The sequence below is a fragment of the Qipengyuania flava genome (assembly GCF_011762005.1).
GTDB classification, from domain to species: Bacteria; Pseudomonadota; Alphaproteobacteria; order Sphingomonadales; family Sphingomonadaceae; genus Qipengyuania; species Qipengyuania flava.
The window spans coordinates 509,717-618,077 of the sequence record NZ_JAASQU010000002.1; the positions used below are offsets into that span (position 1 = coordinate 509,717).

The 108,361-nt window shown below is 64.4% G+C and carries 124 protein-coding genes and 1 tRNA gene (2 of these 125 cut by a window edge); 59 read left to right on the top strand and 66 right to left on the bottom strand.

The genetic code is table 11. From position 1 onward, the window contains the following. The 3 genes from FHS69_RS09080 to FHS69_RS09090 form a co-directional block, all read left to right on the top strand. Positions 1–630 carry the 3' end of an amidohydrolase family protein gene (locus tag FHS69_RS09080; RefSeq protein WP_166777430.1) on the top strand. Its footprint begins 663 nt before the window's first position, so only the last 630 of its 1,293 coding nucleotides appear in the window; its start codon lies off the left edge, out of view; its stop codon occupies positions 628–630. A 13-nt stretch (positions 631–643) separates the two neighbouring features. Next, positions 644–1,138 (top strand): FKBP-type peptidyl-prolyl cis-trans isomerase, encoded by a 495-nt coding sequence (locus FHS69_RS09085; protein WP_166777431.1) that lies wholly within the window; start codon positions 644–646, stop codon positions 1,136–1,138. A gap of 77 nt (positions 1,139–1,215) precedes the next feature. Continuing rightward, positions 1,216–1,899 carry an NnrU family protein gene (locus FHS69_RS09090; RefSeq protein ID WP_166777432.1) on the top strand — a complete coding sequence of 228 codons (684 nt, stop codon included), beginning with the start codon at positions 1,216–1,218 and terminating at the stop codon, positions 1,897–1,899. An 86-nt stretch (positions 1,900–1,985) separates the two neighbouring features. Here FHS69_RS09090 and FHS69_RS09095 read toward each other — a convergent pair whose 3' ends face one another. The 8 genes from FHS69_RS09095 to rpe all read right to left on the bottom strand — a co-directional run bounded on the left by FHS69_RS09095 (position 1,986) and on the right by rpe (position 10,400). Further along, positions 1,986–2,783 carry a crotonase/enoyl-CoA hydratase family protein gene (locus tag FHS69_RS09095; protein ID WP_166777433.1) on the bottom strand — a complete coding sequence of 266 codons (798 nt, stop codon included), beginning with the start codon at positions 2,781–2,783 and terminating at the stop codon, positions 1,986–1,988. A gap of 77 nt (positions 2,784–2,860) precedes the next feature. Continuing rightward, positions 2,861–4,783 (bottom strand): 1-deoxy-D-xylulose-5-phosphate synthase, encoded by a 1,923-nt coding sequence (gene dxs / locus FHS69_RS09100; RefSeq protein ID WP_166777434.1) that lies wholly within the window; start codon positions 4,781–4,783, stop codon positions 2,861–2,863. A gap of 78 nt (positions 4,784–4,861) precedes the next feature. Further along, complete coding sequence (locus FHS69_RS09105) at positions 4,862–5,329, bottom strand: Fur family transcriptional regulator (protein ID WP_067465477.1); 468 nt, start codon at positions 5,327–5,329, stop codon at positions 4,862–4,864. 36 nt (positions 5,330–5,365) lie between these two features. Continuing rightward, positions 5,366–6,046 (bottom strand): peptide-methionine (S)-S-oxide reductase MsrA, encoded by a 681-nt coding sequence (gene msrA, locus FHS69_RS09110; protein ID WP_166777435.1) that lies wholly within the window; start codon positions 6,044–6,046, stop codon positions 5,366–5,368. Next, a complete protein-coding gene (locus FHS69_RS13910) occupies positions 6,046–6,177 on the bottom strand; it encodes a hypothetical protein (RefSeq protein WP_257604999.1) in 132 nt (43 codons plus the stop codon). Before FHS69_RS13910 ends, msrA begins: the two co-directional genes overlap by 1 nt. A 108-nt stretch (positions 6,178–6,285) precedes the next feature. After that, positions 6,286–7,872 carry a bifunctional phosphoribosylaminoimidazolecarboxamide formyltransferase/IMP cyclohydrolase gene (gene purH / locus FHS69_RS09115; RefSeq protein ID WP_166777436.1) on the bottom strand — a complete coding sequence of 529 codons (1,587 nt, stop codon included), beginning with the start codon at positions 7,870–7,872 and terminating at the stop codon, positions 6,286–6,288. Positions 7,873–7,878: 6 nt separating this feature from the next. Beyond that, positions 7,879–9,741: a heparinase II/III domain-containing protein gene (locus tag FHS69_RS09120; protein ID WP_166777437.1), complete on the bottom strand. Its 1,863-nt coding sequence runs from the start codon at positions 9,739–9,741 to the stop codon at positions 7,879–7,881. Next, the gene (gene rpe, locus FHS69_RS09125) at positions 9,738–10,400 is read right to left on the bottom strand and encodes a ribulose-phosphate 3-epimerase (protein WP_067501140.1); all 663 of its coding nucleotides are present in this window, start codon (positions 10,398–10,400) and stop codon (positions 9,738–9,740) included. The genes FHS69_RS09120 and rpe overlap by 4 nt, the downstream gene beginning before the upstream one ends. Positions 10,401–10,654: 254 nt before the next feature. On the opposite strand from rpe, the gene FHS69_RS09130 reads away from it, so the two are divergent. After that, positions 10,655–11,152, top strand: coding sequence for a DUF2141 domain-containing protein (locus FHS69_RS09130; RefSeq protein ID WP_067465462.1), 498 nt, complete (start codon positions 10,655–10,657; stop codon positions 11,150–11,152). On the opposite strand, the gene FHS69_RS09135 is transcribed toward FHS69_RS09130, so the two are convergent. Both FHS69_RS09135 and FHS69_RS09140 read right to left on the bottom strand, forming a co-directional pair. After that, positions 11,143–12,039, bottom strand: a complete 897-nt coding sequence (locus FHS69_RS09135) for a hypothetical protein (RefSeq protein ID WP_166777438.1) — start codon at positions 12,037–12,039, stop codon at positions 11,143–11,145. The two genes, FHS69_RS09130 and FHS69_RS09135, sit on opposite strands and share 10 nt — an antisense overlap. Then, on the bottom strand, positions 12,036–13,073 hold the full coding sequence (locus FHS69_RS09140; RefSeq protein WP_166777439.1) for a diacylglycerol kinase family protein: 1,038 nt from the start codon (positions 13,071–13,073) through the stop codon (positions 12,036–12,038). The genes FHS69_RS09135 and FHS69_RS09140 overlap by 4 nt, the downstream gene beginning before the upstream one ends. A gap of 273 nt (positions 13,074–13,346) precedes the next feature. On the opposite strand from FHS69_RS09140, the gene FHS69_RS09145 reads away from it, so the two are divergent. Continuing rightward, complete coding sequence (locus FHS69_RS09145) at positions 13,347–15,368, top strand: amidohydrolase family protein (RefSeq protein ID WP_166777440.1); 2,022 nt, start codon at positions 13,347–13,349, stop codon at positions 15,366–15,368. A gap of 51 nt (positions 15,369–15,419) precedes the next feature. Here the strand turns inward: FHS69_RS09145 and FHS69_RS09150 are convergent. After that, positions 15,420–15,496, bottom strand: a tRNA-Arg gene (locus FHS69_RS09150). Between the two features lie 133 nt (positions 15,497–15,629). Here FHS69_RS09150 and FHS69_RS09155 point away from each other — a divergent pair. From FHS69_RS09155 to FHS69_RS09195, 9 genes are all read left to right on the top strand, one after another. Continuing rightward, positions 15,630–16,028 carry a hypothetical protein gene (locus tag FHS69_RS09155; RefSeq protein WP_166777441.1) on the top strand — a complete coding sequence of 133 codons (399 nt, stop codon included), beginning with the start codon at positions 15,630–15,632 and terminating at the stop codon, positions 16,026–16,028. A gap of 69 nt (positions 16,029–16,097) precedes the next feature. Then, entirely contained in the window at positions 16,098–16,574 is a 477-nt protein-coding gene (locus tag FHS69_RS09160) for an MmcB family DNA repair protein (RefSeq protein ID WP_166777442.1), read from the top strand. A gap of 73 nt (positions 16,575–16,647) precedes the next feature. Continuing rightward, on the top strand, positions 16,648–17,340 hold the full coding sequence (locus FHS69_RS09165) for a sterol desaturase family protein (RefSeq protein WP_166777646.1): 693 nt from the start codon (positions 16,648–16,650) through the stop codon (positions 17,338–17,340). Next, complete coding sequence (locus tag FHS69_RS09170) at positions 17,337–17,792, top strand: DUF2141 domain-containing protein (protein ID WP_166777443.1); 456 nt, start codon at positions 17,337–17,339, stop codon at positions 17,790–17,792. Before FHS69_RS09165 ends, FHS69_RS09170 begins: the two co-directional genes overlap by 4 nt. Before the next feature lie 103 nt (positions 17,793–17,895). After that, complete coding sequence (locus FHS69_RS13955; RefSeq protein ID WP_166777444.1) at positions 17,896–19,806, top strand: PAS domain-containing protein; 1,911 nt, start codon at positions 17,896–17,898, stop codon at positions 19,804–19,806. Between the two features lie 56 nt (positions 19,807–19,862). Beyond that, positions 19,863–20,969 (top strand): phosphatase domain-containing protein, encoded by a 1,107-nt coding sequence (locus tag FHS69_RS09180; protein WP_166777445.1) that lies wholly within the window; start codon positions 19,863–19,865, stop codon positions 20,967–20,969. Positions 20,970–20,977: 8 nt separating this feature from the next. Continuing rightward, the gene (locus tag FHS69_RS09185; protein ID WP_166777446.1) at positions 20,978–21,886 is read left to right on the top strand and encodes an alpha/beta hydrolase; all 909 of its coding nucleotides are present in this window, start codon (positions 20,978–20,980) and stop codon (positions 21,884–21,886) included. 10 nt (positions 21,887–21,896) lie between these two features. Then, positions 21,897–23,276 carry a M48 family metalloprotease gene (locus tag FHS69_RS09190; protein WP_166777447.1) on the top strand — a complete coding sequence of 460 codons (1,380 nt, stop codon included), beginning with the start codon at positions 21,897–21,899 and terminating at the stop codon, positions 23,274–23,276. 16 nt (positions 23,277–23,292) lie between these two features. Continuing rightward, entirely contained in the window at positions 23,293–23,973 is a 681-nt protein-coding gene (locus FHS69_RS09195; RefSeq protein ID WP_067465436.1) for a DsbA family protein, read from the top strand. A gap of 3 nt (positions 23,974–23,976) precedes the next feature. Here FHS69_RS09195 and FHS69_RS09200 read toward each other — a convergent pair whose 3' ends face one another. Further along, positions 23,977–24,588: an HD domain-containing protein gene (locus FHS69_RS09200; RefSeq protein WP_166777448.1), complete on the bottom strand. Its 612-nt coding sequence runs from the start codon at positions 24,586–24,588 to the stop codon at positions 23,977–23,979. An 82-nt stretch (positions 24,589–24,670) separates the two neighbouring features. Between FHS69_RS09200 and FHS69_RS09205 the strand changes: the two genes are divergently transcribed. From FHS69_RS09205 to FHS69_RS09225, 5 genes are all read left to right on the top strand, one after another. Continuing rightward, positions 24,671–25,900 (top strand): sensor histidine kinase, encoded by a 1,230-nt coding sequence (locus FHS69_RS09205; RefSeq protein WP_130585736.1) that lies wholly within the window; start codon positions 24,671–24,673, stop codon positions 25,898–25,900. Beyond that, positions 25,897–26,694 (top strand): LytR/AlgR family response regulator transcription factor, encoded by a 798-nt coding sequence (locus FHS69_RS09210; RefSeq protein WP_067465427.1) that lies wholly within the window; start codon positions 25,897–25,899, stop codon positions 26,692–26,694. Before FHS69_RS09205 ends, FHS69_RS09210 begins: the two co-directional genes overlap by 4 nt. Positions 26,695–26,795: 101 nt before the next feature. Continuing rightward, complete coding sequence (nadC, locus tag FHS69_RS09215; protein WP_067465424.1) at positions 26,796–27,659, top strand: carboxylating nicotinate-nucleotide diphosphorylase; 864 nt, start codon at positions 26,796–26,798, stop codon at positions 27,657–27,659. Positions 27,660–27,697: 38 nt separating this feature from the next. Further along, entirely contained in the window at positions 27,698–28,120 is a 423-nt protein-coding gene (locus FHS69_RS09220) for a hypothetical protein (RefSeq protein WP_067501082.1), read from the top strand. Beyond that, on the top strand, positions 28,107–28,817 hold the full coding sequence (locus FHS69_RS09225; protein ID WP_166777449.1) for a ribonuclease T2 family protein: 711 nt from the start codon (positions 28,107–28,109) through the stop codon (positions 28,815–28,817). The genes FHS69_RS09220 and FHS69_RS09225 overlap by 14 nt, the downstream gene beginning before the upstream one ends. A gap of 17 nt (positions 28,818–28,834) precedes the next feature. Here the strand turns inward: FHS69_RS09225 and FHS69_RS09230 are convergent, their stop codons facing one another. Further along, positions 28,835–29,290 carry a nucleoside deaminase gene (locus FHS69_RS09230; RefSeq protein WP_166777450.1) on the bottom strand — a complete coding sequence of 152 codons (456 nt, stop codon included), beginning with the start codon at positions 29,288–29,290 and terminating at the stop codon, positions 28,835–28,837. Positions 29,291–29,446: 156 nt separating this feature from the next. Between FHS69_RS09230 and rpmB the strand changes: the two genes are divergently transcribed. After that, complete coding sequence (gene rpmB, locus FHS69_RS09235; protein ID WP_067465412.1) at positions 29,447–29,737, top strand: 50S ribosomal protein L28; 291 nt, start codon at positions 29,447–29,449, stop codon at positions 29,735–29,737. Positions 29,738–29,792: 55 nt separating this feature from the next. Here the strand turns inward: rpmB and FHS69_RS09240 are convergent, their stop codons facing one another. Genes FHS69_RS09240 through xseA form a run of 4 tightly spaced genes read right to left on the bottom strand, consistent with a single transcriptional unit; the run spans position 29,793 to position 33,433 of the window. Beyond that, positions 29,793–30,773, bottom strand: a complete 981-nt coding sequence (locus FHS69_RS09240) for an esterase-like activity of phytase family protein (protein WP_166777451.1) — start codon at positions 30,771–30,773, stop codon at positions 29,793–29,795. Between the two features lie 37 nt (positions 30,774–30,810). Further along, entirely contained in the window at positions 30,811–31,722 is a 912-nt protein-coding gene (locus FHS69_RS09245; RefSeq protein WP_166777452.1) for a peptidoglycan DD-metalloendopeptidase family protein, read from the bottom strand. Next, positions 31,719–31,928 (bottom strand): DUF2093 domain-containing protein, encoded by a 210-nt coding sequence (locus tag FHS69_RS09250; protein ID WP_067465404.1) that lies wholly within the window; start codon positions 31,926–31,928, stop codon positions 31,719–31,721. Before FHS69_RS09250 ends, FHS69_RS09245 begins: the two co-directional genes overlap by 4 nt. Positions 31,929–31,951: 23 nt before the next feature. Beyond that, a complete protein-coding gene (gene xseA / locus FHS69_RS09255) occupies positions 31,952–33,433 on the bottom strand; it encodes an exodeoxyribonuclease VII large subunit (RefSeq protein ID WP_166777453.1) in 1,482 nt (493 codons plus the stop codon). Between xseA and purD the strand changes: the two genes are divergently transcribed. After that, entirely contained in the window at positions 33,432–34,706 is a 1,275-nt protein-coding gene (purD, locus tag FHS69_RS09260; protein WP_166777454.1) for a phosphoribosylamine--glycine ligase, read from the top strand. The two genes, xseA and purD, sit on opposite strands and share 2 nt — an antisense overlap. 35 nt (positions 34,707–34,741) lie before the next feature. Then, a complete protein-coding gene (locus FHS69_RS09265) occupies positions 34,742–35,416 on the top strand; it encodes a hypothetical protein (protein WP_166777455.1) in 675 nt (224 codons plus the stop codon). A gap of 104 nt (positions 35,417–35,520) precedes the next feature. Here the strand turns inward: FHS69_RS09265 and FHS69_RS09270 are convergent, their stop codons facing one another. Further along, positions 35,521–36,516, bottom strand: coding sequence for an adenosine kinase (locus tag FHS69_RS09270; protein WP_166777456.1), 996 nt, complete (start codon positions 36,514–36,516; stop codon positions 35,521–35,523). Positions 36,517–36,628: 112 nt separating this feature from the next. Here FHS69_RS09270 and FHS69_RS09275 point away from each other — a divergent pair, with 112 nt between their 5' ends. The 3 genes from FHS69_RS09275 to FHS69_RS09285 are packed head-to-tail and all read left to right on the top strand — an operon-like array spanning position 36,629 to position 38,720. Next, positions 36,629–37,321: an EI24 domain-containing protein gene (locus FHS69_RS09275; protein ID WP_208380275.1), complete on the top strand. Its 693-nt coding sequence runs from the start codon at positions 36,629–36,631 to the stop codon at positions 37,319–37,321. Further along, positions 37,314–37,730 carry a hypothetical protein gene (locus tag FHS69_RS09280; RefSeq protein WP_166777457.1) on the top strand — a complete coding sequence of 139 codons (417 nt, stop codon included), beginning with the start codon at positions 37,314–37,316 and terminating at the stop codon, positions 37,728–37,730. Before FHS69_RS09275 ends, FHS69_RS09280 begins: the two co-directional genes overlap by 8 nt. A 60-nt stretch (positions 37,731–37,790) precedes the next feature. Then, positions 37,791–38,720 carry a hypothetical protein gene (locus FHS69_RS09285; RefSeq protein WP_166777458.1) on the top strand — a complete coding sequence of 310 codons (930 nt, stop codon included), beginning with the start codon at positions 37,791–37,793 and terminating at the stop codon, positions 38,718–38,720. A gap of 18 nt (positions 38,721–38,738) precedes the next feature. Here FHS69_RS09285 and FHS69_RS09290 read toward each other — a convergent pair whose 3' ends face one another. The 9 genes from FHS69_RS09290 to FHS69_RS09330 form a co-directional block, all read right to left on the bottom strand. Next, on the bottom strand, positions 38,739–39,098 hold the full coding sequence (locus FHS69_RS09290; RefSeq protein ID WP_166777459.1) for a HesB/IscA family protein: 360 nt from the start codon (positions 39,096–39,098) through the stop codon (positions 38,739–38,741). Next, the gene (locus FHS69_RS09295) at positions 39,098–39,604 is read right to left on the bottom strand and encodes an SUF system Fe-S cluster assembly protein (RefSeq protein ID WP_166777460.1); all 507 of its coding nucleotides are present in this window, start codon (positions 39,602–39,604) and stop codon (positions 39,098–39,100) included. The genes FHS69_RS09290 and FHS69_RS09295 overlap by 1 nt, the downstream gene beginning before the upstream one ends. Beyond that, positions 39,601–40,818, bottom strand: a complete 1,218-nt coding sequence (locus FHS69_RS09300; RefSeq protein ID WP_166777461.1) for a SufS family cysteine desulfurase — start codon at positions 40,816–40,818, stop codon at positions 39,601–39,603. Before FHS69_RS09300 ends, FHS69_RS09295 begins: the two co-directional genes overlap by 4 nt. Continuing rightward, positions 40,815–41,573 carry a SufD family Fe-S cluster assembly protein gene (locus FHS69_RS09305; RefSeq protein WP_166777462.1) on the bottom strand — a complete coding sequence of 253 codons (759 nt, stop codon included), beginning with the start codon at positions 41,571–41,573 and terminating at the stop codon, positions 40,815–40,817. The genes FHS69_RS09300 and FHS69_RS09305 overlap by 4 nt, the downstream gene beginning before the upstream one ends. Next, positions 41,566–42,315, bottom strand: a complete 750-nt coding sequence (gene sufC, locus FHS69_RS09310; RefSeq protein ID WP_166777463.1) for a Fe-S cluster assembly ATPase SufC — start codon at positions 42,313–42,315, stop codon at positions 41,566–41,568. The genes FHS69_RS09305 and sufC overlap by 8 nt, the downstream gene beginning before the upstream one ends. 1 nt (position 42,316) lies before the next feature. Beyond that, positions 42,317–42,847, bottom strand: coding sequence for a DUF559 domain-containing protein (locus FHS69_RS09315; protein WP_166777464.1), 531 nt, complete (start codon positions 42,845–42,847; stop codon positions 42,317–42,319). Beyond that, complete coding sequence (gene sufB, locus FHS69_RS09320; protein ID WP_166777465.1) at positions 42,844–44,325, bottom strand: Fe-S cluster assembly protein SufB; 1,482 nt, start codon at positions 44,323–44,325, stop codon at positions 42,844–42,846. Before sufB ends, FHS69_RS09315 begins: the two co-directional genes overlap by 4 nt. Further along, the gene (locus tag FHS69_RS09325) at positions 44,322–44,732 is read right to left on the bottom strand and encodes an SUF system Fe-S cluster assembly regulator (RefSeq protein ID WP_067465358.1); all 411 of its coding nucleotides are present in this window, start codon (positions 44,730–44,732) and stop codon (positions 44,322–44,324) included. The genes sufB and FHS69_RS09325 overlap by 4 nt, the downstream gene beginning before the upstream one ends. Positions 44,733–44,822: 90 nt before the next feature. Then, positions 44,823–45,743, bottom strand: a complete 921-nt coding sequence (locus FHS69_RS09330; RefSeq protein ID WP_166777466.1) for a helix-turn-helix transcriptional regulator — start codon at positions 45,741–45,743, stop codon at positions 44,823–44,825. 393 nt (positions 45,744–46,136) lie between these two features. Here FHS69_RS09330 and FHS69_RS09335 point away from each other — a divergent pair, with 393 nt between their 5' ends. From FHS69_RS09335 to FHS69_RS09345, 3 genes are all read left to right on the top strand, one after another. Further along, positions 46,137–47,165, top strand: a complete 1,029-nt coding sequence (locus tag FHS69_RS09335; protein WP_243844604.1) for a quinone-dependent dihydroorotate dehydrogenase — start codon at positions 46,137–46,139, stop codon at positions 47,163–47,165. 10 nt (positions 47,166–47,175) lie between these two features. Continuing rightward, a complete protein-coding gene (gene ggt, locus FHS69_RS09340; RefSeq protein WP_166777468.1) occupies positions 47,176–48,891 on the top strand; it encodes a gamma-glutamyltransferase in 1,716 nt (571 codons plus the stop codon). A gap of 84 nt (positions 48,892–48,975) precedes the next feature. Beyond that, positions 48,976–50,778, top strand: coding sequence for an AMP-binding protein (locus FHS69_RS09345; protein ID WP_166777469.1), 1,803 nt, complete (start codon positions 48,976–48,978; stop codon positions 50,776–50,778). On the opposite strand, the gene FHS69_RS09350 is transcribed toward FHS69_RS09345, so the two are convergent. From FHS69_RS09350 to FHS69_RS09370, 5 genes are all read right to left on the bottom strand, one after another. Continuing rightward, on the bottom strand, positions 50,775–51,881 hold the full coding sequence (locus FHS69_RS09350) for a calcium:cation antiporter (RefSeq protein WP_067503365.1): 1,107 nt from the start codon (positions 51,879–51,881) through the stop codon (positions 50,775–50,777). The two genes, FHS69_RS09345 and FHS69_RS09350, sit on opposite strands and share 4 nt — an antisense overlap. Before the next feature lie 44 nt (positions 51,882–51,925). Further along, on the bottom strand, positions 51,926–52,453 hold the full coding sequence (locus tag FHS69_RS09355; protein WP_166777470.1) for a hypothetical protein: 528 nt from the start codon (positions 52,451–52,453) through the stop codon (positions 51,926–51,928). Between the two features lie 61 nt (positions 52,454–52,514). After that, positions 52,515–52,811, bottom strand: coding sequence for a GNAT family N-acetyltransferase (locus FHS69_RS09360; protein WP_166777471.1), 297 nt, complete (start codon positions 52,809–52,811; stop codon positions 52,515–52,517). An 18-nt stretch (positions 52,812–52,829) separates the two neighbouring features. Then, complete coding sequence (thiS, locus tag FHS69_RS09365; RefSeq protein WP_166777472.1) at positions 52,830–53,804, bottom strand: sulfur carrier protein ThiS; 975 nt, start codon at positions 53,802–53,804, stop codon at positions 52,830–52,832. A 10-nt stretch (positions 53,805–53,814) separates the two neighbouring features. Further along, entirely contained in the window at positions 53,815–54,219 is a 405-nt protein-coding gene (locus tag FHS69_RS09370; RefSeq protein ID WP_067465331.1) for a MerC domain-containing protein, read from the bottom strand. A 141-nt stretch (positions 54,220–54,360) separates the two neighbouring features. On the opposite strand from FHS69_RS09370, the gene FHS69_RS09375 reads away from it, so the two are divergent. From FHS69_RS09375 to rpsI, 5 genes are all read left to right on the top strand, one after another. Further along, positions 54,361–55,386, top strand: coding sequence for a COX15/CtaA family protein (locus FHS69_RS09375; protein ID WP_166777473.1), 1,026 nt, complete (start codon positions 54,361–54,363; stop codon positions 55,384–55,386). Further along, positions 55,383–55,688, top strand: a complete 306-nt coding sequence (cutA, locus tag FHS69_RS09380) for a divalent-cation tolerance protein CutA (protein WP_166777474.1) — start codon at positions 55,383–55,385, stop codon at positions 55,686–55,688. The genes FHS69_RS09375 and cutA overlap by 4 nt, the downstream gene beginning before the upstream one ends. 28 nt (positions 55,689–55,716) lie before the next feature. Continuing rightward, on the top strand, positions 55,717–56,436 hold the full coding sequence (locus FHS69_RS09385) for a hypothetical protein (RefSeq protein WP_166777475.1): 720 nt from the start codon (positions 55,717–55,719) through the stop codon (positions 56,434–56,436). A gap of 168 nt (positions 56,437–56,604) precedes the next feature. Then, positions 56,605–57,084 carry a 50S ribosomal protein L13 gene (gene rplM, locus FHS69_RS09390; RefSeq protein WP_067465322.1) on the top strand — a complete coding sequence of 160 codons (480 nt, stop codon included), beginning with the start codon at positions 56,605–56,607 and terminating at the stop codon, positions 57,082–57,084. Further along, positions 57,084–57,608 (top strand): 30S ribosomal protein S9, encoded by a 525-nt coding sequence (gene rpsI / locus FHS69_RS09395; RefSeq protein ID WP_067575339.1) that lies wholly within the window; start codon positions 57,084–57,086, stop codon positions 57,606–57,608. Before rplM ends, rpsI begins: the two co-directional genes overlap by 1 nt. A 76-nt stretch (positions 57,609–57,684) precedes the next feature. Here the strand turns inward: rpsI and FHS69_RS09400 are convergent, their stop codons facing one another. The 4 genes from FHS69_RS09400 to FHS69_RS09415 all read right to left on the bottom strand — a co-directional run bounded on the left by FHS69_RS09400 (position 57,685) and on the right by FHS69_RS09415 (position 59,977). After that, positions 57,685–57,882 carry a hypothetical protein gene (locus FHS69_RS09400; protein ID WP_166777476.1) on the bottom strand — a complete coding sequence of 66 codons (198 nt, stop codon included), beginning with the start codon at positions 57,880–57,882 and terminating at the stop codon, positions 57,685–57,687. Between the two features lie 87 nt (positions 57,883–57,969). After that, a complete protein-coding gene (locus tag FHS69_RS09405; protein ID WP_166777477.1) occupies positions 57,970–58,830 on the bottom strand; it encodes a metallophosphoesterase family protein in 861 nt (286 codons plus the stop codon). Next, positions 58,820–59,674 (bottom strand): diacylglycerol/lipid kinase family protein, encoded by an 855-nt coding sequence (locus tag FHS69_RS09410; protein ID WP_166777478.1) that lies wholly within the window; start codon positions 59,672–59,674, stop codon positions 58,820–58,822. Before FHS69_RS09410 ends, FHS69_RS09405 begins: the two co-directional genes overlap by 11 nt. 36 nt (positions 59,675–59,710) lie before the next feature. Beyond that, a complete protein-coding gene (locus FHS69_RS09415; protein WP_067465310.1) occupies positions 59,711–59,977 on the bottom strand; it encodes a hypothetical protein in 267 nt (88 codons plus the stop codon). Positions 59,978–60,171: 194 nt separating this feature from the next. Between FHS69_RS09415 and FHS69_RS09420 the strand changes: the two genes are divergently transcribed. Further along, the gene (locus FHS69_RS09420; RefSeq protein WP_166777479.1) at positions 60,172–60,465 is read left to right on the top strand and encodes a UrcA family protein; all 294 of its coding nucleotides are present in this window, start codon (positions 60,172–60,174) and stop codon (positions 60,463–60,465) included. A 127-nt stretch (positions 60,466–60,592) separates the two neighbouring features. On the opposite strand, the gene FHS69_RS09425 is transcribed toward FHS69_RS09420, so the two are convergent. Both FHS69_RS09425 and FHS69_RS09430 read right to left on the bottom strand, forming a co-directional pair. After that, positions 60,593–61,342: a LytR/AlgR family response regulator transcription factor gene (locus FHS69_RS09425; protein WP_130585709.1), complete on the bottom strand. Its 750-nt coding sequence runs from the start codon at positions 61,340–61,342 to the stop codon at positions 60,593–60,595. Then, on the bottom strand, positions 61,335–62,576 hold the full coding sequence (locus tag FHS69_RS09430; protein WP_243844605.1) for a sensor histidine kinase: 1,242 nt from the start codon (positions 62,574–62,576) through the stop codon (positions 61,335–61,337). The genes FHS69_RS09425 and FHS69_RS09430 overlap by 8 nt, the downstream gene beginning before the upstream one ends. Before the next feature lie 252 nt (positions 62,577–62,828). On the opposite strand from FHS69_RS09430, the gene FHS69_RS09435 reads away from it, so the two are divergent. From FHS69_RS09435 to FHS69_RS09450, 4 genes are read left to right on the top strand one after another with little or no spacing between them, the layout of a single operon-like run. Continuing rightward, positions 62,829–63,425 (top strand): protein-L-isoaspartate O-methyltransferase family protein, encoded by a 597-nt coding sequence (locus FHS69_RS09435; protein ID WP_094062279.1) that lies wholly within the window; start codon positions 62,829–62,831, stop codon positions 63,423–63,425. Further along, positions 63,426–64,901 (top strand): TolC family outer membrane protein, encoded by a 1,476-nt coding sequence (locus FHS69_RS09440; RefSeq protein WP_166777480.1) that lies wholly within the window; start codon positions 63,426–63,428, stop codon positions 64,899–64,901. Between the two features lie 52 nt (positions 64,902–64,953). After that, a complete protein-coding gene (locus FHS69_RS09445; RefSeq protein WP_166777649.1) occupies positions 64,954–65,436 on the top strand; it encodes a DUF2497 domain-containing protein in 483 nt (160 codons plus the stop codon). A gap of 17 nt (positions 65,437–65,453) precedes the next feature. After that, positions 65,454–65,828, top strand: coding sequence for a (2Fe-2S) ferredoxin domain-containing protein (locus FHS69_RS09450; protein WP_166777481.1), 375 nt, complete (start codon positions 65,454–65,456; stop codon positions 65,826–65,828). On the opposite strand, the gene FHS69_RS09455 is transcribed toward FHS69_RS09450, so the two are convergent. Beyond that, positions 65,825–66,115 carry a hypothetical protein gene (locus tag FHS69_RS09455; protein ID WP_067505004.1) on the bottom strand — a complete coding sequence of 97 codons (291 nt, stop codon included), beginning with the start codon at positions 66,113–66,115 and terminating at the stop codon, positions 65,825–65,827. The two genes, FHS69_RS09450 and FHS69_RS09455, sit on opposite strands and share 4 nt — an antisense overlap. Before the next feature lie 114 nt (positions 66,116–66,229). Here FHS69_RS09455 and FHS69_RS09460 point away from each other — a divergent pair, with 114 nt between their 5' ends. Genes FHS69_RS09460 through xth form a run of 3 tightly spaced genes read left to right on the top strand, consistent with a single transcriptional unit; the run spans position 66,230 to position 67,846 of the window. Further along, positions 66,230–66,661, top strand: a complete 432-nt coding sequence (locus tag FHS69_RS09460; protein ID WP_094062282.1) for a CBS domain-containing protein — start codon at positions 66,230–66,232, stop codon at positions 66,659–66,661. A gap of 31 nt (positions 66,662–66,692) precedes the next feature. After that, entirely contained in the window at positions 66,693–67,022 is a 330-nt protein-coding gene (locus FHS69_RS09465) for a HesB/IscA family protein (RefSeq protein ID WP_166777482.1), read from the top strand. A 38-nt stretch (positions 67,023–67,060) separates the two neighbouring features. Then, positions 67,061–67,846 (top strand): exodeoxyribonuclease III, encoded by a 786-nt coding sequence (gene xth / locus FHS69_RS09470; protein WP_166777483.1) that lies wholly within the window; start codon positions 67,061–67,063, stop codon positions 67,844–67,846. Between the two features lie 83 nt (positions 67,847–67,929). On the opposite strand, the gene FHS69_RS09475 is transcribed toward xth, so the two are convergent. The 9 genes from FHS69_RS09475 to FHS69_RS09515 form a co-directional block, all read right to left on the bottom strand. Next, the gene (locus FHS69_RS09475; protein WP_166777484.1) at positions 67,930–68,586 is read right to left on the bottom strand and encodes a cell wall hydrolase; all 657 of its coding nucleotides are present in this window, start codon (positions 68,584–68,586) and stop codon (positions 67,930–67,932) included. Between the two features lie 202 nt (positions 68,587–68,788). Further along, positions 68,789–69,124 (bottom strand): DUF1491 family protein, encoded by a 336-nt coding sequence (locus tag FHS69_RS09480; RefSeq protein ID WP_166777485.1) that lies wholly within the window; start codon positions 69,122–69,124, stop codon positions 68,789–68,791. 5 nt (positions 69,125–69,129) lie between these two features. After that, positions 69,130–69,594 carry a PaaI family thioesterase gene (locus FHS69_RS09485; protein ID WP_067465275.1) on the bottom strand — a complete coding sequence of 155 codons (465 nt, stop codon included), beginning with the start codon at positions 69,592–69,594 and terminating at the stop codon, positions 69,130–69,132. 16 nt (positions 69,595–69,610) lie between these two features. Then, positions 69,611–70,180: a ribosome hibernation-promoting factor, HPF/YfiA family gene (gene hpf / locus FHS69_RS09490; protein WP_067465271.1), complete on the bottom strand. Its 570-nt coding sequence runs from the start codon at positions 70,178–70,180 to the stop codon at positions 69,611–69,613. A gap of 78 nt (positions 70,181–70,258) precedes the next feature. Further along, positions 70,259–70,954 (bottom strand): DNA polymerase III subunit epsilon, encoded by a 696-nt coding sequence (gene dnaQ / locus FHS69_RS09495; RefSeq protein WP_067466070.1) that lies wholly within the window; start codon positions 70,952–70,954, stop codon positions 70,259–70,261. 53 nt (positions 70,955–71,007) lie between these two features. Continuing rightward, positions 71,008–71,610: a dephospho-CoA kinase gene (coaE, locus tag FHS69_RS09500; protein ID WP_166777486.1), complete on the bottom strand. Its 603-nt coding sequence runs from the start codon at positions 71,608–71,610 to the stop codon at positions 71,008–71,010. Beyond that, the gene (locus tag FHS69_RS09505; RefSeq protein WP_166777487.1) at positions 71,607–72,461 is read right to left on the bottom strand and encodes an NAD(P)-binding domain-containing protein; all 855 of its coding nucleotides are present in this window, start codon (positions 72,459–72,461) and stop codon (positions 71,607–71,609) included. The genes coaE and FHS69_RS09505 overlap by 4 nt, the downstream gene beginning before the upstream one ends. Next, positions 72,458–73,063, bottom strand: a complete 606-nt coding sequence (locus tag FHS69_RS09510) for a Maf family protein (protein ID WP_166777488.1) — start codon at positions 73,061–73,063, stop codon at positions 72,458–72,460. Before FHS69_RS09510 ends, FHS69_RS09505 begins: the two co-directional genes overlap by 4 nt. Next, entirely contained in the window at positions 73,060–73,938 is an 879-nt protein-coding gene (locus tag FHS69_RS09515) for a pyruvate, water dikinase regulatory protein (protein ID WP_067465259.1), read from the bottom strand. The genes FHS69_RS09510 and FHS69_RS09515 overlap by 4 nt, the downstream gene beginning before the upstream one ends. 286 nt (positions 73,939–74,224) lie before the next feature. Between FHS69_RS09515 and hemE the strand changes: the two genes are divergently transcribed. The 4 genes from hemE (at position 74,225) to FHS69_RS09535 (ending at position 78,643) form a co-directional block, all read left to right on the top strand. After that, the gene (gene hemE / locus FHS69_RS09520; RefSeq protein ID WP_166777489.1) at positions 74,225–75,250 is read left to right on the top strand and encodes a uroporphyrinogen decarboxylase; all 1,026 of its coding nucleotides are present in this window, start codon (positions 74,225–74,227) and stop codon (positions 75,248–75,250) included. Positions 75,251–75,283: 33 nt separating this feature from the next. Next, positions 75,284–75,727, top strand: a complete 444-nt coding sequence (locus FHS69_RS09525) for a CopD family protein (protein WP_166777490.1) — start codon at positions 75,284–75,286, stop codon at positions 75,725–75,727. Positions 75,728–75,888: 161 nt separating this feature from the next. Next, positions 75,889–77,154 carry a transcription termination factor Rho gene (rho, locus tag FHS69_RS09530; protein ID WP_067465250.1) on the top strand — a complete coding sequence of 422 codons (1,266 nt, stop codon included), beginning with the start codon at positions 75,889–75,891 and terminating at the stop codon, positions 77,152–77,154. 70 nt (positions 77,155–77,224) lie between these two features. Continuing rightward, positions 77,225–78,643: a histidine kinase dimerization/phosphoacceptor domain -containing protein gene (locus tag FHS69_RS09535; RefSeq protein WP_166777491.1), complete on the top strand. Its 1,419-nt coding sequence runs from the start codon at positions 77,225–77,227 to the stop codon at positions 78,641–78,643. Here FHS69_RS09535 and FHS69_RS09540 read toward each other — a convergent pair whose 3' ends face one another. From FHS69_RS09540 to FHS69_RS09550, 3 genes are read right to left on the bottom strand one after another with little or no spacing between them, the layout of a single operon-like run. Further along, positions 78,644–79,042, bottom strand: a complete 399-nt coding sequence (locus FHS69_RS09540; RefSeq protein WP_067505030.1) for a nuclear transport factor 2 family protein — start codon at positions 79,040–79,042, stop codon at positions 78,644–78,646. Next, the gene (locus FHS69_RS09545) at positions 79,039–80,655 is read right to left on the bottom strand and encodes an FMN-binding glutamate synthase family protein (protein ID WP_166777492.1); all 1,617 of its coding nucleotides are present in this window, start codon (positions 80,653–80,655) and stop codon (positions 79,039–79,041) included. The genes FHS69_RS09540 and FHS69_RS09545 overlap by 4 nt, the downstream gene beginning before the upstream one ends. Then, positions 80,652–81,353 (bottom strand): dienelactone hydrolase family protein, encoded by a 702-nt coding sequence (locus FHS69_RS09550; RefSeq protein WP_166777493.1) that lies wholly within the window; start codon positions 81,351–81,353, stop codon positions 80,652–80,654. Before FHS69_RS09550 ends, FHS69_RS09545 begins: the two co-directional genes overlap by 4 nt. 98 nt (positions 81,354–81,451) lie before the next feature. Here FHS69_RS09550 and FHS69_RS09555 point away from each other — a divergent pair, with 98 nt between their 5' ends. The 6 genes from FHS69_RS09555 (at position 81,452) to FHS69_RS09580 (ending at position 87,311) form a co-directional block, all read left to right on the top strand. Further along, positions 81,452–81,715 carry a DUF6489 family protein gene (locus FHS69_RS09555; protein WP_166777494.1) on the top strand — a complete coding sequence of 88 codons (264 nt, stop codon included), beginning with the start codon at positions 81,452–81,454 and terminating at the stop codon, positions 81,713–81,715. A gap of 18 nt (positions 81,716–81,733) precedes the next feature. Further along, positions 81,734–83,008: a tRNA uridine-5-carboxymethylaminomethyl(34) synthesis GTPase MnmE gene (gene mnmE, locus FHS69_RS09560; RefSeq protein ID WP_166777495.1), complete on the top strand. Its 1,275-nt coding sequence runs from the start codon at positions 81,734–81,736 to the stop codon at positions 83,006–83,008. Between the two features lie 73 nt (positions 83,009–83,081). Next, complete coding sequence (gene mnmG / locus FHS69_RS09565) at positions 83,082–84,932, top strand: tRNA uridine-5-carboxymethylaminomethyl(34) synthesis enzyme MnmG (RefSeq protein WP_166777496.1); 1,851 nt, start codon at positions 83,082–83,084, stop codon at positions 84,930–84,932. Beyond that, positions 84,929–85,561, top strand: a complete 633-nt coding sequence (rsmG, locus tag FHS69_RS09570; protein WP_166777497.1) for a 16S rRNA (guanine(527)-N(7))-methyltransferase RsmG — start codon at positions 84,929–84,931, stop codon at positions 85,559–85,561. Before mnmG ends, rsmG begins: the two co-directional genes overlap by 4 nt. Continuing rightward, positions 85,558–86,343: a ParA family protein gene (locus FHS69_RS09575; RefSeq protein WP_166777498.1), complete on the top strand. Its 786-nt coding sequence runs from the start codon at positions 85,558–85,560 to the stop codon at positions 86,341–86,343. Before rsmG ends, FHS69_RS09575 begins: the two co-directional genes overlap by 4 nt. Next, on the top strand, positions 86,340–87,311 hold the full coding sequence (locus FHS69_RS09580; protein WP_208380276.1) for a ParB/RepB/Spo0J family partition protein: 972 nt from the start codon (positions 86,340–86,342) through the stop codon (positions 87,309–87,311). Before FHS69_RS09575 ends, FHS69_RS09580 begins: the two co-directional genes overlap by 4 nt. Positions 87,312–87,367: 56 nt before the next feature. Here the strand turns inward: FHS69_RS09580 and FHS69_RS13845 are convergent, their stop codons facing one another. Then, positions 87,368–88,336, bottom strand: coding sequence for a glycine zipper 2TM domain-containing protein (locus FHS69_RS13845; protein ID WP_243844606.1), 969 nt, complete (start codon positions 88,334–88,336; stop codon positions 87,368–87,370). Between the two features lie 120 nt (positions 88,337–88,456). Then, positions 88,457–88,939 carry a GAF domain-containing protein gene (locus FHS69_RS09590; RefSeq protein WP_166777499.1) on the bottom strand — a complete coding sequence of 161 codons (483 nt, stop codon included), beginning with the start codon at positions 88,937–88,939 and terminating at the stop codon, positions 88,457–88,459. 93 nt (positions 88,940–89,032) lie between these two features. Between FHS69_RS09590 and FHS69_RS09595 the strand changes: the two genes are divergently transcribed. After that, the gene (locus FHS69_RS09595; protein ID WP_166777500.1) at positions 89,033–90,496 is read left to right on the top strand and encodes a PQQ-dependent sugar dehydrogenase; all 1,464 of its coding nucleotides are present in this window, start codon (positions 89,033–89,035) and stop codon (positions 90,494–90,496) included. On the opposite strand, the gene FHS69_RS09600 is transcribed toward FHS69_RS09595, so the two are convergent. Next, positions 90,497–92,236 carry an acyl-CoA dehydrogenase family protein gene (locus tag FHS69_RS09600; protein ID WP_166777501.1) on the bottom strand — a complete coding sequence of 580 codons (1,740 nt, stop codon included), beginning with the start codon at positions 92,234–92,236 and terminating at the stop codon, positions 90,497–90,499. A 47-nt stretch (positions 92,237–92,283) separates the two neighbouring features. On the opposite strand from FHS69_RS09600, the gene FHS69_RS09605 reads away from it, so the two are divergent. After that, a complete protein-coding gene (locus FHS69_RS09605; protein ID WP_166777502.1) occupies positions 92,284–93,231 on the top strand; it encodes an L-threonylcarbamoyladenylate synthase in 948 nt (315 codons plus the stop codon). Here FHS69_RS09605 and FHS69_RS09610 read toward each other — a convergent pair. From FHS69_RS09610 to FHS69_RS09645, 8 genes are all read right to left on the bottom strand, one after another. Beyond that, the gene (locus tag FHS69_RS09610) at positions 93,210–93,542 is read right to left on the bottom strand and encodes a hypothetical protein (RefSeq protein ID WP_067505054.1); all 333 of its coding nucleotides are present in this window, start codon (positions 93,540–93,542) and stop codon (positions 93,210–93,212) included. The genes FHS69_RS09605 and FHS69_RS09610 overlap by 22 nt on opposite strands. Positions 93,543–93,595: 53 nt before the next feature. Then, entirely contained in the window at positions 93,596–94,399 is an 804-nt protein-coding gene (locus FHS69_RS09615; RefSeq protein ID WP_166777503.1) for a head GIN domain-containing protein, read from the bottom strand. A 95-nt stretch (positions 94,400–94,494) separates the two neighbouring features. Then, the gene (locus tag FHS69_RS09620; protein WP_166777504.1) at positions 94,495–95,238 is read right to left on the bottom strand and encodes a head GIN domain-containing protein; all 744 of its coding nucleotides are present in this window, start codon (positions 95,236–95,238) and stop codon (positions 94,495–94,497) included. 163 nt (positions 95,239–95,401) lie between these two features. Further along, positions 95,402–95,935 carry a CarD family transcriptional regulator gene (locus FHS69_RS09625; RefSeq protein ID WP_050601467.1) on the bottom strand — a complete coding sequence of 178 codons (534 nt, stop codon included), beginning with the start codon at positions 95,933–95,935 and terminating at the stop codon, positions 95,402–95,404. 221 nt (positions 95,936–96,156) lie between these two features. Next, on the bottom strand, positions 96,157–96,939 hold the full coding sequence (locus tag FHS69_RS09630; RefSeq protein WP_341801736.1) for a YihY/virulence factor BrkB family protein: 783 nt from the start codon (positions 96,937–96,939) through the stop codon (positions 96,157–96,159). 12 nt (positions 96,940–96,951) lie between these two features. Next, positions 96,952–97,290 carry a ferredoxin FdxA gene (gene fdxA / locus FHS69_RS09635; protein ID WP_067465195.1) on the bottom strand — a complete coding sequence of 113 codons (339 nt, stop codon included), beginning with the start codon at positions 97,288–97,290 and terminating at the stop codon, positions 96,952–96,954. A gap of 50 nt (positions 97,291–97,340) precedes the next feature. After that, entirely contained in the window at positions 97,341–97,631 is a 291-nt protein-coding gene (locus tag FHS69_RS09640) for an RNA-binding S4 domain-containing protein (RefSeq protein ID WP_208380277.1), read from the bottom strand. Further along, positions 97,612–100,143 carry a helicase-related protein gene (locus tag FHS69_RS09645; RefSeq protein WP_166777505.1) on the bottom strand — a complete coding sequence of 844 codons (2,532 nt, stop codon included), beginning with the start codon at positions 100,141–100,143 and terminating at the stop codon, positions 97,612–97,614. The genes FHS69_RS09640 and FHS69_RS09645 overlap by 20 nt, the downstream gene beginning before the upstream one ends. Positions 100,144–100,437: 294 nt before the next feature. Here FHS69_RS09645 and FHS69_RS09650 point away from each other — a divergent pair, with 294 nt between their 5' ends. Genes FHS69_RS09650 through FHS69_RS09675 form a run of 6 tightly spaced genes read left to right on the top strand, consistent with a single transcriptional unit; the run spans position 100,438 to position 104,874 of the window. Then, positions 100,438–101,910, top strand: coding sequence for a M23 family metallopeptidase (locus FHS69_RS09650; protein ID WP_166777506.1), 1,473 nt, complete (start codon positions 100,438–100,440; stop codon positions 101,908–101,910). Between the two features lie 37 nt (positions 101,911–101,947). Next, entirely contained in the window at positions 101,948–102,946 is a 999-nt protein-coding gene (hemB, locus tag FHS69_RS09655) for a porphobilinogen synthase (RefSeq protein WP_166777507.1), read from the top strand. Continuing rightward, the gene (locus FHS69_RS09660) at positions 102,939–103,496 is read left to right on the top strand and encodes a GNAT family N-acetyltransferase (protein ID WP_166777508.1); all 558 of its coding nucleotides are present in this window, start codon (positions 102,939–102,941) and stop codon (positions 103,494–103,496) included. Before hemB ends, FHS69_RS09660 begins: the two co-directional genes overlap by 8 nt. Next, positions 103,489–104,046, top strand: a complete 558-nt coding sequence (locus FHS69_RS09665) for a GNAT family N-acetyltransferase (RefSeq protein ID WP_166777509.1) — start codon at positions 103,489–103,491, stop codon at positions 104,044–104,046. Before FHS69_RS09660 ends, FHS69_RS09665 begins: the two co-directional genes overlap by 8 nt. Then, positions 104,043–104,615: a gamma carbonic anhydrase family protein gene (locus FHS69_RS09670; RefSeq protein WP_306095300.1), complete on the top strand. Its 573-nt coding sequence runs from the start codon at positions 104,043–104,045 to the stop codon at positions 104,613–104,615. The genes FHS69_RS09665 and FHS69_RS09670 overlap by 4 nt, the downstream gene beginning before the upstream one ends. Continuing rightward, positions 104,596–104,874 (top strand): DUF167 domain-containing protein, encoded by a 279-nt coding sequence (locus FHS69_RS09675; RefSeq protein WP_166777511.1) that lies wholly within the window; start codon positions 104,596–104,598, stop codon positions 104,872–104,874. Before FHS69_RS09670 ends, FHS69_RS09675 begins: the two co-directional genes overlap by 20 nt. Here the strand turns inward: FHS69_RS09675 and FHS69_RS09680 are convergent. The 4 genes from FHS69_RS09680 to clpA all read right to left on the bottom strand — a co-directional run. Continuing rightward, positions 104,871–105,512 (bottom strand): YoaK family protein, encoded by a 642-nt coding sequence (locus tag FHS69_RS09680; protein WP_166777512.1) that lies wholly within the window; start codon positions 105,510–105,512, stop codon positions 104,871–104,873. The two genes, FHS69_RS09675 and FHS69_RS09680, sit on opposite strands and share 4 nt — an antisense overlap. Positions 105,513–105,542: 30 nt before the next feature. Then, positions 105,543–107,135: a cisplatin damage response ATP-dependent DNA ligase gene (locus FHS69_RS09685; protein WP_166777513.1), complete on the bottom strand. Its 1,593-nt coding sequence runs from the start codon at positions 107,133–107,135 to the stop codon at positions 105,543–105,545. A gap of 2 nt (positions 107,136–107,137) precedes the next feature. After that, on the bottom strand, positions 107,138–108,175 hold the full coding sequence (locus tag FHS69_RS09690; protein WP_166777514.1) for a ligase-associated DNA damage response exonuclease: 1,038 nt from the start codon (positions 108,173–108,175) through the stop codon (positions 107,138–107,140). Positions 108,176–108,240: 65 nt separating this feature from the next. Further along, a protein-coding gene (gene clpA / locus FHS69_RS09695; RefSeq protein ID WP_130585671.1) for an ATP-dependent Clp protease ATP-binding subunit ClpA crosses the window boundary here: on the bottom strand, positions 108,241–108,361 show its 3' end. Its footprint extends 2,267 nt past the window's final position; only the last 121 of its 2,388 coding nucleotides appear in the window; its start codon lies beyond the right edge, outside the window; it ends in the stop codon at positions 108,241–108,243.

The following is a 108,361-nucleotide window of genomic DNA, read 5'->3' on the forward strand; positions in this document are numbered from 1 at the left end:
GCCGCACTGGCGCCCGTCGCACGCGGCGAGCAGCCGCTCTACGTCTATGTGGAGCGCGCCTCCGACATTCGCAGCACTCTCGCGCTCAAGCGCGAGTTCCCGAAGCTTGACCTCGTGCTGGTCGGCGCGAGCGAAGGCTGGCTGGTTGCCAACGAAATCGCAGCCGCCGGCGTACCCGTCATCGCCGACGGGCTGGACGATCTGCCCGCCAACTTCGAGGAACTGGCTGCCACGCAGAGCAACATCGGCCGGATGGTGAAGGCCGGGGTCAAGGTCGCGCTCAACGCCGCTGCGATGGAGAACCCGCGCAACCTCAACCAGTACGCGGGCAATCTTGTTGCGCTTACCCGCATTCCCGGTGCGGAAGGGCTGAGCTGGGGGCAGGCATTTGCTGCCATTACCTCGGTGCCGGCGAGCATCAGCGGCATGGGCGGCAAGGCCGGCGTCCTCGCGCCGGGCGCCATGGGCGATCTGGTGATCTGGGACGGCGACCCGCTCGAGGTGGGTTCGATGCCGGTAAAGGTGTATATTGACGGTATCGAGCAGCCGCTCGACAGCCACCAGAGTCGCCTGCGTGAACGCTATCGCGATCTCGACACCAGCGACCAGCCCAAGGGTTACGACTGGTAGGGCGGTGAAGGACATGCGCACCACCTTGCTGGCGCTCGGCGCTGCTGCGGCGGCGGTCGGCTTTCATACGTTGTCGGCGCAGGACACTCCGCGCGACCGGTCGCAGGACATTGCCTGGATGAACAAGCAACAGGCCTATCTCACCGGACTGACCGCGCAGGAGGGGTGGCATGTCATGCCCGGCGGACTGCGCTGGCGGCATGTGGACTATGCCGGAAGCGAGCGCAAACCGAGCGTCGAGGACCGGGTAACGGTCCATTACGCAGGCACCTTCATCGATGGCGAGACCTTCGATTCCAGCTTCGACCGCGGCGAACCCGCGACCTTCCCGCTGGGGCGGCTCGTGAAAGCCTGGCAGATGGCGATCCCGCAGATGGGCGTGGGCGACACGATCGAGATCGCGACTCCTGCGGACCTCGCTTACGGCCCCGCCGGGAAGGGACCGATCCCGGGCGGCGCGACCCTGCTATTCACCGTCAAGCTGCTCGCCATCGAACCAGCCACCTGACCATCGAGCCCGGCATCTTTGCCTCGCCGGCAAAGCGTGGTAGTTATGTTGACAACGTCAACCCAGGGGTATGACCGATGGATCAGGCGCTGGTTTCCTTGCTCGCTGCGGCAGTGGCTTTTGTCGGTCTGCATTTCGCGCTGTCGCACCCGCTCCGCCCATCGCTTGTGAGCCGGCTGGGTGAAGGCGGGTTCCGGCTGGTCTACTCGCTCGTTGCGCTGGCCAGCTTCGTCTGGATCGTGCAGGCCTTTCGCGCGGTCGGCCCGGGCGGGGCGAGCCTGTGGAACGGAATGGGCGAGCTTCCGTGGCTGCTTGCAAGCCTGCTGACGCTGGTTGCGTCGGTTTTATTGGCCGGGTCGTTCCGGGCGAACCCCGCGCTTCCCGATCCGCGCGCACGCGCACATGCCGCGAAAGGGCCGCATGGCGTTTTTCATGTCACCCGGCACCCCATGATGTGGTCTTTCGCCATCTGGGCGCTGTCCCACATCCTGCTCAGCCCGACCGCGCGCCAGTTCTTGCTTGCCGGTGCCATCGCTCTCCTCGCGTTGCTTGGCGCACACATGCAGGACCGGAAAAAGGAATTGCTGATGGGTGAGGCATGGGCGGAATGGGAGAGCCAGACGGCCTATTGGCCGCGATTGACCCGGTTGCATCGTGCCGGAGGCTTGGCCTGGGCCGGAGGCATCGCAATCTGGCTTGTAGCAAGCTATGCCCATATCCACGCGAACGCTATCCCCGCAGGCATCTGGCGATGGCTGTGATGCCCGCCGGTCGACTGAACGGGGCGGGTCTGGCCGTCAGTCCCTGCAGGATGAACGGGTGATCAGCCGTCAAGCCAGCCCGTGCATCACTCGCCCTTGAAGACCGGTGCGCGCTTTTCGATCAGCGCGTCCACACCTTCCATATGATCGCCAGTCAAATGCATCAGCGCCTGCGTGTTGGCGGCCAGTTCCAGCGCGCCATCGTAGCTCATCGAGCGGCCCTGCCGCATGAGGTTCTTGGCATGGCGCAGGGCATGCGGCGGCATCATCGCGATCTTGGCCGCGAGCGCTTCCGCTTCGGGCAAAAGCGCTTCGGCATCGACCACGCGGCTGACCAGGCCCCATTCGAGCGCGGTGGCCGCATCGATCACATCGCCCGTGTAGAACAGTTCGGCTGCGCGTGCTTCGCCGATGATCCGCGGCAAGATCCAGGTCCCGCCATCGCCGGGGATGATTCCGAGCTTGAGGAAGGTGACGCCGAACTTCGCCCGATTGCTGGCGATGCGCATATCGGCGAGGCAGGCAAGATCGCAGCCAAGCCCTATCGCCGGTCCGTTGACCGCAGCGATCAATGGCACACGCAGCGAATAGAGCGCGCGCAGCACTTTGTGGATGTTGTTGCGGTAGCCGTCCGATATTTCCGGCGCTGTCCCGCCGAAGGTCCCGGTCCGTTCCTTCATGGCCTTGATATCGCCGCCCGCGCTGAACGCACGCCCGGCGCCCGTGAGGATGACGCAGCGCACCGCCATATCGGTATTGATCGCGTCGCAGGCAGCAGCGAAGGCATCGCCATCGCCGGTCGCCCCGAGCGGGTTCATCGTATCGGGTCGATCAAGCGTCAGCGTGGTGACGTGGTCGGCGGTTTCAATCTTCAGCAAGGACATGGTCTGGGCTCCCCTCTCCGGAGAACCCCTAACCATCAAACGGCGGGCGCGTCACCCCCGCGCGCCTGTCCGGCGGCTCAGGCGCGGGCCTCTTCCACGCCTGCCGAATTGTGGCGCAGGGCGGCAAGGACCGTATCGACGATATGCGGCGCGTTGAGGCCCGCCTCGTCATATTGCTTCTCGGGCGCATCCTGGTCCTGGAAGATATCTGGCAACCGCATCGTGCGCACCTTGAGCCCGGCGTCGGTCAGGCCTTCGTCGCTGGCGTAGGTCAGCACATGCGCGCCGAGACCGCCGACAGCCCCCTCCTCGACCGTCACCACCACATCGTGGCTGCGCATCAACCTCTCGATCAGCGCAGTGTCGAGCGGCTTGGCGAAGCGCAGATCGGCAACCGTCGTCGACAGGCCCTTGGCCTCCAGCTGGTCGGCGGCCTTTTTCGCTTCCTCAAGCCGTGCGCCAAGCGACAGGATTGCCACCTTGCTGCCTTCGCGCACGATCCGGCCCTTGCCGATTTCCAGCTTCTCGAGCTGTTCGGGGATGCCCACGCCCGTGCCCGCACCGCGCGGGTAGCGGAAGGCGATCGGCCCATCGTCATATTCGGCCGCAGTATACGTCATATGCGCCAGTTCGGCCTCATCCGCCGCCGCCATCACGACCATGTTGGGAAGGGTGGCGAGATAGGTGATGTCGAACGCACCCGCGTGAGTGCAGCCATCGGCCCCGACCAGCCCCGCGCGATCGATCGCGAAACGGACGGGCAGGTTCTGGATCGCGACATCGTGCACCACCTGGTCGTAGGCACGCTGAAGGAAAGTCGAATAGATTGCCGCAAAGGGGCGCATGCCTTCGGCAGCGAGACCGGCGGCAAAGGTTACACCGTGCTGTTCGGCGATGCCGACATCGAACGACCGGTCCGGATGCGCCTTGGCGAATTTGTCAACGCCGGTGCCACTGGGCATGGCGGCGGTGATGGCGCAGATTCGGGGATCGCTGTCGGCCAGCTTGGCCAGCGTCTCGCCGAACACGTTCTGATAGGCGGGCGGGCCCCCGGTCGACTTCTTTTGCTCGCCCGTCACCACGTCGAACTTGGCCACCCCGTGATACTTGTCAGCGCTGTTCTCGGCGGGAGCGTACCCCTTGCCCTTCTGCGTTACCACGTGGATTAGCACGGGGCCCTGTTCGCTGTCGCGGACATTCTCCAGCACCGGAATCAGGTGCTCGAGATTGTGGCCATCGATCGGGCCGACGTAATAGAAGCCAAGTTCTTCGAACAGCGTGCCGCCGGTGGCCATACCCCGGGCATATTCCTCTGCGCGTTCGAGCCCGCCCCACACGCGGCGGCCGAGCTTCTTGGCGATTTTCGAAGCCATGGTGCGCAGGCCGAGATATTCGCTCGAGGACACCATCCGCGCCAGGTATGCCGAAAGTCCGCCAACCGGCGGCGCGATCGACATGTCGTTGTCGTTGAGGATGACGACCAGGCGATTGCCCGCCTGTTCGGCATTGTTCATCGCCTCATAGGCCATGCCCGCGCTCATCGCGCCGTCGCCGATCACGGCAATGCCGCGCCCCGGCCGATCCTGCATCTTGTTCGCCATGGCGAACCCCAGCGCCGCGGAAATCGAGGTCGAGCTGTGCGCGGCCCCGAACGGGTCGTATTCGCTTTCGGAACGCTTGGTGAAGCCACTGAGGCCGCCGCCCTGCCGCAATGTCCGGATCCGATCACGGCGCCCGGTCAAAATCTTGTGCGGGTAGCACTGGTGGCCCACGTCCCACACCAGCTTGTCCTGCGGAGTGTCGAAGACATAGTGAATCGCGGCGGTCAGTTCGACCACCCCCAGCCCCGAACCGAGATGCCCGCCGGTCTGCCCGACGGCGTCGATCACTTCGGCACGCAATTCGTCGGAGAGTTTGCGCAGCTGCGATTTGTCCAGCTTGCGCAGATCTTCGGGGGTATTGACCGTATCAAGCAACGGCGTTTCAGGGCGGGTACTCATAACGCGGCTCTACACCGGCGGATCGCAACTGTCGATGAACGCTTTGGCTGCTGAAACAATCGCTTTGCCAGAGCGATCTCAGCTCGCGCATTCCTCGCACAGGCCACGCAGCTCGACGACCGGGCGGACATCGCTGAAGCCGGCGTCGCTACCCGCGGTGCGCAGCGCACCGGTCACGCGGTCGTCGTCGATATGCAGAGCCTTGCCGCAATCGTCGCAAATCAGGAAAATGCAATCGTGGCGGCATCCCGGATGCGTGTTCACGAGATAGGCATTCGCGCTCTCGATGCGTTTTGCGAGATTGGTCCGCACGAAGAGGTCGAGGATACGATAGACGCTGTTGGGCGCCACGCGTTTGCCGCGTGACTGCGAAAGATTGTCGGCGATATCGTAGGCACTGGCTGGCTTTTCATGACGGGCCAGCTCCTCGAACACGGACTGCCGCATGCCCGTCCATTGCTCGCCGCTGTCGGTCAGCGTGTGGCGGGCAGCCTCGACGAGATCCTCGCCTTCGTGTTCCTGATGGGCATGTGCAACTCGGGCCATGCCGAGGAGGTAGGACGCAGAGGCGCTGCGCGCAAGCTAGTCGCGCAGGAAGCGCGCGGAATAGACGCCCGGATACATCGCCTTCAGCGCCTTCACCTTAGGTGCGTCCCACCGCAGGATATAACCGTTGCGCGGGTTCTTGAGCATGAAGTTCTGATGCTCGCCCTCCGCCGGGTAGAACGCCTGCGCGCGCTCGATCCGCGTGACGATCGGCCGGTCCCAGATACCTGCTGCCTTCAGCTGCGCGAGATAGGCCTTGGCCACTGCGTTCTGCTCGGCGGACAGAGGGACGATGGCGCTGCGATAATGCGCCCCAACGTCGGGACCCTGTCGGTTCAGCTGGGTCGGGTCGGCAACCACCGAAAAGAAGATGCGCAACAATTGGTCGTAGCGGATGACCGCGGGATCATAGGTGATCCGGACGGCCTCCGCGTGGTCGGTCACACCGCTCGAGACGAGCTTGTAGCTGGCCTGCCGTTCGGTCCCGCCATGATAGCCGGACACGGCTGCTGTGACGCCTTTGACATGGCTGAAGACCGCCTCAACGCCCCAGAAACAGCCGCCCGCGAACACGGCGGTCTTGAGCCCGCCCCGCTCCTTGGCCATCCGCTTGGCGGCCGGTGCCGCCACGGGATCTTCGGCGGCATGCGCCACTTGCTGGCAGGCGGTCGCGGTGACAGCGAGCGCAGCAGCAGCAAGGGCGGCGCGCACCCGCATTAGAAGATCGACGCAACCAGTTGCGGCACCGCCTCGATCAGGTCGGTGCCATTGACCAGCAGGATGGCGAGCGCTCCGGCACCGAAGCCGATGCCGAAATTGCGGTAGAGGTCGGGGGTGAAAAGGGACATGACGGGGGGCTTTCGTTACGCTTGCCCACATGGTTACACCCGCTGCTCTTGCAGGCTCCTTAATGCGCCCGTCGTCGGCCGTTCAGCTTCCTTCGTCGATTGACAGCCTTAGTGGCGGAAATGCCGCATCCCGGTGAAGACCATCGCGAGGTCGTTGGCATCGGCCGCAGCAATAACCTCCTCGTCCCGAATCGACCCGCCCGGCTGAATGATTGCCGTGGCTCCGGCCTCCGCCGCCGCGAGCAGGCCATCGGCAAAGGGGAAGAACGCGTCCGATGCGACCGCGCTGCCGACCGTGCGCGATGCGTCCCAACCGTATTTTTCGGCCGCTTCGGCCGCTTTCATCGCGGCGATACGGCTCGAATCGCGGCGGTTCATTTGGCCCGCACCGATTCCGGCCGTTGCCCCGCCCTTGGCATATACGATCGCGTTGGATTTGACGTGACGCGCAACGGTCCAGGCGAACAGGCAGTCTTTCAGTTCCTGTTCGGTCGGCTGACGCTGCGTGACGACGTTGAGGTCGGCCTCGCTTATCGCGCCATTGTCGCGCGTTTGGACGAGCAACCCACCGGTGATCGGCTTGACCGCGAGCCCTCCGCGTCGGGGATCAGGCAGCTCGCCCGTGACCAGCAGCCGCAAGTTCTTCTTTTTGGCGAAAGCCGCCTTGGCCGACTCGCTGACGGATGGCGCGATGACCACTTCGGTGAAGATTTCGCAGATCGCCTCTGCGGTGGCTCCGTCGAGCTCGCTATTGACCGCGACGATACCGCCGAAGGCCGATACGCTGTCGCAGGCAAGCGCCTCGTTCCACGCTTCGAGCAAGGTGCCCGCCTGCGCGACGCCGCACGGATTGGCGTGCTTGACGATCACCACTGCGGGCGCGCCCCCGGCAAACTCCGCACAAAGTTCGAGCGCGGCATCGGCATCGTTGTAATTGTTGTAGCTGAGCTCCTTGCCCTGCAGCTGCTCGGCCTGGGCGATACCATGCTGGTGCGGCCCCGACGGCGTATAAAGCGCAGCCTGCTGGTGCGGATTCTCGCCATAGCGCAGCGTGACGGGCGCCTTGCCGTTGACCGCGAGAAAATCGGGAAAGAGCTGCTGCTGGTCGGCAAAGGCGAACCACTGGCTGATCATGCTGTCATAAGCCGCAGTCGCCGCGAAGGCCTTGGCAGCGCACTTGCGCCGGAAGTCGAGCGAGGTCGCCCCCGCGTCTTCGAGTTCGGCCAGCAGCGTGGGATAGTCAGCCGGATCGGTGACGATGGTGACGAACTGGTGGTTCTTGGCCGCGCTGCGCACCATGCTCGGCCCGCCGATATCGATGTTCTCGATGATCTCGTCGCGTTCGGCGCCCTTCGCCACCGTCGCTTCGAATGGATAGAGATTGACCACCACGAGGTCGATCGCGCCGATCGCGTGCTGTTCCATTGCAGCGGCATGTTCCGCATTGTCGCGCACCGCGAGCAGACCGCCATGCACCATCGGGTGCAGCGTCTTGACCCGCCCGTCCATCATTTCGGGAAAGCCGGTAAGATCAAAGACGTCGCGCACCTCGAGGCCTGCTTCGCGCAACGCCCTGGCGGTACCGCCGGTCGAGACCAGTTCGACACCCCTGGCGGCGAGCGCCCGGCCCAGTTCCACCAAGCCGCTCTTGTCGGACACCGAAAGCAGTGCCCGCTTGATCGCCACGTCAGCCACGTAATTTCACCCCATGCGTTTGAGCAGCCAGGGGAAGCGTCCCCCGCTGCGCGATGTCAGCCCCTCGACGACCAGTTGCTTGGTGGCCCGCGGGCGTCCCTGCCCGTCCACCCACAGACTGTCCTCGATCGCGATTTGCGCCTCGCCGCTATCGCCTCCGAGCCGGAATTGCCAGTAGCTTCCGTCGGGCAGCGCGAGGCCTGCACCGCGACAATCGTCGGCCAGGCCGGCCTCGATCCCGTAGCCGAGGTGGAAGCGGATGGCGAAAGCGATCTTGCCGCGTTTGCCCTGGCGGCCCGAGGGCTCGAGTACGTCCTCGCCCGACAGGCCGCTGCCATCGGCACCCAGCAGCAGCGTGCGCCGATGGATCAGCCCGAAACGCGCGGCATAGCCATTGTGCGAGGCTTCCAGCCGTGCTGCATCGCGCCCCTTCTGCTTGACGGCCGTTCGCGCGATTTCGACCTCCTCGACACCCTTGCCGATCTGCCCCTTGATGAGCACCGCGGTCGAATTGGCATCGTCGAGCACCAGCGTGGAATGGGCGGCACTGCCCCGCAGACCCTGCTCGATCCGCACCGGAACCAGTCCGCCCGCCAGTTCCCCACCCCCGCAATTGACGATGATCCGCTGTTCGCCATGCGAGAGCTCGAAGGCGAGCGTGGACGCGCAGCCATAGCGCGCATGACGCGACCTCGGCGGCGGCGCCGCATCGAGCACCAGTGTCGCCTTGCCCGCATCGACCCGCTGGTAACCCCAGTGGCGGCTGTCCTTGCCCGGCCGTGCGCGAATGCCGCTTGCCGCGATCAGGGCATCGACCCGCAAAGCCGAGGTCGCGCCCGCGCCCTGCCAGCTGCCCAGACCCCGATCGCCCATTCTCAAGGCAAGTAGCGGGGGGACGAGCAGTGCAAGCATGGTCTCGAGCGCGGTGGGCGGCTCGCGATCGACAGCGGCGTAGCAGGCGCGCAGATCAATCAGCATCGCGATCGCCTCCATCTGCGCCAGCGGGCTGCGCGACAGGACACCGCCGTCTTCGCTGACCAGTTCGCCGAGCGCGCGCAACAAGCCCATTTCGCCGAACAGGCGGCGCGGGCGGCCATCGGGCAGCAGCAGGCCGGCAGCCACGATCGCGCACCAGCCAGCAACCTGGCCGAGACCGTCCTCGGCCCGGGCAACTTGCCGATCGAGATAGCGGGCGTGCGCTTCCATCGCGTCGAGCGCCTGGCCGCGCAGGCGGGCATCGCCGCCCAACAGCAGCGGCGCATTGACCAGCCAGGCGAGCAGCCGCAGACCGGTATGCTCGACCGTCCATGCGGGCCCGCGTGCGGGCACGGGATTGGCCTTCAACCACCGCGCGAGCAATTTCTCACCCAAACCCGCGCATTCCTCGCGCGGGGCGCACGCGCCGAGATCCCGCAGCCAGGTGAAACCCTGCACCACGCGCTGCACCGGGGGGGTCAGCGGCGCGTTGCTGGTAAATTCGACCTTGTCGATCGGGACCTTGAGCCCGTGAACCAGAAATTGTCCCGCGCGCAGCGCCATTCCCGCGGCCCGCTCGCCTTCGAGCGGGCTGGCGACGGTCGCAAGCAAGCGCGGTGGCGTGGGCTTGCGCAGGGGCGCGGCAAGCACCGAACCGGGCACACCCAGGCGGTAAGCCCAGCGCACGAGGCTGTCGACCGGGCCGGTGCGCGGCGGCTGGAAATCGGCCAGCACGAGCGCGCGCGCCGGTTCGAGCGGAAGGGCTTCGGGCAATTCCTGCGGCACTTCGGCGACCAGCGGTTCGGCACCGTCGTTCAGCGGCAATGCGGGCGCAACGATGTCCCCTGCGGCGCCGGCGTCCTCACGCAGGAGGGTGCGGGCGCCGGGGCTCACTCGCCGCCCTTCAGCGCGGCGATGTTTGCGGCATATTGCTCCGGACCGCCCTTAAAGGTGGCCGAGCCGGCGACCAGAACATCGGCCCCGGCATCGACGCACAGCCGTGCCGTCTCGGCATTGACGCCGCCGTCCACCTCGAGATGGATCGGCTTGCCAAGCGCATCGATACGCTTGCGGATCGCCTCGACCTTACGCAGCTGCGAATGGATGAAGCTCTGCCCGCCAAAGCCGGGATTGACGCTCATCACCAGTACGAGGTCGACGTCCTCGAGAATGTAATCGAGCGCTTCGACCGGCGTGCCGGGATTGAGCACGACACCCGCCTTCTTCCCGAGATTACCAATCGCCTGCAGCGTGCGATGGATATGCGGGCCCGCTTCCGGGTGAACCGTGATGATATCCGCGCCGGCCTCGGCGAATGCCTCGAGATAGGGATCGATCGGCGCGATCATCAGATGCACGTCGAACGGCTTGTCGGTATGCGGCCGCAGCGCCTTAACCACGGCGGGGCCGATGGTAATGTTGGGCACATAATGACCGTCCATCACGTCGACATGAATCCAGTCGGCCCCCGCGGCGTCGATCGCGCGCACCTCTTCGCCCAGCGCGGCGAAGTCGGCGGACAGGATCGAAGGGGAAATCAAAGGAGTGGTCATGGCAGCGCGGCAGGCCTCGGGTCGCGGCGGTAATTCTGGGCCAGCCCTACGCGCGCGAAAGGAGGGTTAACAAGCGATGCGATCGCGCTTTTCCACATGGGCCGCGACCTCACGGCAGCCCGCCCCTGCAATCTACGCAGCAATTCAGCCGCAATTCAGCGCTATCTGCTAGAACAATCCCATATCCGGGGCATGCCCCGTCGTTGCCGGGACCATCCGCCGGACCGTAGCCACAAGACACGGAATACCGATCTATGAAACGCACCCTCGTCGCCACCACCGGCCTCGCCGCGCTTGCGCTCACCGCACTCGCCGCGCCTGCGCCTGCCGAAGCGCAATATCGCCAGAAGATCAGCAACAATCCCGCGAAATGTGCCGCCGGCGCGGGCCCGGCGGTGCGCGTCACGGTCACCGACATTCGCGAAAGCACGGGTACCATGCGCGTGCAGAGCTATCGCGGGACCAAGGAGGACTGGCTCGAGAAGGGCAAGTGGATCTACCGCATGGAAGCGCCCGCGAAGGCGGGTTCGATGACCTTCTGCATGCCGCTGCCAAGGCCCGGCACCTATGCCATTGCAGTGCGCCACGATGTCAACGGGAACGGCGATACCGACATCTTCGCCGATGGCGGTGCAATGTCGAACAATCCCAGCATCAACATCTGGAACCTGGGCAAACCGAGCTACAAGAAAACCCGCTTCGACGTCGGCCCGGGTGTCGAATCGATTTCGATCCGGATGCGCTACCGCTGATCGCGGCGCTTGCGCCACAGCTCGAAAAGCGCCCCCGGGGCCGCCAGCAGCGGGTAGCGTGAGCGAAAGGGCGTCACCTCGAGCGTGATGCCGGTATGTCGGTGGAGTTTCCAAGCGGCATAATCGGCCGCGCCGTCGAATGTCGTGGTGGCCTTGGCCAGACGCAACAGGTTGAGCGGCTTGCCCAGCCGGGCCCGTCGGCGCCACCAGCGCAAGACCCGGTTCCTCTCGTCCGGCGCGAGCGACGGGCACAGCGTCGTTCCGTCGCGCGCATATCCGATTCCATCGGCCTGCCAGGCGAGCGGCAGAAGCCCGTCGAAATGCGCGGCATTGACCTCGAGGATCGCGTTCTCGCGACCAGGCTTCTCGACCCTGAACTCCGCCTCGTAAGTGGCACGAAACAGCGCCCGCCAATAGTCATCCGCGGATCCGCTATCGGGCCCGACCGCTGCCGCCAGCCGTGCCGCGGTGCGCGCGGCCGATCCAAGTGCATCGAGCACCGCACTGCGCGCGGTCTCATCGGCATGCCAGGCAAGAGTGGAGGGCTGGACGAAACGGGCCCAGATCGTCGTGTCGCGCGACGTACCCCCGGCCGCCTGCGCGAATTGCGCAAGCGACATGGTCGCGATCTTGGCGCGCAGCCGGATGCCCGAATGGTCCCATTCGCGATAGCTCACCCGCGGCCAGATACGTTCGCGCTGCGGCCCAGGCAGGAGCACGTAGAAATCGAGTACGCCCTCGATCGACCCCGTGCGCAGATTGGAGCCGTAGAACAGGACCGCCACCCCACCGGCTTCTTCCCCAAGCCGGCGTGCGAAAGCGGCCACCTCATCGCGCACGGGCCGTTCGAGCGTCGCGGCGATGCGATCGGCAAGCGTGTCGGTCACGGGGTGACGAAGGTAAGTTCCGGTCCCTGCTCGACCCGGTAACGGCCCGGAGGAAATGCCTCGCCATCGAGAATCACCGGTTCCGTGACTTCGATTTCGAGCCCTTCGGCACCGAGCTGGTGCAAGCCCGCCTTGGTAAGCCAGGCTGGTCTCCAGCCGGTCAGCACAGCGGGGAGCGCCGCCAGAAGCCTTCGCCGCGGATGATCGAGCACGGCGAGCTTGATTCCGCGGCTCGCAGGATCGAACAGCTGGATTCCCATCGGCATGCGTTCGAGCGTCGAGGCGAGCATCACATGCCGACGCGCACGGTTGCCGTGGCCCGAGCGCGCGATCGGTTCGCCCTCCGGCAGTTTTGCGATCCGCATCGACGTTCCGCGGCGCCACTTGTTGCGATCGCTCCCGAACAAGGCCTGCAAGATACCCCAGGCGGAAGTCGCGCCGACCGCGAGGCTGTTGAAGAAGCCGAGCGAATGCGCATCCTGCCCGGTCTCGATGCCCAGCGTGAAAGCCCCCGCGCCGAAGATGAAGCCGAGCATCGCGGGATCTTCATTCCCTACGCGGCTCACCGCCAGCGGACGGCGTACCAGCTGGTGGCCGGTGGTATAGGCTTCTATCGCGCCCTCGAGCGACCAGTCGGCGGGTGCGCCGATATCGACATTGAGCGCATTGGTCTTGCCCTTGGGCAGTACCGCGATGGCGGGCCAGCGGTCGGCGAAAACCGCTTGCCCCATGGTAAGGACATCGCGCACGGTGCCGTCGCCGCCGTTGATGACAAGAAAATCGATCCCGTCGCGCGCGAAGCCGGCCAAGGCATGCGCGATCTCCTCGCGGGTGCGCGGCTGTTCGACCGTGATGCTGTCGGCGCCGGTGCAGGCGAGATCCTGCCCCTTGTTGCGGTGGCTACGCGGATTGTAAATGATCCCGATCCGCGGCTGGGGCGCACGGCGGGCACGATAGATCGACCGGCGCATCGGCGCCGCGACCACGCTCTGCCGGTGAGGCAGGCTATCGAAATTGTATATCACCCGGTCCATGAACCTTGCACCTTATTCGCCCCCGCGGCCGCATACCTAGGACTTTTTCGTCAAATTGTAATAGTGTCGCACGGCATTCTGCGCCAGGCGAGGGCGGATGTCCGTTCTTAGCGGCCACTTTCTGGCGCTGCGCTTAATTGGCCGCCGCACCAGCCGCGGCTCCCGAATCGCCAATGCAGGCCAGCTGAGCGTGGTAGAACCAGCCCTCGCGTCCGTCGGTTTGTAAAACTGCGAATTCTGCCTAAGGTCGGCACTCCAAACAGGGGGCCTGCCATGAAATTTCCAGCCATTTGCGTTGCCGCGTTGCTTGCAACTTCCGCCTCGGCGGAATCCCACGAATATCGCGTCCTCTTTGGCGGCGACGATGTTGGCGGACTGGAAGTCGAAACCGATGGCGACAGGTCGACCATCGTGTTCGACTACAAGCAGAACGGCCGGGGGCCGACCATTGCCGAGACGCTGAAGCTCGATGAAAGCGGCATGCCGTCCAGCTGGGCGATTACGGGCCGCACGACATTCGGGAACCCGGTGAACGAGACCTATGCCTGCGCCGATGGCAAAGCAGACTGGCGCGATGCGACCGGACCGGGCTCGGCCGATGCGTGCTCCTTCTATATCGACCAGAACGGCAGCCCCTGGGGCATTTCCTTGCTGGCCAAGGCCCTGCTCGCGGAACCGGACGGCGAACTGGCGGTGCTCCCCGGTGGTACCGCCCGGATCAGGGCGCGTGACAGCGCGACCTACGATGGTGCCGGCGGGACGGTGACCGTCACCACCTACGAAATAACGGGCCTGTCGACTAATCCGACACACGTCACCCTCGATGAAGAGCTGCAATTGTTCTCGGTCGCCTCGCCGCGTTTTGCGATTGTTCGTGAAGGCTACGAAGGCGCCGACGAGGCGCTGCGCGCCGAAGCCGAGCGTTATTCGACGCAACGCTTCGTCGAGATACAGGCGAATGCCGCACGCAATTTCGGGGGCCCGGTACGCATTCGCAACGTGCGCATCTTCGATCCCAAGACACTCGCGGTGACAGAGGCGAGAGACGTCGTCGTAAATGGCGAGCGCATCGCCAGCATCCAGCAGGTGGGCAGCACTCCGACCGAAGGCGAAACCGTGATCGACGGTGCAGGGGGCACGCTCGTCCCCGGCATGTACGAAATGCACGGCCATATAGGCCAGGACAACGCGCTGATGAACATCGTGGCCGGGATCACTTCCGTCCGCGACATGGGGAATGAAAACGCTGTTCTGGACGGGCTGATCGAACGAATTGCCGATGGCACGATAGCGGGCCCGCGCATCAGCCGGTCGGGTTTCATCGAGGGCAAGTCCGAATTCTCCGCAGCCACCGGCGAGATCGCCGCCAACGAACAGGAAGCCATCGATCTCGTGCGGTGGTACGCCGCGCGCGGCTATCCGCAGGTGAAGCTATACAATTCCATGAACCCCGAATGGGCGGCTGCCGTCGTGGGCGAAGCACACGCCCTCGGCATGCGGGTCGCCGGCCATGTGCCCGCTTTTTCGACCGCCGATGCCATGATCGATGCCGGTTTCGATGAAATCACGCACGTCAATCAGCTGATGCTCGGCTGGGTCCTGAACGAGGGGGAAGACACGCGCACATTGTTTCGTTTCACCGCGATGCAACGGTTTCCTTCGCTCGATCTCGAAGGCGAACTGGTCCAGTCGACCCTCGACAAGATGGCGCGGAAGGGCGTGGCCCACGATCCCACCATCGCCATCCACGAATTGGGTTTGACGGCCATCGACGGGGAGATTCCGGCGGGTTCGGTCGACGTGTTCGACAACATGCCCATCGACACGCAGCGCGCGATGAAACAGGCCCTGTTCGGCACGGACAGCCAAGCGGAAAGAGATGCCTACATAGCTGCGTTCAAGACAATCCTCGAAACGCTCACCTTGATGAACGACAAGGGCATTTTTCTGGTCCCCGGCACGGATCTCGGCGGCAGCTTCGCGTATCATCGCGAACTTGAGCTGTTCGAAAAGCTCGGCATGACCCCGGCGCAGGTCTTGCGGCGCGCCACCTATGACATGGCCGAATATCTCGATCAGGATGAGGACTTGGGTTCGATCGAGCGTGGCAAGTACGCGGACTTCTTTCTGGTTCCCGGTGACCCGACCGCGAACCTCAAGGAAATCAAGCGTATCCGCATGGTCGTGGCGAACGGGACGGTCTACTTCCCGAGCGAAATCTACCCCTATTTCGGCATCGAGCCCTTCGCCGACGCCCCGCAAATACTCACCGGGCCACAGCCTCTGGAAGACTGAGCCACGAGGGGCCAACAGGCTCAGACCGGATCATCGCGGTTATGGCGGTTATGGCGCACCCGACAGGATTCGAACCTGTGGCCTCTGCCTTCGGAGGGCAGCGCTCTATCCAGCTGAGCTACGGGTGCATGTCGCTTCGAGCGAGCGCGCCGCTTAGCAAAGGCGCGACGGGCTCGCCAGTCATAAAACGCGCGGCATGGTTCGTACGCCGCAATACCGCGTTAGGCTTTTCTCAAGGATGGCCGATTAGCCCTCGCCAGCATGAACGCGATGGCGAACGAGTTCGATCTGGCGCAGGCCACCATGCTCCCACCGATGCCCGGGGCACCGCGTGCGGCGCCCGACGCCGCAGTGCTGTCGGAGCAATGGGCCGCGGTGCACGAGGCGGCTGGCGCAGTGGGTGGTCTCGCCCAGTTGGGCCGCGAAACGCTGGGCGAGGATATCGCGGACCTTCCCGAACGCGCTGCCCAGCGCGGGGGCTGGCATTTCGAAGCCGCCGCGCGCGGAATCGACGATCTCGCCGCATTCATGCAACCGGGTCTGCGCGCACTGCTGGCACTGACTGCCAAGGGGCAGGATACCACTGCGGCAGCGCTCACGCTGTGGCGCGAATTCCACTGCGCGCGCAATGCGATCGTTGACGTCGTAGATAAGGGATAGCCTCCGCTAGAGGTCGCCCGCGACGAGATAGACCTTGACCACGTTCCCGCTCTGTTCCAGTTCGGGGGCATGGATTCGGTTTGCACAACCCAGAAGGCCAATGAGGTCGCCCGCGGCATCGCGCGGCTGTTCGCGCGCAACGACATCTGGTCACTGGCGGAAATGCCGCTCCGCAACGGTCGGCGCGCCGATCTGATGGGAGTGGACCCCAAGGGTCGGGTGATCATCGTCGAGATCAAGGTCCAGCGCGGCGATCTGCTGGGCGATGGCAAATGGCCCGACTATCTCGATTTCTGCGATCGCTTCTTCTGGGGCGTACCTCCCGGCTTCGACCGCAGCCCGCTCGAAGGCGAGGGCTTCCGGCCCGATTGCTGCGGCGTGATCGTGGCCGATGGCTACGACGGTGAAATCCTGCGTCCGGCGCCGCTGCATCCGCTCGCCGCCGCGCGTCGCAAGGTCGAGGTCGAGCGGCTGGCGCGGACCGCGCTTCGCCGCGCCATCGTGGCGGCAGATCCACAATGCGCGCCATGGGGCACGCCCGACTGACGAATTGGCGGTTTGCGCCGGGCGCTGCTCGGGATAGGAAGGTTCGGTGACTTGGCTCGCAATCTTCCTCTCGATGCTCGCAATGACCGCGATCGTCGCATTGCGCTATCTTGCGGCCAGCGGCGTATTCGCCTTGCTGACCCAACGCGTCCGCCCGGGCTACCACAGCCGGCTCGGCCCGCAGATCCGCCGCGAGATTGGGTGGTCGCTCGCTTCGGCGGCGATCTACGGCATCCCCGCAGGGCTCGTCGCATGGGGATGGCAGCAGCACGGCTGGACGCGGATCTACACCGCTTGGGATACTTGGCCGCTGTGGTATCTCCCGCTGGCACCGCTGCTCTATCTCTTTGCGCACGACACCTGGTTCTACTGGACGCACAGGCTCATGCACCGGCCGCGCTGGTTCCGGAGCATGCATGCGGTGCACCATGCCAGCCGCCCACCAACCGCCTGGGCGGCGATGAGCTTCCACCCCTGGGAAGCGCTGACCGGTGCGGTGGTCATTCCAGCGCTGGTATTCATCATCCCGATCCATGTCGCGATGCTCGGCCTCGTGCTCTTGGTGATGACCGTAATGGGGGTCACCAACCACATGGGCTGGGAGATGTTTCCCCGCGTGCTGGTTCATTCGAAGTTAGGCAGCTGGCTGATAACCGCCAGCCACCACCAGCGTCATCACGAAGAGTATCGATGCAATTACGGCCTCTATTTCCGTTTCTGGGATCGCTTGTGCGGAACCGACCGCGGCCTCAGCCCCAACGCATGAAACGAACTGCCGCGCTCCTGCTGCTGCCTCTTGCGGGTGCACTCGGTGCGGCCGTGCCGGCAGCCGATCCGGCGGGCGCCACGATAACCGTGACCGTGACCGAATTGCGCAACGCCAAGGGCATCGTGCGCGCCTGCATGACCAGCGACGCCGACAGCTTTCCGCGCTGTCGCGGCGTGGCGGGAGCGTTCGGCACGACTGCGCAGGCGCGCGAAGGCAGCCTGTCCTTCACCTTCCATGACGTGCCCCCGGGACGCTATGCGATCGCGCTGCTGCATGACGAGAATGCCAACGGGAAGGCCGATCGCGCGCTGGGCATGATGCCGCGCGAAGGCTTCGGCTTCTCGCGCGATGCCAAGGTCCGCATGGGACCGCCCAAATTCAGCGATGCGGCGGTCGACATCGGCGCGAAGGACCGGCAGCTGACGATCCGCATGCGCTACATGCTCTGACGCGTCCGACGCGGTCGTGCGTGGTTAACGCGCTTTACCCGATGTTTACCCTGCCCGCGGCATAGCATGCCCGAATGTGCCAAAACCTTCGGGGAACGATGCAGTGATAGACAGGCTGGGCGGCTTCTGGGGCTCGCGCGATGCGCACGAAGACTTCGACGACGATGTCGAGGACTTCGACGACACAGCCGAACTGCCCCCATCCCCGGTCGGCCAGGACGAACGCCGCATGCAGGTGCGCGCCTATAATCACTGGGCGAGCCTGCTTGGCGACCGGGAATTCCCCGACATCGACCATCTCGAACCCGACATGCTGACCGATTTCGGCCCCTATTCGGTGCTGCTCGACCTGAGCGGCGACGTCGCCAACCCGAGATTGCGCTATGTGGGTAGCGAGCTGGTCGCCGAATGCGATCTCGACGGCATGGTACCCCCGCTGCTCGCCGATGTCCCCGGCCGTTCGGTGCTGAGTCGCATCACCGACCATTACATGCAAATTTTGGCCAATCAGGCGCCCATCGGTTTCGAGGCCGAGTTCGTCGGGGCAAGCGGTGCGACGCTGCTCTATCGCGGGATCCTGCTACCCTATTCGAGCAACGACCGGACGATCGATTACATTTATGGCGTGATCAACTGGAAAGAGATCGCCGACCAGCAGACTGCCGACGAACTGCTGCTAGAGATCGACCAGGCACTGGCCGCGAACGAGGCCGATCCCGCTCGCGAACCGGTCATGGGCCCCGAAGCGTTGACCGGGACGGCTTTCTCCGAAACCGGTCACGATGACGACTCGGTGCTCGAACTCGCCTCCGCCGACGCGATCGTCGCAGAGGCCTCAGGCCCACTGCCGCGTCCGACGTTCGGATCGATGGCCGACGTAGCCGACGATGACGCAGTCGACCTGCCCGCGGCGACCGGCGGATCGGGACGGCTCGATGCATTGGGCAACCCGGTGGGCGCCCACGCCGCGTCGGAAGCCGACTGGGACGAGCCCGACGACTACGACAACACAATCAAGACCGCTGCCGATTACGGCCTGCCCGAATGGGACGAGGACGAAGAAGAGGACGACGATGTCGAAGCGGTGGTCGACCCCCTCGGCGATGAAGACGCGACGAGCAGCCTCGTCGCGCTGGTCAATCGCGGGGATCGAACGAAAAAGAGTGTCGACCTGACGCTGGGCGAAAGCGAAGGCGCGCAACCCGCTGCATTCGCTGCAGGCGACGGCTCTGCAGCGCCCATGCCGCAGGCCTACGAACCGCCGGTCGAACCCGAGAGCCTTCAGCAAGAGGAGCCGGGACCGACCGAGTTTGCCGTCTTCACCGATCGGGAACTGCCCCACGATAATCACGCTGTATCGATCGAAACCGCTGCCACCGAACCTGCGGGCACCGCCGAACCGAGTGAAGAAGGGCTCTACGATCACCTCGCTGCAGCGCGCGAAATGGCGCAGGCTGCGCAAAACACCGAGGATCGCAGCCGCAAGACGCTCTACGAGGCGGTCGGCCGCGCCTACGACTTCAGCCTTGCGGCACAGCACAGCCGCGCGGAATTCGACGCCCTGCTGGCCGACAACGGGCTGACCCAGCAGGACCGGGCGCCGATGACGCCGGTGGTCAAGCTCGTCTTCGGCGCCGATTACGACAAGACGCGGCTTACCGAATATGCCGCCGTACTGATGCATGCGCATCGCCGCAGCGTCGCGCCCGGCACGCTCGCCACCTTCCTGCGCGAAGCCGATGGCGGATTGAAGGGCGTGGTCGCCAAAGAACGCCGGCTGCGCAAGCAAGAGCAAGGCAAGCCGTCGGACGGGCGCAAGGCGGTGCGTCCCGCGCTGGCCGACAAACTGCGCGCGATCGAACCGCTCGAGCTGGCCGATCTGGAAGAGGCCGACGGCGCCGAATTCGCGCTGGTCATGGTGCGTCGGACACCCGCAGGCGCGATCGAGATCATCGGTGAAGTGCCCGACGACGTGCCGCTGGTCGAACGCGCCGCGCGCAAGCTGCTCGACTAGGGCCCGACCGACAAAAGGCTTGTCGCGTCCGCGCTGCAAGCGCTAGCGCAGCGGCAATGCCGTTCCTGCCTACCGCGCCCGTCCGGATTCAGCCCTATTTCGGCTATCGCAATCGCGATCGGCTGCAGATCACGGCGCGCGCGCTGCGGTCGCGCGTGCGCAAGTTCGAGAAACGGGGGCGCTGGCGCGCGGCCAAGACGATGATTTCGCAATTCGCCAGTCACGAAGTTGCCGAGTTCCCGGTCGAACTCGAGATTGCGCGCACCGGGAGCGAATCCCGCCGCCATCAGGGGCTGACCGACAAGGAAGGCTTCGTCCATTTCGACATCCGGCTGGACCCGGACTGGGACTATGACGCGCATCCCGCCTGGGAGACGGTCGTGTTCCACTGGCAGGTGGGCGACGAAAACCAGTGCCTCGATGCTCATGTCCTCGCGCCCGGCACCGATACTGGGCTCGGCGTCATTTCCGATATCGACGATACGATCGTCGAAACGGGTATCACCGGCGACTTCCGCAAGGTCATGCGCAATTGGCGGCGCGTGCTGATGCAGATGCCCGAGGAACGCATTCTCGTCCCGGGGGCGGACGTGTTCTACAACGCGCTCGGCGGCGGCGAAGTGCTGGCTAAGGGCGCGGGCCATGCGGGCGACCGCCAGCCCGCAACGCATCGCCCGTTTTTCTATGTCTCGTCCAGCCCGTGGAACCTGTTCAGCTATCTGGTGACCTATATCCGCGGGCGCGGCTTGCCGCTGGGCCCGATCGCATTGCGCGATTGGGGGCTCAATCGCGCGACCTTCGGTTCAGCCAGCCACGGCGCGCACAAGCGCACCGCAATCGAAGGTATCCTGGCGACCTATCCGGAAATGAAGTTCGCGCTTATCGGCGACGACAGCCAGGGCGATCTGACCGCCTTCGCCGCGATCGCGCTCGACAATCCGGGCCGGGTGCGTGCGATCTTCATTCGCAAGGTGGGCGAGGCGATGAGCGCCGAGGAGATCGACGCCAAAACGAGGCTGCAAGCAGCGGGTGTGCCCTTGTGGCTGAGCAACAGCTACGACACGGGACACCGCTTTCTCTCCTCGATCGGCCTGCTCGCCGATGAAGAGGCCAAGGCAATCGTCGACTCGGTCGAGGCAAGCGATCCGGTGAAGGCGAAATGAGGTTCGCGATGAAAGCAGCAATCGTTCTGCTGGCGCTGGTGCTGGTGGCCGGGGGCGGATTGTGGCTGGCGGTGCGCAACAACGGCCCTGCGGTTCTCGACGCACTGGACCGCGTGACCGGCGGCACGCGTGGGGTCGAATTGGTCGCAAAAGCCCGGTACGGCACGCACCCTGCCCAGAAATTGCGCATCTACCGTCCGGATGGTTACGACGATTCGCAGCCGTTGCCCGTCCTGTTGTTCGTCCATGGCGGCAGTTGGAGCTGGGGCGATCCCGACGATTACAATTTCATCGCGCGCGCCTTTGCGCCCGCAGGCTTCGTCGTGGTGCTGGCCGGATACCGGCTGGGCGAAGATGGCCGCTACCCCGCCATGCTCGAGGATACGGCAGCGGCGATCGTCGAATCCGCCCGGTTGGCCCCCCAATTCGGTGGTGATTCGGCGCGGATCGTGCTCGCGGGCCATTCGGCCGGGGCTTACGACGTGGTCCAGGTCGCGCTGGAGGAACGCTGGCTGGCAGCAAGCGGCTTGCAACCTGCCGGAGTGATCGGCCTGTCGGGCCCGTACGATTTCTACCCGTTCGACAAGCCGTCCAGCGAAGCGGCCTTCGGTTCGGTCGGGGCGGGCGCCGAAAGCCAGCCGATCAACCACGCCCGCGCCGACGCGCCGCCGATGCTGCTGGTTCACGGCGAGGACGACGCGCTGGTGAAACCGCGCAATTCGCGCGCCCTGGCGGCAGCTTTGGGCGATGCCGGGGCGCCGGTGGAAACGAAATTCTATCCCGGCTTCGATCACAATGCGCCGCTGATCTCTCTGGCCAGCCCGTGGCGCCGGTCGCGCGAGGTGGATGATGCCATGATCGCCTTCGCACGCAGGGTGACCACGGTTTCAGTTCCGGTTCAGCAGGCAACCGACTAAGCTCCCCGCGATGCGCTATCTTGCCCGCCTGTTCGCAATCCTCGCAGCGGCCATGCTCGCGGCCCAGCCGGTCGCTGCGCAGTCGATCCTGCGCGATGCCGAGACCGAGGCCTTCCTCGACGAAATATCGGCCCCGCTGGTCGAGGCCGCCGGGCTCGAGCCCGAGAATGTCGACATCGTGCTGATCAATGATCCGTCCATCAACGCCTTCGTGGCGGGTGGGCAGATCGTCTATATCCATTCGGGACTGATCGACGCCGCCGACACGGCCGAGGAAGTGCAGGGTGTGATCGCGCACGAGCTGGGGCACATCACCGGCGGGCATATCCTGCGCTACGGCGAAGGGATGGCAAGCGCTTCGCGCATTTCGCTGCTCTCGCTGATTGCGGGGATCGGGGCCGCGCTCGCCGGCGCGGGCGAAGCCGCGATGGGCATCATGGCCGCCGGGCAGCAGGCCGCCATGGGCAAGTTCCTCGCCTTCAGCCGCACGCAGGAATCCTCCGCCGATTTCGCGGGTGCCGAATACTTGTCCAAGGCAGGCATTTCCGGGCGCGGTTCGCTGGCCTTCTTCGGCAAGCTGCTCAATCAGGAATATCGCTATGGTTACAGCCAGAGCGACGAGGCCGGCTTCTATCGCACCCACCCGCTGTCGGGCGATCGCATCTCCGCGCTACGCGAGGTCTATGAGAAGGACCCCGCCTGGGACCGCCCGGCCAATGCCCGCAATCAAGCCAATTTCGAGCGCGTGAAGGCCAAGCTGGTGGGCTATATCGCCAAGCCTTCAGCCACGCTGCGCGACTATCCGGAAAGCGACCGCACCGTACCCGCGCTCTATGCGCGCGCCTATGCCTATCACCAGAACGCGCGAGTCGATCGCGCGCTCGATGCCGCCGACCAATTGCTCGCGAAGGATCCCGACGATCCCTATTTCCTCGAACTCAAGGGACAGGTGCTGCTGGAGTCGGGCCGCCCGCTCGAAGCGCTCGAGCCGTTGCGTCGCGCTACCGCGCTGACCAACGCCGAACCGCTTATCGCCAGCCTCTTCGGCCATGCGCTGATCGCCACCGAGGACGACGCCAATTTCGCGGAGGCCGAACGCGTGCTGCGCGCCGCGGTCGGGCGCGACCGGCGCAACCCGTTCGCCTGGTACCAGCTCGGCGTGGTCTATGCCGCGCGCGGCGATACCCCGCGGGCGCGGCTGGCTTCAGCAGAACAGCAGGTGATGAGCGGGCAGTACGGGCTCGCCCTGCGCAGCGCGCAGGCGGCCGAGCACGGACTGGAGAGGGGCACGCCAGACTGGATTCGCGCGCAAGACATCGGCATGCAGGCGCGTGCATTGCTCGAACGGCAGTGCGAAATGGAACGCGGACGCAATTGCGCGCCCGGCTAGCTGACCGAAGGATCCCATGAGACAACACCTGCTGACCGCGCTGATCGCGCTGGCCTTCGGCTTCGTCGGCGCCGGGCTGTGGTCGCTGTCCGGCCTCGGACACGGCCAGACGCGCGAATATCTGGTCGCCAATCCGCAGATCCTATCGGAGATGAGCGAGGCCTATCAGCGCAGTGAGAGCGAAGGCCGCCTGGCGCGCGTTGCCGACGAGGTGACCGAGGCCTTCCCCGGGGCCGTGCTCGGCAATCCCGAAGGCAGCCGCGTGCTCGTCAAGTTCACCGATTACGGCTGCACCTATTGTCGCCAGTCGATCGCGGCGATCGATCAGCTCATCGCAGAGGATCCCGAGCTCAGGGTTGTGGTGCGCGAATGGCCGATCTTCGACGGAAGCGAGCAGGCCGCACGCATGGCGCTGGCCGCCGCCAAGCAGGGCAAGTATCCCGCTTTCTACCACGCGATGTTCGAGCTCGGGACGCCAAGCGATGCCAATATCACGCGCGCGGCTCAAATCGCCGAGCTCGATGTCGACGCTGCGCGCACCTACGCCGCCTCCGACGAGGCCACCGGCGAGCTGGCGCGCAATATGGCGCTCGCACGCAGCCTCCAGTTCACCGGTACGCCGAGCTGGGTGGCCGGCGACGAGATCATCCAGGGCCTCGTCCCGGTCGAACGGCTCGCCGAAGCGATCGCGGGCTAGGCCCTATTCCTGCTCGAGCGCCTTGGCATAGGCCGAGGCGAGTGGTCGCGCCATGACGCGGCGCACCATCGGTTCGAAGAACTCGAGCGGCTCGCTGACATAATCGGGATCGAAGGCCGACTGGTCGTATTTCTCGCAGAATTCGCGGCAGGCCTCGAAATGCGGATGGTCGGCGAACTTGTCGCGCGCGTTCTGATCCATGCCGAGGAAGTGGAAATAGTAATAGCCCTGGAAGGCGCCGTGGTTCTGGCAGATCCAGTGCACTTCCTCGCTGACGAAGGGCTTGATGATCGAGGCAGCCACCTCGGGGTGGTTGTAGCTGCCCAGCGTGTCGCCAATGTCGTGCAGCAGCGCCATCACCACATATTGCTCGTCGCGCCCGTCGCGATGCGCGCGCGTTGCGGTTTGCAGCGAGTGTTCGAGACGATCGACCGGAAAGCCGCCGAAATCCCCGTCGAGCAGGCGGAGATGGTCAAGCACGCGGTCGGGCAGACCCTTGGCGAACGCGCGATATTCGCCGCCGATGATCGCCCAGTCTTCTGCGGTACCCTGCTTCATCTCGCGGAACCGGGCGCGCTCTGCCCCGGTTTCGTGGATAGTCTCCTGCACGCCCATCGCGTCTCTCCCTCGCTTCGGCTGTCAGGATCAGCGTAGCGGCTGGCGCAGTTCGTCGCAATTGCGCTAGAGAGCATGGCCTATGGCCGTTCTGCCGATCCGTCCCACGCCGTTCTTCGCCAATAAGAACCAGGCGTTCTGGAACCTCCAGCTGGCAGGCTGGGGCGGGGCGACGCTGCTTCGTGCCATGTCAGCGCTGGCCAATGGGCAATCGCCCGACCGGCTGGTGATCATCCTCATCGCCACCATCACCGGCTTCTCGCTCAGCCTCATCCTCGCGGTGATCTACGGCCAGGTAATCCGCCAGCGGCCACTGGTCACCTGGGGCTCGACGGCGCTGGTGCTGGCGCTGGCGACCGGCGTCTATGCCTTCATCGACAGCTGGGTGCTGCAAGTCGCGGGCGCAGCGACCGATGGCAATTTCGCCAGCCTGTTCGTCGGCATCTACTTCATCGACCTCGTGCTGCTCGGCGCGTGGTCGGCGCTCTATTACGCGATTAATTTCTTCCTCCAGGTGGAAGAACAGGCGGATCGGCTCGAACGGCTCGAAGCGCAAGCGACCAGCGCGCAACTTGCAATGCTGCGTTACCAGCTCAACCCGCATTTCCTGTTCAACACGCTCAATTCGATCAGCACGCTGGTGCTGCTCAAGCAAAGCGAGACGGCCAATGCGATGCTAACTCGCTTGTCGAGCTTCCTGCGGCATACGCTGGTCACCCAGCCCGGCGGCAAGGTGACCGTGGCGCAGGAAATGGAGACGCTGCAGCTCTATCTCGGCATCGAGCAGATGCGCTTCGAGGAGCGGCTGCGCTCGGATTTCCGGGTCGAGCCCGATGCCGCAAAGGCGCAGCTTCCCGCCATGCTGCTGCAGCCGCTGGTCGAGAATGCGATCAAATACGGCGTCAGCCCGCAGGAAGAAGGGGCCGAGATCGCGATCGTCGCCCAAGTCGTCGGGCCGCGCCTGCGCGTGACCGTCTCCGATACCGGGCCGGGCATGACGATGAACAATATCGAAGCCGGGCTGCCGGCGGTGCGGCCGACGCATGCGCGGCGCGATTCGACCGGCGTCGGCCTGGCCAATATTCGCGACCGGCTGGCGCAGGCCTACGGTGAGGAACACCGCTTCGAGATCCGTTCGCCCGAGAGCGGTGGGTTCTCGGTATTGATCGAACTCCCCTTCGAAACCGAAGAGAGCGTCGCGTTAAGCGAAGCGACAGCCGAACCCGCTCAGGCCGCGCCGCCCAAGAAACCCTCGGCCCCCTCCGCCGTTGTCACCTCAACCCTCCCCCCGAAAGCACACCAGACGACATGACAATCCGGACCATCCTCGTCGACGACGAGAAACTCGCCATCCAGGGCCTCCAGCTCCGCCTCGAACCATTCGAGGACGTCGAGATCATCGACACATGCCAGAACGGGCGCGAAGCGATCCGCGCGATCAAGACGCAGAAGCCCGACCTGGTGTTCCTCGACATCCAGATGCCCGGTTTCGACGGCTTTTCGGTCGTCCAGGGGGTGATGGAAATCGATCCGCCGCTGTTCGTCTTCGTCACCGCCTTCCAGGAACATGCGATCCGCGCCTTCGAAGCCAATGCGGTGAACTACCTGATGAAGCCCGTCGACGAGGACAAGCTTGCCGATACGATCGAGCGCGTGCGGCAGCGGCTCGCGGAGAAGAAATCCACTGAAGAGGCGGAAAAGCTCAAGAGCGTGTTGTCCGAAGTCGCTCCCGAAGCCGCCGAGAACCTCGCGGGCGAGGATCCCGAGGCCGCCAGCCGGTTCGAGAAGCTCATCAATGTGAAGGACCGGGGACAGATCTTCCGCGTCGAGGTCGACACGATCGAGCATATCGAGGCCGCGGGCGACTACATGTGCATCTATACCGGCGACAACTCGCTGATCCTGCGCGAGACGATGAAGGATCTCGAACGCCGGCTCGACCCACGCAAGTTCCAGCGTGTCCATCGCTCGACCATCGTCAATCTCGACCAGGTCCGGCAAGTCAAGCCGCATACCAATGGCGAGTGCTTCCTCGTGCTCGATTCGGGCGCAGAGGTGAAGGTGTCTCGCAGCTATCGCGACGTGGTCGCGCGCTTCGTGCATTGACGCTCCTGGCAGTCATTGCGAGGAGCGCAGCGACGAAGCAATCCACACCGCGCTGGATTGCCGCGCGACCTCCGGTCGCTCGCAATGACTGAGGATTCCGCGTGAGCGCATTCACCCTTCCCGGCTTCGATCTCGACACTTTCGTCCGCGATACGCTGGCGGAAGACCTCGGCGAAGGGCTGCCCGGCGGCGGACGCGATGTTACCAGCGAAAGCGTGATCCCGGTCGGGGCCCGCTTTGCGGGGGTCATGGATACGCGCGATACGATAGAGGTTGCCGGTCTCGGCGTGGCCGAAGCCTTCTTTCGCGCGCTGGATCCGGAGATGAGTATAGAGCTTCTGGTCGCAGACGGCGAAAGCGTCGCTGCAGGGACCGATCTGATGCGGCTCGAGGGCAATGCCCGCGCCATGCTGACCGCCGAACGCAGCGCCCTGAACACCGTCCAGCATCTCTCCGGCATCGCGACGATGGTGGCCGAATACGTGCGCGCGATGGACAATCCCGATTGCACGCTGCTCGACACGCGCAAGACGATACCCGGATTGCGCCAGCTCGAGAAATACGCGGTCCGCATGGGCGGCGGGTCGAACCATCGCATGGGGCTGTGGGATGCGGCGATGATCAAGGACAACCACGTGCTGGTGGCCGGGTCGGTCGGCGAAGCGGTCCGGCGCGCGGTGGCGGCCGGGGTCAGCGACATCATTTGCGAAGTCGACCGGATCGACCAGATCGAACCCGCGCTCGCCGCGGGGGCCACCCGGCTGCTGCTCGACAATATGGAGCCCGACATGCTGCGCGAGGCCGTTAACCTCGTCGCCGGGCGGGTACCCACCGAGGCCAGCGGGGGGATCAACCTCGATACGATTCGTGCCAAGGCCGCGACCGGGGTCGATTTCGTTTCGGTCGGCCGGCTTACGCAGAGCGCACCGGCAGCCGATATCGGTCTGGACTTTACCCCCCTCTAGAATATGGGCAGTCTCCTTGCGCAAGGGGAGGATTTGCCGTGCGTCCACCGTCCATCGTCTGGTTCGAGCGCCTGTTCCTGCTCAGCCTCCTCATCGCATCGATCGCCATGGTGACGAGTTTCGACACGCTGGTCGCGCAGGTCGAAGCCGATCCCGCACTGGCCGGTCTGGGGTGGGGGCGCGGCGCAGTGATCGCGATCTCTGCAATCAGCCTGCTCCTTCCGCTGGTGCTGTGGTATTTCATCGCACGCCGCGCGAGTGCGTTCGCCAAATGGCTGCTGGTGCTGCTCACAGTGGCCGGATTGCTGTTCCTCGAGATCGACATCGCGCGCATCACCGCGGCCGACACGCTCATGACATTGCTGGTCACGCTGCTGCAACTGGTCGCCATCGTCCTGCTGTTCCGCGCCGACGCGCGCGCATGGTTGGCGAGCGAGGATGTGGTGGATGGGACGCCTTAGTCCCACGATTCCGCTGGCGCTTGCCGCCCTGCTGTCCGCGACACCGCTGGCAGCGCAGCATTACCAATGCAGCATCCCACGCAGCGTCCAGGTCCCGCAGATCCGCCCGGACGCGCGGCCGCGGGTGCTGCCCGTTTCGGGTTATACACTGGCGCTGAGCTGGAGCCCCGAGTTCTGCAAGCCGCGCAAGGATCAGCCGCGACATGCCCGGCAGTGCGATGGGCGCGCAGGCATGTTCGGGCTGGTCGTTCACGGACTGTGGCCAGACAGCGCGCGCAGCTGGTCGCAATGGTGCCCCACCCGCCGCCAGCCCCAACCGCGCGAACTGGCGGCCAATATGTGCCTGTCCCCCTCGGCCGCGCTGCTGGCACGGCAATGGGCGAAGCATGGCGCCTGCATGGCTCGCAAGCCCGCGACCTATTTCAAGGTAATGCGGATCCTGTGGGAAGGGCTACGCATTCCCGATTACGACCGCGTCAGCCGCGAGGATCGACTGACCGCGGGAACGATCCGCACGCGTTTCGTCGATGCGAATCCCGGGTGGTCGCGCGAAGCGGTAGGGGTCAAGCTCAATGCGCGTGGCTGGCTGCAGGAATTGCGCCTGTGCTACGACAGGCGCTTCATGCCCACCGCCTGCGACCGGACGCGCCACGGCGCACGCGACAGCGTGCCGGCGAAGATCTGGCGAGGGCTTTAGGTCGGCTTCTGGAGAGCTCAGCGCCGCGCCCTGAAGAACGCCTGCAACAGTTCCGCGGCCCTGCCCTCACCCATGCCCGAATAGACCTCGGGCCGGTGCAGGCACTGCGGCTGCTCGAAGACGCGCGCGCCATGCTCGACTGCGCCGCCCTTGGGATCGCTCGCAGCGTAATAGAGCTTGCCGATCCGTGCATGGACAATCGCCCCCGCGCACATGGCGCAGGGTTCGAGCGTGACCCACAATTCGCAATCGGTCAGCCGTTCGTCGCCCAGGGTTTCGGCGGCGCGCCGAATCGCAAGGATCTCCGCATGCGCGGTCGGATCGTGATGCTCGCGCGGGCCATTGTGCGCTTCGGCGATTACCTCGCTCCCACGCGTGACCACCGCGCCCACGGGCACTTCGCCCAGCGCCGCCGCCTGCGCGGCAAGCGCAAGGGCGCGATCCATGGGTTGCGGAAGGGTCCAACTGGCCATATCCGCACGGCGCTAGCCCCCGGGAGGCGCGGGTGCAACGTGCTTGACGATTCGCAAGCCCGCCGCTATGCGCGCCGCTTTCCGGGATAACACGAGCCCCCGACCCGCACCGGCGGCCAAGGGAACTCGCCCAGCCATTCGAACGAGAGACGTATCATGTCGCGCATTTGCGAACTCACCGGCAAGGGTCGCCAGGTCGGCCACAATGTGAGCCACGCCAACAACAAGACCAAGCGGGTCTTCCTGCCGAACCTGCAGAACGTCACGCTGCTGAGCGAAAAGCTCGATCGCAGCTTCAAGTTCCGCGTGTCGACGCATGGCCTGCGCTCGGTCGAGCACAATGGCGGCCTCGACAACTGGCTGCTCAAGACCAGCGACGACAAGCTGTCGGCCAACGCGCTCAAGGTGAAGCGCGAGCTGAAGAAGGCGAACGCCGCAGCCGCATAAGACGTGCTGGCGCTGCGGCGCCACGGCACCTGCGGTTTCGAAGGGCGCGCGAGGGCTACTCGCGCGCCTTTTCGCGTGGCTGCCAGCGAAGCTTGAGCAGCATGGTGCGCTGGAACGACATGAAATTGTCGTCCGAGATCAGCCAGAGGTGCATGCCATCCGCGTCTTCGGTAACCGCCAGCCCTTCGTAATTGTCGCGCGGAATCGCAGCGCCGAATTCGGCCAGCATGCGGGCCGCCACGATGCCGTCGGCATTCGGCGAATCCACATCCACCTCGGCGATCGCCGTATCGAAGCCGGGTGGCACACCCCAATCCAGCCGCCGCAAGAGCACCAGCGCACGTCCCTCGCCGGCAGGCGTCGCATCGACCGGGCGGTAGCCTGCGGGCAGGTCGATCACCACGCTTTGCGGCTCGGAATTCTCGACCGGGTCAGCGGCGAACAGCACCGCCATATGGCGCGAGCCGCGCCAGCGCCGCGGACGCTCCTCGATCGCGAGGAACCGGCCATCGGACAGGCGTACCAGCGATTCGATCCCCGAATTGGCGGACCAGTCAGCCATCAATGCCGGAAAGACTTCCTCCCCCGGCCGGAGCGCGGAGTCGAGCCGGACGATCGAATTGCGATACTCATAACCCGCCCACACAATGCCGCTGCCCGGATCGACCGCGAGCGATTCGAGGTCGCGCCCATTCTTGTAGGCAGTCTCATTGCTTTCGAAGGGGCCGAACACGCCGGGCCGCCGCCCGTGGTCGGGGCGGTCGAACTCGAGCCGGCGCCCGGTATCGGTGCCTGCGAGGAAACGGCCACCGGGAAGCGCCACCAGAGCTGAGAACCCACCGAACCGCAGCGGGTCGCCGCTCAATTCCCAGCCTTCGACCAGCGTGAAGGGGCCGCGCGAGACGCGCCGTGTTTCTATCGGCGTCAGCCGGACCTCGGCCTGCAATGCGCGCGGCGGCGGCGGCGAGCGCAGCCAGGTGCCCGGTGCGAGCGCGCAAACGAGCGCGGTGGCAAGAAGAAGGCGCTTGGGGCGCATGGGCCTTATCTGCAATCCGTTGCCGGGGACGAGCCGGTCAGCCCATCGGACCGGCGAAGAGGAGCGGGTCGAGCCGCGAATTGCGCCATTTGAGGCTCCAGTGCAGATGCGGCCCCGTGGCGCGGCCCGAGGCCCCGACATCGCCGATATGCTGCCCCTGCCGCACCATTTCGCCCTCGGTTACATAGAGCCTCGAACTGTGCAGGAAAGCGCTGTTGAGGCCCTGCCCATGATCGATGATCAGCAACTTGCCTTCGAGGCTGAAATCGTCGACCGCGAGCACCACGACGCCATCGGCAGGCGCCACATAGGGCGTTCCATTGCCAGGCGCGATATCGATCCCCGAATGATAGCTTCCCGGCTCCCCGCGATAGACACGCTGCGATCCGAAGCGGCCCGAGATGCGCCCGGTGACCGGCCAGATGAAATCCTGTCGCCAACCGCTTGCGCCGGTTTCTTCCAGGCGCGCATTCCAGATCGCGTCGAGTTCGGGCTGGCGGCGGCGCATGAAGCTGGCCGAAGCCCCGCCCGGGCGCCGCGCGACATTGATGTGTTCGATGTTCCATGCGCGCCGCGCGATGGCCAGCGGGCTCGAAATTGTCCGCCCGTCCGCCAGTCGCGCGGTGAGTTCGAGGGTTGCGGGCGCATCGCGATCGAACGCGGCGAAGAAGCGCCCCTCCTCGTCGAAGGTTATTTTCTCCTCGCCCAGCTGCGCTTCGCGCGTTCCCCCGGGAACTGTCCCCCGGATCCAGCCGCCCTGCTCGAGTTCGCCGTCGAAAGTGAACACCGCGGCGCGGGTCGGCGCGGGGCTGGGCGTCGGTGTCGGTGTCGGGGCAGGCGCTGCGCGCACCGGCTGCACCACTTCGGCGTTGCGCGACACATCCGCTTCCGCCGCAGGAACGCAGGCGGTGGCGAGCAGGACCAGCGGCGCAAGCCGCGCGGCAGTCACGGTGCCAGCCGCTCGGTCGCCAGCTGTGCGCTGGCATAGGCCTCCTGGTGCTCGACCGACCAGTAGCGCAATTCCTCGAGCGGGATCGGCACGCCGCTCATCGCGCAAAACACGTGATTGCCGGGGCGCAGCACGCGAAAGCCTGACGGGCCGTATTGCAGCTTGGCCTCGCCATTCGACGGGCCCGAATTCTTGTTCATCAGCATGGCGGCGCCTTAGCAGGTGGACCTTAGCCGAACAAATCATCCTGCGCTGGCGCGGTTCCGCTATCCCGCACGCGGCGGCGCGGCGCGGCGCGGGACGGCTGGGGAGGGGGCGAGGGAGGAGGCGTCTCGCCGGGTGCCACCTGCAGATCGCCGTCGCGGAATTTGAGCGTAAGGCTGGGCTGGGCCGCCGCGGCCGCGCGATCGGTCAGTGTCGTGCCATCCGGCCCCGTGACGCGGATATAGCCGCGCGCCAGCACCGTATCGGGATCGAGCGACCGCATCACCCTTTGCAGGGCGGCCAGCCGCTCGCGTCGCTCGGCCAGCGGACGCTCGACCAGTGCAGGAGACAGCTTCTGTCCCGCCAGCGCGCGGTGCGCCTCGCGCAGGTTCCGCTCGAGCACCGCCGGGCCGAGCCGCAGGTTGGATAGCCTCTCGCGTCCCTGTGCCGCCCGATCACGCAGGCCGCGGCGCAGCCGCTCGGCGAGTTCGTCGAGCGCCTGTGCATGGGGCTGAAGCAGCGCTTCGCGTGCCGGCAGCCGCTCCGCCCGCGCTTGCAATCGTTCGCGGCCAAGCTGCACCGGGCGCAGGATCGCTCGCTTCTTGCGCGCCTCGTAATCGGCCAGAACCGCAGCGAGTTCACCACGGACCGGGACCGCCATTTCCGCCGCGGCGGTGGGGGTGGGTGCGCGCCGGTCGGCGGCATAGTCTGCCAGCGTGGTGTCGGTCTCGTGACCGACCGCGCTGATCGTGGGAATGGCGCTATCCGCGATAGCGCGCACCACGACCTCCTCGTTGAAGCTCCACAGGTCCTCGATCGAACCGCCGCCGCGCGCCACGATCACCAGATCGGGGCGGTCTGGATGATGCTCCGGCATGGCGGAGAAACCGCGCACTGCGCCGGCAACCTGCTCCGCCGCGCCCTGTCCCTGGACCAGCACGGGCCACACGATCACCCTGCTGGGGAAGCGATCCGCAAGCCGATGGAGGATATCGCGAATCACCGCGCTCGTTGGCGAGGTGACCACACCGATGGTCCGAGGGAGGAAGGGCAGCGCGCGCTTGCGTTCCGAAGCGAACAGGCCTTCGGCAGCCAGCCGCGCGCGGGTTTTCTCGAGCAGCGCCAGCAAGGCACCCTCGCCTGCCAGCTCCATCCGCTCGATCACGATCTGGTACTTCGATCGCCCGGGATAGGTGGTCAGTTTGCCACTCGCGACGACTTCGAGCCCGTCTTCGGGCTGGAACGGCAGTCGCTGGGTGTTGCCTCGCCACATGACCCCGTCGAGCACCGCCTTTTCGTCCTTGAGCGCGCAATACATGTGGCCGCTCGCCGCGCGCTTCACCCCCGACAGCTCGCCGCGCAAGCGGACGAAACCGAACCGATCCTCGACGGTGCGCTTGAGCGCCTGCGAAATTTCGCTGACCGTCAGCGGCTCGGCGTTGTCGCCCGAGCGCCCCTTCGCTACCAGTCCGGCATCTTCGGGTTCTGACGGGAAGTGGCTGGCCATGAATATCCTTTTGCTTGGCTCGGGTGGGCGCGAGCATGCGCTTGCATGGAAATTGGCGCAATCGCCGCTGTGCGACAAACTGTGGGCGGCGCCGGGCAACCCGGGCATCGCACAGCATGCCGAATGCACCGCGCTCGACGTGGCGGACCACGAGGCCGTCGTGGCCTTCTGCAGCGACCACGCGATCGGCCTGGTGGTGATCGGGCCCGAAGCACCACTGGTCGACGGGCTTGCCGATTCGCTGCGTGTGGCGGGGATCGACACCTTCGGCCCCTCGCGCGAGGCGGCGCAGCTCGAAGGCAGCAAGGGCTTCACCAAGGAGCTGTGCCAGCGCGCCAATATTCCCACCGCGCGTTACGAACGCTGCGTTTCGCTCGAACAGGCGTGGGGCGCGCTCAAGCGCTTCGATCCGCCTTTCGTGCTCAAGGCCGATGGACTGGCCGCGGGCAAGGGCGTGGTGATTGCCGAAACCTATGAAGAGGCCCAGCACGCGCTCGACGAGATGTTCGACGGCAAATTCGGCAGCGCGGGCAGCGAGGTGGTGATCGAGCAATTTCTCATGGGCGAGGAAGCGAGCTTCTTCGCGCTGACGGATGGCTCGGCGATCGTCCCCATCGGCACCGCTCAGGATCACAAGCGCGTGGGCGAGGGCGACACCGGACCCAATACCGGCGGCATGGGCGCCTATTCCCCCGCCCCGGTGCTGAGCGAAGCGCTACAGGCACAGGTCATGCGCGAGATCGTCGAGCCAACGGTGCGCACCTTGGCCGCCGAGGGTACGCCCTATTCGGGTGTGCTCTATGCCGGGCTGATGCTGACCAAGGACGGCCCGCAACTGATCGAATACAATGCGCGCTTCGGCGATCCCGAATGCCAGGTGCTGATGATGCGGCTGGAAAGCGATCTGGTCGAACTGATGAAGGCCTGCGCGCAAGGGCGCTTGGGCGACATCGGCGAGCCGGTGCTATCCGACGATTTCGCGCTGATCGTGGTTATGGCGGCCGAGGGCTACCCCGGCACGCCAAAGAAGGGCGGCACGATCGCTCTGGGCGAGGCCGAGGCCGGCGGCGCCAAGGTCTTCCACGCCGGCACGAAGCTCGAGGGCGAAACATTGACCAGCAGCGGCGGCCGCGTACTCAATATCACGGCGCGCGGGGCCAGCGCCACCGACGCGCAGGCGAAAGCCTATGAAGCGGTCGATGCGATCAGCTTCCCCGACGGCTTCTGCCGCCGCGACATCGGCCAGCGTGAGGTGCGGCGGGAGCGGGGTTGAAGAGCGATCAGATTGCACCCCCCGGAAAACGCCATATGAAACCTGACGACCCGGTTCTCAGGCTGACTGAGAACGAGAAGGTTTGCCTGCGCCGAAAGATGCTGCCGGAAACTTCGAAGGAGGTCGCCCGCGCGCTCGATATTTCGACGCATGCGGTCGACAAGCGATTGAAAACGGCGCGCCTCAAGCTGGGGGTCTCGACGACGCTTGATGCCGCCCGCATCCTCGCAGAGCACGAGAATCGCGACCAATCTCTGGTACCCCAGAAAATGGACCTTCCCGCCCCGCAAATTCAAAACCAATCTCTCCCGGGGATGAAGGGGAAGAACCTCTTCCTCCTCGGTACTGGATTGGGAGGGATGGCTATGATCGCAGGCATATTGGTGCTCATCTTTCAGGCGGTGACTTCGGCCCCGGCTCAGCAAGCCACCACGGTGACCGAGGCCGAGGAGTTTCTGTCGCGCAGTTTCCAGCTGAACGACAAAGACGGCTCGGGCTTTATCGAGAGCGGCGAGCAACCTCCGATGAAAATACGCCGTATCGAAAACGACGGTAGTCGGAGCCGACAGCGGTTGGCCGACGCTGACACATGGATCGATGCGTTCGACAATAATGGCGACCAGCGAGTCAGCCGCGAGGAATACATCGCGCGTCTTCTCCCCAGTGTTCTCGAACAGGGCATTCCGGCGGGTTGGAAGCGAGCGCAGTAGCGGTAGGCCGTGTGGGGCCGGACGAGGCCCCTGCCGCTCGGCCCAATTAGAACACCCTGCACGTCACCCCGGATCAAGGCCGGAGTGACCTGAAAGTAGCTTAATTAGCCCAGTTTCTCGGCAACCAGCGCCTTTAGGTCAGCTTCGCTGCGGGCGCCGTAGTGCGAGATGATCTCGGCGGCGCAGATGGCGCCCATGCGCAGGCAGGTTTCGAGGTTCTCGCCGCGCGCATGGCCGGTGAGGAAGCCCGCTGCGAAGAGATCGCCCGCGCCGGTAGTGTCGACGACCTTGTCGATCGGTTCGGCGGCAATTTCGGCGCGCGTGCCGTTGGCGATGCCCACCGCGCCCTTGGCGCTGCGTGTGGCGACCAGCACGGGGACCTTGTCCTGCAGCATGGCGAGCCCCGCGTCGAAATCCGCTTCGCCGGTCAGCGTCGCCAGTTCGCTTTCATTGACGAAGAGGATGTCGATCTTGCCCTCTTCGATCAGCGCGCGGAAATCGTCGCCATGGCGGTCGATGACGAAGCTCTCGCTCGCGGTAAAGGCGACCTTGCGACCGGCATCGCGTGCAACCTCGATCGCCCGGCGCATCGCGCTGCGCGGCTCTTCGGGGTCCCACAGATAGCCTTCGAGGTAGAGGATGCCCGCGCTGGCAATGAGTTCGTCATCGAGCGCCGCGGGCGGGAGGAACTGGCTGGCCCCGAGGAAAGTGTTCATCGTCCGCTCGCCATCGGGCGTGACGAATATGAGGCAGCGCGCGGTCGAGGGCTGGCCTTCACGCGCAGGTGTGTCGAAATCGATTCCGACTGCGCGGATGTCGTGGCTGAAGACGTCGCCGAGCTGGTCGGTCGCTACCTGGCCGACGAACGCGCATTGCGCACCGAGCGCGCTCATCCCGGCAAGCGTGTTCGCCGCCGATCCGCCGGAGATTTCCTTGGCCGGGCCCATCGCGTCGTAAAGGCGGCGTGCGCCGTCCTCATCGACCAGCGTCATCCCGCCCTTGTTGAGGCCGAGCTCGTCGATCAGCTCCTCATCGCAGGGGGCCATCACGTCAACGATGGCGTTGCCGATGGCGATTACGTCGTAGCGGGGGTCGGTCATGGATACTCCGGGAGAAGGGCAGTCGGTGCGTCGGGCGCGGTTAGCGGCTCATCGCGCAAAGGCCAAGGCTGGCGTTGACTTGGCCAGGCACGGCGCGCATCGCTCGGGTTCGATGATGTCGCTGCCCCGCGCCCTTGCCCTTGCGCTCGCCCAGCTTGGCGACCCGGCCATTCTCAGGGTGCTCGGCAAGACCACGGCGATCACGCTGGCAATTTTCCTGCTTGGCGGCGTGGCACTGTACGTGGGTTTGGAAACCGCGATCGACAGCGCCACGAGCATGGAAACCGGCGGGCTAGGCGCGCTGGCCGCGGCGGCGGGCACGCTTGTCGCCGGCTGGTTCCTGTTTCGCGTCGTCGCGCTGTTCGTGTTGCAATTCCATGCCGACGAAGTTGTCCGCGCGGTCGAGGCGCGCCATTATCCGCAGTCCGCCAATGCGGCGCGGCAACCCGGCTTCGGCGAAGAAATGGGGCATGCGCTGCGCTCGCTGGGGCGCACGCTTCTTGCCAATCTGCTGGCGCTGCCGGTGGCCGGCCTCCTGCTGGCGACCGGGCTGGGCGCAGCCGCGGTCTTCGTTGCCGTCAATGCGCTTCTGGTCGGTCGCGAACTGCAGGACGCGGTGTGGCTGCGCTATCGCGATCAGGCCGGCGAGCGCGCACCGCTGGACGCCGGAACGCGTTTCCTGCTCGGATTGGTGGTGGTCGGAGTCCTCGCCATACCTTTCCTCAACCTTCTTGCCCCGATATTGGGCGCTGCCAGCGCAACCCACTTGGTGCATCGCGCCCGAGAGAAAGACATGCATGCGTAAAGCCGTTCTCTTCCTGCTCCCGCTGCTGGGCGCTTGCGCCACCGGACCGGTTCCGGGAAGCACGCCGCCTGCACGGCAAACTCCCTCTGCACCGCCCCCGCAAGACGTGCGCGTGGCACCCTCGACACCGGAGTTTCGAGCCCCGCGGGTGATGAATGTCCGCGGGCTCGAGGGCGTGATCGGGCGTAACGAAACCGCGCTTGCCAACCTCTTCGGCGCCCCGCGACTCAATGTCACCGAAGGCGACGCGAAGAAGCTGCAATTCACCGGCGAGGCCTGCGTGCTCGATGTCTATCTTTATCCCTTGCGGCCCGGCGGCGAACCCAGCGCGACCTATGTCGATGCACGCCGCGCCAGCGACGGTCTGGATGTCGATCGCGCCGCTTGCGTACGCGCTCTGCGCCGCTAACCCGCTTTTAAGCATGCAGGCGTAGATCGGTCCGCAACAGATTGCGGGAGTTCGATCCATATGAGCGTGCATTTCGGTGAACTGGCGAAGAAAGTCGGCGCCAACGGGAAGGTGTCGGCGGAGGAAATACTCGTCCTGCGCCGCGAAGCCTGGCCTGACGGACGCATTTCGCAGGCCGAGGCTGAGGCGATTTTTGCGCTCGACCGCCAGCTGGAGAGCAAGAGCAGCGAATGGGTCGATTTCTTTGTCGAAGCGCTGGGCGAGTATGTCGTCAATCAGCGCGCGCCGGCGGGCTATGTCGATCGTGAGAACGCGTCATGGCTGATGATGCAGATCGACCATGACGGGTCGCTGTGTTCGATGTCCGAAGTCGAGCTGCTGGTCCGCGTGTTCGAACGTGCGAGCAACGTCCCGCAGGCGCTCAAGGACTATGCGATCTCGCAGATGGAACTGGCGGTTCTCGAGGGGACGGGTCCGACGCGCGATGGCGGGCAACTCGCTGCGGGGAACGTCACTGCAGCCGAGGTGAAGCTGCTGCGCCGCGCAATCTTCGCACCGGCGAGCGAGCGTCAGGCGGCGGTCGGCCGGAAAGAGGCCGAAATGCTGTTCCGGTTGAAGGATGCAACGCTTGAGGCCGACAATGCACCCGAATGGCAGCAATTGTTCGTCCAGGGTGTGGCGAATTACCTGCAAGGATACAGCGACAGCAATGCGCAGATCAGCCATGAACGCGCGCAAGAGCTCGAGCACTTCATGAACGAATCGCGCTCAAGCGTGGGCGGGTTCCTCGGCCGAATGGCGAAAGCCTCGCCCGCTGCGTTCGGCCAGGTTTTCGGGCGGCGCGATAACGGTACGTCGCGGCTCGAAGACGTGGTTGCCGCCGAAGCGGTCACGCATGCCGAACGCGAATGGCTCGATGCGCAGATCGATGCGGACGGCCGGGTCGACGCTTACGAGCGCGCGCTGCTCGATTTTCTCGCCGAGGACTGACGCGGGCCGCTGCGGCGCCTAGACCATGAAGCTTTCGCCGCAGCCACATGCGCCCTTCGCGTTGGGATTCTCGAACACGAAGCCGGCAGTGAAATCGTCTTCCACCCAATCCATCGTGCTGCCGATCAGGTACAGCACGCTGGCGCTGTCGATATAGAACGTGCCACCGGGCGTTTCGATCTTCTCGTCGAATTTGGCTTCCTCGGTGACGTAGTCGACCGAATAGGCGAAGCCCGAACAGCCGCGACGCGGAGTCGACAGCTTCACGCCGATCGCATCGGCCGGCGCCTGCGCCATCAGATCGGCCACGCGTTGCTCTGCAGCCTCGGTCAGCACCACGGCGGCCTTGGGTGCGGGGCGGGTCTTGGTCTCGCTCATTACAGCATCCCCAGCTCGAGGCGCGCCTCATCGGTCATCTTGTCCGGACCCCACGGCGGATCCCATACGAGATTGACTTCGGCATCGCGTACGCCCGGCACGCTTGCGGCACGCAGTTCAACTTCGCCCGGCATGGTTTCGGCCACGGGGCAATGCGGCGTGGTCAGCGTCATGGTGACTGTCACATCGCTTTCGTCATCGACCTCGACCCCGTAGATCAGCCCGAGATCGTAGATATTCACCGGGATTTCCGGATCGTAGATCTCTTTCAACGCATCGATTACCGCCTGCTGCAGCTTGCCGCCGGGACCAGCCGCGCTCTCTTCTTCGGGCTTCTTCGCAAGGAAGCCTTCGAGATAGTCGCGCTTGCGCTCCATCGTCGCGCGCGCCGTCTCTTCCTCGTCGACGGCGTCTTCCACGCGCGCACGCGGCGGCTTGCCGGTTGCGACATCCGCCGGCGAAGGCGCGGCGATGAAATCCTGATCGGTATTCGTTTCTTCGCTCATCCGAAGATCCTCTGGGTGCGGTCTATGCCGCGCAGCAATGCGGCAATGTCGGTTTCGTCGGAATACAATCCAAAGCTGGCGCGGGCAGTAGCGGTTACGCCGAGATGATCCATCAGCGGCTGCGCGCAATGGTGCCCGGCACGGATCGCGACGTTCTCTTCATCCAATATGGTGCCGAGATCGTGCGGGTGAACCCCCTCGATCGCGAAGCTAACGATGCCCGCGCTTTCTTCCGGCCCGTACAGCGTCACTGAGTTGAGCGACCGCAGTTCGTCGCGCAGCTGCCTCGCCAATGCGCTTTCATGCGCAAAAAGCTGATTCGGGCCCAGCGCGTCGACGTAGTCTATCGCCGCGTGGAGCGCGATCGCCTCGGTGATCATTGGCGTTCCGGCCTCGAAACGCTGCGGTGGTGGCGCGTAGGTGGTCTTTTCGAAAGTCACGCGGTCGATCATCGCGCCGCCGCCCTGCCAGGGAGGCATGGCATCGAGGATGTCCTCGCGCGCCCACAGCACGCCGATCCCAGTCGGACCGTAAAGTTTGTGGCCGGAGAAAGCGTAGAAATCGCAATCGAGCGCGGCCATGTCGAGCGCCATGCGCGGTGCGGCCTGGCAGCCGTCGAGCATGATCTTCGCGCCGACCGAATGGGCGAGGTCCGCCGCGGCGCGCGCATCGAGCACGCTGCCGAGCACGTTCGAGACATGCGCCAGCGAAACCAGCTTGGTGCGCTGAGTGAGCAGCGCTTCGAGCGCACCGAGATCGATGCGGTGGTCTTCGGTCAGCGGGCAGACGTCGATCTGCGCGCCCGTGCGCTCGGCGACCATCTGCCAGGGCACGATGTTCGAATGGTGTTCGAGCGTGGAGAGGACGATGCGGTCGCCCTCGCCGATATTGGCCATGCCCCAGCTCGCTGCGACGAGATTGATTGCCTCGGTCGCGCCGCGCACGAAGACGATCTCATTTTCGGATCGGGCACCCATGAAATCGGCGGCGCGCCGGCGCGCGGCCTCGTAGCCCAGCGTCATCTGTGCGCTGCGGCCATAAACCCCGCGATGGACCGTCGCATAATCGCTGCCCAGCGCGCGGTTCATCGCATCGACCACGGCCTGCGGCTTCTGCGCCGAAGCCGCCGTGTCGAGATAATGCCACGGCGAACCGTCGGGCGCGACCAGCCCGGGAAAATCCGCCTTGCGGGTCAGAGTCGCCGCGTCGGTCACAGCGCCTTGTCCACCTTGTCGAGCGCCACGCGCATCATCCTCTCGCGCAGTTCCTCGTCTTCGAGCGCAACCAGCGCATCGCCGACGAAGGCCTGGACGAGCAATCGGCGCGCAAGATCGGGCGAGAGACCACGTGCCGCCATGTAAAAACGCGCGGTTTCGTCAAGCTGGCCAACGCTGGCCCCATGCGCGCATTTCACGTCGTCGGCGAAGATCTCCAGTTGCGGCACGGCGTTCACGCTGGCGCCTTTCTCGAGCAACAGGCCCTTGAAGTCCTGCGCGGCATCGGTCTTCTGCGCGTGGCGCACGACGTCGATATTGCCAAGAAAATTGCCCGTGCCGTGGCCCCAATGGACCGCGCGAACAGTCTGGTTGCTGGTCGCTTCGGGCTCGGCGTGGATCGTGCGGGTGACGAATTCGCGCACCGTGTCGCGGCCGCCGACAGTGATCCCGCCGAATTCGAAATGGGCGCCCTTGCCGAGCGTAACCTCGATTTCGAGCCGTGCGTATTCGGCCGCTGCGAGCACCGCGAACAGCTCGCAACGCGCGCCCTCGCCCAGCGTCACCCGCCAGCGGTGCAGTTCTGTCGGAGAGGTGTCCTCGCCGTCGGCGATCACCAGCGTATCGCGCAAGCTCTCGCCCGCGGGAACGTCGATCGTGCGCCAGGCATCGAGCGCCTCGCCCTGCAGCCGTTCGACTGCAGAATAGCGCCACGCTTCCTCGCGCCGGGTGGGAAGGGTACCGGCCTCAGGCATCCGCCATCACCGCATCGTAGCCTTCGCTTTCCAGGCGCACGGCAAGATCGGGGCCCCCGGTCTGCACGATGCGGCCCTGCGACAGGATCGAGACCTTGTCGGGCTTCACCACGTCGAGCAGGCGCTGGTAGTGCGTGATGAGCAGCACCGCCTTGTCGGGCGCACGCATGATCGCGTTAATGCCGTCGCCGACGACACGCAGGGCGTCGATATCGAGCCCGCTGTCGGTTTCGTCGAGTACGGCAAACTTCGGATCGAGGATGCCCATCTGGACCATCTCGGCGCGCTTCTTCTCGCCGCCTGAGAAGCCCACGTTCACATGGCGCTTGAGCATGTCCGGATCGAGCTTGAGCAGCCCGGCGCGGTCCTTGGCAAGCTTGAGGAATTCGCCCCCGGTCAGCGCTTCCTCGCCGCGGGCGCGACGCTGCGCGTTGAGCGCTTCGCGAAGGAATTGCAGGTTCGAAACGCCGGGGATTTCGACCGGGTACTGGAAGCCGAGGAAAAGCCCTGCAGCGGCGCGCTCGTGCGGTTCCAGATCGAGCAGATCCACGCCGTTGAACTCGACCGATCCTTGCGTCACCTCGTAACCGGGTCGACCGCCAAGCACATAGGCAAGCGTGGACTTGCCCGCGCCATTGGGGCCCATGATCGCATGAACCTCGCCCGCGGGTACGGTCAGCGTGAGGCCGTTGAGAATGGCTTTGCCGTCGATTTCGGCGTGGAGATTGTCGATTTTCAGCATGTTACTTCCTGTCGTCGCGACGGGCCGGGCGGGTGCGCCGCGGCGTCGAACCGTATTTGGACTGGTGTGCGCGGCGTGCGGTTTCCTTGTCGCGGTAGCGCGCATTCATCGCGGCGAAGATCGGCTGCATCGCCGCCTCGACATCGTCGAGGATGGTGGCCGCAGGGATGCGGAACACCTCGACGCCCACGCTTGCGAGACTCTTGTCGCGGCGCTTGGCTACGCGATCGTCCTGGCCTTCCTCGTCGATCGCGATGGCGAGGCCGAGGGGATGCGAGACGAAGTCGAGGATTGCCGATCCGACTACGGTGTGGCGGGTGAACTTGTACTTGCCGAAATCTTCCTTGGCGAAGCGCGCCGCAAGCGCCTTGTGTGCCTCGGTCGAATGCCGCCGCAGGTAGCGCGCGCGCTCGTGGATCTTGTCGAGCCGCTTCTCCGAAATCTCCCACCCGCGGCCCTTTTTCTTGAGCACGGGGGCGACGTCGGCGCCTTCGCTGGAATCGCGAAGCTGGAGGGTCTTGCGTTCGGTCACCCCACGCTCCCTTCGAGCGAGATCGCCAGCAGTTTCTGCGCTTCGACGGCAAACTCCATCGGCAGTTCCTTGAGCACGTCCTTGGCGAAGCCGTTGACGATCAGCGCCATCGCTTCCTCGTCATCGAGCCCGCGCTGCATGGCGTAGAACAGCTGGTCGTCGCTGATCTTGCTGGTGGTCGCCTCGTGTTCGATCTGCGCGCCGGGGTTCTTCACCTCGATATAGGGCACGGTATGCGCGCCGCACTGGTCGCCGATCAGCAGCGAATCGCATTCGGTGCGATTGCGTACGCCGTCGGCATTGGCCGCGACCCGAACCATGCCGCGATAAGTGTTGTTCGACTTGCCCGCCGAGATACCCTTCGAGATGATGGTCGAGCGCGAGCCCTTGCCATTGTGGATCATCTTGGTGCCGGTATCGGCCTGCTGGTAATTGTTGGTCACCGCGACCGAGTAGAACTCGCCCACGCTGTCTTCACCGTTGAGCACGCAGGACGGGTATTTCCACGTCACCGCGCTGCCGGTTTCGACCTGCGTCCAGCTGATCTTGCTGCGCGCACCCTGGCACAGGCCGCGCTTGGTGACGAAGTTGTAGATCCCGCCGACGCCTTCCGAATTGCCCGGATACCAGTTCTGGACGGTCGAATACTTGATTTCGGCATCTTCGAGCGCAACGAGCTCGACCACGGCGGCGTGGAGCTGGTTCTCATCGCGCATCGGCGCGGTGCAACCTTCGAGATAGCTGACATAGCTGCCCTTTTCGGCAACGATCAGCGTGCGTTCGAATTGGCCGGTGTTCTCCGCATTGATGCGGAAATAGGTCGAAAGCTCCATCGGGCAGCGCACGCCTTCGGGGATGTAAACGAAGGTGCCATCCGAAAAGACCGCGCTGTTCAGCGTTGCGAAGAAGTTGTCATGCTGCGGCACCACCTTGCCGAGCCACTTCTTCACCAGCTCGGGATATTCCTTCACCGCCTCGCTGATCGAGAGGAAGATCACGCCCGCTTTCTTGAGTTCTTCGCGGAAAGTGGTGGCCACGCTGACGCTGTCGAACACCGCATCGACCGCGACCTTGCGGGCTCCCTTGACCCCGGCGAGAACTTCCTGTTCCGCCACGGGAATGCCGAGCTTGTCGTACACCGACTTGATCTCGGGATCGAGCTCGTCGAGCGATTCGAGCTCAACCTTCTTCTTCGGGGCCGCGTAGTAATAGGCGTCCTGATAGTCGATCGCCGGATAGCCGAGCTTCGCCCAGTCGGGCTCCACCATTTCCTGCCACAGGCGGAAGGCCTTGAGGCGCCAGTCGAGCATCCACTCGGGCTCGCCCTTCTTCGCGCTGATGAAGCGAACCGTGTCTTCGGTCAGCCCCTTCTCGGCGAATTCGGTCTCGATATCCGCCGACCAGCCGTGCTCGTACTCGGCCGCCTTTTCGGCTGCCTCGCGCGCTTCGCGATCCTGGATGTCGATGTCTTCGCTCATGCAATCTCTCTTTCGCGCGCCAGCTGGGTCAGCGGGATCGCCGCCAGTGCACCGCGCAATGCCTCGTTGACGACCGGCCAATGCGGTTTGACCTGACATTCGTGTTCGACCGAGCAATCTGCCCCTTCGACGCAGGCGGTCAGGGCAATCGGCCCTTCGACCGCCTCGACGATATCGGCGACCGTGATCGCCGCCGCCGGTCGGGCGAGCTGCAACCCGCCACCCGCACCACGGCTCGATCGCAGCAATCCTGCCGCCGACAGCTTGCTAACCAGCTTTTGCACCGTGGGCACCGGCAGGCCGGTTTCGGCAGCAAGCTCGGCCGCGCTGGTTTTCGCCCCGCCGCAATGGCGCGATGCCGCACACATTGCGACGACGGCATAATCGGCGAGGTTGGAAAGGCGCATATCAAATCGGACCAAATTGTTCCGATTGGCCAATTAGGTGGCTGCCCGCCGTTTTTCAACGGCAAACAGCCTCTTGCGAGTCGTTAGCAGTCAGAAGTCGTCGAGCGGATCGTTGCCCAGTTGTTCGCTCTCGCCCGAGCCGAAGAGATTGACCGAGCTGTAGCCATCGGGGCCGAGCATTTCGTTGATGCTCGAACCCGCACCAGGCATCAGGCGCTTGGGCGTTCTTCCGGTGAAGAACCGGATCTCCTTGATCAGATGCGCCTGGTCATAGAACGCTTCGCGAATCTCGGCTTCGATCAGTTCGGGCAATTGCGGCATCGATAGCAGCGTGGCCGCGCGCACCGCGCGATAGCGACGCACCAGCCGCACGGGTGACTGGCCGAAGAACTGCGCTACGAGCCGTTGCGCCTGCCGTTTCGAGTAAGGAAGACGGGCGTAGAGATCATCGAGCTCGGGCTTGAACGAGCTCGACAACCACTCGAGCGTCTTGTCGATGACCGTCAGATGCTGTTCCGGCAGGCGCGACAACCCGCGACGAATGATGTCGCACATCGCGTCGAGCAGCGCCGCATCGTCGACTTCGCCGGCGCTCCAGCGTTGCGCCAGGCCGGACAGGGTCTGCGCAGTGCTGTCTTCCAGAACGGTGCCGGGCTGGAGGAAGCAATCGTGATAATCGTGAACCGAAAGGCCGGAAAGCGCCGCCCAACCACGGAAGTTGATCGACGCACCAAACAGCACGGCAGGACCGTTGACGCTGAAATTGCGCGCCTGGCAAAGCGGGGCGAGAAAGAAGGCGTCGCTGGTTTCGGCGACCTCGTCGTCGAACTGCATTCGCCCGACGCCCTTGGCGAAGACCACCATCTGGCCCGAATAGGCCGGCAACACATCGTCGAGCTGCTCGTCACCCAGACGCCAGATGTAAAGAGAGTTGAGGTAGGGCGCGAGATCGGTCGGCGCCGCTACGAATTCGAATGAATGCGGCGCCTCGCCACCCGGCAAAACCGACAACCCCCCGGCCCCATGTCTACTTCCACACGAATTGTACAAATACGTCAGCGAGGCACGAAGCGCAATCGCTTAGTAAACAATGCGTTCAGGCTGGTTCGGCGGTGCCTTGCGAGTCGCAGGCGAACGCGTGGATTCGGCAATAAAAAAAGGGGGGGCGACCCCGAAAGGTCTCCCCCCTTGAAGTCGAGAACTCGTTGCAGAAATGCTCCGAGCCCTTCGGGTCGCAAGGGCGTGTTAGGCCGAGTCTCGCCGGATTGATTGTATGCAAGCGACAGGATCAGGGATGGTCCCTAAGGAAGCCTACGCAGATTCGCCCGGTGACTGCGCCCGCGATGTGGGCGAATCCGATTGCCAATCTCGACACATTCCGCGCCGCGCGGCATGGCGCGGGGCATGCTGTTCGACCTCGCCCGCCCCGCCCTCTTCGCAATCGATCCCGAACGCGCGCATCGGCTGACCGTGCGCGCACTTGCGCTGGCAGGTCGCCGCGGGCTGCCCGCAGCCGGCGCGCTCGCGATCGATGTCGCCGGGCTCGGCTTTCCCAACCCGCTGGGCATGGCCGCCGGGTTCGACAAGGATGCCGAAGTTCCCGATCAATTGCTCGGCCTCGGCTTCGGATTCGCCGAGGTAGGATCGATCACCCCGCGACCGCAGGCAGGCAATCCAAGGCCGAGGCTGTTTCGCCTGGTCGAGGACCGCGCGGTGATCAACCGGATGGGCTTCAACAATGGCGGTGCGGAAGTAGCGCGCGATCGGCTCGTGCGCCGCGCCGGTCGGCCGGGGATCGTGGGCATCAACGTCGGCGCCAACAAGGACAGCGAAGATCGAATCGCCGACTATGTCGCCATGACTCGCGTGATGGCACCGCTCGCCTCCTACCTCGCAGTGAATATCTCCAGCCCCAACACGCCCGGATTGCGGGCCTTGCAGGACGAAGGCGCGCTTACCGGTCTGCTCGATGCCGTCATCGAAGCGCGTGGCACTGCGGGGCCCCCCGTCTTCTTGAAGGTTGCGCCCGATCTCGAGTCGGCGGACATCGACGCGATTGCGCGCATCGCCCTCGACCGTAAGTTGGGCGCGCTGATCGTTTCCAACACGACCATTACGCGCCCCGCGCTCCTGTCTGCCAATGCCCGAGAGACCGGGGGGCTTTCGGGCGCACCATTGCGCGATCTTGCCCAGCAGCGCCTGCGCGACTTCCGCAAAGCGACCGGGGGTGCGATCCCGCTGGTCGGGGTCGGCGGGATCGCCAGTGCGGAAGACGCCTGGGCCCGCATCCGTGCGGGCGCCAGCCTGGTGCAGCTGTACAGCGCCATGGTTTACGGTGGTCCGGGCCTCCCGCGCCGCATCCTGCGGGGGCTCGAAGCCTTGATGCGGCGCGATGGCTTCGCTTCGATTGCCGAAGCGGTCGGAAGCGAATAGCGTCACCCCGATGAAGATCATGCTCCCCCTGTCGCTGCTGGCAGTTACCCTCGCCGGTTGCGCGACCCCGCCGCAAATCGCATCCGCGCCCGCAGAACCCGCACCGTCCTTCGCCGGATCGGTCAGCGCTGCCGATCCACGGGCACAGGCCGCAGGCGAAGCCATGCTCGCAAGGGGCGGCAGTGCGACCGATGCCGCCATTGCAATTATGCTGGCGCTTACGGTGGTCGAACCGCAAAGCTCGGGGATCGGCGGCGGCGGGTTCATGGTGCGCGGCACTGCCGATGGCGTGGTCAGCACCTTCGACGGGCGCGAAACCGCACCGGCGGGCGCCACGCCCGAATGGTTTCTCGACGCGTCGGGCAAGTTGCCCCCGCGCAGCGAATCGGTGCGCAGCGGCCTTTCGGTCGGGGTGCCCGGTAATATCGCCCTGGCTGCCAAGGCGCATGCAGCGCATGGCAAGCTGCCATGGGCCGACCTCTTCGCACCGGCCATTGAACTCGCGCGCGATGGGTTCGAGGTGAACCCGCGCCTCAATGGAATGCTCGCCAGCGCGAAGGACCGTTCGGCGCATTCCGCTGCGGCACGCGCGCTGTATTTCCAGGCTTCGGGCGAGCCGCGCCCGGTGGGCGCGATCATCGTCAACGAAACGCTCGCCAAGACGTTCGAGACCATCGCCGAAGCCGGGCCGGGCGCTTTCTACTCCGGGGCATTGGCGCAAGAGATTGCCAGCACCGTTGCCGATGATACGCCGCACGCCGGCGCGATGACCCCCGCCGATATCGCCGGTTACGAGGCAAAGGAACGCGAGCCGGTCTGCGGCAGCTATCGCGCCTATCGCATCTGCGCGATGGGGCCGCCCACCTCCGGAGGCGTAGCCGTGCTGCAGATGCTCGGCCAGCTTGAACGTTTCGACCTCGCCGAAATGGGGCTGCGCAACCCGCGCACCTGGCATCTGTTCGTCGAATCGCAGCGACTCGCCTATGCCGATCGCGAACTCTACCTCGCAGATAGCGACTTTGTCTCGGTCCCGCTGCCCGGCCTTGTCGATCCCGAATATCTGGCGGGCCGAAGTGCCCTGATCGCCGCCGATGCGCGGCTTGCCGAGGCACAACCGGGCACGCCCCCCGGCGCAGACCGGTCGCTCGCGGATGGCGACGAGCCCGAGGAACACGGCACGTCGCATTTCGCGGTCGTCGACGGGAGCGGGGTGATGATCAGCTATACCTCGACCATCGAGGGGGCCTTCGGGTCCGGTCTGATGGCCGGCGGCTTTTTCCTCAACAACGAACTGACCGATTTCAGTCGCTCGCCCGAGGTCGACGGTCGCCCGGTCGCAAACCGCGTAGAGCCCGACAAGCGTCCGCGCAGCTCGATGGCGCCGACCGTGGTCTACGATCCGCAGGGGCAGCCCTTCCTCGCGGTAGGTGCTGCAGGTGGCAGCACCATTCCCGTGCAGACCGCACGCAGCATCATCGGTGCGATCGATTTCGGCCTTTCGGCTCAGGAAATTCTCGCGCTTCCCTTCATCATGGCCTTTGGCGACCGCCTCCTGCTCGAACAGGGCACCTGGCTCGAGGAGCAGGCGGAAGCGTTTCGTGCGCTCGGCCATGGCGAGGTGCTGGTTCGCGAAGCCCCGGTGAAAGGTGGCGCGGTGCTGCGCGGGGCGGATGGCTGGGAAAGCGCGCGCGATCCGCGCCTGCAGGGGCAGATCGAAATCCCCTGATGCCATCGCTTGCCGTAGGATCGGTGGCGGCCTAAGCCTTGCGCTCTGGGTCAATCTGAGAACAGAACCGCTGAGGAGCCTGCCGTGCTGTCGGATATCGATTCCGCCAACAATCTTGTCGAACTTTTCCTCAAACGCGCGGACGAAAAGGGTGACTTTCCCTTTCTCGGCGCCAAGCGCGAGGGAGAATGGCAGACCATAAGCTGGCGCGAGGCTGCCGATCGTGTCTGCCTGCTCGCCGAGGGCCTGCGGGGCCTGGGGCTCAGGGATGGCGACCGGGTCTGCCTGGTATCCGAAAATCGCCCCGAATGGTGTATCGCCGATCTCGCGATCATGGCCGCGGGGTGCATCACCGTCCCCGCCTACATCACCAACACCGAACGCGATCACGTTCATATTCTCGACAATTCGGGAGCCAAAGCGGTCATCGTCTCGACCGAGAAACTGCTGCGGCCGTTGCACGGCGCGCTGCAGGCTTCGGGCGTGGCCGAGCATGTCATCGGGATCGAAGACCTGCACCGCCAGCAGTCGGGCAGCTTCAGCTTCCACAGATGGGACCAGATGCTCGCAGGCGATCCCGCCGCGGCGCGCAAGGCGGTCGACAAGCGCATTGCCGGCATTTCACGCGGCGACACCGCTTGCATCATTTACACAAGCGGCACCGGCGGGGCGCCGCGCGGTGTGCTGCAGCACCATGGCGCGATCCTGTGCAATTCGGCGGGCGCGGCGGAAATCCTGATCGAGGATTTCGGGATCGATCAGGACGAACGCTTCCTGTCCTTCCTGCCGCTGAGCCACGCTTACGAGCATACCGGCGGGCAATTCCTCCCGATCGGCGTCGGCGCGCAGATCTACTACGCCGAAGGACTCGAAAAGCTCGCCAGCAATATCGAGGAAACCCGACCGACCATCATGGTCGTGGTCCCGCGCCTGTTCGAAGTGCTGCGCACGCGGATCATGAAGCAGATCCGCAAGCAGGGCGGGATCGCCGAAACGCTCATGGACACTGCGCTCGAAGTCGGCGAACGGCGCGCCGCGGGCGAACGCAAGCTGGGCGACGGGGTCAAGGAATTCGCGGTCGCGCGCCTGCTCAAGCCGAAAATCCGCCAGCGGTTCGGCGGGCGGATCAAGGCCATGGTTTCGGGCGGAGCTCCGCTCAATCCCGAAGTCGGTATCTTTTTCGAGGCGATGGGCCTGACGATGCTGCAGGGATACGGCCAGACCGAGGCCGGCCCGGTGATCAGCTGCAACCGGCCCGCTGCTGGGATCGCGATGCATTCGGTCGGCCCGGCCATGCGCGGGGTCGACATCCGCATAGCCGAGGACGGCGAGATCCTCGTGCGTGGCGAACTGGTGATGCACGGCTACTGGCAGAATGAAAGCGAAACCGAACGCACCATCAAGGACGGCTGGTTGCATACGGGCGACATCGGCCATCTCGACGACCAGGGCCGGATCGTGATCACCGATCGCAAGAAGGACATGATAGTCAACGACAAGGGCGACAACATCGCCCCGCAGAAGGTCGAGGGCATGCTCACGCTGCAGCCCGAGATCGGCCAGGCGATGGTGGCAGGCGACCGCAAACCCTATGTCGTCGGGCTGATCGTTCCCGATGCCGAATGGACGCTCGAATGGTGCCGCGCGCAGGGCAAGCAGTTCGACTGCAAGCAGCTCGAGGAACTGCCCGAATACCGCAATGCGGTGCGCGCTGCGGTCGACCGCGTGAACAAGGACCTGTCGGTGGTCGAGAAGGTTCGCCAGTTCGCCTTTGCTGACGAGCCCTTCTCGATCGAGAACGAGGAGATGACCCCCTCGATGAAAATCCGCCGCCACAAGATCAAGGATCGCTATGGCGAGCGGCTGGAGAAGCTTTACCGCGCCTAGGGCACGATCGTCGTGAACAGATAGGTCGCAAAGATCACGAGGTGGATGACACCCTGCACGATCGTCGTCCTCCCGCGTGACAACGTGAGCGTGGCGACCAGCAGAGTGAGGGCCAGCAGCACTGTCGACTTCATCGACAGGCCCAGTTCGAGCTCGAGCCCGAGCACAAGCGCGACGATGGCGACCGAGGGAATGGTCAGCCCGATCGTGGCCAGCGCCGATCCGATTGCCAGATTGAGGCTGGTCTGGACGCGATTGGCGCGCGCGGCTCGCAACGCGGCAAATCCTTCGGGGGCAAGCACCAGCGCGGCGATGATGATGCCGACCAGCGCACGCGGCAAACCGGCCGAGGCAACTGCGCCTTCGATCATGGGCGAAAGGTTCTTCGCGAGAAAGACCACCCCGATCAAGGCAACCAACAGAAGCCCGCCTGCCGCCAATGCCTTGGTGGGCGCAACTGCATCCTCATGCGCGTGATCGTTTGCATCGGCGATCTGGTGGAGGAAGTGGTCGCGATGACGAATGGTCTGCGCCATCACGAAGGTCGCATAGATCAGCAACGAGACCACCGCGACGAAGACAAGCTGCTTGGTTTCGTAAAACGCCCCCGGGGCGCTAGTGGTGAAATTGGGCAGGATCAGCGTGAGCACCGACAGCGTCGCCAGCATTGCGAGCCCGGCGCTGACCCCTGACTGCGTATAGGACTGCTCGTGGTGGATACGCCCGCCCGCGAGCAAGCAGATGCCGACGATGGCGTTGATCGTGATCATGATCGCGGCGATCAGCGTGTCACGTGCCAGAGCCTGCGCCTGCGCGCCTTCACCCAGCATGATCGACACGATCAGCGAGACTTCGATGACAGTGACGGCAACTGCCAGTACCAGTGTACCGAAGGGCTCACCAAGATAATGCGCGAGAATCTCCGCGTGATACACCGCGGCCATTATTGCCGCGCCGAGCAGTAGCCCCATGACGAGCGCGGAGACCGCTCCCGCGGGCTTGCCCAACCCGATCGCCAGCACCGCCAGTGCGGGCGCGATCACCGTCCACAGGGTGAGCCCGAAGGGCCGCAGGAGGCGCAAGTCCGATGCCGGAGAAATCATTCTTCCCAGCTAGCGACGATTGCCCGCGCGGGAAACCGCTTTGGCTAGGCAGCAACTTCCGCGATGAACTCGGGGTAGAAACTCGGGGCGCGATCGCTCCAGCCCGAGGCGGTTGCCGCCGCTTCGCTCAGCGACTGGAGCAATACCTTGCGCCGCCTCGGACGGATCTGCGGCAATGCCGCGGCAGCGCAGAATGCGCTCGGCAGCCACGGCCGGACGTCGGCGCAAAGCAGGCGTTCATAGAGGAAACGGAAGGCGGAGAAGCTTTCGATCCGTTCCTGCGCGAGATCGAACGCAGCAACCCGCGTGAGCTTGCCGAGGAACCCCTCGACATGGTCGAAGCCCGACTGTTCGGGGATCGCGCCGCGCAACGCCTTGAGTTCCTGATAGGCGACATACTGGCTGCGAATCGCGGCATTCTCGGCCGAGCTGCGTCCCCAGGTCCGGAACGCGTCGCAGCGACCCAACCCGATGTCGAGACTGCGCCGTATGTAGCGCTGCTCTGCGGCGGTAAGACCGGCAAATTCACGCATTTCGGCGATGGTCAGCGATGCAGTACCCGTGACGGCCATGGCGGCACTCCCTGTTGCAGGGGCGAGTGTCACCAAAGATGGTTAAGAAGCCGTAAGCGTGTCAGATCTCGACCACATCGTGCCATTCGGGATGGCGCTGGGCCTGCGCCTTGAAGAAAGGGCACAGGGGAATGATCCGGACGCCATCGGCCCGTGCATCCTCGACAGCCTCGCGGGCGAGCGCCTGGCCGATGCCCTGTCCCCTGAGCGAATCGGGAACGCCCGTATGATCGACGATGATCCGCGTCGGGCTTACCCGCGAATAGGTCAGTTCCGCCGATTCGCCACCATCTTCCGGCCGATAGACGTAGCGTCCCTTCGATGCCCCTTCTTCGCGGGTGATAGCAGTCCGGCACATGATCTGCCTTCCTTCGGTCTAGATGAGACCCGCCAAGGGGCTCGAGGGATCGGCATATTTGCGCGTCGCCATGCGACCGGCAAGATAGGCATCGCGCCCCCCCTGGACGGCCAGTTTCATTGCCCGCGCCATGCGTATCGGGTCCTTCGCCTCGGCGATCGCCGTGTTCATCAGCACGCCGTCGCAACCGAGCTCCATCGCGATCGCGGCGTCGCTGGCGGTGCCCACCCCGGCATCGACGATCACCGGCACACTCGCCCCTTCCTTGATCAGGCGGATCGTCACGCGGTTCTGGATCCCCAGCCCGGATCCGATCGGTGCGCCGAGCGGCATGACCGCCACCGCACCCGCATCTTCGAGTTGCTTGGCCGCAATCGGATCGTCCACGCAGTAGACCATCGGCAGGAAGCCTTCCTTCGCCAGCGTCTCGGTCGCGGTCAGCGTTTCGCGCATGTCGGGATAGAGCGTGCGGGCCTCGCCCAGTACCTCGAGCTTGACGAGGTCCCAGCCACCCGCCTCGCGCGCCAGTCGCAACGTGCGGATAGCCTCGTCCGCATTGAAACAGCCCGCTGTGTTGGGAAGATAGGTGACCTTCTTGGGGTCAATATAGTCGGTCAGCATGGGCGCTTTCGGATCGCTCACATTGACCCGGCGCACAGCCACGGTGACGATGTCCGCACCCGAAGCCTCGAGCGCCGCTGCGTTCTGTTCGAAATCCTTGTACTTGCCCGTCCCCACGATCAGGCGGCTCTTGAAAGTGCGCCCGGCCACCGTCCAGCTGTCATCGTCCTGCTGCCCGCCGCCGACGAAATGAACGATTTCCAGCGTATCGCCCTCGGCGATCGCATGGCGCTCGAGTTCGCTGCGCGGGGCAATCGTACCATTGTGTTCAACCGCCACCTTCGCGGGGTCGAGATCGAGTTCGCGGACGAGTTCGGCGATGGTGGTCGCTGCGGTGCGGCGGGTTTCGCCGTTGACGATAAGGGCAATCATGCGGCCCGACTTAGTCGCCGCAGCGCTCCTTGCAAGCGGTGGTGTGCGCGTGGCGCAGGTTGAGGATGTGGCCGAGCGAAACCAGCGCTACGCCGATGATCGTCAGCACCGCTTCCTTGACTCCGTGCGGAACGGCCAATGCGCCGCCCATGAAGGTCAGCCCCGTCATCGCGATCACGAATGGAGCCGCCATTCGGTGCCGCAGCGCCCCCCAGCCGATCGCGACCCCGGCGATCAGCGTGGCCAGCACCAGGCCGACGCGATGGATATCGGGCGCAAAGAACAGCTCGCCCCCCAATCCCAGCCCGGAAACCAGCAGGATCGAGAGCAGGCAATGCAACGCACAGGCGCCCGACAGGAAGATACCCGCACGGTCGAGCCTCCGACGAATCGGCGATATGGCACGTTCCAACATGCGGGTGCAGCTATGTTATGTTGTATCTTGTTTCAAGCAAAACCGGTGCGGGTGTCGAAATTCGATCGGTTGCGCGGCGGTGCGCAGCGCTTTCCCGATTTGCACTTGCGCGCGCTGTCGCGCGAAACCAGAGACAGGCGCATGACCCATGTGCGCAATCCCACCCGAGCAATCGCCATCGCCAATTGGTTGATGGTCGTCGCCGTCATGGTCGTCCTGATGGTCGCGGTTGGCGGGATAACCCGGCTGACCGAGAGCGGGCTATCGATCACGCAATGGAAACCGATCACCGGCGCGATCCCGCCGCTGTCCGAAAGCGCGTGGCAGGCAGAGTTCGATCTCTACAAAGCGACCGGGGAGTACAAGAACGTCACCGGCCCCGCAGGGATGGATCTCGAGGCCTTCAAGTTCATCTTCTTCTGGGAATGGTTCCATCGCCTGCTGGGGCGCCTGATCGGGCTGGCCTTCGCGGTGCCGCTGGCGTGGTTCTGGATTCGCGGGGCGATCCCGCGCGGATACAAGGCGCGACTGGTCGCACTGCTTGCGCTCGGCGGGCTGCAGGGCGTGTTCGGCTGGTTCATGGTACGCAGCGGGCTCGCCGGCACGATGACCGACGTCAGCCATTTCTGGCTATCGATCCACCTGCTGACCGCGCTGTTCACGTTGGGCGGTCTTATCTGGACCGCGCTCGATCTGCGCCAACTGGCCGCAGGCAATACCGCGGCCGCCCGCTGGACCAGCACGGCGAACTGGGTGGGCGTCATCCTGTTCGTCCAGTTGCTGCTCGGCGCATGGGTCGCCGGTTTGAACGCTGGCCTCGCTTCGGACAGCTGGCCGTTGATGCAGGGACGGTTCGTGCCCGAATACGACGCGTCCCAAGGCATGTTCTGGGCGGTCACACACGACCCGTACTTGATTCACTTCCTCCATCGCTGGTGGGCATGGATCGCAGTCGCCGCGCTCGTGGTGATGGCGCGCCGGGTCAAGCCCCTTGCGCGAGCCGCCTCGATCGCGATCCATTCGGCATTCGGGACCCAGATCATCCTCGGGATTGCAACGGTCTGGACCGGGGTGGCGCTGTGGGTTGCGGTCGCGCACCAAGTCGTCGGAGCGCTTCTGGTCGCGAGCTTCGCCTGGGGCGCGCATGTCCTTGGCCGCCGCATATGAGCGCGCTGATTTATTGCCCTTTCCCCGATCCGGAATACGCCGAAAGGGTGGGTCGGCAGCTGATCGAGGCAGGGCTGATCGCCTGCATCAACATCGGGCCCCAAGTTCGTTCGGTCTTCGCATGGGAAGGGGTCGTCGACACGGCCGATGAAGTGCCATGCCTGTTCAAGACCTCCGCCACGCGGCTCGAAGACGCAATCGCCCTGCTTGAGGACTTGCACCCCTATGACACGCCCGCAATAATGGGTTGGCACTGTGACGCGGTGGGGGCCGCGACGCGGCACTGGCTCGGCGCATTGTAACGCCGGGCGATCGGGGGGATCGCAGTTTATGGCTTGCAGCAGGCGCGGCGCGCTCGAAATCCTGGCACTTGGCGGGCTCTGGGCCGGTTTGGGCGGAGCGGCCCGCGCGTTGGATACCGAGCGCGTGTCGCCGCAACCGGGAGCCTTCCTGTTGCGCCGGGAGCTCGAGCGGGGTCTAAAGGGGGGAGAGACCCTGCGCGTCATCCGCGAATGGGACGGCCGCTTCGAACGTGAGCACGACAAGCTATGGGCACGCGGCGAGCAAGTTTCCTGCATCGTGGAGGCACCGGCGATCCTCGAACCCGTAGTGGCGATCGAGCGCGCCCGGGTAAGCCCCGGCCCATTCCCCGCGCAGCTCGACACACTGGGCCGGATTGTCGGGCGCGAGCCGGCAGCACGAGGTAGCAGCGCACGGGAAGCGGTCCGGACCGCGCTCGCCATGCTGACTGCCGCGGGGAAATCCGGCGAACAGATCGCCGAAGCGCGCCGCGATCTTGCGCGCATCGTTGCCTCGTCCGCATCACTGCTCGAAACCGTCCCGCCCGACCTCTTCTACCCGACGCCGGGCAAGGCGCATGATCGCAGACAGCTCGACCTGCCCGGAGGCCTCGAGGGCGAAGTCTTCGTCTCTGTCGAAGCGACCGCGCGGACAAATGGCATGCTCGAATGCCTCGAGCGGAAGATCGTCACGCAGATCGGCGAGGACATCCGCCCATCGCGCGAATGCTGGACGCTGGAACCGGCCTGAAGGGTTGGGGTTGCATTTTACCCCATGCAAGATGCGCGGAAATGCTTGACTGAAACGCCATCCGGCGGCATTTGCCGCGCGCTTCGCGGGTCCGCTTCGCCGGATTCGCCGATTCTCGCCGTGGCCGCTACCGGCCCCGGCACGAACACTAGGAACGGAAAGTCAGCCATGAAGGCTCTTACGAAGACCACCCGGTCGATCAAGCCGGCCGAGGTCGAAAAGAAGTGGCACATCATCGACGCCGAAGGTCTCGTCGTCGGTCGTCTCGCCGCGATCATCGCCAATCACCTGCGCGGCAAGCACAAGCCGAGCTACACCCCGCATGTCGATTGCGGCGACCACGTCGTCGTCATCAATGCCGACAAGGTGAAGTTCACCGGCAAGAAGCTGAACGACAAGGTGTATTACAAGCACACCGGTCACCCGGGCGGCATCAAGGAAACCACCCCGGCCAAGGTGCTGGAAGGCAAGTTTCCCGAGCGCGTGCTCGAGAAGGCTGTAGAACGCATGATCCCGCGTGGCCCGCTCGGCCGTGCGCAGATGCGCGCGCTGCACGTATTCGCCGGCACCGAGCACCCCTATGACGGCCAGAAGCCCGAGAAGCTCGACGTTGCCTCGATGAACCGCAAGAACAAGGTTGTCGCATAATGGCCGACGAAACCAAGAACGAAACCGTCTCGGATCTCGCCGATCTGAAGGACATCGCCGGTGACGCGCCTCAGGGCGATGCTGCCGATATCGCTGCTACCGCCGACGTTCCCCTGCGCGAGCAGGAACTCGACAAGGAAGGCCGCGCCTACGCAACCGGTCGCCGCAAGGACGCCACCGCTCGCGTGTGGCTGAAGCCAGGCAGCGGCAAGGTCATCGTCAATGGCAAGGACCAGGAAGTGTATTTCGCACGTCCGACGCTGCGCCTGATCATCGACCAGCCCTTCACCATCACCGATCGCCAGGGCCAGTACGACGTCGTCGCCACCGTTCGCGGTGGCGGTCTTTCGGGCCAGGCCGGTGCGGTCAAGCACGGCATCTCGCAGGCGCTCGCCAAGTACGAGCCGGCCCTGCGCAGCACGGTCAAGGCAGCCGGCTTCCTCACCCGTGATAGCCGCGTCGTCGAGCGTAAGAAGTACGGCCGCGCCAAGGCACGGCGCAGCTTCCAGTTCTCGAAGCGCTAAAGCCTACCCGATCTTATCGATCACCGAGTGGGGCGGTTCCGCGAGGAGCCGCCCCTTTCCTTTGCCGACTCGCCGTTCAGCGCTGGAGCATCATGATGCCCCACGCCAGCGCGGTGCCGCCGAGGAACAGCGGCCACGACCAGTAGAAATCATACTGGTACAGTTCGGCGCGAAAGATCGACAATTGGCCGCCTTTCGAACCCTGCGAGCCGATCGGCAGCGCAACGACGAGAGTTAGGATTACGCCCAGCGGCAATGCCTTGAACAGTTCCATAGCTCGCTACCCTGCCGGTTTGTTTCTCGGACAGGATAGTCGGGCGGGGCTTGCCTGTAAGCTGCGGTATACCCTTAGAGAATCTGGTTAATGAACGGGCGGATCGACCCGCGGCACCTGCCGCACCGGGGCGACGGGTTCACCCTCGCGGCGCGGTGGCATCGCATTCTCGGGTACGTCATCGATCTGCATGTCGGATGTCTCCACATCCTGCAGATTGCGGACGCAGACTTCAAGCGTCTCGCCGTTCCAGGTGATTTCATTGAAGCTGGGCGGGGTCGATCGTGTGCGTTGTGAAAGCGTGCCTGCGCCGATCATGCGAACGGCCCCTTCGGTCGTCTCCTCCATGATATCGAACGCGTCATGCACATGGCCGGAAAGCACTGCCGTGACATTGCGCCGAGCCAATTCGCGCAACGCACGATCGCCATGCTTGGTCAACGCAGTTCCCTGGGTTCCGACTTCGCGCAGGGGGTGATGCACGGCAACCAACGATCGCGTCCCCGCCGGCAGCGCATCGAGCGCTGAGAGGCAACGGTCGAGAGCGTCGCGGCTGACCCAGCCTTTCGACCAGTTCAGGCGCGGCTGCATGCGGACCGCAGTCTTGAGTGGAACGATCGCCAACGAGCCGAGATCAAGTTCCTGCTCGACCTTCTCCTTCATGCCGTGGAAACGCTTGTAGGGTGTGAGAAAGCGCTCCAGCAGGTTGAAATAGGGCATGTCATGGTTGCCCACTTCCACCGTCACCGGCGCCGCGAGCGAATTGATCCATTGCGTCGCCGCCGCGAATTCGCGGTGTCGGGCGCGCATCGTGAGATCGCCGGTGATCGCCACCGCATCGGGGCGCTGTTCGGCGATCTCCTGCTTGACCCAATCGAGCGCACGATTGTTCTCGAGCCCGAAGTGAATGTCAGAGAGATGGAAGATACGGCGGAGTTCAGAAGCCATGCGCGCTCGCTAGCAGATCGACGGGGCATTCAGCCACTGTGAATTGGGCGCGATTGCCGAGCTTTGCAGGCTCGCCGTCGATGAGTATGTCGAGCGGCTGGTCGTCACAGCTCTCGATAACCAATCGGTCGAGCAGGCCCAAGCGCTCATGCGGTCCTTCGCGGAACCGGCGGCGCAGCACTGCCCAGCTTTGCTGGAGGAATTCGCCGGCACTTTCGAGGCGGTAACCGTCGACCTGAATGCCGCGGTGGCTGGGGGTCAGCTCGATGAGTGGATAGCCATCGGCATGGCCGCGCGCGGGATCGACCATCCGTACCCGCGGACCGGCGGTCGTTTCGGCAAGCGCATCGCTGGCGTTCTGCGCGAACTCCGCCAGATCGCGATCGCGCATCGCTTCGCGCACTTCCGCCCACGCTGTGCCAGGTCCAACCAGCAGGCCTGCATGGGCGCGGCCTGCGGTGCAGCAGGCCATCAGCGGGCGCACCTTGCGATAGGCGTGACGGGCAATCCGCGTGAGGATGGCCTCGCAATCCACATCCTCGCCATGCAGTCGCGTGCTGAGCAGGTTCATCGTGCCACCCGGCAACACCAGTATCTCGCCATCCCATCCCGTGGCTGCCTCGATAATGGCGTTGAGCGTGCCATCGCCGGTAAAGACGACCAGCCGCCGGACCTGGTTGCGATCCAGCTCTTCGCGGGTCGGAAGGGTCCGGTCGGGGAACTCGATCGTTTCCGAGACCGCGCAATCGTGGCGCGACAGCGCGTCTTCGAGGTGTTCGCGCGCGGCTTCGCTATTGCTGCCGCTGCGCGCATTCACGACCAGCCAGGCGTGCGATTGGTCCATGCCGACCAAGCGCGAAAGCTGACGTCCGGTTCCCGGCTAATCGCTCCCACCCAGTAGCACCCATGCGGTGCCCGCATTGATCAGCGTATAGAGTGCATAGACCCACGCGGCCGAGGGCCACCCATTCGCCGCCAGCAGCATCGCCAACAAGAGTATGAGGAATTCGAACGCCAGAGAAAGACGCCCGCCATTGGCGCGCAGCGCCGGGGGCAGGCTGGCCAACAGGGGGTGATCCGAATCGAGCATCGCGCGATGCAGCGCAAAATTGGCGATCCCGAGAATGAAGAGAATGCCGATGGTCATGCGACAAGCGCCTTAGCCGTGTCGTCCGCCGATGGGCAAACGCCATTGGTCGGGCCGAACGAGCAGCCCGTCCAATCGCCTTGCCGTCGGTCGATCACCGTTCGTGATTACAGATGTAGCCATGTAATACAGTTGGTGCGGCGGGCCCCTCCCCCTCAATTGATCGGGTCCGCCGCAAACCAGGAGATGGAACCATGAAGACAGCCCTCGCTACCCTCGCCGCCGCCGGTCTCGCCCTCAGCGCCACCGCTGCGCAGGCCGAAACGGTCCATGTTACCTACGACGATCTCGATCTCGGCAGCATCGCCGGACAGAAGGTGCTCTCCGCGCGCATCGATCGCGCCGCGCGCAAGGTCTGCGGCCACGATCGCGCTGGTACGCGCAACCTGCGGATGGATCAGATGACCCGCAACTGTTTCAACCAGGCAAAGGCGGAGGCGGGCAAGCAGTTCGCCGCGCGCGTGAGCGAACAGGCACTGGGCGGCTAACAACCCCAAGCACGCCCATTGCGGACCCCGGCCGGATGCAGTCCCCCGGCCGGGGTCCTTTTCGTTTGAAGATTGAACGTTCGTTTGAAGATTGAACGGCCGCAGGCTTGGAGCGGTCTGTGCGCGCCTAACGGCCAGCCATCGCCTTGACCTTGGGCAGGTAGGTCCGCCCGATCCGCAGGGCCTCATCGTCGCCCATTTCGACAGACCACACGCCAAGCCCGTCGTGCCGCAAACCGGTAATCCGGTCCTTGCGCAGGATGGTGGAGCGGTGGATGCGGATGAACTTGTCCGGATCGAGGCGCTTTTCCAGTCCGGCAATGGTTTGCAGCAGCAGATAGGTCCGCGCCGCTTCTCCCTCGCCCACATGCAGTCGGACATAGTCGCGTTCGGCGTCGATCCGCCCGACTTCGGAAGTCGCAATGCGGATCAGTTCGCTGCGATGCGGGATCCACAGTTCCTCGAGCCAGGCGCTGTCGGTGCGTTCGCCGTCACCGCGTCGGGCGATCGCGCGGGCCACGGCGCGTTCGAGCCGCTCGGGCTTGACCGGCTTGAGGACGTAATCGACCGCCTCGAGGTCGAAGGCTTCGACTGCGTAATTGTCATGTGCGGTGACGAAGACGATCGCGGGGCTTTGTGCCTTGTCGGTGAGCGCCTTCGCAACCGACATGCCATCGACTTCGGGCATCGTCATGTCGAGCAGGACGAGATCGGGCTCCAGCGCCTCGATCAACCGCAAGGCCTGTGCCCCGTCGCTCGCCGTTCCGACCACCTGCAATTCGCCGATCTTCGCGCAGATGACCTGCATGCGTTCGACCGCAAGCGGTTCGTCATCGACGATAAGCGTCTTGAGCCTGGAAGCGGGTTCGTCAGCCATGTTTCACCATCGGTAGTCTGAGTTCGGTCTCATAGCCCGTCAGCGACGGCCCCGAAACGATCGTCGCGGCATTGCCGAAGCGGGCCTCGATCCGGTCGCGGACATTGGCAAGGCCGATGCCGAAACCGTGATGGCCCGACGTTCCGGGGCCATCATCGCTGACGGTGAGGACAAGGCGGCCGTATTCCTCGCGCGCTGCAATGGTGATCGTGACCGGCCGGCTCGAAGCGGAGACACCATATTTTACCGAGTTTTCGACCAACGGCTGCAGGATCATTCCGGGCACCTTGAAGTGGGCCAATTCGGAAGGGAGATCGACGCGGACCTTGAGACGTTCGGGGAACCGCACCGATTCGATTTCGAGGTAATGCTCTTGCAGGTCGATTTCGTCCTCGAGGCTGACATCGCCCGTGGGATCGTCCGCGAGGCTGTGCCGGTAGAAGCGCGAAATCGTCTGGATCATCTGTTCTGCCCGGTCGGCCTTGCCGGTCATGACCAGCGCGGACAGCGAATTCAGCGTGTTGAACAGGAAATGCGGATTCACCTGGTAGCGGAGCGAGCGCAGCTCGGCCGCCTTGGCCGCACTGCGGAAGCGCTCGCCGCGGCGCTCTGCGGCCCGGGCTTGCGCGCCCGCAAGCAGGGCAAGAAACAGCGCAGCCCAGGCCAGCAGCAGGAAGTAGCGCCCGATCGCCAGGTCGAAGGTCATCTTCCACTGGTCGAGCGAGGTCGGCGCAGGCGCGATCAGCACGCTTTGCGGGACCGCTTCCTCCGCCTGTTCGACATCCTCGCCAATCTGCGCGCGGGGTAGGTCGATCAGCAAATTGCCGGCGTCGTCGCGGCGCAGGGCTATGCCGCGTTCCTTCCCCATTTCCTGCTCGATCTTTTCCTCAATCGAATCGAAAATCCAGCGATTGGCCTGGGCGATCATCATCGCCCCCGGCATGGCGGCGATCAGCGTGACCGCGATCTTGATCCCCAGCGAGCGATCCTCGACCACGCGCAGGATCAGCCACAGCAGGCCGGTCACCGCGACACCAATGATACAGACCAGAGCGCGCCGCCACAAAAGCTCGTCCTGGAACTCGAGCCCAACGACGACGCCGCGCAAGGTGATCAGGAGGAAATAGCACAGCCAAACGCCTGCCATGGAGGCGAAGACCACTTTGCCGGACAGGCGCTCGCTATCGGGATTCATCTGGCGTTCATCGATCGACACGCTTTGCGATGTGCCCATTCGCACGGGGAATTGCCAGCACGGCGGTCGAACGCGCTGTGCGGTTGGTCGACTGTCCGCATCGGTAGCCGCCGCAGCATTCCCCGCGCGAAGTCGCTCATCGCCCGCCATTCCCATGTTGCAGATTTGCGCTCCCCTGTCCGTACGAACGGCGGCAGGGGTCAAACAGCTTGGCCCCGGGAGGCCAGACGCCTAAGGCAACCGGAGCTTGCATAAGCGTGTTATTGATGTAATACAGCTCGCGGAACAATCATGACCCTGACCACCACCCGCCCCGACTATGCCGTTGCCCGCAAGGCGATGATCGACAGCCAGTTGCGCACCAGCGGCGTCAACGAAGCCTTCGTGCTCGAGCGCATGAGCGCTGTGCCGCGCGAGGAGTTCGTCCCCGAGGGCGCGCGCGCCACCGCCTATATGGATCGCGCGATCCGGCTCGAAACCGGCGGCTTTCTGCCCGCCCCGCTGTTTCATGGCGCGTTGCTGGCCGAAGCGCATCCGACCGCGGACGATAGTGTCCTCGTCGTCGATGCCGGGAGCGGGTACCTGCCTGCACTGGTCGAACCGCTGGTCGGCTCGCTCGATACCATGGCTCCCGAAAAGGCCGCCAATGGCAGCAAGCGCGGCGATTACACGCTGGTGCTGGTCGACGGGGCGATTGAACACGTGCCCGCTTCGCTGGCCAAGCTGGTCGGCGAGGGCGGCCGGATCGTCACCGGCATGGTCGATCGCGGCGTCACGCGGCTGGCCACCGGCCGCAAGTCGGGCAAGGCTCTCGCCCTGCTCCCGCTCGCCGAAATGGGTATCCCGCGGCTTGGTGCTTTCGACCGGCCGCAAAACTGGAGTTTCTGAATGCGTCGCGGAGGGGTAGCACGATTGGGATTGTTCGGGGCAGGCGCATTGGCGCTGGCCGCTCCGGCACAGGCGGATACGCTTCAGGAAGCGCTGACCGAAGCCTATCTCAAGAATCCGACGCTGCTCGCCGCTCGCGCCAACCAGCGCGCCAATGACGAGAACGTCCAGATTCAGGAAGCGCCCGGTATACCCAGCGTCAATGCGACGGGAACCTATATCGAGTTCATCAAGAAGTCGCCCAACAGCTTCACATCGCCCGACCGCACCTTGCAGGTCGGTCCCGAACTGACCGTGCCCGTCTATGCAGGGGGTGCGATCCGCAATGCGGTCAAGGCCGCGGAAGAGCGTGTCGCCGCAGGCCAGAATGACCTGCGCGCTACCGAGAGCGCCATCTTCAGCCAGGTCGTTGCCGCCTATATGGATGTGTTGCGCGCCGAAGCGCTGGTATCGCTGTCGGGCAATCAGGTCGAATTCCTCACGGTCAATCTCGAGGCGACCAGCGATCGGTTCGAGATCGGCGATCTGACGCGGACCGACGTGGCCCAGTCGCAATCGCGGCTGGCGGTCGCACGCGGCGAATTGCGCAATGCGCAGGCCAATCTGATCACCGCGCGCGAAACCTATATCCAGCTCGTCGGCGATGCGCCCGACGATCTCCAGCCGCCTCCGCCGCTGCCCAACTTGCCCGCGGATGTCGGCACCGCGGTCGATGTGGCGCTGGCCAACAATCCCGACTTGCTGGCCGCGAAAGAGCGCGCGGACGCGGCCGGTTTCGACACCGAGGTCGCCGGCGCCGGACGGCTCCCGCGGGTGTCGCTGTTCGCGGGTGCGACATACACCGATTATTTCAACACGCTCGCCGGGGGCGCGGCCGGAATCACGCAGGAAGAGACCACTGCCAATGCCGGCGTGAACCTGAGCATCCCCATATTCCAGGGCGGGCTGCCCGCCGCACGCCAGCGCCAGGCACAGGCACGCGAAACCGCCGCGCTCGAGCAGGTCATCGCGGCCGAACGCGAAACCATCGCGCAGGTCCGCGCGGCATGGTCGAGCTGGCAGGCCTCGCTCGCAGTCATCGAGAGCAGCCAGGTGGCAGTCGAAGCCGCTGCGCTCAGCCTCGAGGGGGTCCGCGCCGAAAATTCGATCGGGAGCCGCCAGATCCTCGATGTGCTCAATGCAGAGCAGGAATTGCTGAGCGCCCAGGCTCAGCTCGTGACCGCGCGCCGCAACGCCTATGTCGCGGGATTCAGCCTGCTGGCCGCCATGGGCCGCGCCGAAGCCCGCGACCTCGGCTTCTTGGGCGAAGGCGTTCTCTATGACCCGGCGGTCAATTACGAGCGGGTGAAGGGCCGTGTATGGGACTGGGATCGCGATCCCGAACCGGTCGCCGGTGCCACCAGCACCGCGGGGATCACCGCCCCCGATGCACGTGTTTCGCCGGAGGATGAAACCGCGACCGTTTCCGGCTATTGAGAGCCGTATCGAATCGGGTCGCGCCGATTCGCTGACAGGGGCTAGAATGACGATGCAGCAGCACGGTGAACCTTCGGTCGAAGAGATTCTCGACTCGATCAAGAAGGTGATTGCGCGCGACAATCGCGAAGGCGCGATCCTGGAACGCCGTCGCCGCGCGGGCAATCTCACCCGCGAATCGGAAGCCGAACCCGCGGATGCCGAGGAAGCCGAGGAAGTTCTCGAACTCGTCGAGGAAACGGCGATCGATGAATCGCTGACGGACGAGTACGATGAAGACGACAACGCAGAGGCCGATGCGCTGACACGCGGCGACACGCGCGAGGCAATGCGGCAGAATTTCGCCGCGCTCGCCATGCTGTCGCAGCCGGGCAAGCAACCCCAGATTGTGCGTTCAGGCGAAACTTCGCTCGAAGGGCTGGTCCGCGAAATGCTGCGCCCCATGCTCGCCGAGTGGCTCGATGCCAACCTTCCGGGCATGGTCGAAGACCTGGTCAAGGCCGAGATTTCCCGGATCGCGGGCAAGCGCAGCTAGGGACCGGCGCTGCCAGCTTGTCCAAGTCCGAAAAATCGCTGCACAAGGCCGAAAAGGCCCTCGCCAAGATCGGCGGCGCGCGCGCCGAACGGCAGATATTCCTGTGCGCGCTGGCCGAGAAGCAGAAATGCTGCAGCCGCGAGGATGGCAAGGCGGCGTGGGCCTATCTCAAGAAGCGCATGAAGGAGCTGGGCTTGACCGGTCGCGAGAGCACCGTCCAGCGAACCAAGGCCGATTGTCTGCAGATCTGCGCGGCCGGGCCGATTGCGGTCGTCTGGCCCGATAACGTCTGGTACCATTCGTGCCTCCCCGAAGTGCTCGAGGAAATCATCCAGCAGCACCTGATCGGCGGTGAAGTGGTCGAACGATACCGGTTGCGACCGGCGGACTAGTCGTCCTTGCGCAAGGGGTCTTCGATCGCTTCGTCGTGCCCCGTTCCCGAAGACAGGAACACCAGCCCCATCAGCGCGCTGGTGAGCAGCATCGTGAAGCCGATCCCCAGCGCCACTGCGATGTAGAAGTGGATCGACACTTCCTCCGCCCCGAATTTGTACAGCAGCGCGATGGCTATCGCGACCAGTCCCACGGTCAGCAGGAACATGAAGCGCATGATCCGGCGATAGCGCGCCCAGGCGAATGCGGCGCTTTGCGGATCGTCCAGGGGGCTCTTGCGGGTCATAGTTGCCGACATGGCGGTGATGGGGTCGCGTTGCAATCTCCGGCTGCATCCGATTCGCTTTTTGGCGGCGGAGGTGGCATTCTTATGGAACACAGAAACGGGAGGACAGCGCGCATGGACATCGGCAAACTGATCGAGGGGCGGGCGAGTGCAGACATCGTCTCCGCCAGTGTCGACACGCCCGTTCGCGAAGCGATTGCCCTGCTGGCCGAGAAGCGGATCGGCGCAATTCCCGTGATGCAGGGCGGCTCGGTGGCCGGTATCTTCTCCGAGCGCGATGTCATCTACCGCCTCGCGCAGGAAGGCGAGGTCTGCCTTGGCCTGCCACTGGGCGAGGTGATGACCGCACCCGCGATCACCGTCGAGCGCGGCCGGACCGTGCTCGACGCGCTGGCGCTGATGACCAAGCGCCGGATTCGCCATCTCCCCGTAACAGACGATGGCCGCATGTGCGGGTTCATCTCGATCGGTGACCTCGTGAAAGCGCGACTCGACGAGATCGAGCATGAGGCGGAAGCACTGCGCGAGTATATCCAGACCGCTTGAGTGTGGGCCGGCCGCTCCCTACATCATCGCCATGACCACGACACCGACTCTTACCGATGCCGCAGCGACGCGCGTCGCTGTCATTGCCGCCAAGCAGGCCAAGCCGGCGATCCTGCGGCTGTCGGTCGAGGGCGGCGGATGTTCGGGCTTTCAATACCGGTTCGGGCTTGCCGACACGGTCGAGGACGACGATTCGGTGAGCGAGCACGGTGGAGTAAAACTCGTGGTCGATGCCGTCAGCCTCGATCTCATCGCCGGCAGTACGGTCGATTTCGTCGAATCGCTCGGCGGGGCGGCTTTTCGGGTCGAGAACCCGCAGGCCGCTGCTGGTTGCGGCTGCGGTTCCAGCTTCGGGATTTGAATTAGACCCGCGCGCATGTTTGCGGCATCAGGGCCCGCATGCGTATCGCCAGCTTCAACATTAACGGGATCAAGGCGCGCCTTCCGCGCCTCAAGGAATGGCTCGAGGAAACCCGGCCTACCGTCGCCTGCCTGCAGGAAATCAAGACGATGGACGAGGGCTTCCCCGCCGACGAATTCGAGAGCATCGGCTACAAGGCCATCTGGCACGGCCAGAAGAGTTTCAACGGCGTTGCCATCCTCGCCGACGGTGTCGAGCCGGTCGAGATCCAGCGGGGACTCGGGATCGACGGCCCCAAGGAAGGCGAGGGCGAACAGGCGCGCTATCTCGAGGCCGAGGTGAACGGCGTGCGCATCTGCAATCTCTACCTTCCCAACGGCAATCCGCACCCGGGGCCCAAGTTCGACTACAAGCTTGCGTGGATGCAGAGGCTGCGTGCGCGCATGCAGACGATCTGGGATGAAGAAGTGCCCGCGGTGGTGCTCGGCGATTTCAATGTCATCCCCGAGGACAAGGACGTGTGGTCGGTCCGCGCGATGGCTTCGGACGCGCTGATGCAACCCGAATCACGCGATGCCTATCGGCGCATGCTAGCCGATGGCTGGACCGACGCGATCGACACGCTCAACCCGCGGGGCGGCGTATGGACCTATTGGGATTACCAGGCGGGCGCCTGGCAGCGCGACCACGGCTTCCGTATCGATCACCTGCTGTTGGCGCCCGAACTTGCCGATCGCATGCAGGCTGCTGGTGTCGACAAGGAGTATCGCGGCCGCGAGAAGGCTAGCGACCATACCCCGGTCTGGGTCGAGATCTCGGCCTGAACAGCATCGGTCCTGCAAGTGAGACAGAAAAAGGGGCCGCCGCGAGATACGCAGCAGCCCCCATGTTACAGTTCAGTCCGGACTCAGCGGTAGAAGACGTGCGTGTCGATCGTCGCGAGGGCGACCTTGCGCCGGCTCCACTTGGGTCGGACGTAATTTGCGTGGAAATAGAGCGCGTCGCTTGCCCGGCTGTCCCACAGGCCACGATGCGCGATCCGCGCGATGGCCTGCGCGCGCTTCCATGCGCCCGAGCCGGTGCGGATGCGCGGCATGCTGCCGCCTTTCACGAACGAGAATTGCGAACGCTGGAAAACCACGCCGCAATAGCTCGAAGGGAAACGCCGATCTTCGGCGCGGTTCACGATGACCTGTGCCACGGCGAGCTGACCATCGAGCGGTTCGCCACGCGATTCGAAATAGACCGCGCCGGCAAGGCAATGCAGCTCTTCGGAGAGCTCGCCTGCGGCGGGGAGCGATGTGACCAGTTCGCGCAGGCTGCCCGCCTGCGGCTCTGAATCGAGAACTTCGGCTTGGGCTTCGACCGGTTCGGGAAGCTCCTGCACCACGGCCTTCTCGACGAAGACGGGCACCACTTCTTCAGTGAGCGGGGCCTCTGTGGCGTTTTGGGTGGCTGCTTGCGCCGCAACCTGGGCGTTGGCTCCGGAACCCTCGGCTCCGGCAAAGATTGTAAGGGCAAGCGCGGCGATACCCGCGGTAAACCCGGTAGTCTTGCGTACCATTTGTGACAGACAACTGAGCGGTTGGCGGACTGACGCAGGCTGGGACCCAAGGCACGCTTTGTGCGGCCTGAAATTCGGATCCGGTTACGGGCCTGCCGGCCACCCCCCGTCTGCGTGCTAGCGTGCCGACCCCATTGTCGCCCAAACGCCGCCTGCGCATCGAAGCTGGCGGCCAAATAGTCGCATTTGCAATCAAGTCAAGTTAACCGGGCCCCCCTGCGACGAACCGTTCTGCGTTTTCGATATCCAGTTCGACGATCCAGCAGTCGGGGTCGCTCGCCTTCCGACGCGCCACGTACTCGTCGAATTCCCGTGTATTTTCATCATCTTGCTCACGCGAGCAGGTGAATTTTCGCGAGCCGTCGAGCTGCGGCATGCGTTCCCACAGGCAACTGTTGCGGCCATTTTTCGTGGTTAACACCAGAATCGTTCCGGCATCTTTTTCGCCCTTTTGCAGAACGACACCGAAACCCCCTTCGCTTTCGACCGCGCGAATCAGGCCGGAGACCTCGATATGGGCCGGAAGGCGCGCATCCATACCGTTCAGCTTTCGGCGAGATAGCCGGGCAGGCTGGAGAGCGGGATATGCGAGCGCATGAAGGTGCCCGTCCCGCGTCCGATCTCGTCACCCTCCTCATCCACCAGCCGCGATTCGGCCACGAAAACGCGCTTGCGTCCGCTCACCCAGCGCCCCTCGGCCACCACCCGGCCAATCCGGACGGGTTTGGTGAAATGCAGGTTGAACGACGTGGTGAGCAGGAAGCGGTCGCTGACGAAGGTGTTGGCGGCATAGAAACCTGCATCGTCGAGCATCTTGAAATAGATCGTGCCATGTGCGGCACCCGCAGCGTGATAGACCTTTTCGGTTACGTCGAAAGTGATCCGGGCCGCGCCTTCGCCGGTGATCTCTAAATGCGAATCGAACAGCGCGTTGACCGGGGCCGAGGCATACAGGCTCTCGAGCGCGCGAAAATGCCGCTCCGCCCCGCTGCTTGCGGCTCCGGTCATAGCTGTTCCTGCCTTCCTAGCGCGGCTCGACCCAACCGATCGACCCGTCGTGACGGCGGTAGACCATATTGTGTTCGCCGCTGCTACCGTTCTTGAACAGCAGGCCGTTGGCATTCTGGAGGTCGAGCAGCATGACCGCGTCGGCCACGCTGCATTCGGGGATCATCGCGCGGGTCTCGGCGATGACCGGCGGGCTGTCCGAGGCGATTTCCTCGTCATTGTCGGGTTCGGGTGCGCCAAGGATCGTGTAGGCAGCTTCGGCCTCGCGCACGGCATGCGCGGCTTGCTCGTGGCGGTCCTTGATCCGGCGCTTGTAGCGACGCAGCTGCTTTTCGATCTTGGCCGCCGCCGCGTCGAATGCCTGATGCACGTCATGCGCCTCGGCATGCCCCTTGAGGATCAGCCCCTGCATCACATGGGTGACGATATCCGACGTGAACGAGCCACCGGGGCCCTTGCCGAAGGTGACATGCGAAGAGATCGCGCGGCTGAAATACTTGTCGACAATGGAGTTCAAACGATCGTCGACATGCTCCTGCAAGGCAGCGCCGGTGTCGATCTGGTGGCCGGAAACACGAATATCCATATTGTCGTTTTCTCCTTTACCGTCCCCCGGTCCGATCCCAACTCACCGGCCCCTCAACCGGTTTCCGACAAGGCGGCTTCAGCCCCACAAGGCGTTGTCGATCCCCGCCATGAATTCCCTGTGCCGCGCCAGTTCGGCAGCGCTTGGCGCATGCGGCCGCGGTGCGCGCCGCGGCCCTGTCGGGGCGCTGCGGACTGCTGGCCGCTCCACGCTTTGGACGGTTTCGGCCGCGATCGCTTCCGCGGCGAGTTCAAGCCCGATCTGGCGACCGCCCTTCAGTTCGACATAGACTTGCGCCAGCAGTTCGGCGTCGAGCAGCGCACCATGCTTGACGCGATGGCTGCGATCGATGCCGTAACGCGAGCAAAGCGCGTCGAGCGAGAGCTTGGCGCCAGGATGCCGCTTGCGCGCAAGCGCGACTGTATCGACCATTCGCGTCATGCAGACCGGTTCGAAATTGCACAGCGCGAGCTCGGCGTTGAGGAAGCCGAAATCGAACCCGGCATTATGCGCGACCAACGGCGAATCGCCGATGAAATCGAGCAGTTCCTGCGCCAGGTGGCGAAACAGCGGCTTGTCCGACAGGAAGGCGGCCGAAAGGCCGTGAACCGCTTCGGCGCCAGCAGGCATATCGCGTTCAGGATTGAAATAGGCGTGGTAGCTTGCCCCGGTGGGGACGAGATTGACCATCTCGATGCAGCCGATTTCGACCATGCGGTCGCCCGTCTTGGGGTCGAGCCCGGTGGTTTCGGTATCGAACACGATCTCGCGCATCAGCATCTCTATCGGCCCCGTGCCGCCGGATTACAAGAGGGTTACAGTCCGGTCTACGCCGCGCTCTGACCGCGTAGCTGGTCGATCAGCTCGATAACCGCGTCCTCGGTCCGCTCGAGCGTGGTGCCCGTATCGATGACGTGGTCGGCACGAGTGCGTTTCTCGCTGTCGGGGGTCTGCAGCCCGAGTATATGGGCGAACTTTTCTTCGGTCATGCCGGGCCGGGCAAGCACGCGCCGCCTTTGCGCCTCCGCAGGTGCCGAGACCACCACCACGGTGTCGACCGCATTCACCCCGCCTTTTTCGAACAACAGGGGGATGTCGAACACGACCACTGGCGCCCCGGCATGCTCGAGCAGGAACGCTTCGCGCTTGGCGGCGACCGCCGGGTGGACGATCGCTTCGAGCCTGGCGAGCTTCTCGGGGTCGCCAAAGACGAGCGCTCCCAGTCTTTCGCGGGAAACACCGGTTTCGTCGGTGCTCCCCGGAAATGCCGCTTCGATTTCGGGGACCAGCCTTCCCCCCGGGCCCTGGAGTGCGCGCACTTCGGCATCTGCATCGAAGACGGGCACACCTGCTGCCTCGAACATGGCGGCCACGGTGGATTTTCCCATTCCGATCGATCCGGTGAGGCCAACTACGAGCGGTCTGGTCATGCGAGGAGCCTTTCGCGCAGCTCGGCATCCTTCTCGCGCGGGGGCTCGGCACCGAAGAAGTGGGAGAAGGCCGCAGCGGCCTGGCCGATCAGCATCGCATAGCCATCGATGGTCGCGTGACCTGCGGCCTGCGCGTCGCGCAGGAACGGCGTGTCGAGCGGATCGGTAACGATGTCATAGGCAATCGAACCGGGCGGGGCATGGCTCCAGTCGAAGGGCAGCGGCGGCTGTCCGCGCATGCCAAGCGGCGAAGCATTGATCACCAGGTCGCAGCACCCTTCGCGGCCGTCGAAGGCAAAATCGGTCGGCGCGGCGAAGTGATCGAGTGCCGCGGCGTGGTGCTCCGCCCGGGGGGCCAGTTCATCGAGCAGGCTGCGGGCCTTGGCAGGGTCGCGGCCTGCGAGCACGAGCGTAAAGCCGTTTTGCGCCAGACCCGAAATGATCGCGCGCGCCGCGCCGCCGGTGCCCAATATGCGTGCCATGCGGAAGTAATGCTGCCCGGCCAGCCGCTCGGCGAGCGGTTCGAGGAACCCCGCGACATCGGTGTTGCGCCCGACCAGCCTGCCATCCTGGGCCTTGATCACCGTGTTCACCGCGCCGACGCGCCGTGCCAGCGGTTCGAGCCGGTCGAGCAGTGGCATGATCGTCTGCTTATGCGGCATGGTTACATTGCAGCCGCGCCAATCGGGATCGTTGCGCCGCTCGGCGAGATAGGCCTCGAGCCGTTCGGCCGTGACATGTTCGGCGCGGTAATCCGCATCGAGACCAAGCTTGCCGATCCAGAAGGTGTGGATCAGCGGCGATTTCGATTGGCGAATGGGATCGCCGATGACTTCGGCATAGGCAGTCACGAGGGCAGGGCACCTTCATCACGCAATGCGCCGAGGACCTGCAGCATCGGCATTCCGAGCACGGTGAACTGATCGCCGGCGATGTTTTCGAACAGCTGGACACCGGGACCCTCGATCCGGAACACGCCGACGCAATAGGATACGGCGGGCCATTCTTCGGCGAGGTAGCTTTCGATGAATGCTTCGCTGAGTTCGCGAAAGCGAAGTCGCGCGAAATCGGAGCCGACCCAGCAGACGCGATCGCCCCGGGCCAGCGCCGCCGCGCTGTGCAGCGTCATGACCTTGCCCGAGAAAAAGCGGAGGTGCTCGGCGGCATCGGCGCGCGAAGCGGGCTTGTCGAACCGCTGTCCGCCGACTTCGACCAGCGAATCCGACCCCAGCACCAATTCGCCGGGCCGCTCGCTGGCTACCGCAGCCGCCTTGGCCGCAGCCAGCGCCTGAGCGATTTCGGCGGGTTCGGCATCCAACATCTCCTTTTCGAGTGCGCGCTCGTCTATGTCGGCCGCCTGCGCCTCGAATGCGATCCCGGCAGCGTTCAGCATTGCCTTGCGCGACGCGCTGTTCGAAGCGAGCACGATGCCGCTGCCTGCGAGACCCGTCATATCGGTTTCGCTCCCTGCGGCTCGCCACGCGCCTCGCGCTCGTTGTAAAGCCGGATAACCGCTGCCGCAGTTTCCTCGATCGAGCGGCGGGTCACGTCGATAACCGCCCAGCCATTGTCGGCGAACATGCGCCGCGCGAATTTAACCTCGTCTTTGACGCGCTCGTTGTCGACATAATCGGTCTCTCGCTCCTCGTTGAGCGTCAACAGGCGGTTGCGACGGATCTGGACCAGTCGCTCGGGTGCGGTGGTCAGGCCGACGACCATGGGGTTCTTCAATTCGAACAGCTTGGGCGGGGGCGGGCTCTCGACGACCAGCGGGATGTTGGCAACCTTGTAGCCGCGATTGGCGAGGTAGATGCTGGTCGGCGTTTTCGAGCTGCGCGACACGCCCGCGAGGAGAATGTCGGCCTCTTCCCATTCCTCCCAGCCGATCCCGTCGTCATGCGCGATGGTGAACTGGATGGCCTCGACGCGATTGAAATAGGCCTGGTCCATCGTGTGCTGGCGGCCGGGCCGACCATGTGCTTCCTGGCCGAGCGCCTTTTCCAGCGCTTCGGTCACCCGGTCGAGGATCGGCACTGCGGGAAGGCCCAGCTGGCTGCAAGCTTCTTCCAAGCGCGCGCGGGTTTCCGGATTGACCAGCGTGAACAGCACGAGGCCCGGATTGCTCTTGAGTTCGGGCAGAATCCGTTCGAGGTGCTGGCGGCTGCGCACCATCGGCCAGAAATGGCGCACGACGTCGGCATCCTCGAACTGCGCGAGCGCCGCCTTGGCGAGCATCTCGAGCGTTTCACCGGTGGAATCGGAGAGCAGGTGGAGATGGATGCGATTGGAGATCGGCGGGCTCCGCAGCCTGTGGAGAACGGGTGGCATAAACCACGGGAGAAAGCTGGCGACAAGTTCGGGAACAGAAACGCTCCCCGATACGAGTCCTTCGCGGGGCGATTCCCGCACAGCAAATCCGATTTCTCCGCAGGGGTGGGGACAGCGGGCATAAGTTTGACTCGACTCATGGCCGGTGGCGAGTCGCGATCCCGGCAGTGACCCTTTGCAGCACGGGAGAAATCGGGCAGGGGCCGGTTATCCCTGAAATCCACAGGGCCAACAGACTCCAGCAACCTAATATAAATATCATTATTTATTGGATTGGACCCTCTCGATGCCTGGACTCCTACTCGACACGCTGAACGGCAAGCGCGCTGATCGCGTGCCTCTCTGGCTCATGCGGCAAGCAGGACGTTACCTGCCCGAGTATCGTGCTCTGAGGGAACAGAAGGGCGGATTTCTCGCGATGGCCTACGACAGCGAGGCCGCGTGCGAGATTACGCTCCAGCCGATCGACCGGTTCGGTTTCGATGGGGCGATCCTGTTCTCCGACATCCTCATCGTGCCGCATGCGCTGGGCCAGCATCTCGAGTTCCTTGCCGGGGAAGGGCCCAAGCTCTCGCCTGCGCTGGCCGACACCTCGCTCGAGGCGCTTGCAGCCGACCGAACCCGCTACGAGCCGATTTACGAAACCGTTCGGCTGTGCCGCCAGAGATTGCCCCAAGGGGTGACCATGCTGGGCTTTGCAGGCAGTCCGTGGACCGTGGCGACCTATATGGTCGCGGGCGAAGGCAGCCGCGACCAGCACGCCGCGCGGGCGATGGCCTACGGCGACCCGGGCAAGCTGGATGCCATCCTCGATGCGATCGTGGGCGAGACGATCGACTATCTTTCGGGTCAGATCGCGGCGGGTGCGGAAGCGGTCCAGCTGTTCGACAGCTGGTCGGGCAGCCTCGCCCCCGACGAATTCGAACGGCTGGTAATCGGTCCCAATGCGCGGATCGTTGCCGCGCTTCGCGAGCGGCATCCCGATACGCCGGTGATCGGCTTTCCGAAGGGGGCCGGGGAGAAGTTGCCGGCTTATGCGCGGGAAACAGGGGTGCAGGCAGTCGGGGTGGATGAAACCATCGATCCGGAGTGGGCCGCACGGGAATTGCCCGCGGGAATGCCCGTCCAGGGCAATTTCGACCCCCTGCTGCTACTGGCCGGAAGCGACCGGCTCGAAGCGCGTGCGCGGTTCATCCTCGAAGCCTTTGCCGATCGACCGCATGTTTTCAATCTGGGGCACGGGATCGACCGCCGTACGCCGATCGCGCATGTCGAGCGCTTGCTGGCCACCGTACGCGCTTTCGAGGGGTGACGCGGGCATGAGCGATCCCTACATGGACCAGCGATGCAGGAAGCGCTCGCAATGACCTATCTGTGGCTCAAGGCAGGACACATCATATTCATGGTGTTCTGGATGGCAGGCCTGTTCATGCTGCCGCGGCAGATGATCTACCTGCATGCGGCTGCTGCAGGATCGCCTGAAAGCGATCTCTGGGCCAAGCGCATGGGATTGCTGCGCAAGGTCATCCTGACCCCCAGCCTTCTCGTCGTTTGGGTTCTCGGGCTGGCTCTGGCGATGACCATCGGCGCATGGGACCAGGGCTGGTTCCATGCCAAATTGCTGTTCGTGATCCTGCTGACCGGCTTCCACGGCATCATGGTGGCGCGGTCGAAGAAAATGATCGCGGGCGAACGTCCGATGAGCGAGAAGCAGTTGCGCATTTGGGGCGAATTTCCCGGAATCGCGCTGGCGATCATCGTGGTTCTCGTGATCGTCAAACCCTTCTGAGTTGCGACATATCGCATTCGCGATTGACGCCCTTGCGGCGCGCTCGTAATTGAAGCCCATCTACCGGCTACGGGCCTCGCATATGGACGAGGCCGGGTCCGCTTTCTCCAAGCCCATACCGACCTGCCGGCCATCCAAACCCGAATACCGAGTGAAGACACATGCATCTCAAGGATCTGAAAGCAAAAGCCCCGGCGGACCTGGTCGCGATGGCCGAGGAACTGGGCGTCGAGGCGGCCGGCACCATGCGGCGGCAGGACCTCATGTTCTGCATCCTGCGCGAACTCGCGGATGACGAGGATTACAACGAGGAAATCATGGGGATCGGCACCATTGAGGTGCTGCAGGACGGCTTCGGCTTCCTGCGCAGCCCCGAGGCGAACTACCTTGCCGGTCCGGACGATATCTACGTCTCGCCCAACCAGATCCGCAAATGGGGCCTGCGTACCGGCGATACTGTCGAAGGCCAGATCCGTGCGCCGCAGGAAGGCGAACGCTATTTCGCCCTGACCGGGCTGACCGCGGTCAATTACGAAGACCCGGCGAATGTCCGCACGCGGACGAATTTCGACAATCTCACGCCGCTCTATCCCGAAGAGAAGCTGACGCTCGACACGCTCGATCCGACGGTGAAGGACAAGTCGGCGCGGGTGATCGACATCATTTCGCCGCAGGGCAAAGGCCAGCGCGCGCTGATCGTCGCGCCGCCGCGGACGGGTAAGACGGTGCTGCTGCAAAACATCGCCAAGGCGATCACCGACAACCATCCCGAAGTGTTCCTGCTGGTCCTGCTCGTCGACGAGCGACCCGAGGAAGTTACCGACATGCAGCGCAGCGTGAACGGCGAAGTGATCTCCTCGACCTTCGACGAGCCCGCGAACCGCCACGTCCAGGTCGCCGAAATGGTGATCGAGAAGGCCAAGCGGCTGGTCGAGCACAAGAAGGACGTCGTGATCCTGCTCGACTCGATCACGCGCCTTGGTCGCGCCTACAACACGGTGGTGCCGAGCTCGGGCAAGGTGCTGACCGGTGGTGTCGATGCCAATGCGCTGCAACGCCCGAAGCGCTTTTTCGGTGCGGCACGCAATATCGAGGAAGGTGGCTCGCTGTCGATCATCGCCACTGCGCTGATCGATACCGGTAGCCGCATGGACGAGGTCATCTTCGAAGAGTTCAAGGGCACCGGTAACTCGGAAATCGTACTCGACCGCAAGGTCGCGGACAAGCGCATCTTCCCCGCGCTCGATGTCGGCAAGAGCGGCACGCGCAAGGAAGAGCTGCTGGTCGAGAAGGACAAGCTGTCAAAGATGTGGGTGCTACGCCGGATTCTCATGCAGATGGGCACGGTCGACGCGATGGAATTCCTCCTCGACAAGATGAAGGATTCGAAGACCAACGAGGACTTCTTTGCCAATATGAACCAGTAGGTTCCCTTGCGGGTTTATCCGCACGACAAAATAGTAACAATCGAAAGATTTTTGCGTTAGGGGGAAGCGCGTGACACCGCTTCCCATCTTCGACCTCGGCCAGGTCGCATTGACTGCCGTACTTGATCAATTGCGCGAAGGCATCATCGTCACCGACGAAAGAGGCTCTATCCGTTATGTGAACGAGGCGGCACGTGTCATGCATGGGGTCGCCGAACTCGATGTCGTCCCGGAAGACTATTCCGAACGTTATCATCTATTTACGATCGAGGGTGAACCTTACCCGCCGGAAAAGCTTCCCCTGGCGCAAGCCGTTGGCGGGGCGACTGTCGTGGATGCGCCATGGGTCATTCGCAGGCCCGATGGCAGCGACGTCCATGCGATCGGTACGGCCAAGCCACTGCTCGGCGAGAATGGCGAGCAGGTCGGTGCCGTGCTCACCATTCGGGATGAGAGCGAAACCAACCGGACACGAGGCGAACTGCGCGACAGCGAGGATACGGTTCGCGCGTTTTTCGAGACCGCGGGCCTTTATACCGCAGTGATCGATCTGACCGGCGACGATTTCGAATTCGTGATGGGTAACAGCCGGATGGCCGCGGCACTGGGTGTGGAAACCCTCAAAGGTCAATCGGGAACGGCGTTGCTCGGTGAGGAACGCGCCGATGGGGTCAGCGCACTGCTGCGCACGGCGGCTTTGTCAGACGATCCCACGATCCTCGAATTTCCTTGGCGCGAAGAAACGCGCGACCGCTGGTTCGTTTCGACCGTCACGCGGATGCATAATGCGCGCAGGCGCCTTTTCGTTGCAACTCTGGACATCAGCGACCGCAAGGCGGCCGAGCGGGATCTGGCGACAGCGCTCGCTACGAAGGATCTGCTGTTGCACGAGGTCAACCATCGCGTGAAGAACAGCTTGCAGATCATCTCTTCGCTGCTGAAACTTCAGGAGCGCGCTGCCGACGACGAAGTGACCACCAGACTGCGCGAGGCACGGGGGCGGGTGGAGACCGTCGCACGCGTGCACGAACGGCTTTACGATACGGACGCGCATGACCGGGTCGAGATCATCGCCTATCTGGAGGATCTCTTGAGCCATGTGGTGGCGAGCGTGGGCCACCGGGACGGGATATCCTTCGATTTTTCTCATTCCGGCGGACGGTTCGAGCTGGGAGTCGAAACCTCGGTTCCCCTGGCGCTGATCATGGTCGAGATGGCCATCAACTCGGCAAAACATGCTTACGGTTCGGGGGATACCGGCACGGTTTCGGTTTCGACCGAGATCGCAGGCGAACGGCTACGGATGGCGATCTGCAATGACGGGGAAGGCGTGAAATCCGCCGCCAACCCGGAAAGCAGCAGCTTGGGCCAGCGGATCGTCAGCGCGCTCGCCGCCCAGCTCAACGCGGAGACAACCTATCTGCCGGCAGACAGGGGTACCTATTTCGAACTGACTATGCCGCTCGCCGCCAAGGCTGCGACCAGCTGATTATTTCTGCATGGTCTCGAGCATTGCGGCCATCTGTTCCCAGACCTTGTTGACGGCTTTCAAGGGCCGCACCATGACCTTGAAATCGATGATTTTTCCATCGCTGTCGAAACGGATCAGATCGATTCCGTTGACGTGGATGCCATCCATCTCGGTGGTGAATTCGAGCATGGCATTGTCGCCGTCGACCAGTTCGCGGACATATTCGAAACTGTCGTTACCCAGGGTCTGACCCGCCGCTGAAAGGTAGGCGACGACGATGGGCCGGCCGCGTTGCGGCGTATGGACCACCGGGGAATGGAACACGGCATCCTCGGCAATGATGGCCGCAAGTGCATCGGGCGAATTGCCACCCTGCATCACATCGTGCCAAGCTTTGAGTCCACGTTCCGCCGTCATGCTGCCTCCCCGAATGTATCCGCCCGTGCGGCGGCCCAGGCGCTGGCATACGGCGTGCTTTCGGAGGAGTCGAGCAACTCCCCGGGTTGGAGGAAGTGATGAAGCCGATCGATGCTGTCGGATTGTGCACCGTTCTGCCGCTCGGATATGTGAGCGGGTGCAATCTGCCACGGATTGTCGAGCCCCATCGCGACCACCATTTCACGGAAGGAATGCAACGTATGGCGTTGGAAGCGAGCCACGCGTTCGGCCTTTTCCATCGGGACGAGACCACGTTGGCGGGTGGCATCCTGTGTGGCGATCCCCGTCGGGCAGGTATCGGCATGGCACTTCATCGACTGGACGCAACCGAGCGCGAACATGAAGCCACGACCGGCATTGCACCAGTCGGCGCCCAAGCCGAAATTCATGGCCATTCCTGCGCCCGAATGGACCATTCCTGCCGCCGCCAGCTTGACCTCGGGTTTGAGGCCGGTGCCGACAAGCGCGTTGCGCACCAGGATCAGACCTTCGCGCAGCGGCATTCCGACACGGTTCGAGAATTCGACTGGCGCCGCTCCGGTTCCCCCCTCGGCACCGTCGACCACGATATAGTCTAGCGTGATTCCCGTCTCGCGCATGGCTTTCATGATTGCGAAGACTTCGTGCGGCTTGCCGACACACAGCTTGATGCCGACCGGCTTACCGCCGGAAAGCTCGCGTAGTTCTCCGGCCCATTCGAGCAGTCCGATCGGGGTGGAGAAGGTCGCATGCGCAGGCGGCGATATGCAATCGCTGCCCATGGGCACGCCGCGGGCTTCGGCGATCTCTTGGGTTACCTTGCTTCCCGGCAGCACGCCGCCATGGCCCGGCTTGGCCCCTTGGCTGAGCTTGATCTCCACCATCTTGACCTGGGGATCGCGCGCGTTATCGGCAAATTGCGCAGGGTCGAATTGGCCATCATCGGTTCGGCACCCGAAATAGCCGCTACCGATCTCCCAGACCAGATCTCCCCCGTGAGAGCGGTGGTAGCGGGAAATGCCGCCTTCACCGGTGTCGTGGTAGAAATTTCCGGCCGCCGCGCCCTTGTTGAGCGCCATGATCGCATTGGCAGAGAGCGACCCGAAGCTCATTGCCGATATGTTCAGCAAGGCTGCGGAGTATGGCTGCGTGCATTGCCGGCTGCCGACATCGACCCGCCATTCAAGGGGGGCCTGCGCATTGGGGACGATGGAATGAGCGAGCCACTCGTATTCGTCGGAGTAGACGTCGAGTTCGGTGCCGAATGGATGGGAATCGAGTTGACCCTTGGCGCGCGCATAGACCAGCGCCCGCTGCTGGTGATTGAAGGGCCGGCCCTCGAGATCGCCTTCGACGACGTAAGCCCGTGCGTACGGCCTCAGATCCTCCATGATCCAGCGAATATGCGCGAGCAGCGGGTAATTGCGCCACAGCGTGTGTTTTCGCTGAAAGAAGTCGTAGGCCGCAAGCAGCAGGAGGGGGAGGGTGATGACCAACCCCCATCGTAATGTGTCTACGAGTCCGAAAAGCGCGGTGAGCAGGACAACGACGGCGGTCGGCCCGAACCGCATGAACAGTTCGGAGGACTCGCGCAGATGTGCCCGGTTCTTCATCCGCCGAGATGCTGGGCGAAGAACTCGCTTGTGCGACCATCGGCGAGTTGCGCGGCTTCGTCTGCGCGGCGCTTGCCGAATTCGGTGGCGAAACCGTGGTCGAGCCCCTCATAGTCGTAAAGCGTGACCTTGGGGTGATCGTCGAGCCCCTCATGCATCGCCTTCTGCGTATCCTTGTCGACGAAGCCGTCTTCGGTCGGAATATGCAGGAGCAAGGGATTGGCGATCGCGTGCTTTTCGCCAAGCAGCCCGTCGATGCCGACCCCGTAATAGCCTACGCTCGCATCCACATCGGTGCGCGCTGCGGTCATATAGGCGAGCCGTCCGCCAAGACAGTATCCGACGCAACCAACCTTGGCGACGCCCTCTTTCTCACGGATATGATGGATGGTCGCTTCGATATCGCGGATGCCCTGATCCTGGTTGAACTTGCCCATCAGGTCGAGCGCGCGCTGGAATTCCGGTTCGACATCGGGGTCGAGTTCGACACCGGGTTCGAGCCGCCAGAAGAGATCGGGTGCGATCGCGAGATAGCCATCCTCGGCCAGCTTGTCGCATTTGCGGCGGATGCCCGCGTTCACGCCGAAGATTTCCTGAATCACGACGATCGCGGCGCGCGGCGTATCGGCAGGGCGCGCGACATAGGCGTCGAAAGTGCTGTCGTCGTTCAGCGTGGTAACGGTGACGGTTTCGCTCATGGTTTGATGGCTCCCTCGGTTCGTTCGGTGTCTTATGCTTGCATGACGCGTGATGCGGACCCAGATAGGGCCTTGCAAGCCATAACGGAGAAATCGCCATGAAGGTCCATATCGAAATCGACTGCACTCCCGAAGAGGCGCGTTCGTTCATGGGCCTGCCCGATGTCGGCAAGGCGAACGACGTCTATGTCGATATGATGTCGAAGGCGATGAAGGGCGTGAACAACACCGAGCAATTGCAGGAGTATGCCAAGCAATTGGCACCGATGGGGCAGGCCAGTTTCAAGCTGTTCCAGAGCTTCATGGAAGGGGCCAGCGCTGCGCGCGCCGGCAAGGACCAAGCGAGCAGCGACAAGGACTGATCGAACCGACAACTGACCATGTCCGACACGATTTACGCGTTATCCAGCGGTGCGCTCCCGGCGGCGATCGGTATCATCCGGATAAGCGGTCCGGCGGCGGGATCGGCGCTGGCTTCTCTTGCGGGTGGGTTGCCGCCTGAACGTATGCCGGTGGTACGCAAATTGCGTGACCACGAAGGGGATACGCTGGATGTGGCGCTGGTCTTGTGGTTCCCGGGTCGGCGTACCGCCACGGGGGAGGACCTGGTCGAGCTCCATTGTCATGGGGGCAGGGCCGTGGTCGCCGCGGTGCTCAACGCCCTTGCGGCTATACCGGGACTGCGCGAAGCCGAGCCGGGCGAATTCACCCGGCGTGCCTTTCTCAACGGTCGAGTGGATCTGGCCGAGGCCGAAGGGCTCGGTGATTTGCTTTCAGCTGAAACCGAATTGCAGCGTCGCGGTGCCATGCAGGCGGCGGGTGGAGCCGTCTCGCGCCGGATCGATGAATGGCGCAGCCGGGTTCTTGCGCTGGCCGCCGCGGTCGAGGCGGTTATCGACTTTGCGGACGAAGACGATGTTGCGGCACTCCCCGATGATTTCACCGCGAAGGTGGCGCAACTTGCGGGCGAAATCCGACAAGTGGCTGCGCGACCCGAAGCGGAGCGTCTGCGCGATGGTGTTCGGGTTGTCCTGGCCGGTCCCCCAAATGCAGGAAAGTCTTCGCTCTTCAATGCACTGCTGTCCGACGATGCGGCAATTGTAACCGACGTAGCCGGAACCACGCGGGACGTTCTCGAGCGACCGATCGCGCTTGGGGGCGTCCCCTTGATTTTGATCGATACGGCTGGAGTTCGGGACGAGGGTGCTGAGGCAATCGAGGCCATAGGTATCGAGCGCGCCCGCCGGGAGATCGCCGAGGGGCACCTTGTGCTATGGCTCGGTGCACCCGCGGACGCGCCAGAGGGTTCCATCGTGATCCGGGCGAAGGCGGATTTAGACGACAGTTCGGATCTCGGGGATGGCCAAGCGGTTTCGGTGGTAACCGGTCTGGGGCTACCGGAGTTGATCGATACGCTAATTGATCGGGGAAGGGGGGTCCTGCCGCCCGTCGACAGGATCGGTTTCAACCGCCGACAGAAGCAATGCGCGTTGGAGGCCGCTGCCTGCCTCGACCAGGTCGATACCCGATCGGACCTGTTGATCGCAGCAGAGAATTTGCGATTGGCAAGATTTGCGCTCGATCGTTTGGTCGGCCGCGATTCCACGGAAGAGATGCTCGATGCCCTGTTCGGACAGTTCTGTATCGGCAAGTAGTAGTGCGAGCCGGATGTTTCACGTGAAACACAGCTTTGACCCGCAGCGTTTCGAACGTTAAAGCGCGCTCACAATGCACAATTTTGACGTTCTTGTAGTCGGCGGCGGCCATGCCGGGGTCGAAGCGGCCTGCGCTGCTGCGCGGATGGGTGCGCGGACGGGCCTCGTTTCGCTCGACCTTACCAAAATCGGCGCCATGAGCTGCAATCCGGCAATTGGAGGATTGGGAAAGGGGCACCTTGTTCGGGAGATCGATGCGCTCGACGGGATCATCGCTCGCGCAGCCGATGCCGCGGCCATCCATTATCGCATGCTCAACCGTTCGAAGGGCAGTGCGGTCTGGGGACCCCGCGTGCAGGCAGACAGACAGCTGTTCCATGCGGCGGTACAAAATGCAGTCCATACGCAAGAATCGCTCGAACTGATTGCGGGCGAAGTCGCTGCGCTGCGCCTGGACGGGGGGCGTGTAACCGGAATCGAGCTGGCCGATGGTGGTGTTATGGAATCGCCTGCAGTCATTCTTTGCACGGGCACATTTCTTGGCGGGACGCTATTCCGAGGGGAAGAGAGGTTCGTTGGCGGACGCATCGACGAAGGTGCGGCACACCGCCTAGCGCGCCAATTGCGCGAGGCGGACCTTCCGATGGAGAGGCTCAAGACCGGAACGCCTCCGAGGCTGGATGGCCGGACGATCAACTGGGCGGCGCTTGAGGAACAGCCTTCGGATAATGAAAACTGGACGATGAGCTCGCTGAGCCGGGCTCGGTCCAATCCGCAGGTGTTCTGCGCCATCACGCGAACCAATAAGCAAGCGCACGATATCATCCGCGCCAATCTCGACCGCTCACCGCTGTTCTCCGGAGCGATCGATGCCGCCGGGCCGCGCTATTGCCCGTCGATCGAGGACAAGATCCACCGCTTCGGCGATCGAGAGGGGCACCAAGTCTTCCTCGAGCCCGAGGGGTTGAGCACCGATCTCGTCTACCCCAACGGAATCTCCACCTCGCTTCCCGTCGATGTCCAACTTGGCATGCTGCGTGCGATGGAGGGGCTGGAGCGGGTCGAGATGCGTGTGCCCGGCTATGCCGTCGAATATGACCATGTCGACCCGCGGGCTTTGCGTTCGACATTGGAACTGCATGCCATCCCGGGGCTCTACTGCGCAGGCCAGATCAACGGAACCACCGGTTATGAGGAAGCGGCGGCGCAGGGGCTTGTTGCCGGAATGCATGCCGCTGGAAAGGTCCTCGGGCGCGAGGTCGCTGATCTGGATCGCGCAAATTCCTACATTGCGGTCATGCTCGACGATCTGACCCTGCAAGGTGTCACGGAGCCCTATCGGATGCTGACGTCCCGTGCCGAATACAGGCTCAGGTTGCGGGCCAGCAATGCCGACACCCGCTTGACTCCGCTCGGTATCGAGTGCGGCATCGTTGGCCCTCGGCGCACGGAATGGTATCGTCGCCGGGAAGAGCGCAGGCAGCAATACACATCCGAGTTGTCGCGCCCTATCCATGCAAAGGACCTTGAAGCTGCAGGGTTTCACGTGAAACGTGATGCGGGTGCCAAACCGGCATCAGACTGGTTGGCCGCCGGTCATGTCGATCTGGTCAGGCTGTCGCCCTGGCTCGACAGTGTCGATCCGACTGATCCGCTCGCCACAGAGCTGGCCGAGGACGCGTTTTACGCACCCTATCTCGCTCGCCAGAACTCCGAACTGGCCGATCTGCGCCGCAGCGAGGATCAGCGCCTCGCCCCCGACTTTCCATTCGGGCAAGTCCCCGGCCTGTCAAATGAGATGATTGAACGGCTTTCCCAAGCGCGCCCGGAGACCTTGGCGGCTGCCGGCCGGATTCGCGGCGTGACACCTGCTGCTTTGGCAGCCCTTCTCGTTCATGCGCGCAAGTACGAAGCTGCAGCATGATTGCGAGCGAGACCGACGCCCGCGCCTATGTGGTTGCCCGTTCCGACGCACAGGCAATCGAGCGGCTTGACGTATTGGCGAGTGAACTGACGGCTGAAAATCAGTCCCAGAACCTGATCGCCAAAGCGACGCTGGATTTCATGTGGCAGCGGCACATTGCTGATTCGGCACAATTGCTTGAACATGCACCGAAGGACTTGAGCGAGCCGTGGCTCGATTTGGGCAGCGGCGCGGGTTTCCCGGGACTCGTTATCGCGGCAATGCGGCCCGCATTCGAGGTGGTTCTGGTGGAATCGCGCAAACGCCGGATCGAATGGCTCGAGCGTGCGGCTGCAGCTATGGGGCTCACCAACTGTCGCGTTGAGGGTGCGCGTTTGGAGAACGTCCAGAGCTTCGAAGTCGCGGTAATCTCGGCGCGTGCCTTTGCGCCCCTCGATCGGCTTCTCAATTTATCCGCACGCTTCTCCACAAAGCGAACGCATTGGGTGTTGCCCAAAGGCCGTTCGGCAGCGCAAGAAGTAAAGGCACTGCCAAAGCACCGCCGGTCCATGTTCCACGTGGAACAATCGCAGACCGACCCGGAAGCAGGCATCATTGTCGGACGCGGCCAATGGAGCGCCAAAGCATGATAACGATCGCTATAGCCAATCAGAAGGGCGGGGTCGGCAAGACCACCACTGCGATCAATATCGCAACGGCCATGGCGGCGACGGGGTGGAAGACGTTGCTCATCGATCTCGATCCTCAAGGCAACGCGTCGACGGGTCTGGGCGTGGCGGGCGCAGATCGCGAGACCACGAGTTACGACCTGCTGCTTGACCAAGCAACGCTGGTGGAAGCTGCGCAGCCAACCGAAATTCCCGGGCTCGACATCGTCCCTGCTACGCAGGATCTTTCCGGCGCAGAAGTCGAACTCGTGTCGGTTGACGACCGAACCCGGCGCCTCTCGGACGCGCTGGCACCGCAAGCCGGGTCCTCAGGATATGACGTGTGCTTCATCGACTGCCCGCCATCGCTCGGTTTGTTGACGTTGAACGCGCTTTGCGCTGCGGACACTCTGCTCGTTCCGCTCCAGTGCGAATTCTTCGCCCTCGAAGGTCTCAGCCAGTTGTTGCAGACCGTCGAGCGCGTTCAGCAGGGTTTCAATTCCGATCTCGGCATTGTCGGCGTGGTTCTGACCATGTTCGATCGCCGGAACCGCCTGACCGACCAGGTCGCCGACGATGTGCGCGATTGCCTTGGGGAGCTCGTTTTCGACAACGTCATCCCACGCAATGTGCGTCTTTCGGAAGCCCCCAGCCATGGCATGCCAGCCTTGGTATACGATCACACCTGCCCCGGCAGTCGCGCCTATATCGGCCTTGCGCGCGAACTGATCGGACGCCTGCCAGAGAAAAGGAAAGCCGCATGAGCGACACTTCGGACAAGCCCGAGATGCGGCAGATCGATCGCAAGAAAAAGCTCGGCAAGGGCCTTGGGGCTTTGCTGGGCGAAACCCGGCGCGAAGAGCCACTTGTGCGCTCCGACATATCGACAGCAGAGGCTGGGAACGGCGCAGCAGCGGCGCGCGAAGGGCATGTCGAGGGGCTTGCATCGATCCCGGTCGCGCATATCGAGCCGTTGCCAGGCCAGCCCCGCACACATTTTGACGAGGAAGGGCTGGATTCGCTCGCCTCGTCGATCGCGTCGCGCGGGGTCATTCAGCCGATCATCGTATCGCCCTTGGGAAAGGGTCGCTACCGGCTGGTGGCGGGCGAACGCCGCTGGCGTGCCGCGCAACGCGCGCGGCTGCATGAAATCCCTGCGCTGATTCGCGAGCTCGATCAGCGTGAAGTGATGGCGCTGGCCCTGATCGAAAATTTGCAGCGCGAGGATCTCAATCCGGTCGAAGAGGCGCGCGCTTATCAGAAGCTCTCCGAGGACGAGGGCATGACGCAGGCGGAGATCGCCAAGCTGGTCGACAAGTCGCGCAGCCACGTGGCGAATTTCCAGCGGCTGCTGGCGTTACCCGACACCGTGCTTGCCTTTCTCGCCGAAGGCTCGCTCACCATGGGCCATGCGCGTGCCTTGGTCGGCCGCGATGAAGCCGCCGATCTTGCGAAGAAAGCGGTTTCCGAAGGTCTGTCGGTGCGCGAAATGGAAGCGCTTACACGCAAGCCTCGCAAGCGCTCGCCTGCGTCCGAGAAGGCGGGATTAACCTCCGAGCCGGGCGCGAATGCCGATATCGAAGCGGTTCAGGGCCATCTCGAGGAATTTCTCGGCATGCCGGTGAAGATAACCACCGACACCAGTCCGAACAGCGGGGCGGTCACCATCCGCTTCCGCACTCTGGATCAATTAGACCTTATTTGTCAGCGCCTTACCGGCGGAGATATTTGAACCGCCGTTCGGCGAATCGTGGAGCTTGCAGCGTCTGTCGGTCCGCGTACCTGGCTTCAGTTGGCCGGAGTGCCGTCGCGATAGACCGCTCTCTGCGGAACCTCGACCGTCACCGGTAGCAGCATGTACTGGCCCGGCTGGCTGTAGGCGACGCTGCCGGCAGAGGCGGTTGCCTGCCTCATATAGTCGTCGAGATAAGCCTGGCATTGCGCCGCGCTGTCGGAGCCCGCGCGTTTCCGGCTCTCCAATGCGTCGCCAAGCAGTGCGCCGCCCACTGCGCCCGCACCGGCCCCGATCAGCGTGCCTGCCGTCCGGCTGCCGGAGCCGGCGATGCGATTGCCCAGCAATCCGCCGGCTGCGCCCCCAATGAGTGCACCGAGAATCTCGCCGCGCTCACTCTCGTTTTCATAGGTGTCGAGCCGCGCACGGCATTCCTCGAGCCACGTCGCGCGATCGAACTGCACGAGTTGTGACCCGGCCGGGAGGTAGACAGAGTTTGCGGAATTCGGCGACTGTTGTGCGGTCGAACCGACAGAGGGACGGGCCCCCGTATAGATCACCCGCGATGCACCACCAGAGACGGGCACACCTTGTTGCGCGGGGTAGACGTAAACGACCTGCGGGGGCGACTGGACGTAGACATAGGTCGGCTGTTCGGCCTGCATGGTTGCGGCAGGCGCACGCGCGGCGATGGTGCGCGCGGCTGGCAGCGGGGCGTCGGCTTCGATCGGTGCTTCGTAAGTGTAGTATTCATCCGCCGAGGGATCGATCGCCTGGATCGTCGGCTTGCTCACGAACTGGGGAGTGGGTTGCCGTGCAGGGATGACGCGTGCCGCCGGCGCAACCGTTTCGCCAACCGGCTTGGCGACCGTCTCCGTTACGACATCGTCATCGAGTTCGGGGAGCGGCTGCGCATATTCATACTCGCCGGTCTCGTAGGACATCGATTGCTGCGCCCCGAGCGGCGCCGACGCGAGCCCGACGGCGGAGAGGGCGAAAATCGAGGTTGCGGCGCGGACGATCATGCTTCTTGCTCCTGAATACCTCGCGGCAGCGCCATCGAGGAATGTCTGGACACGGTGGTAGCAGCCTCACGGCCTATGGCAAAAGCCGCGCCAAGCCTGTTCCGCCATGGTGCAATCCGTTCAAATCCGCTTGGCGATGGCCGCGGCGAGCGCCTCGATACCTGCTGCGTCCTCGGCATCGAAACGCGCCTTGGCCGGACTATCGAGATCGATCACGGCGATGACTGTGCCGTCCCGCACCACCGGTACGACCAGCTCCGAATTGGTCACGGCGTCGCAAGCAATGTGGCCCGGAAAGGCATGGACGTCCTCGACAAGCTGCGTCGCCGCATCCTTCGCGGCGGTCCCGCAAACGCCCTGACCCATCGGGATCCGGATGCAGGCAGGCCGCCCCATGAACGGACCGAGGACCAGCTCATCCTCGACGACCCGATAGAAACCCGCCCAGTTGAGCTCGGGAAGGAAATCCCACAGCAAGGCTGCCATATTGGCCATATTGGCGACGCCATCCGGCTCGCCCGCGGTGAGCGCCTCGGCGGCGTCGACGAGTTGGCGGTAGGCTTCGGGCTTGGGCGTATCCGCCGCGGGTCGGAAATCGAACATTGCGGGCATGTAGCGCGCGCCCATCTGGCTTCAAGTGCTGTCAAAGCCGCTCACCCATTGCCGGGATGCCGCTGTGCGCTTATTCGCTGACGCATGAGCATACTCAAGAAGCTGGGCATCGCGCTCCTCGTCATCCTGCTGCTGGCCGTCGCCGCCGGATATTTCCTGACCCGGGGCGACACTGCCGATGTCGCGTTCGATGAAACCGTGGGCACCGACCCCACACTCGACGAACCCGAGGAAGAAAGCATTCCCACTGTGGCGATCGCCGAGCCCGTGGGGTGGGCCGACGGCGAATTGCCCCTCGCTGCCGAGGGGCTTGTCGTGAACCGTTTTGCCGACGGACTCGATCATCCCCGCACGCTACAGGCGCTGCCGAACGGCGATATCCTCGTCACTCTGACCCGGGCGCCCAAGCTCGACACGGGCGAGGGCGGCAATTGGCTGCGCGACCTTGTTGCGGGCTTCCTTTTCCGCAAAGCCGGTGCGGGCGGCGGAAGCGCGAATGAACTCGTGCTGCTGCGCGATGCAGATGGCGATGGCGTCGCCGAAGGACGCTATACCCTACGTGATGACCTCGATTCGCCTTCGGGCATCGCATGGGGCGACGATACGCTTTACGTCGCCAACCACGATGAAGTGCTTGCATTCGATTATGCGCTCGGCGGTACCGAACTGACCGGGCAAGGGCGCAAGATCGCCGACCTCGCCGAGGGAACCGGTCACTGGATGCGCAATCTCGCGCTGCATCCCGATGGCGATCGGCTGTATGCCGCGGTCGGGTCGAAGTCCAACATCGGCGAAGACGGGATGGAGATCGAGCAGGGTCGTGCGCTGATCTGGGAGATCAATCTGGAAACCGGCCGCCAGCGGGTTTTCGGCGCAGGGTTGCGCAATGCCAACGGCCTCGACTTCAGCCCCTGGTCGGGTGAGTTGTGGACCACGGTGAACGAACGCGACATGCTCGGTTCGGACCTCGTTCCCGACTACCTGACCAATGTCCCCGTTGGCGTCCATTACGGCTGGCCGTGGATCTATTACGGTGACAATTTCGACCGCCGCGTCAAATACCCGATCCCGCAAGCGCTAAGCTATGTACGGACCCCCGAATACGCGCTTGGACCGCATGTGGCCGCGCTGGGCCTGGTGTTCAGCCAGGGCGGGGCAAAGATGGGCGATAATTTCGCCAGCGGCGCATTCATCGCGCGGCACGGTTCCTGGAACCGCAAACCCCCATCGGGTTACGATGTCGTCTATGTCGCCTTCGACGAACGCGGCAATCCGACGGGCAAGCCCGTTCCCGTGCTGACAGGCTTCCTAAAGGATGACGGCACGACACGCGGACGCCCGACCTGGGTGGAATGGGCAGCAGATGGATCGCTGCTGGTGACCGACGACACGGCCGGCATCGTCTGGCGCGTCGTCGCCCCTGAAGCGGCCGCGCAGCCCGGGATCGAGCGAATCACGGGCGAACGCTTGCCGCCGCAGCGCGAATTGCGGGGACAGGCGGCGACCTTCGGCGAGGACGATTTCGCCCGCCGGGTCGCCGCCGAATAGTCAGCCGATGAACTGCTCTGCGGAAAGCGCGTAGAGCGGTTCCGCGCCGGCGGTTGCGGAAGCCTTGAGCCCCGCAGCCTCGGGTACGACGCGGTCGAGGAAGAAACGCACGCTGGCCTGCTTGGTCGCCGCAAGGCCGGGCGCTGCGCCCCCCTCGACAGCGCGTTTCTGGCGCAGCAACTGCCAACCCGCCACGGCCACTGCGAACATAGTGCAGAACGGCACCGAGCCGGCAAGCCGGTCATCGAGGCTGGCTTCTTCGCGCATCCACAGGGCTACGCTCTCGCAATCCGCCGCCAGCGCCGCCAGACCAGACTCCTCGCCCGCGTCACGCGCGATATCGGCAAGCACGGCGGTCAGTGCCTCCCCACCATCCATACCGAGCTTGCGCGTGACCAGATCGGCCGCCTGGATTCCGTTGGTGCCTTCGTAAATCGGCGCGATCCGCGAATCGCGCCAGTGCTGCGCCGCGCCTGTTTCCTCGACAAAGCCCATTCCGCCATGGACCTGCACCCCGAGGCTGGCGACTTCGATCCCGATGTCGGTGCCCCAGGCCTTGATCAGCGGGGTCAGCACTTCGCCGCGTGCGCGTGCAGCGGAATCGCCCAGCGTCCCGCGATCGACCTGGCCGGCGGTATAGTAGAGCAGCGCACGCGCGCCTTCGGTCAGCGCCTTCATGCGCAACAGCATACGGCGCACGTCCGGGTGCTCGAGAATCGCCACCGGGGCCTTGTCGGGCGAGCCGGCGCGGGCCGACTGGATGCGTTCACGGGCATACATCTGCGCCTGCTGGGTGGCGCGTTCGCCGATCTGGACGCCCTGATTACCGACATTGATCCGCGCGTTGTTCATCATCGTAAACATCGCCATCAGGCCGCGGTTCTCCGCACCCACCAGTTCGCCGATGCATTCGTCATTATCGCCATAGGACATGACACAGGTGGGCGAGGCGTTGATGCCGAGCTTGTGCTCGATGCTGACGCAGCGCACATCATTGTATGCCCCGGGCGAACCATCGGCCTTCACATGGTATTTGGGCACTACGAACAGCGAGATGCCGCGGCTGCCTTCGGGCGCATCGGGAAGGCGCGCGAGAACGAGGTGGATGATGTTCTTCGCCAGATCGTGCTCGCCCCAAGTGATATAGATCTTCTGGCCCTTGATGCGATACTTGCCCGCGTGTTCGCCGTCTTCGATGAGGTGGGCGGTCGTGCGCAGCGCGCCGACGTCCGATCCGGCCTGCGGTTCGGTGAGATTCATCGTCCCCGACCATTCACCGCTCACCAGCTTGGGCAGATATTTCTGCTGGAGCTCGGGCGAGCCGTGATGCTCGAGCGATTCGATCGCGCCGACACTCAGCATCGGGAGCAGGTTGAACGCCATATTGGCTGTTCCGAGATTCTCGAGCACGTTGCAGGACAGCGTGAAGGGCAGGCCCTGGCCGCCAAACTCTGTCGGACCCGAGATCGCGTTCCAGCCCTGTTCGACATAGTGCTCATAGGCTGCGGCGAAGCCGTCGGGCAGCGTGACAACTCCGTTCTCGAGCTTTGCGCCCTCGAGATCGCCAACCCGGTTCAGCGGCGCCCATTCACCCGCGGCGAATTCGCCGATACCACCGACGATGGCCTCGACCATGTCGGGCTCTGCAGCGGCGAACTTTTCCGATTGGGCAAGCTCTTCGATCCCGGCGTTTACGCGAATGGCAAGCAGCTGGTCCTGGGTGGCGGGGGTATAGGTCACTTCGGTTCCTCTTGGCTTTGTCGGGCACGCAGATATAGCGCGCGGGCATGAGCGGCAAATACGCTACGGAAACGCTTCGCGCCAACCAAGCAGGCATTGACCGTGCGGGAGATATCCTGCGCGGCGGCGGGCTCGTCGCGCTGCCGACCGAAACGGTATACGGGTTGGCGGCGCGTGCGGACAACGCGGCAGCGGTCGCGCGCATCTATGAGGCCAAGGGACGACCCAGCTTCAATCCGCTGATCGTTCACGTGGCCTCGCTCGAACAGGCGCGTGCATTCGCTATGTTCGACGCGCAAGCTGAGCGGCTGGCGGCACAACACTGGCCGGGCCCCTTGACGCTTGTCCTGCCACTGCGCGAAGGCAACGGTCTCGCCCCGGCGGTGACAGCCGGGCTCGATACGGTCGCGCTGCGCATGCCAGCGCACCCCGTCATGCGTGCGGTGCTCGGCCGGAGCGGTCTTCCGCTCGCGGCGCCTTCGGCCAATCGCAGCGGCTTCATCAGCCCGACGAGTGCAACGCACGTCCTGGCATCGCTCGATGAACGGATCGAAGCGGTGCTCGATGGCGGCGAATGCGAGCGGGGCGTCGAGTCGACGATTGCCGCGATACGTGGGAACGGCCGGGTCGAAATCCTGCGCCCGGGACCGGTACTGCTATCGGCCGATGCATCGGCGGGCAGTACGATCGAGGCGCCCGGGCAGATGGCGAGCCACTATTCACCCGGCAAGCCCATGCGGCTCGATCTCGCTGAAGTTGCGCCAGACGACTTCGTGATCGGATTCGGGCCGGTGCAGGGGGACTGCTCTCTGTCCGAAAGCGGTGATCTCGCGGAAGCCGCGTCGCGCCTCTATGCGTGTTTGCACGCTGCGGCGCTGTCGAAGAAGCCCCGCATTGCGGTCGCGCCGATACCTGCGCAAGGTATCGGGGTGGCCATCAACGATCGGCTGCGCCGCGCGGCAACGCCTCCCGATCAGTCCTCTTCGGGCTCGTAGGGGATCGACGGGATGATCTGCTGCATCTCGGCATAGGTGTCGCGCGCGTCGTCGCATGCGCGCCGATCGCCATCCTCGCAATCGTCGAGCTGCTTTTCGTAGTCGCGCTCGAGTTTGGCCAGGCGCTCCTCGCGGCGGCGAATTTCGCGGCCACGCTTCTCGTCGGCTTCCGACTGGCTGGTCGTCGCCAGATCGACGCCCTTGCTGACTGCCCGTACCGGGGCTGTGGCCACATCAACCACGGTCTTGGCCAGGCATCCGCCCAGCGCGGCGCTGGCAGGCAGCAGAAACATAAGGGCTAGGCGACGCATCCGAAATTCCTTCCGCAGCGCGCCTAGCCCATAATGACCGGAGCGTCGAACGCTCAGTCCGTTTCCTCGACAGTGGTAGCGCTTGCGGCTTCGCTCTCGTCGGACGCTTCGGACGTCTTGGTAGCCGCAGGGCGGCAGCGTAGCTTGCCCGAGCCCATCGAGCTGACCGTGCAATCGGCATTGCCATTCACGGTGACCGTACCCGAACCCATGATTGACGCCTCGACGGGGCCGTCGGAAGCGAATTCGGCATCGCCCGAACCGGCGATCGACACTTCGGCGCGGTCGACCTCGAGGTTGGCCATCGCGGCCTTGCCGGAGCCCGCAACCGTCAGGTCGAGCGATCCGGCACTGCCCGAGGCGGTGATGTCACCCGACCCCGCAATCGTGAGATCGAGCGATTCCGCTTCCAGCCGGGCAATCTTCACTGTTCCCGATCCGGCGACGGTCACATTTGCTACGCCGCTCATCCGTTCGGCGTCGATATGGCCCGATCCGGCGAGGACCAGCGTGGTCAGGCTGGGTGTGGTGACGCGGACGGTGGCGATACCCGACCCCTTCCAGTCGCTCTCACGGCTGATCGCGAGCGTTTCGTCGCTCAACGAAAAGCGCAGCGCGGCGACCGCGTCGGCATCGCCCGAAACCTCGATGTCGAGATCGTCGCCTTCGGTCACGACGACGCGGTCGGGGCCCGCCAGAACCAGTTCGGTCGGCGGTTCGCCGCTCATGTCGAGTTCGGCGAGCGGCACGCCGTCATCGCCGCCGATCGATATGTTCATTCCGTCACAACCTGAAAGCAAGGCTGCACCAGCCAGCATCCCAAGCGGCGCGAGCGCCTTCACAATTTTCTGGATCATCGCGGTCCGTTCCTATGTAGCGGCAGTCCGTGTTGCTGACATAATACAGCGCGTATCATTCATCAAGGTCATGATCGGATCGTCACTTCACAGCGTCAGGCAGAGCAGGTCAAGCGACCCGAGCCCGTGCGGGTCTGCTGGCAATCGGTGGTACCCACAACCTCGGCACTGCCGCTCCCGGCGATATTGGCCGACACGCGGCCATTGGCCGATAGTCGCGCATCGCCCGATCCGGCGAGCGTCAGGCTGGCATTGCCCAGCCGTAGGCCGCGTGCCTCGATTGCGCCGCTTCCCGCGATACTGATGCGTGCATTTCGGGCGTTACCCGAGGCGACGAGATCGCCCGATCCGGCGATTGTCGCCGCGAAATGCCCAGCGGAGAGACGGTCCAACTCGAGGCGACCTGAACCGGCCACTGTAGCGGCCGTATGATCACCATTGAGCCCGTCTGCGGCGAGCCTGCCCGATCCGGCGAGCGCAACTGCATTGACATTTGGTGCCGTCACCTCGATCCGCGCGCTTCCTGGTAGCGGGCTAAGCCGCCAGCGGCGGCCCACGGTCAGCGCGCCATTCTCGATGACGAACCGAAGGTCGGCCAGGATCTCGGGATCTCCGGATGCGCGGATTTGCCATCGCTCCCCGTGGCGAACGGCCATCTCGTCCGATCCCGTCAACGTCACCGCGTTGAATCTGTCGGTCGCCTGCCAGTCCCGAGCGATCGGCTTGCCCTCATCGAGCATCGAGCGATGCGAGAGGTCGGGATGGGCAATCGCGGCGGGGGGAACAATCGCGAGGGGGAGGGCGCAGGCGAGCGCGGCGTAGGCAATCGGGCGTATCATGGCGGATCTCCGGACAGGGGCCGCCAAGCCTATTCGCAAACGGAGATCGATCCAGTCCGTTCGTCGACAAGCGTAATCGACTTGTGGATTGCCCGGATAGTAGAGCACGCAAGAAAAAGGGGCGGTCGAAGCCGCCCCTTTCCCGATCCGAAAATCCTTACGCTCAGGCGTCTTCGGTGTTCTCGTAATACTGCGGCGCATGTTCGCGCAGCACGTCAAGGATCTTCTCGAGTGCAGTCGGCTCGTCCGTTTTCTCCATCGCCGCGAGTTCGCGTGCGAGGCGGCTCGAAGCAGCTTCGAAGATCTGGCGCTCCGAATAGCTCTGTTCGGGCTGGTCGTCGGGGCGGAACAGGTCGCGCGTGACTTCGGCGATCAGGACGATCTCGCCCGAATTGATCTTCGCTTCATATTCCTGCGCGCGACGGCTCCACATGGTCCGCTTGACCTTGGGCTTGCCCTTGAGCGTTTCCATCGCTTCCTTGAGCGTCTTGTCGCTCGACAGCTTGCGCATGCCGATCGATTCGACCTTGTTGACCGGAACGCGCAGAGTCATGCGTTCCTTCTCGAAGCGCAGAACATAGAGATCGAGCTGCATGCCGGCGATTTCCTCGCTCTGCAGTTCGATGACACGGCCAACGCCGTGCTTGGGGTAAACAACGTAGTCGCCAACGTCGAAGGCATCAGCCTTGCTTGCCATGCAATCTATCCTTTCGTCCGGACCGGCCTGAGCGGATTGCAGCGTCGTCGAAACCCTTGGCCGCGTCCCGCTTGCGGGATCGCGGTCGGGTACCGATTGTGACGTTGCTGGTGGCCTGCCCTTTCAATACTCACAGCTGGCCGGGAGCAAGCCGGCGCAGTTGTTGCATTATATAGCACACCATACCGGATATTGCGAGTCTGCGGCGATTCGCGGGCAGTTCAGCGCGACCGCTGCCGGACCTCGACCAGTTCGGCGCCTAGCAGCAGAGCATATCCGCTCACCCAGAACCAGGTGATCAGCGCAAGCACCGCGCCCAGCGCACCATAGGTGGCGTTGTAGGATCCGAAATTTGCAGCGTAGAAGCCGAAGGCCGCGGTCGCGCCGAGCCACAACACCGCAAAACCGATCGCGCCCGGCCAGATGGCCGACCAGCCCGCGGCCCTTTCGGAAGGTGCGTAGCGATAGAGCAGGGCGGCAGCGCCACTCGCAAGCACGGCGAGAAAGACAAGGCTCGCAATATTACCCGCCGATCCGCCTAGCTGACCGAGCGAAGCTGCGCCGATACCCGCGACGACCAGTCCGCCAACGCCGGCAAAGGTAATCGCCAGAGCCACCAGATTTCCGCCGATGAAGCCACGCGATTCGGACAGGTTGAAGGCCAGGTCGAGCCCGGTCATCAAGGAACGAGCGCCGCTGCGCGCGCCGAATACGGCTATTGCCAGCGACAGGACGAGTCCCAGTCCCTGCGTGTTCGCTGGCCCATCGGAGACGCTGCGCAACTGGTCGCCGATCAACCCGGCGGCGGACGCGGGAAGGCTTTGCGCGAGCAGGGCGATATGCGCTGCTACCGTTTCGCCATCGACGAACAGACCATAGGCGAGCACGAGGGCACCGAGTGCGGGTACCAGCGCCAGCAGCGCATAATGCGCGATGCCCGCAGCGAGAATGCCGATATTGTCGTCGCTTGCAGCGGCCCAGGCCGCTTTCAGGTCAGCAAACACGTAAGCGCGCGATCAATCGCCCTCGCCAGGCTCCGGCGAGAAGTACTTGTCGAACTTGTCTTCTTCACCCTTGTGCTCGTCGGCATCCGCGGGCGGTTCCTTCGACTGGGTGATGTTGGGCCATTCGGCGCTGAACTTGGTGTTCAGTTCGAGCCATTTCTCGAGATTGTCCTCGGTATCGGGCAGGATCGCCTCGGCCGGGCACTCGGGTTCGCACACGCCGCAATCGATGCATTCGCTGGGGTTGATGACGAGCATGTTCTCGCCCTCGTAGAAACAGTCGACCGGGCAGACCTCGACGCAGTCGGTGTACTTGCACTTGATGCAGTCATCGGTGACGACATAGGTCATGGGTAGTGTAATCCCTCGAAGAATGGTCCTGTTGGCGCTGCTAGGGGGAATTATCCGTTCGGGTCAAGCTCCCGATAGCAAGCACTTGCGTCGCGCGGCGGGCCACGCCTTTCGGGAACGCTGAGGATTTCGATCAGCCGTACGCCGTCGCCAAGCGGCAGGGTCAGGACATCGCCCACCGCCACATCGCGCGAACAGCGGGTAACCCGGTCGCCATTGCGCCGGATGTGTCCTTCCTCGACCAGCCGGTGTGCGGCGCTGCGCGTGCGCACGAAGCGCAAATAGCACAGCAGCCGGTCGATCCTCACCTGCGGCCAGCCGTCAGCGGACCAGATCCGCAAGCGCGGCAAAGGCGTTGCCTTCGCGCGGCTGCGCCGGCTTCTGGCGCTCCTGCTTGCGGCGCGCGGGGCGCCATTCCCATTGATCGGGACGCGGCGGCCCGAATTGGCCTTCGGGTAGCTGCCGTGCCTTCTGAACCCGGAAACCGGCATTGCCGAGCAAACGCGCGATATTGCCTTCCTCCAGCCCGATCGAGATGGGCAGCGCGAGATCGAGCACGAACTTGCGACGCCGATCCTTGGCCTGGGCCTTGGCACGGGTTTCATGCGCCGCGCGCAGGATTTTCTCGCCGAGGTCGATGCGGATCGCCTGCGTTCCCGCGTGGCGATAGCCCGATGGCAGCTTCTTCGTATCGGCGATTACCGGTAGCATCGCGTCCTGCAACGGGCGGCGATCGACGCCGAGCGCATTGAGCAATTGTCGCGGCGCGGGCTTGAGCAGGGCCGGCGCGAAAATGTCGAGCGCACCGAAGGTCACGCCGATCTTGCGCAGGAAGGGGCGCATTTCCTTGGGCAGGTGTTCGATGCCCGCGCGTTCGCGGGTCACGAAGCCATGCCCCGCAATCAGATTGAGCAACAGCGCACGCGCCTGCGATCCGGCATCGGGATTGCTCGCGGCATGATGCATCTTCTCGAGCGGCTGGAGCGGTTCGAGCGTTTTCTCGAGCCAGCTTTCGAGCGCGGTCACGAGCTTGCGGCGCGCGCCCTCGGGCAGCGCCGAAACTTCGCGCGCGGGCTTCAACACGGGGATCGCAGTACCGTCGCGCTGCTCGAGTTCGGCTAGCGTCTCGCCCTTCCACGAAAGCTTGCCGCGCTTGAGCTCGATCTCGCCCAGATCGCTTGCCGCCAGTGCCTCGGCTCGCTCGCCAAGCAGTCGTGGCAAGGCCTTCTCGGCAGCGGCGAGCAGCATGCGCCGGTCTTCATGCCGCGCGGCAGGATCGACGACGAAGCGCAGCCCCTCGACATGGCCGAGAGTTTCGCCTTCGACGGAAACTGCCCCGTCATCGCTCATTTCAATCGGCAACATGCCTGCATCCTGTCCCAACGATTTCATCAGGATCGCCGTCCTCCGGTTTACGAATCTCTCGGTCAGTCGCGCATGCAGCGCATCCGACAATTTGGCTTCGACGGCGCGCGCTCGCGCAGCCATCTCGTCGCGGGCCATTACCCAGTCGGGCCGCTGACAGATATACGCCCAACTGCGAATCGCGGCTATGCGACCCTGCAGCGTATCGATGTCCCCGGCCATGTTGTCGAGTTCGCTGATGCGCGCGGCCACGTAATCGGCACCGAGATAGCCCTGTGCGAGATCCTGCCACAGCCGCGCGACGAAACGCGCATGGACGTCCGGGCCGCGCTGCCGGAAGTCCGGCAACGAGCAGGCTTCCCAGAAGCGCCGCACCTTGCCCGCACCGCGAACGGTATCGGCGATCGGTTCGCCTGCCAGCCGCTTGAGCGTGGCGAGGTCGATCGCTTCCGGAGCGAGCCGCAGTGCGGGATCGGACGGCGGTGTCTCCAAATCGGCGATCAGCCGGTCGAGCGAATCGAAGCGGGGCTCGGGTTCGCGCCAGTAGAGATGCGTAAGCGGCGCGAAGCGGTGCTCCTCGATCGCATAGACTTCTTCCTCGGTGAATTCGGGAGCCGAGCCGTGCTTGTTCATGCCCGCCGGCGTGCCGAAGGTTCCGTCGCGCTGGTGGCGTCCCGCGCGACCGGCAATCTGCGCCATCTCGGCAGGGAGCAGGCGGCGCATGCGCACGCCGTCGAACTTGGTCAGGCCGGCGAAGGCGACGTGATTGACGTCGAGATTAAGCCCCATACCGACTGCATCGGTAGCCACGATGTAATCGACCTCGCCGTTCTGGAAGAGCGCGACCTGCTTGTTTCGCGTCTCGGGGCTAAGCGCGCCCATCACCACCGCCGCACCGCCGCGGAAGCGGCGCAACATTTCGGCCACCGCATAGACCTGTTCGGCGCTGAAGGCGACGATCGCGCTGCGCGGGGGCAGCCGCGAAAGCTTGCGCGGGCCGATATGCGTCAGCGTGGAAAAACGCGGGCGATCGGAGATCTCCGCTTCGGGTACCAACTGGCGAACCAGCGGTTCGAGCGTCGCGGCGCCCAGCAGCATGGTCTCTTCACGGCCACGCGTATTGAGCAGTCGGTCGGTGAAGATATGGCCGCGTTCGCGATCGGCGCCGATCTGCGCTTCGTCCAGCGCCACGAATGCCGCACCCGCGCCGTCGCGCGGCATCGCTTCGGCGGTGCAGCACATGTAGCGCGCACCCTTCGGCTCGATTCTCTCCTCCCCGGTAATCAGCGCGACCGCATCGTCGCCCTTGATTGCCCGGACGCGGTCGTAGACCTCGCGCGCGAGCAAGCGCAGCGGAAAGCCCATGCAGCCGCTCGAATGCGCTGCCATGCGCTCGATCGCCAGATGCGTCTTGCCGGTATTGGTGGGTCCGAGGACCGCCTTGATCGCGCTACCCTGCACCGCGCCTAGGTGGCATTCCGTGCGCATGCGCGCAACCATATCGGGATCACTCGGCTCGCTTCGCCGCAGCGGCGACTCGCATAGTCGCAAGTTAAGCCCCTCTTTACTTTGTTTCGGCAGGAAGAAGCGGCAAAGGGCTGCGCAGGGTCGCGCCCGCACGCGAAGGCGCCGGGCGACCGGACAGAAGGGACACGCGACGTGTACAGGTCCCCCGCGGACACAGATCATTCCGGAGACGTAAACGCCAGCGTTGGCGCGGCCGCGCTCGCGCACGACCAGATCATCGATGCCCCCGGAGTCCCGCGCTTCTCCTGGCGCATAATGCGTGACCAGCTTTCGGGCCATTTCGCCACTCTCGATCTGACGCCAGACCTCGGCTGCGATATCGGCAGCAAGCGCTGGCTGCGCGGTTTCGGGACCTTTCTCGGCTTGGGTGCGGTTGCGCTCGCGTTCTGGCCGAACTTCGCGCCGCTCGAGGCTGCCCCCGCCGCGCATCTCGACGATGCCGTGCGCGACGAATATCGCGCGCAGATGATCATGCCGCTGGCGCTCGGTGCGGACAGCGGTCGGCGCATGGGGGCCACTGCCCTCGTTGCGCCGCTGGCAGCCGCGCCCGAACGTCCGACGCTGGAAATGGTCGTCACTCTGGCGAAAGGCGACAGCCTCGAACGGATGCTGCGCCGAGCCGGGGTGGGGCGCGATGACAGCCAGCGCGTCACCGATATGGTCGGAGCGGCCATCCCGCTAGACGAGCTCGAACCCGGGACGACGTTCGACATCACGCTGGGCCGCCGCACCGCTGCCGGCGCACCGCGCCCGCTGCAATCGCTGGACTTCCGGGCGCGCTTCGATCTCGAGCTCGGTATCGGACGTTTCGACGAAGGCGGCGATCTTGCCCTGACCAAGAAAGTGATTCGCGTGGACGAGACGCCGCTGCGGATCCGCGGCACCGTCGGCAGCAGCCTCTACCGCTCGGCGCGCGCCGCGGGGGCACCCGCCAGCGCCGTGCAATCCTATCTCAAGACGCTCGGTCAATATGTGAACCTCGATCGCGATGTGCGTTCGAGCGATACGTTCGACTTCATCGTCGCGCATCGTCGAGCCGCCACCGGTGAGCGGCAGGCAGGGCAATTGCTCTATGCCGGGCTCGAACGCGATTCCGCGCCGCGGGTACAATTGATGCGCTGGGGCGAGGAGGGCGAGTTCTACGAAGCTTCGGGTGTTGGAGAACAGCGCGGCGGCCTGATGGCACCGGTCCCCGGGCGGATCAGTTCGCGTTTCGGCATGCGCCGCCACCCAATCCTCGGCTATCGCCGCATGCACGCCGGGCTCGATTTCAAGGCGCGCCACGGGACGCCGATCGTCGCGGTGACTGACGGCCGCGTCACCGGGGCGGGGCGGATGGGCGGCTGCGGCAACGCGGTGCGCCTGCGGCACGACGGCGGGATCGACACGCGCTATTGCCACATGAGCCGGATCGCGGTGAACCGCGGGCAGAGCGTGCGCCGCGGGCAGGTGATCGGCTACGTCGGTTCGACCGGCCTGTCGACCGGGCCACACCTGCATTACGAGATGTACCGCGGGGGACGGGCGATCGACCCGGCCTCGGTCCAGTATGTCACGCGTGCGCAACTCTCGGGTGCCGAACTGAAGCGCTTCAAGGATGCGCTTGCGCGGATCAAGACGGTCGCGCCGGGGGCGGCGCTGGCCGAACTCGAGCAGACTGCGACCGAAGTTGCGGCCGAGGAACCCGAACGCGAGATCGACAAGCTGGCCGCTCCGCGCAAGGGCTGAGATTGCACCGCGCGTCCGCATGCGGCAATGCGGCTGTATGACCCAAGCCAGCTATCCCGCCACCCGACTCCGCCGTCCGCGCGCCACCGCGTGGAGCCGTGCGATGCATCGCGAGACCGTGCTCACCCCCGCCGATCTCATCTGGCCGCTGTTCGTCACCGACGGGGCGGGCGTGGAAGAACCGGTGGCGAGCCTGCCGGGCGTATCGCGCTGGTCGGTCGACAACATCGCGAGGCGCGCGAAGGAAGCGGTCGATCTGGGTATCCCGTGTCTCGCGCTGTTTCCCAACACCCAGCCCGAGCTGCGCAGCGACGACGGCGCCGAGGCGCTCAATCCCGACAATCTGATGTGCCGCGCGATCAAGGCGGTACGCGACGCCTGTGGCGCGGATATCGGGATCCTGACCGACGTGGCGCTCGATCCCTACACCAGTCACGGGCAGGACGGCCTGCTCGACGACGCGGGCTATGTGCTCAACGACGATACGGTTGCGGTCCTCGTCGACCAGGCAGTCAACCAGGCCGATGCCGGGGCGGACATCATCGCGCCCTCGGACATGATGGACGGACGCGTGAAGGCGATCCGCATGGCGCTGGAGATGAACCACCATCCCAATGTCCAGATCATGGCCTATGCGGCCAAATACGCGTCGGCCTTCTACGGTCCGTTCCGCGATGCGGTGGGGTCGGGCGGTCTGCTCAAGGGCGACAAGAAAAGCTACCAGATGGACCCCGCCAATGGCGACGAGGCACTGCGCGAGATCGCACTCGACATCGCCGAGGGTGCCGACAGTGTCATGGTCAAGCCGGGACTGGCCTATCTCGACATCATCTGGCGTGCGAAGCAGGAATTCGGCGTGCCGGTGTTCGCCTATCAGGTGAGCGGCGAATATGCGCTGATCGAGGTCGGCGCCGCGGCGGGCGTGGGCGATCGCGACGCGTTGCTGATGGAAAAGCTGGTGGCGTTCAAGCGGGCGGGCTGCAGCGGGGTGCTGACCTATCATGCGCCGCGCGCCGCTGAATTGCTCAATGGCTGAGTTTCGCTACGAGACCGACAGGCTGATCCTGCGCGATTGGCGCGAGGAAGACTGGCCGCTGTTCTGGGAGGCGACGAATACGCCAAGCGTGATGCGCTGGCTGGGAGGGATTTGCGATGGTGCGAAACGCGATGCGGCGCAGCAACGGCTGCTCTCCTATGAACGCGAGCATGGTCATACCTTCTGGTGCGCCGAGCGCCGCGGCGATGGCGCAATTCTCGGTTTCTGCGGCCTCAAGCGTTCCAACCAGGCGGGCGGGCCGCTCGGCATGATGGAAGCGGGCTGGCGACTGCGCGAAGATGCTTGGGGCAAGGGCTATGCGAGAGAGGCGGCCACTGCGTCGCTGGACCTCGCCTTCGACCGGTTCGGTGCGGATGAAGTGATCGCCATGACTGTTCAGCGAAATACCGCCAGCTGGGGGCTGATGCAGCGGCTGGGCATGCGCCGGCGCGAGGACTTGGACTTCGACAATGCGGAGTTCGACGAGGAGGACCCGGTCATCATCGTCTATTCGGTGGATCGGGAGTCGTGGATGGATCAAAATGGCTGACATCATCGCGGAGACCGATCGGCTGGTGTTGCGCACGATCGAAGATGGCGATGTTGCCTTGCAGGACCGTGTGCTCAACACGCCGGCGGTCATGGCGCGGCTGGGCGGGGTCAAGGAACTGCACGAAATCGAGGCCAAGCATGCGAAGTCACGCGCGCTCTATGCGCAACACGGTTTCAGTTTCCTCTTCATGATCGAGAAAGGGACCGGCGAGATGGTCGGCCATTGCGGCATCAAGCAGGTCGATAACCCGCTGGCGCCCAATATCGGCGATCACGAGATCGGCTGGCTGGTGCGCGAGGATCGCTGGCGGCGCGGCTATGCTGAGGAGGCGATGCGCGCGGTGCTCGAATGGGCCTTCCTGCGCGTGCAGGCCCCTCATGTCGTCGCGCTGACGAGCCATGCCAATGCCGGAAGCTGGAAACTGATGGAGAAGCTCGGCATGGTGCGCCGCGAGGATCTCGATTTTACCGATCCAGCCTTCGGCGCGGAGGATAATCCGACGATCCAGTATTCGCTCACAAGAGACCAATGGGAGAGCGCGAAGTGACTGCAAGCCGCCCCGGCGTAACCATCATCCCCATCCACGGGCACACCCCGCGGATTCACGACAGCGCCTTCATTGCGCCCGGTTGCACGATCATCGGCAACGTCGAGATCGGCGCCGACAGCTCGGTGTGGTACAATTGCGTGCTGCGCGCCGATGTGAGCCGGATCGTGATCGGCGAACGCAGCAATATCCAGGATGGCAGCGTGTGCCACTGCGATCCCGAACGGCCGGGCGATCCCGACGGATCGCCGCTTATCATTGGTGACGACGTGCTGGTCGGCCACATGGCGATGGTTCACGGTTGCACCATCGAGGACCGGGGTTTCGTCGGTCTTGGCGCGATCGCCATGAACAAGGCGGTCATCGGATCGGACGCGATGCTGGCCGCGGGCGCGATGCTGACCGAGGGCAAGGTGATTGGAGCTCGTGAGCTCTGGGGCGGTCGCCCGGCGCGCAAGATGCGCGATCTCGACGATGCCGCGATTGCAGGCATGCGCATGGGTGTGGCGCATTATGCGGAGAACGCGAAGCACCACGCCGCTGCTGTCGATGGCGCGACCAAAGGCTGACCTGCCCGATCGTGCGGCCCTGCGGGCGCTTATGATTGATGGCGAATTGCGACTGCGCGTCACGCCCGCGGCCCGCAGCGAGGGGATCGCGATTGCGGGTGATCGCCTCGCGGTCCGAACCCGGGCCAAACCGCAGGACGGGGCCGCGAACAAAGCGGTCGAGAAACTGGTGGCAGGCGCGCTTGGCGTGGCGACGTCACGCTGTCGGATTGTGCGCGGCGCAACTTCGCGCGACAAGGTGCTGCGCATCGCTGACTAGGTTTTGCGGGTCTCGATCCAGCTGGCGAGCACAAGCAGCAGTACGGCCAGTGCTGCCGCGCAACCCGCAGCGGCGACGGGATCGATCGTGAACAGTGCCGCGCCGCATACGGCGCCCGTCGCCAGCGATAGCCATAAGGCCGGATAACCGCGTGTGTCGTCGGCGGGGCGCCCGAGCAATCGGAGTGCGATACCCTGTCCGGTGCGGACGAGAGCACCCGTCATGTAGGTTACGCCCACCGTGACCGCACCATCGCGTGAGAAGACATTGTTTGCCATGCCCATCGCAAGCGCGGCGGCGCCGAGAAACAAGAATTCGTGTCCTCGAAGCAGCGCGAGCGTCGCGGCGCCGAGCCACAAGGCGACGCATCCAAGCAAAAGCCGCTTGTGCCTGCCCGGGAAATGGATCGCGACCAGCGTTCCTGCAGTCACCCCGGTGACGAAACAGCCAATCAGCAGCAGCGGTATCGATGGGAGCGTGGCGGAGCCGAGCAATTCGACACCGAGCCGGGTCGTGTTACCCGACATGAACGAGGTGAAATAGCCACCCGCGACTCTGAATCCCACCGCGTCGACTTCTCCCGCGAGGAAGGCGAGCCCGAGCGCGAGCAATTGGCGGGTTCGGTCGTAGCGGCGCATCGCCCCATCATGCCGACCGGTCGCGGGAATTCAATCGCGGATCAGCGCCTTCAGCGCGGCAATCCGGTCGGCCTCGTGTGCGGGCTTGTCCCAGCGGATACGGTGGATGCGGGGAAAACGCATGGCGAGGCCCGACTTGTGCCGTTTGCTTTGGTGGACGCTGTCGAAAGCGACTTCGAACACCAACGTCTTCTCGGTCTCGCGTACGGGGCCGAAGCGGTTGATCGTGTTCTGCCGCACGTGGCGGTCGATCTTCTTGAGTTCTTCGTCGGTGAAACCCGAATAGGCCTTGCCTACCGGCAGCAGTTCGGCGCCCGCATCGGGATCGCCATCCCAGCAACCGAAGGTGTAATCGGAAAAGAAGCTCGATCTTTTCCCGCTGCCACGCTGGGCATACATCAGCACGCAATCGATCAGCAACGGATCACGTTTCCACTTGTACCAGTATCCGACACGGCGGCCCGCGATATAGGGGCTGTCCTTGCGCTTGAGCATCAGCCCCTCGATCGCGTCGTCGCGGCTGCCTTCGCGGATCTGCGCCAGATGGTCGAAATCGCGTGCCTCGACCACCCTGCTGATATCGAAGTGGCTGTCGGGAAGGCGGTGCATGAGCGCCTCGAGCCGTGCGCGCCGCTCGCTCCACGCCAGCGCACGCAGGTCCTCGCCTTCGACCAGCAGGCTGTCGTAGAGCCGAACGAAGGCGGGAAACTGCTGGAGCATCTTCTTGCTGACGGTTTTGCGCCCGAGCCGCTGTTGCAGTGCGTTGAAGCTCGCAGCGCCGCCCTCGGCGCCGCCCTGGACATCGCCGCGGACCAGCAGTTCGCCGTCGAGCACCGCGGGGAAGGGGAGCACGTCGAGCAATTCGGGGAAGGTCGCCGAAATATCGTCGCCCGAACGGGAATAGACCCTGGTCTGGTTGCCCGCCCGCACCAACTGGACGCGGATACCGTCCCATTTCCATTCTGCCGCGTAGTCGGCGAGATCGACCACCGTTTCCTCCAGCGGATGCGCCAGCATGAAGGGGCGGAAGGTCGGGAGATTGTCGATGTCGGGGGCAGGTTCGCCGCGAGCGGCCCAGCCGAAAAGCTGGTCGTAGGGTGCGTCGAGCCCATGCCAATATTCCTCCACCTCCTCGACCGATACGTCGAAGGCCTGCGCAAAGGCGGTCTTTGCCAGCCGCGAGGACACGCCGATCCGCATGCCGCCCGTCGCCAGCTTGAGCAGCGCATAGCGGCCCGAGGGATCGAGCCGGTCGAGCAGGAGCGGGAGCTCGGATAGAACGCTCTTGCGGTTCATGCCGCCAAGCAGCTCGACCGCTTCGCTGACGGAGGGGGGCGAGGGTGCCTTGTCGGGCGCGGGCCACAGCAGGCTAGCGGTCTCCGCGGTGTCGCCGACGAAATCGCGGCTGAGCGTCCACAGCACCGGATCGATCCGGTCCTTCAAAAGATTGCGGATCGTCGAGCTCTTGACCGCGGGGAAGTCGAGGCCGTCGGCGAGCGCGGCGAGAGCCCAGCCGCGATCGGGATCGGGGGTTGCGCGCAGATATTCGGCAATCAGCCGCAATTTCTCGTTGCGGCTCCGCGTATAGACCAGCGCGTCGATCAGGGCGGCGAATTCTTCCACCCCTAGTCGTCCTCGTCTTCGTAGCCGACGAGCGCCAGCGCACGGGCCCGGCGCTGGTGCAATTGGCACCAGCGCAGCAATGCATCCTCGCGGCCGTGCGTGATCCAGTTTTCCTGCGCGTCGACCTCTTCGATGGTGCGCGTCAATTCACCCCAGTCGGCATGGTCGGAAATTACCAGAGGCAGTTCGACATTGCGTTGCCGCGCGCGCTGACGAACGCGCATCCAGCCGCTGGCCATGGCGGTGACCGGTTCGGGCAACCGGCGACTCCAGCGATCGTTGAGTGCGCCCGGCGGGCTGATCACGACATGGCCGCGCATCTCTTCTTTCGCGTGGTCGGACACCAGTCGCAATTCGCCCAAGTCGATTCCGTGTTGCTCGTAGAGTCGGCACATTTTCTCCATTGCGCCGTGCAGGTAGATCGGCTGGCGGTGCCCGGCAGCGCGCAGTTCGGCGATGACTCGCTGTGCCTTGCCGAGCGCATACGCGCCTACCAGCACGCAGCGATCGGGATGTGCGGCGAGGCGCTCCAGCAACTTGGCCATCTCTTCCTCGATCGGCGGATGGCAGAAAACCGGCAGGCCGAAGGTCGCTTCAGTGATGAAAATGTCGCACGGCGCAACTTCGAAGGGCGCACAGGTCGGATCGGCGCGGCGCTTGTAATCGCCCGTGACAACCACGCGTTCGCCGGCATGCTCGAGCAGGATCTGTGCGCTGCCGAGGACATGGCCCGCGGGGATGTAGGTCGCATCGACCCCGCCCGGCAGGCGGATCGTTTCGCCATATTCCACTGGCACTGCCTTGTGCGGGATCTGTCCCGCATCATTCTCGGCGCCGGTGCGATAGCGCAGTTCCATGATCGCCAGCGTTTCGGGCGTGGCGACGGTTCGCCCGTGTCCGCCCCGCGCATGATCGGCGTGGCCATGGGTCACCAGCGCATGGTCCACCGCGCGCGAGGGATCGACCCAGCAATCGGCGGGGACGACATGAATCCCCCATGGTTCGGGCCTTATCCAGGAGAAGGGGGCTGCTGCGGGCATTGCCGATTCAAACGAAAAGGGCGCCGACCGTTCCCGGTGGCGCCCTCTCGGTGGTAGCGAATGGTTCAGCCCTTGCCGCCGTCGCTGCCCTCGCTCGCATCGGCTTCGGGCTTCTTCGGGGCCGACGTCTTGCCAGCCGCCTTCTTCTTCGGAGGCGTGCGCTTGGCCTTCGTCTTGGGCGGGGCG

What these genes read in the sequence shown, in the direction of transcription:
- FHS69_RS09515 (WP_067465259.1), bottom strand. Translation starts at nt 73,938, where the DNA reads ATGCCACCCGTTCTCCACAGGCTGCGGAGCCCGCCGATCTCCAATCGC.
- FHS69_RS09625 (WP_050601467.1), bottom strand. Translation starts at nt 95,935, where the DNA reads ATGGCAAGCAAGGCTGATGCCTTCGACGTTGGCGACTACGTTGTTTAC.
- rpe (WP_067501140.1), bottom strand. Translation starts at nt 10,400, where the DNA reads ATGACCACTCCTTTGATTTCCCCTTCGATCCTGTCCGCCGACTTCGCC.
- FHS69_RS09665 (WP_166777509.1), top strand. Translation starts at nt 103,489, where the DNA reads ATGGCTGACATCATCGCGGAGACCGATCGGCTGGTGTTGCGCACGATC.
- FHS69_RS09575 (WP_166777498.1), top strand. Translation starts at nt 85,558, where the DNA reads ATGATAACGATCGCTATAGCCAATCAGAAGGGCGGGGTCGGCAAGACC.
- FHS69_RS09645 (WP_166777505.1), bottom strand. Translation starts at nt 100,143, where the DNA reads ATGCGCACGGAATGCCACCTAGGCGCGGTGCAGGGTAGCGCGATCAAG.
- FHS69_RS09410 (WP_166777478.1), bottom strand. Translation starts at nt 59,674, where the DNA reads ATGGACCAATCGCACGCCTGGCTGGTCGTGAATGCGCGCAGCGGCAGC.
- FHS69_RS09195 (WP_067465436.1), top strand. Translation starts at nt 23,293, where the DNA reads ATGAGACAACACCTGCTGACCGCGCTGATCGCGCTGGCCTTCGGCTTC.
- FHS69_RS13910 (WP_257604999.1), bottom strand. Translation starts at nt 6,177, where the DNA reads ATGTCCCTTTTCACCCCCGACCTCTACCGCAATTTCGGCATCGGCTTC.
- FHS69_RS09620 (WP_166777504.1), bottom strand. Translation starts at nt 95,238, where the DNA reads ATGATACGCCCGATTGCCTACGCCGCGCTCGCCTGCGCCCTCCCCCTC.
- FHS69_RS09605 (WP_166777502.1), top strand. Translation starts at nt 92,284, where the DNA reads ATGAGCGGCAAATACGCTACGGAAACGCTTCGCGCCAACCAAGCAGGC.
- FHS69_RS09485 (WP_067465275.1), bottom strand. Translation starts at nt 69,594, where the DNA reads ATGACCGGAGCCGCAAGCAGCGGGGCGGAGCGGCATTTTCGCGCGCTC.
- FHS69_RS09430 (WP_243844605.1), bottom strand. Translation starts at nt 62,576, where the DNA reads ATGGGCACATCGCAAAGCGTGTCGATCGATGAACGCCAGATGAATCCC.
- FHS69_RS09680 (WP_166777512.1), bottom strand. Translation starts at nt 105,512, where the DNA reads ATGCGCCGCTACGACCGAACCCGCCAATTGCTCGCGCTCGGGCTCGCC.
- FHS69_RS09205 (WP_130585736.1), top strand. Translation starts at nt 24,671, where the DNA reads ATGGCCGTTCTGCCGATCCGTCCCACGCCGTTCTTCGCCAATAAGAAC.
- FHS69_RS09095 (WP_166777433.1), bottom strand. Translation starts at nt 2,783, where the DNA reads ATGTCCTTGCTGAAGATTGAAACCGCCGACCACGTCACCACGCTGACG.
- FHS69_RS09160 (WP_166777442.1), top strand. Translation starts at nt 16,098, where the DNA reads ATGGATTCGGTTTGCACAACCCAGAAGGCCAATGAGGTCGCCCGCGGC.
- FHS69_RS09240 (WP_166777451.1), bottom strand. Translation starts at nt 30,773, where the DNA reads ATGCGCCCCAAGCGCCTTCTTCTTGCCACCGCGCTCGTTTGCGCGCTC.
- xth (WP_166777483.1), top strand. Translation starts at nt 67,061, where the DNA reads ATGCGTATCGCCAGCTTCAACATTAACGGGATCAAGGCGCGCCTTCCG.
- FHS69_RS09550 (WP_166777493.1), bottom strand. Translation starts at nt 81,353, where the DNA reads ATGAGCGAAACCGTCACCGTTACCACGCTGAACGACGACAGCACTTTC.
- FHS69_RS09305 (WP_166777462.1), bottom strand. Translation starts at nt 41,573, where the DNA reads ATGCCTGAGGCCGGTACCCTTCCCACCCGGCGCGAGGAAGCGTGGCGC.
- dnaQ (WP_067466070.1), bottom strand. Translation starts at nt 70,954, where the DNA reads ATGCGCGAGATCGTGTTCGATACCGAAACCACCGGGCTCGACCCCAAG.
- FHS69_RS09350 (WP_067503365.1), bottom strand. Translation starts at nt 51,881, where the DNA reads ATGATTTCTCCGGCATCGGACTTGCGCCTCCTGCGGCCCTTCGGGCTC.
- FHS69_RS09250 (WP_067465404.1), bottom strand. Translation starts at nt 31,928, where the DNA reads ATGCTGATGAACAAGAATTCGGGCCCGTCGAATGGCGAGGCCAAGCTG.
- FHS69_RS09580 (WP_208380276.1), top strand. Translation starts at nt 86,340, where the DNA reads ATGAGCGACACTTCGGACAAGCCCGAGATGCGGCAGATCGATCGCAAG.
- rho (WP_067465250.1), top strand. Translation starts at nt 75,889, where the DNA reads ATGCATCTCAAGGATCTGAAAGCAAAAGCCCCGGCGGACCTGGTCGCG.
- rpmB (WP_067465412.1), top strand. Translation starts at nt 29,447, where the DNA reads ATGTCGCGCATTTGCGAACTCACCGGCAAGGGTCGCCAGGTCGGCCAC.
- FHS69_RS09200 (WP_166777448.1), bottom strand. Translation starts at nt 24,588, where the DNA reads ATGGGCGTGCAGGAGACTATCCACGAAACCGGGGCAGAGCGCGCCCGG.
- FHS69_RS09400 (WP_166777476.1), bottom strand. Translation starts at nt 57,882, where the DNA reads ATGGAACTGTTCAAGGCATTGCCGCTGGGCGTAATCCTAACTCTCGTC.
- FHS69_RS09140 (WP_166777439.1), bottom strand. Translation starts at nt 13,073, where the DNA reads ATGGACCGGGTGATATACAATTTCGATAGCCTGCCTCACCGGCAGAGC.
- FHS69_RS09510 (WP_166777488.1), bottom strand. Translation starts at nt 73,063, where the DNA reads ATGACGGGTCTCGCAGGCAGCGGCATCGTGCTCGCTTCGAACAGCGCG.
- FHS69_RS09335 (WP_243844604.1), top strand. Translation starts at nt 46,137, where the DNA reads ATGCTGTTCGACCTCGCCCGCCCCGCCCTCTTCGCAATCGATCCCGAA.
- FHS69_RS09370 (WP_067465331.1), bottom strand. Translation starts at nt 54,219, where the DNA reads ATGTTGGAACGTGCCATATCGCCGATTCGTCGGAGGCTCGACCGTGCG.
- FHS69_RS09170 (WP_166777443.1), top strand. Translation starts at nt 17,337, where the DNA reads ATGAAACGAACTGCCGCGCTCCTGCTGCTGCCTCTTGCGGGTGCACTC.
- thiS (WP_166777472.1), bottom strand. Translation starts at nt 53,804, where the DNA reads ATGATTGCCCTTATCGTCAACGGCGAAACCCGCCGCACCGCAGCGACC.
- FHS69_RS09090 (WP_166777432.1), top strand. Translation starts at nt 1,216, where the DNA reads ATGGATCAGGCGCTGGTTTCCTTGCTCGCTGCGGCAGTGGCTTTTGTC.
- FHS69_RS09545 (WP_166777492.1), bottom strand. Translation starts at nt 80,655, where the DNA reads ATGAAGAACCGGGCACATCTGCGCGAGTCCTCCGAACTGTTCATGCGG.
- FHS69_RS09230 (WP_166777450.1), bottom strand. Translation starts at nt 29,290, where the DNA reads ATGGCCAGTTGGACCCTTCCGCAACCCATGGATCGCGCCCTTGCGCTT.
- FHS69_RS09475 (WP_166777484.1), bottom strand. Translation starts at nt 68,586, where the DNA reads ATGGTACGCAAGACTACCGGGTTTACCGCGGGTATCGCCGCGCTTGCC.
- xseA (WP_166777453.1), bottom strand. Translation starts at nt 33,433, where the DNA reads ATGGCCAGCCACTTCCCGTCAGAACCCGAAGATGCCGGACTGGTAGCG.
- FHS69_RS09290 (WP_166777459.1), bottom strand. Translation starts at nt 39,098, where the DNA reads ATGAGCGAGACCAAGACCCGCCCCGCACCCAAGGCCGCCGTGGTGCTG.
- sufB (WP_166777465.1), bottom strand. Translation starts at nt 44,325, where the DNA reads ATGAGCGAAGACATCGACATCCAGGATCGCGAAGCGCGCGAGGCAGCC.
- FHS69_RS09285 (WP_166777458.1), top strand. Translation starts at nt 37,791, where the DNA reads ATGAGCGTGCATTTCGGTGAACTGGCGAAGAAAGTCGGCGCCAACGGG.
- FHS69_RS09590 (WP_166777499.1), bottom strand. Translation starts at nt 88,939, where the DNA reads ATGTTCGATTTCCGACCCGCGGCGGATACGCCCAAGCCCGAAGCCTAC.
- purD (WP_166777454.1), top strand. Translation starts at nt 33,432, where the DNA reads ATGAATATCCTTTTGCTTGGCTCGGGTGGGCGCGAGCATGCGCTTGCA.
- hpf (WP_067465271.1), bottom strand. Translation starts at nt 70,180, where the DNA reads ATGGATATTCGTGTTTCCGGCCACCAGATCGACACCGGCGCTGCCTTG.
- msrA (WP_166777435.1), bottom strand. Translation starts at nt 6,046, where the DNA reads ATGCGGGTGCGCGCCGCCCTTGCTGCTGCTGCGCTCGCTGTCACCGCG.
- mnmE (WP_166777495.1), top strand. Translation starts at nt 81,734, where the DNA reads ATGTCCGACACGATTTACGCGTTATCCAGCGGTGCGCTCCCGGCGGCG.
- FHS69_RS09180 (WP_166777445.1), top strand. Translation starts at nt 19,863, where the DNA reads ATGCCGTTCCTGCCTACCGCGCCCGTCCGGATTCAGCCCTATTTCGGC.
- FHS69_RS09360 (WP_166777471.1), bottom strand. Translation starts at nt 52,811, where the DNA reads ATGTGCCGGACTGCTATCACCCGCGAAGAAGGGGCATCGAAGGGACGC.
- FHS69_RS09420 (WP_166777479.1), top strand. Translation starts at nt 60,172, where the DNA reads ATGAAGACAGCCCTCGCTACCCTCGCCGCCGCCGGTCTCGCCCTCAGC.
- ggt (WP_166777468.1), top strand. Translation starts at nt 47,176, where the DNA reads ATGAAGATCATGCTCCCCCTGTCGCTGCTGGCAGTTACCCTCGCCGGT.
- FHS69_RS09280 (WP_166777457.1), top strand. Translation starts at nt 37,314, where the DNA reads ATGCGTAAAGCCGTTCTCTTCCTGCTCCCGCTGCTGGGCGCTTGCGCC.
- FHS69_RS09675 (WP_166777511.1), top strand. Translation starts at nt 104,596, where the DNA reads ATGGCGCGACCAAAGGCTGACCTGCCCGATCGTGCGGCCCTGCGGGCG.
- FHS69_RS09435 (WP_094062279.1), top strand. Translation starts at nt 62,829, where the DNA reads ATGACCCTGACCACCACCCGCCCCGACTATGCCGTTGCCCGCAAGGCG.
- rsmG (WP_166777497.1), top strand. Translation starts at nt 84,929, where the DNA reads ATGATTGCGAGCGAGACCGACGCCCGCGCCTATGTGGTTGCCCGTTCC.
- FHS69_RS09190 (WP_166777447.1), top strand. Translation starts at nt 21,897, where the DNA reads ATGCGCTATCTTGCCCGCCTGTTCGCAATCCTCGCAGCGGCCATGCTC.
- fdxA (WP_067465195.1), bottom strand. Translation starts at nt 97,290, where the DNA reads ATGACCTATGTCGTCACCGATGACTGCATCAAGTGCAAGTACACCGAC.
- coaE (WP_166777486.1), bottom strand. Translation starts at nt 71,610, where the DNA reads ATGACCAGACCGCTCGTAGTTGGCCTCACCGGATCGATCGGAATGGGA.
- FHS69_RS09270 (WP_166777456.1), bottom strand. Translation starts at nt 36,516, where the DNA reads ATGACCGACCCCCGCTACGACGTAATCGCCATCGGCAACGCCATCGTT.
- FHS69_RS09375 (WP_166777473.1), top strand. Translation starts at nt 54,361, where the DNA reads ATGACCCATGTGCGCAATCCCACCCGAGCAATCGCCATCGCCAATTGG.
- FHS69_RS09460 (WP_094062282.1), top strand. Translation starts at nt 66,230, where the DNA reads ATGGACATCGGCAAACTGATCGAGGGGCGGGCGAGTGCAGACATCGTC.
- FHS69_RS09415 (WP_067465310.1), bottom strand. Translation starts at nt 59,977, where the DNA reads ATGACCATCGGCATTCTCTTCATTCTCGGGATCGCCAATTTTGCGCTG.
- hemE (WP_166777489.1), top strand. Translation starts at nt 74,225, where the DNA reads ATGCCTGGACTCCTACTCGACACGCTGAACGGCAAGCGCGCTGATCGC.
- FHS69_RS09355 (WP_166777470.1), bottom strand. Translation starts at nt 52,453, where the DNA reads ATGGCCGTCACGGGTACTGCATCGCTGACCATCGCCGAAATGCGTGAA.
- FHS69_RS09155 (WP_166777441.1), top strand. Translation starts at nt 15,630, where the DNA reads ATGAACGCGATGGCGAACGAGTTCGATCTGGCGCAGGCCACCATGCTC.
- FHS69_RS09610 (WP_067505054.1), bottom strand. Translation starts at nt 93,542, where the DNA reads ATGCGTCGCCTAGCCCTTATGTTTCTGCTGCCTGCCAGCGCCGCGCTG.
- sufC (WP_166777463.1), bottom strand. Translation starts at nt 42,315, where the DNA reads ATGCTGAAAATCGACAATCTCCACGCCGAAATCGACGGCAAAGCCATT.
- FHS69_RS09225 (WP_166777449.1), top strand. Translation starts at nt 28,107, where the DNA reads ATGGGACGCCTTAGTCCCACGATTCCGCTGGCGCTTGCCGCCCTGCTG.
- FHS69_RS09105 (WP_067465477.1), bottom strand. Translation starts at nt 5,329, where the DNA reads ATGGCCCGAGTTGCACATGCCCATCAGGAACACGAAGGCGAGGATCTC.
- hemB (WP_166777507.1), top strand. Translation starts at nt 101,948, where the DNA reads ATGACCCAAGCCAGCTATCCCGCCACCCGACTCCGCCGTCCGCGCGCC.
- FHS69_RS09440 (WP_166777480.1), top strand. Translation starts at nt 63,426, where the DNA reads ATGCGTCGCGGAGGGGTAGCACGATTGGGATTGTTCGGGGCAGGCGCA.
- mnmG (WP_166777496.1), top strand. Translation starts at nt 83,082, where the DNA reads ATGCACAATTTTGACGTTCTTGTAGTCGGCGGCGGCCATGCCGGGGTC.
- rplM (WP_067465322.1), top strand. Translation starts at nt 56,605, where the DNA reads ATGAAGGCTCTTACGAAGACCACCCGGTCGATCAAGCCGGCCGAGGTC.
- cutA (WP_166777474.1), top strand. Translation starts at nt 55,383, where the DNA reads ATGAGCGCGCTGATTTATTGCCCTTTCCCCGATCCGGAATACGCCGAA.
- FHS69_RS09455 (WP_067505004.1), bottom strand. Translation starts at nt 66,115, where the DNA reads ATGACCCGCAAGAGCCCCCTGGACGATCCGCAAAGCGCCGCATTCGCC.
- FHS69_RS09275 (WP_208380275.1), top strand. Translation starts at nt 36,629, where the DNA reads ATGATGTCGCTGCCCCGCGCCCTTGCCCTTGCGCTCGCCCAGCTTGGC.
- FHS69_RS09660 (WP_166777508.1), top strand. Translation starts at nt 102,939, where the DNA reads ATGGCTGAGTTTCGCTACGAGACCGACAGGCTGATCCTGCGCGATTGG.
- FHS69_RS09210 (WP_067465427.1), top strand. Translation starts at nt 25,897, where the DNA reads ATGACAATCCGGACCATCCTCGTCGACGACGAGAAACTCGCCATCCAG.
- FHS69_RS09085 (WP_166777431.1), top strand. Translation starts at nt 644, where the DNA reads ATGCGCACCACCTTGCTGGCGCTCGGCGCTGCTGCGGCGGCGGTCGGC.
- FHS69_RS09145 (WP_166777440.1), top strand. Translation starts at nt 13,347, where the DNA reads ATGAAATTTCCAGCCATTTGCGTTGCCGCGTTGCTTGCAACTTCCGCC.
- FHS69_RS09525 (WP_166777490.1), top strand. Translation starts at nt 75,284, where the DNA reads ATGCAGGAAGCGCTCGCAATGACCTATCTGTGGCTCAAGGCAGGACAC.
- FHS69_RS09325 (WP_067465358.1), bottom strand. Translation starts at nt 44,732, where the DNA reads ATGCGCCTTTCCAACCTCGCCGATTATGCCGTCGTCGCAATGTGTGCG.
- FHS69_RS09480 (WP_166777485.1), bottom strand. Translation starts at nt 69,124, where the DNA reads ATGGATGCGCGCCTTCCGGCCCATATCGAGGTCTCCGGCCTGATTCGC.
- FHS69_RS09185 (WP_166777446.1), top strand. Translation starts at nt 20,978, where the DNA reads ATGAAAGCAGCAATCGTTCTGCTGGCGCTGGTGCTGGTGGCCGGGGGC.
- FHS69_RS09555 (WP_166777494.1), top strand. Translation starts at nt 81,452, where the DNA reads ATGAAGGTCCATATCGAAATCGACTGCACTCCCGAAGAGGCGCGTTCG.
- FHS69_RS09405 (WP_166777477.1), bottom strand. Translation starts at nt 58,830, where the DNA reads ATGGCTTCTGAACTCCGCCGTATCTTCCATCTCTCTGACATTCACTTC.
- FHS69_RS09130 (WP_067465462.1), top strand. Translation starts at nt 10,655, where the DNA reads ATGAAACGCACCCTCGTCGCCACCACCGGCCTCGCCGCGCTTGCGCTC.
- FHS69_RS09690 (WP_166777514.1), bottom strand. Translation starts at nt 108,175, where the DNA reads ATGCCCGCAGCAGCCCCCTTCTCCTGGATAAGGCCCGAACCATGGGGG.
- FHS69_RS09595 (WP_166777500.1), top strand. Translation starts at nt 89,033, where the DNA reads ATGAGCATACTCAAGAAGCTGGGCATCGCGCTCCTCGTCATCCTGCTG.
- FHS69_RS09615 (WP_166777503.1), bottom strand. Translation starts at nt 94,399, where the DNA reads ATGATCCAGAAAATTGTGAAGGCGCTCGCGCCGCTTGGGATGCTGGCT.
- FHS69_RS13845 (WP_243844606.1), bottom strand. Translation starts at nt 88,336, where the DNA reads ATGATCGTCCGCGCCGCAACCTCGATTTTCGCCCTCTCCGCCGTCGGG.
- FHS69_RS09425 (WP_130585709.1), bottom strand. Translation starts at nt 61,342, where the DNA reads ATGGCTGACGAACCCGCTTCCAGGCTCAAGACGCTTATCGTCGATGAC.
- FHS69_RS09445 (WP_166777649.1), top strand. Translation starts at nt 64,954, where the DNA reads ATGCAGCAGCACGGTGAACCTTCGGTCGAAGAGATTCTCGACTCGATC.
- FHS69_RS09465 (WP_166777482.1), top strand. Translation starts at nt 66,693, where the DNA reads ATGACCACGACACCGACTCTTACCGATGCCGCAGCGACGCGCGTCGCT.
- rpsI (WP_067575339.1), top strand. Translation starts at nt 57,084, where the DNA reads ATGGCCGACGAAACCAAGAACGAAACCGTCTCGGATCTCGCCGATCTG.
- FHS69_RS09295 (WP_166777460.1), bottom strand. Translation starts at nt 39,604, where the DNA reads ATGAGCGAAGAAACGAATACCGATCAGGATTTCATCGCCGCGCCTTCG.
- dxs (WP_166777434.1), bottom strand. Translation starts at nt 4,783, where the DNA reads ATGAGTACCCGCCCTGAAACGCCGTTGCTTGATACGGTCAATACCCCC.
- FHS69_RS09265 (WP_166777455.1), top strand. Translation starts at nt 34,742, where the DNA reads ATGAAACCTGACGACCCGGTTCTCAGGCTGACTGAGAACGAGAAGGTT.
- FHS69_RS09165 (WP_166777646.1), top strand. Translation starts at nt 16,648, where the DNA reads ATGCTCGCAATGACCGCGATCGTCGCATTGCGCTATCTTGCGGCCAGC.
- FHS69_RS09650 (WP_166777506.1), top strand. Translation starts at nt 100,438, where the DNA reads ATGCGTGACCAGCTTTCGGGCCATTTCGCCACTCTCGATCTGACGCCA.
- FHS69_RS09540 (WP_067505030.1), bottom strand. Translation starts at nt 79,042, where the DNA reads ATGACGGCGGAACGTGGACTCAAAGCTTGGCACGATGTGATGCAGGGT.
- FHS69_RS09385 (WP_166777475.1), top strand. Translation starts at nt 55,717, where the DNA reads ATGGCTTGCAGCAGGCGCGGCGCGCTCGAAATCCTGGCACTTGGCGGG.